110 protein-coding genes, 1 pseudogene and 3 riboswitches (2 of these 114 only partly in view) are annotated in these 115,343 nt (G+C 41.9%); of the genes and pseudogenes, 34 read left to right on the forward strand and 77 right to left on the reverse strand.

The genetic code is table 11. The annotated features are described in order from the left end of the window. From NSU13_RS17825 to NSU13_RS17865, 9 genes are all read right to left on the reverse strand, one after another. Window positions 1–608, reverse strand: partial view of an ABC transporter substrate-binding protein gene (locus NSU13_RS17825; RefSeq protein ID WP_342489692.1) — the 5' portion only. It extends 331 nt beyond the left edge of the window; 608 of the gene's 939 nt are visible here — the first part of the coding sequence; its start codon is at window positions 606–608; its stop codon lies off the left edge, out of view. Window positions 609–626: 18 nt separating this feature from the next. Further along, a complete protein-coding gene (gene srtB / locus NSU13_RS17830; RefSeq protein ID WP_046312784.1) occupies window positions 627–1,379 on the reverse strand; it encodes a class B sortase in 753 nt (250 codons plus the stop codon). A 26-nt stretch (window positions 1,380–1,405) separates the two neighbouring features. Beyond that, entirely contained in the window at window positions 1,406–2,176 is a 771-nt protein-coding gene (locus tag NSU13_RS17835) for an ABC transporter ATP-binding protein (protein WP_046312781.1), read from the reverse strand. Beyond that, window positions 2,163–3,149 (reverse strand): iron ABC transporter permease, encoded by a 987-nt coding sequence (locus NSU13_RS17840; RefSeq protein ID WP_046312779.1) that lies wholly within the window; start codon window positions 3,147–3,149, stop codon window positions 2,163–2,165. The genes NSU13_RS17835 and NSU13_RS17840 overlap by 14 nt, the downstream gene beginning before the upstream one ends. A 33-nt stretch (window positions 3,150–3,182) precedes the next feature. After that, a complete protein-coding gene (gene isdE / locus NSU13_RS17845) occupies window positions 3,183–4,070 on the reverse strand; it encodes a heme ABC transporter substrate-binding protein IsdE (protein WP_342489693.1) in 888 nt (295 codons plus the stop codon). Window positions 4,071–4,145: 75 nt separating this feature from the next. Then, window positions 4,146–5,867 (reverse strand): NEAT domain-containing protein, encoded by a 1,722-nt coding sequence (locus tag NSU13_RS17850; RefSeq protein ID WP_342489694.1) that lies wholly within the window; start codon window positions 5,865–5,867, stop codon window positions 4,146–4,148. A gap of 19 nt (window positions 5,868–5,886) precedes the next feature. Further along, window positions 5,887–6,540: a heme uptake protein IsdC gene (gene isdC, locus NSU13_RS17855; protein ID WP_034281463.1), complete on the reverse strand. Its 654-nt coding sequence runs from the start codon at window positions 6,538–6,540 to the stop codon at window positions 5,887–5,889. A 20-nt stretch (window positions 6,541–6,560) separates the two neighbouring features. Next, window positions 6,561–7,019: an NEAT domain-containing protein gene (locus tag NSU13_RS17860; protein WP_034281350.1), complete on the reverse strand. Its 459-nt coding sequence runs from the start codon at window positions 7,017–7,019 to the stop codon at window positions 6,561–6,563. A gap of 369 nt (window positions 7,020–7,388) precedes the next feature. Next, window positions 7,389–7,721 carry a helix-turn-helix domain-containing protein gene (locus NSU13_RS17865; RefSeq protein WP_024427514.1) on the reverse strand — a complete coding sequence of 111 codons (333 nt, stop codon included), beginning with the start codon at window positions 7,719–7,721 and terminating at the stop codon, window positions 7,389–7,391. Window positions 7,722–7,898: 177 nt separating this feature from the next. On the opposite strand from NSU13_RS17865, the gene NSU13_RS17870 reads away from it, so the two are divergent. From NSU13_RS17870 to ribD, 3 genes are read left to right on the forward strand one after another with little or no spacing between them, the layout of a single operon-like run. Continuing rightward, entirely contained in the window at window positions 7,899–8,753 is an 855-nt protein-coding gene (locus NSU13_RS17870; protein ID WP_046312763.1) for a VOC family protein, read from the forward strand. Between the two features lie 16 nt (window positions 8,754–8,769). Next, a complete protein-coding gene (locus tag NSU13_RS17875) occupies window positions 8,770–9,531 on the forward strand; it encodes a GTP cyclohydrolase II (protein WP_041118240.1) in 762 nt (253 codons plus the stop codon). Beyond that, window positions 9,518–10,609 (forward strand): bifunctional diaminohydroxyphosphoribosylaminopyrimidine deaminase/5-amino-6-(5-phosphoribosylamino)uracil reductase RibD, encoded by a 1,092-nt coding sequence (ribD, locus tag NSU13_RS17880; protein ID WP_252049928.1) that lies wholly within the window; start codon window positions 9,518–9,520, stop codon window positions 10,607–10,609. Before NSU13_RS17875 ends, ribD begins: the two co-directional genes overlap by 14 nt. Window positions 10,610–10,653: 44 nt before the next feature. Here ribD and NSU13_RS17885 read toward each other — a convergent pair whose 3' ends face one another. The 7 genes from NSU13_RS17885 to NSU13_RS17915 all read right to left on the reverse strand — a co-directional run bounded on the left by NSU13_RS17885 (window position 10,654) and on the right by NSU13_RS17915 (window position 17,756). After that, window positions 10,654–11,022, reverse strand: coding sequence for a VOC family protein (locus NSU13_RS17885; RefSeq protein ID WP_041118244.1), 369 nt, complete (start codon window positions 11,020–11,022; stop codon window positions 10,654–10,656). A 311-nt stretch (window positions 11,023–11,333) separates the two neighbouring features. Next, entirely contained in the window at window positions 11,334–12,167 is an 834-nt protein-coding gene (locus NSU13_RS17890) for a polysaccharide deacetylase family protein (RefSeq protein ID WP_252050522.1), read from the reverse strand. An 80-nt stretch (window positions 12,168–12,247) separates the two neighbouring features. Beyond that, window positions 12,248–12,577 carry a PTS lactose/cellobiose transporter subunit IIA gene (locus tag NSU13_RS17895; protein WP_024423898.1) on the reverse strand — a complete coding sequence of 110 codons (330 nt, stop codon included), beginning with the start codon at window positions 12,575–12,577 and terminating at the stop codon, window positions 12,248–12,250. 19 nt (window positions 12,578–12,596) lie between these two features. Beyond that, window positions 12,597–12,920 carry a PTS sugar transporter subunit IIB gene (locus tag NSU13_RS17900; protein WP_024423899.1) on the reverse strand — a complete coding sequence of 108 codons (324 nt, stop codon included), beginning with the start codon at window positions 12,918–12,920 and terminating at the stop codon, window positions 12,597–12,599. Between the two features lie 12 nt (window positions 12,921–12,932). Then, window positions 12,933–14,366 carry a glycoside hydrolase family 1 protein gene (locus NSU13_RS17905; RefSeq protein ID WP_326483522.1) on the reverse strand — a complete coding sequence of 478 codons (1,434 nt, stop codon included), beginning with the start codon at window positions 14,364–14,366 and terminating at the stop codon, window positions 12,933–12,935. A gap of 31 nt (window positions 14,367–14,397) precedes the next feature. Beyond that, window positions 14,398–15,708 carry a PTS transporter subunit EIIC gene (locus NSU13_RS17910; RefSeq protein ID WP_061110267.1) on the reverse strand — a complete coding sequence of 437 codons (1,311 nt, stop codon included), beginning with the start codon at window positions 15,706–15,708 and terminating at the stop codon, window positions 14,398–14,400. 89 nt (window positions 15,709–15,797) lie between these two features. Further along, on the reverse strand, window positions 15,798–17,756 hold the full coding sequence (locus NSU13_RS17915) for a BglG family transcription antiterminator (RefSeq protein WP_342489695.1): 1,959 nt from the start codon (window positions 17,754–17,756) through the stop codon (window positions 15,798–15,800). A gap of 136 nt (window positions 17,757–17,892) precedes the next feature. Between NSU13_RS17915 and NSU13_RS17920 the strand changes: the two genes are divergently transcribed. After that, the gene (locus NSU13_RS17920) at window positions 17,893–18,108 is read left to right on the forward strand and encodes a hypothetical protein (RefSeq protein WP_327825590.1); all 216 of its coding nucleotides are present in this window, start codon (window positions 17,893–17,895) and stop codon (window positions 18,106–18,108) included. A gap of 48 nt (window positions 18,109–18,156) precedes the next feature. Here NSU13_RS17920 and NSU13_RS17925 read toward each other — a convergent pair whose 3' ends face one another. The 6 genes from NSU13_RS17925 to NSU13_RS17950 form a co-directional block, all read right to left on the reverse strand. Further along, a complete protein-coding gene (locus tag NSU13_RS17925; RefSeq protein ID WP_034281360.1) occupies window positions 18,157–18,582 on the reverse strand; it encodes a DUF5082 family protein in 426 nt (141 codons plus the stop codon). Between the two features lie 289 nt (window positions 18,583–18,871). Continuing rightward, window positions 18,872–19,135 (reverse strand): YwqI/YxiC family protein, encoded by a 264-nt coding sequence (locus NSU13_RS17930; RefSeq protein ID WP_034281361.1) that lies wholly within the window; start codon window positions 19,133–19,135, stop codon window positions 18,872–18,874. Window positions 19,136–19,172: 37 nt separating this feature from the next. Beyond that, window positions 19,173–19,598, reverse strand: a complete 426-nt coding sequence (locus tag NSU13_RS17935) for a DUF5082 family protein (RefSeq protein WP_041118256.1) — start codon at window positions 19,596–19,598, stop codon at window positions 19,173–19,175. A 296-nt stretch (window positions 19,599–19,894) separates the two neighbouring features. Next, window positions 19,895–21,301, reverse strand: coding sequence for a Na+/H+ antiporter NhaC (nhaC, locus tag NSU13_RS17940; protein WP_041118258.1), 1,407 nt, complete (start codon window positions 21,299–21,301; stop codon window positions 19,895–19,897). A gap of 144 nt (window positions 21,302–21,445) precedes the next feature. Then, window positions 21,446–22,867 (reverse strand): aspartate ammonia-lyase, encoded by a 1,422-nt coding sequence (gene aspA, locus NSU13_RS17945; protein WP_024423908.1) that lies wholly within the window; start codon window positions 22,865–22,867, stop codon window positions 21,446–21,448. 28 nt (window positions 22,868–22,895) lie between these two features. Beyond that, window positions 22,896–23,885 carry an asparaginase gene (locus NSU13_RS17950; protein ID WP_024427527.1) on the reverse strand — a complete coding sequence of 330 codons (990 nt, stop codon included), beginning with the start codon at window positions 23,883–23,885 and terminating at the stop codon, window positions 22,896–22,898. Between the two features lie 205 nt (window positions 23,886–24,090). Here NSU13_RS17950 and NSU13_RS17955 point away from each other — a divergent pair, with 205 nt between their 5' ends. Beyond that, window positions 24,091–24,438, forward strand: coding sequence for a helix-turn-helix transcriptional regulator (locus NSU13_RS17955; RefSeq protein ID WP_024427528.1), 348 nt, complete (start codon window positions 24,091–24,093; stop codon window positions 24,436–24,438). A 54-nt stretch (window positions 24,439–24,492) separates the two neighbouring features. Here the strand turns inward: NSU13_RS17955 and NSU13_RS17960 are convergent, their stop codons facing one another. The 5 genes from NSU13_RS17960 to NSU13_RS17980 form a co-directional block, all read right to left on the reverse strand. Then, window positions 24,493–24,957 carry a helix-turn-helix transcriptional regulator gene (locus tag NSU13_RS17960; protein WP_024423909.1) on the reverse strand — a complete coding sequence of 155 codons (465 nt, stop codon included), beginning with the start codon at window positions 24,955–24,957 and terminating at the stop codon, window positions 24,493–24,495. A 99-nt stretch (window positions 24,958–25,056) separates the two neighbouring features. Continuing rightward, window positions 25,057–25,584 (reverse strand): YfjD family protein, encoded by a 528-nt coding sequence (locus NSU13_RS17965; RefSeq protein ID WP_041118260.1) that lies wholly within the window; start codon window positions 25,582–25,584, stop codon window positions 25,057–25,059. Between the two features lie 21 nt (window positions 25,585–25,605). Next, the gene (locus tag NSU13_RS17970; RefSeq protein WP_034281364.1) at window positions 25,606–26,364 is read right to left on the reverse strand and encodes a hypothetical protein; all 759 of its coding nucleotides are present in this window, start codon (window positions 26,362–26,364) and stop codon (window positions 25,606–25,608) included. Between the two features lie 12 nt (window positions 26,365–26,376). After that, window positions 26,377–27,573, reverse strand: a complete 1,197-nt coding sequence (locus tag NSU13_RS17975; protein WP_024427531.1) for a glycine zipper domain-containing protein — start codon at window positions 27,571–27,573, stop codon at window positions 26,377–26,379. 4 nt (window positions 27,574–27,577) lie between these two features. Next, on the reverse strand, window positions 27,578–27,901 hold the full coding sequence (locus tag NSU13_RS17980; protein ID WP_024427532.1) for a WXG100 family type VII secretion target: 324 nt from the start codon (window positions 27,899–27,901) through the stop codon (window positions 27,578–27,580). A 226-nt stretch (window positions 27,902–28,127) separates the two neighbouring features. On the opposite strand from NSU13_RS17980, the gene pepT reads away from it, so the two are divergent. Both pepT and NSU13_RS17990 read left to right on the forward strand, forming a co-directional pair. Then, entirely contained in the window at window positions 28,128–29,360 is a 1,233-nt protein-coding gene (gene pepT / locus NSU13_RS17985) for a peptidase T (protein WP_047202931.1), read from the forward strand. A gap of 289 nt (window positions 29,361–29,649) precedes the next feature. Next, entirely contained in the window at window positions 29,650–29,829 is a 180-nt protein-coding gene (locus NSU13_RS17990; RefSeq protein WP_008345664.1) for a hypothetical protein, read from the forward strand. An 85-nt stretch (window positions 29,830–29,914) separates the two neighbouring features. On the opposite strand, the gene NSU13_RS17995 is transcribed toward NSU13_RS17990, so the two are convergent. Continuing rightward, complete coding sequence (locus tag NSU13_RS17995; protein WP_041118266.1) at window positions 29,915–30,592, reverse strand: DUF3298 and DUF4163 domain-containing protein; 678 nt, start codon at window positions 30,590–30,592, stop codon at window positions 29,915–29,917. Window positions 30,593–30,802: 210 nt separating this feature from the next. Further along, window positions 30,803–30,915, forward strand: a riboswitch (SAM riboswitch). Between the two features lie 88 nt (window positions 30,916–31,003). On the opposite strand from NSU13_RS17995, the gene NSU13_RS18000 reads away from it, so the two are divergent. Next, complete coding sequence (locus tag NSU13_RS18000) at window positions 31,004–32,128, forward strand: 5-methyltetrahydropteroyltriglutamate--homocysteine S-methyltransferase (protein ID WP_034281370.1); 1,125 nt, start codon at window positions 31,004–31,006, stop codon at window positions 32,126–32,128. 52 nt (window positions 32,129–32,180) lie between these two features. Here NSU13_RS18000 and NSU13_RS18005 read toward each other — a convergent pair whose 3' ends face one another. The 11 genes from NSU13_RS18005 to NSU13_RS18055 form a co-directional block, all read right to left on the reverse strand. Then, window positions 32,181–33,599, reverse strand: coding sequence for a glycoside hydrolase family 1 protein (locus NSU13_RS18005; protein ID WP_342489696.1), 1,419 nt, complete (start codon window positions 33,597–33,599; stop codon window positions 32,181–32,183). Next, on the reverse strand, window positions 33,571–35,478 hold the full coding sequence (locus tag NSU13_RS18010) for a beta-glucoside-specific PTS transporter subunit IIABC (RefSeq protein ID WP_342489697.1): 1,908 nt from the start codon (window positions 35,476–35,478) through the stop codon (window positions 33,571–33,573). The genes NSU13_RS18005 and NSU13_RS18010 overlap by 29 nt, the downstream gene beginning before the upstream one ends. 326 nt (window positions 35,479–35,804) lie before the next feature. Then, on the reverse strand, window positions 35,805–36,638 hold the full coding sequence (locus NSU13_RS18015) for a PRD domain-containing protein (protein ID WP_034281373.1): 834 nt from the start codon (window positions 36,636–36,638) through the stop codon (window positions 35,805–35,807). A 235-nt stretch (window positions 36,639–36,873) separates the two neighbouring features. Continuing rightward, the gene (locus NSU13_RS18020) at window positions 36,874–37,689 is read right to left on the reverse strand and encodes a YwqG family protein (protein ID WP_041118272.1); all 816 of its coding nucleotides are present in this window, start codon (window positions 37,687–37,689) and stop codon (window positions 36,874–36,876) included. A gap of 169 nt (window positions 37,690–37,858) precedes the next feature. Beyond that, on the reverse strand, window positions 37,859–38,698 hold the full coding sequence (locus NSU13_RS18025; RefSeq protein WP_034281375.1) for a methyl-accepting chemotaxis protein: 840 nt from the start codon (window positions 38,696–38,698) through the stop codon (window positions 37,859–37,861). A 150-nt stretch (window positions 38,699–38,848) separates the two neighbouring features. After that, window positions 38,849–39,583, reverse strand: coding sequence for an energy-coupling factor transporter transmembrane component T (locus NSU13_RS18030; protein ID WP_342489206.1), 735 nt, complete (start codon window positions 39,581–39,583; stop codon window positions 38,849–38,851). Beyond that, window positions 39,573–41,171: an ABC transporter ATP-binding protein gene (locus tag NSU13_RS18035; protein ID WP_046312729.1), complete on the reverse strand. Its 1,599-nt coding sequence runs from the start codon at window positions 41,169–41,171 to the stop codon at window positions 39,573–39,575. Before NSU13_RS18035 ends, NSU13_RS18030 begins: the two co-directional genes overlap by 11 nt. Further along, window positions 41,146–41,745 (reverse strand): ECF transporter S component, encoded by a 600-nt coding sequence (locus tag NSU13_RS18040; protein ID WP_061110279.1) that lies wholly within the window; start codon window positions 41,743–41,745, stop codon window positions 41,146–41,148. Before NSU13_RS18040 ends, NSU13_RS18035 begins: the two co-directional genes overlap by 26 nt. Further along, on the reverse strand, window positions 41,742–42,428 hold the full coding sequence (gene tenA / locus NSU13_RS18045) for a thiaminase II (RefSeq protein WP_025093767.1): 687 nt from the start codon (window positions 42,426–42,428) through the stop codon (window positions 41,742–41,744). The genes NSU13_RS18040 and tenA overlap by 4 nt, the downstream gene beginning before the upstream one ends. A gap of 87 nt (window positions 42,429–42,515) precedes the next feature. Beyond that, a riboswitch (TPP riboswitch) is annotated at window positions 42,516–42,619 on the reverse strand. 56 nt (window positions 42,620–42,675) lie between these two features. Next, window positions 42,676–43,803 carry a hypothetical protein gene (locus NSU13_RS18050; protein WP_034281378.1) on the reverse strand — a complete coding sequence of 376 codons (1,128 nt, stop codon included), beginning with the start codon at window positions 43,801–43,803 and terminating at the stop codon, window positions 42,676–42,678. Window positions 43,804–43,944: 141 nt separating this feature from the next. Further along, on the reverse strand, window positions 43,945–44,601 hold the full coding sequence (locus tag NSU13_RS18055) for a type 1 glutamine amidotransferase domain-containing protein (protein ID WP_034281379.1): 657 nt from the start codon (window positions 44,599–44,601) through the stop codon (window positions 43,945–43,947). A gap of 255 nt (window positions 44,602–44,856) precedes the next feature. Here NSU13_RS18055 and NSU13_RS18060 point away from each other — a divergent pair, with 255 nt between their 5' ends. Next, window positions 44,857–45,021: a hypothetical protein gene (locus tag NSU13_RS18060; RefSeq protein WP_003214630.1), complete on the forward strand. Its 165-nt coding sequence runs from the start codon at window positions 44,857–44,859 to the stop codon at window positions 45,019–45,021. Between the two features lie 34 nt (window positions 45,022–45,055). On the opposite strand, the gene NSU13_RS18065 is transcribed toward NSU13_RS18060, so the two are convergent. The 11 genes and pseudogenes from NSU13_RS18065 to NSU13_RS18115 all read right to left on the reverse strand — a co-directional run bounded on the left by NSU13_RS18065 (window position 45,056) and on the right by NSU13_RS18115 (window position 55,383). Further along, entirely contained in the window at window positions 45,056–45,427 is a 372-nt protein-coding gene (locus NSU13_RS18065) for a DUF1304 domain-containing protein (protein WP_034281380.1), read from the reverse strand. Window positions 45,428–45,432: 5 nt separating this feature from the next. After that, entirely contained in the window at window positions 45,433–45,687 is a 255-nt protein-coding gene (locus NSU13_RS18070; protein ID WP_012011773.1) for an ORF6C domain-containing protein, read from the reverse strand. Between the two features lie 206 nt (window positions 45,688–45,893). Then, window positions 45,894–48,275: an immune inhibitor A domain-containing protein gene (locus NSU13_RS18075; RefSeq protein ID WP_081125126.1), complete on the reverse strand. Its 2,382-nt coding sequence runs from the start codon at window positions 48,273–48,275 to the stop codon at window positions 45,894–45,896. A gap of 189 nt (window positions 48,276–48,464) precedes the next feature. After that, entirely contained in the window at window positions 48,465–48,758 is a 294-nt protein-coding gene (locus NSU13_RS18080) for a putative quinol monooxygenase (protein ID WP_024423933.1), read from the reverse strand. Window positions 48,759–48,783: 25 nt separating this feature from the next. After that, complete coding sequence (locus NSU13_RS18085; RefSeq protein WP_041118286.1) at window positions 48,784–49,422, reverse strand: nitroreductase family protein; 639 nt, start codon at window positions 49,420–49,422, stop codon at window positions 48,784–48,786. A gap of 13 nt (window positions 49,423–49,435) precedes the next feature. Beyond that, a pseudogene (locus tag NSU13_RS18090) lies at window positions 49,436–49,920 on the reverse strand (MarR family transcriptional regulator). A gap of 151 nt (window positions 49,921–50,071) precedes the next feature. After that, the gene (locus NSU13_RS18095) at window positions 50,072–51,373 is read right to left on the reverse strand and encodes a pyrimidine-nucleoside phosphorylase (protein ID WP_041087525.1); all 1,302 of its coding nucleotides are present in this window, start codon (window positions 51,371–51,373) and stop codon (window positions 50,072–50,074) included. Window positions 51,374–51,398: 25 nt separating this feature from the next. Next, entirely contained in the window at window positions 51,399–52,580 is a 1,182-nt protein-coding gene (locus NSU13_RS18100; protein WP_144496461.1) for a NupC/NupG family nucleoside CNT transporter, read from the reverse strand. A gap of 166 nt (window positions 52,581–52,746) precedes the next feature. Next, window positions 52,747–53,418 (reverse strand): deoxyribose-phosphate aldolase, encoded by a 672-nt coding sequence (gene deoC / locus NSU13_RS18105; RefSeq protein ID WP_024423938.1) that lies wholly within the window; start codon window positions 53,416–53,418, stop codon window positions 52,747–52,749. Window positions 53,419–53,502: 84 nt separating this feature from the next. Then, window positions 53,503–54,447, reverse strand: a complete 945-nt coding sequence (locus NSU13_RS18110) for a sugar-binding transcriptional regulator (RefSeq protein WP_070326200.1) — start codon at window positions 54,445–54,447, stop codon at window positions 53,503–53,505. A 60-nt stretch (window positions 54,448–54,507) separates the two neighbouring features. Further along, the gene (locus NSU13_RS18115) at window positions 54,508–55,383 is read right to left on the reverse strand and encodes an aldose 1-epimerase family protein (RefSeq protein WP_342489698.1); all 876 of its coding nucleotides are present in this window, start codon (window positions 55,381–55,383) and stop codon (window positions 54,508–54,510) included. A gap of 226 nt (window positions 55,384–55,609) precedes the next feature. On the opposite strand from NSU13_RS18115, the gene NSU13_RS18120 reads away from it, so the two are divergent. Next, a complete protein-coding gene (locus tag NSU13_RS18120; protein WP_065215056.1) occupies window positions 55,610–57,433 on the forward strand; it encodes an acyltransferase family protein in 1,824 nt (607 codons plus the stop codon). Window positions 57,434–57,460: 27 nt separating this feature from the next. On the opposite strand, the gene NSU13_RS18125 is transcribed toward NSU13_RS18120, so the two are convergent. After that, window positions 57,461–58,558, reverse strand: a complete 1,098-nt coding sequence (locus tag NSU13_RS18125) for a saccharopine dehydrogenase NADP-binding domain-containing protein (protein WP_335370669.1) — start codon at window positions 58,556–58,558, stop codon at window positions 57,461–57,463. Continuing rightward, window positions 58,555–59,262 (reverse strand): class I SAM-dependent methyltransferase, encoded by a 708-nt coding sequence (locus tag NSU13_RS18130; RefSeq protein WP_342489699.1) that lies wholly within the window; start codon window positions 59,260–59,262, stop codon window positions 58,555–58,557. The genes NSU13_RS18125 and NSU13_RS18130 overlap by 4 nt, the downstream gene beginning before the upstream one ends. A 129-nt stretch (window positions 59,263–59,391) precedes the next feature. On the opposite strand from NSU13_RS18130, the gene NSU13_RS18135 reads away from it, so the two are divergent. After that, window positions 59,392–60,399, forward strand: coding sequence for a helix-turn-helix transcriptional regulator (locus NSU13_RS18135; protein ID WP_342489700.1), 1,008 nt, complete (start codon window positions 59,392–59,394; stop codon window positions 60,397–60,399). A 35-nt stretch (window positions 60,400–60,434) separates the two neighbouring features. Here the strand turns inward: NSU13_RS18135 and yidA are convergent, their stop codons facing one another. After that, the gene (yidA, locus tag NSU13_RS18140) at window positions 60,435–61,247 is read right to left on the reverse strand and encodes a sugar-phosphatase (protein WP_041118302.1); all 813 of its coding nucleotides are present in this window, start codon (window positions 61,245–61,247) and stop codon (window positions 60,435–60,437) included. 301 nt (window positions 61,248–61,548) lie between these two features. Between yidA and NSU13_RS18145 the strand changes: the two genes are divergently transcribed. Both NSU13_RS18145 and NSU13_RS18150 read left to right on the forward strand, forming a co-directional pair. Continuing rightward, window positions 61,549–61,908: a MerR family transcriptional regulator gene (locus tag NSU13_RS18145; RefSeq protein ID WP_024423948.1), complete on the forward strand. Its 360-nt coding sequence runs from the start codon at window positions 61,549–61,551 to the stop codon at window positions 61,906–61,908. A gap of 129 nt (window positions 61,909–62,037) precedes the next feature. Continuing rightward, window positions 62,038–63,021 carry a Gfo/Idh/MocA family oxidoreductase gene (locus tag NSU13_RS18150; protein WP_211043732.1) on the forward strand — a complete coding sequence of 328 codons (984 nt, stop codon included), beginning with the start codon at window positions 62,038–62,040 and terminating at the stop codon, window positions 63,019–63,021. Window positions 63,022–63,060: 39 nt separating this feature from the next. Here NSU13_RS18150 and NSU13_RS18155 read toward each other — a convergent pair whose 3' ends face one another. Further along, the gene (locus NSU13_RS18155) at window positions 63,061–64,575 is read right to left on the reverse strand and encodes a PAS domain-containing protein (RefSeq protein ID WP_342489701.1); all 1,515 of its coding nucleotides are present in this window, start codon (window positions 64,573–64,575) and stop codon (window positions 63,061–63,063) included. Window positions 64,576–64,889: 314 nt separating this feature from the next. On the opposite strand from NSU13_RS18155, the gene NSU13_RS18160 reads away from it, so the two are divergent. Further along, complete coding sequence (locus NSU13_RS18160) at window positions 64,890–66,227, forward strand: amino acid permease (protein WP_061110291.1); 1,338 nt, start codon at window positions 64,890–64,892, stop codon at window positions 66,225–66,227. 31 nt (window positions 66,228–66,258) lie between these two features. On the opposite strand, the gene NSU13_RS18165 is transcribed toward NSU13_RS18160, so the two are convergent. From NSU13_RS18165 to NSU13_RS18190, 6 genes are all read right to left on the reverse strand, one after another. Continuing rightward, window positions 66,259–67,200, reverse strand: coding sequence for a hypothetical protein (locus tag NSU13_RS18165; RefSeq protein WP_251232371.1), 942 nt, complete (start codon window positions 67,198–67,200; stop codon window positions 66,259–66,261). Window positions 67,201–67,457: 257 nt separating this feature from the next. After that, complete coding sequence (locus tag NSU13_RS18170; protein WP_034281397.1) at window positions 67,458–68,786, reverse strand: GntP family permease; 1,329 nt, start codon at window positions 68,784–68,786, stop codon at window positions 67,458–67,460. Window positions 68,787–68,810: 24 nt separating this feature from the next. Further along, complete coding sequence (gene gntK, locus NSU13_RS18175) at window positions 68,811–70,355, reverse strand: gluconokinase (RefSeq protein ID WP_024423954.1); 1,545 nt, start codon at window positions 70,353–70,355, stop codon at window positions 68,811–68,813. Between the two features lie 185 nt (window positions 70,356–70,540). Next, a complete protein-coding gene (locus tag NSU13_RS18180) occupies window positions 70,541–71,398 on the reverse strand; it encodes a MurR/RpiR family transcriptional regulator (RefSeq protein WP_024423955.1) in 858 nt (285 codons plus the stop codon). A 164-nt stretch (window positions 71,399–71,562) separates the two neighbouring features. After that, window positions 71,563–71,901: a DUF3969 family protein gene (locus NSU13_RS18185; protein WP_098677071.1), complete on the reverse strand. Its 339-nt coding sequence runs from the start codon at window positions 71,899–71,901 to the stop codon at window positions 71,563–71,565. 3 nt (window positions 71,902–71,904) lie between these two features. Beyond that, on the reverse strand, window positions 71,905–72,348 hold the full coding sequence (locus NSU13_RS18190) for a hypothetical protein (protein ID WP_024427564.1): 444 nt from the start codon (window positions 72,346–72,348) through the stop codon (window positions 71,905–71,907). 398 nt (window positions 72,349–72,746) lie between these two features. Here NSU13_RS18190 and NSU13_RS18195 point away from each other — a divergent pair, with 398 nt between their 5' ends. Next, window positions 72,747–74,423 (forward strand): hypothetical protein, encoded by a 1,677-nt coding sequence (locus NSU13_RS18195; protein ID WP_197197534.1) that lies wholly within the window; start codon window positions 72,747–72,749, stop codon window positions 74,421–74,423. Window positions 74,424–74,441: 18 nt separating this feature from the next. Here the strand turns inward: NSU13_RS18195 and NSU13_RS18200 are convergent, their stop codons facing one another. Next, on the reverse strand, window positions 74,442–75,338 hold the full coding sequence (locus NSU13_RS18200; RefSeq protein WP_046312694.1) for a LysR family transcriptional regulator: 897 nt from the start codon (window positions 75,336–75,338) through the stop codon (window positions 74,442–74,444). A gap of 172 nt (window positions 75,339–75,510) precedes the next feature. Here NSU13_RS18200 and NSU13_RS18205 point away from each other — a divergent pair, with 172 nt between their 5' ends. From NSU13_RS18205 to NSU13_RS18235, 7 genes are all read left to right on the forward strand, one after another. Continuing rightward, window positions 75,511–76,506 (forward strand): LacI family DNA-binding transcriptional regulator, encoded by a 996-nt coding sequence (locus tag NSU13_RS18205; protein ID WP_034281400.1) that lies wholly within the window; start codon window positions 75,511–75,513, stop codon window positions 76,504–76,506. A 172-nt stretch (window positions 76,507–76,678) separates the two neighbouring features. After that, the gene (locus tag NSU13_RS18210; RefSeq protein WP_046312690.1) at window positions 76,679–77,944 is read left to right on the forward strand and encodes an extracellular solute-binding protein; all 1,266 of its coding nucleotides are present in this window, start codon (window positions 76,679–76,681) and stop codon (window positions 77,942–77,944) included. 167 nt (window positions 77,945–78,111) lie between these two features. After that, entirely contained in the window at window positions 78,112–79,329 is a 1,218-nt protein-coding gene (locus NSU13_RS18215; RefSeq protein WP_285854721.1) for a sugar ABC transporter permease, read from the forward strand. Window position 79,330: 1 nt separating this feature from the next. Beyond that, entirely contained in the window at window positions 79,331–80,173 is an 843-nt protein-coding gene (locus NSU13_RS18220; protein WP_012011808.1) for a sugar ABC transporter permease, read from the forward strand. A gap of 11 nt (window positions 80,174–80,184) precedes the next feature. Next, window positions 80,185–81,393 (forward strand): glycosyl hydrolase 53 family protein, encoded by a 1,209-nt coding sequence (locus NSU13_RS18225; RefSeq protein WP_342489702.1) that lies wholly within the window; start codon window positions 80,185–80,187, stop codon window positions 81,391–81,393. A 23-nt stretch (window positions 81,394–81,416) separates the two neighbouring features. Beyond that, window positions 81,417–83,483 (forward strand): beta-galactosidase, encoded by a 2,067-nt coding sequence (locus NSU13_RS18230; protein ID WP_065214991.1) that lies wholly within the window; start codon window positions 81,417–81,419, stop codon window positions 83,481–83,483. Window positions 83,484–83,766: 283 nt separating this feature from the next. Continuing rightward, window positions 83,767–85,095 (forward strand): citrate:proton symporter, encoded by a 1,329-nt coding sequence (locus NSU13_RS18235; protein WP_342489703.1) that lies wholly within the window; start codon window positions 83,767–83,769, stop codon window positions 85,093–85,095. 42 nt (window positions 85,096–85,137) lie between these two features. Here NSU13_RS18235 and NSU13_RS18240 read toward each other — a convergent pair whose 3' ends face one another. From NSU13_RS18240 to NSU13_RS18275, 8 genes are all read right to left on the reverse strand, one after another. Beyond that, window positions 85,138–85,566: a DUF4064 domain-containing protein gene (locus tag NSU13_RS18240; protein ID WP_342489704.1), complete on the reverse strand. Its 429-nt coding sequence runs from the start codon at window positions 85,564–85,566 to the stop codon at window positions 85,138–85,140. 24 nt (window positions 85,567–85,590) lie between these two features. Next, on the reverse strand, window positions 85,591–86,541 hold the full coding sequence (locus NSU13_RS18245) for an ABC transporter permease (protein WP_061110303.1): 951 nt from the start codon (window positions 86,539–86,541) through the stop codon (window positions 85,591–85,593). Beyond that, complete coding sequence (locus NSU13_RS18250; RefSeq protein ID WP_326135187.1) at window positions 86,538–87,467, reverse strand: ABC transporter ATP-binding protein; 930 nt, start codon at window positions 87,465–87,467, stop codon at window positions 86,538–86,540. Before NSU13_RS18250 ends, NSU13_RS18245 begins: the two co-directional genes overlap by 4 nt. A gap of 238 nt (window positions 87,468–87,705) precedes the next feature. Further along, a complete protein-coding gene (locus NSU13_RS18255) occupies window positions 87,706–88,227 on the reverse strand; it encodes a hypothetical protein (RefSeq protein ID WP_034281409.1) in 522 nt (173 codons plus the stop codon). A gap of 262 nt (window positions 88,228–88,489) precedes the next feature. Then, window positions 88,490–88,828 (reverse strand): zinc ribbon domain-containing protein YjdM, encoded by a 339-nt coding sequence (locus NSU13_RS18260; protein ID WP_034281410.1) that lies wholly within the window; start codon window positions 88,826–88,828, stop codon window positions 88,490–88,492. A 93-nt stretch (window positions 88,829–88,921) separates the two neighbouring features. Next, window positions 88,922–90,061, reverse strand: coding sequence for a glycerate kinase (locus tag NSU13_RS18265; RefSeq protein ID WP_034281411.1), 1,140 nt, complete (start codon window positions 90,059–90,061; stop codon window positions 88,922–88,924). Window positions 90,062–90,090: 29 nt separating this feature from the next. Beyond that, window positions 90,091–91,362, reverse strand: a complete 1,272-nt coding sequence (locus NSU13_RS18270; RefSeq protein WP_111926997.1) for a GntP family permease — start codon at window positions 91,360–91,362, stop codon at window positions 90,091–90,093. Window positions 91,363–91,480: 118 nt separating this feature from the next. Further along, window positions 91,481–92,593 carry a sugar diacid recognition domain-containing protein gene (locus NSU13_RS18275; protein ID WP_342489705.1) on the reverse strand — a complete coding sequence of 371 codons (1,113 nt, stop codon included), beginning with the start codon at window positions 92,591–92,593 and terminating at the stop codon, window positions 91,481–91,483. 160 nt (window positions 92,594–92,753) lie between these two features. Here NSU13_RS18275 and NSU13_RS18280 point away from each other — a divergent pair, with 160 nt between their 5' ends. From NSU13_RS18280 to NSU13_RS18300, 5 genes are all read left to right on the forward strand, one after another. Further along, entirely contained in the window at window positions 92,754–93,404 is a 651-nt protein-coding gene (locus tag NSU13_RS18280; RefSeq protein ID WP_211043753.1) for a TetR/AcrR family transcriptional regulator, read from the forward strand. Window positions 93,405–93,473: 69 nt separating this feature from the next. Next, the gene (locus tag NSU13_RS18285; RefSeq protein WP_342489706.1) at window positions 93,474–94,727 is read left to right on the forward strand and encodes an MFS transporter; all 1,254 of its coding nucleotides are present in this window, start codon (window positions 93,474–93,476) and stop codon (window positions 94,725–94,727) included. Beyond that, window positions 94,724–97,051, forward strand: coding sequence for an ABC transporter permease (locus tag NSU13_RS18290; protein WP_342489707.1), 2,328 nt, complete (start codon window positions 94,724–94,726; stop codon window positions 97,049–97,051). Before NSU13_RS18285 ends, NSU13_RS18290 begins: the two co-directional genes overlap by 4 nt. Before the next feature lie 13 nt (window positions 97,052–97,064). After that, window positions 97,065–97,826 carry an ABC transporter ATP-binding protein gene (locus NSU13_RS18295; RefSeq protein WP_342489708.1) on the forward strand — a complete coding sequence of 254 codons (762 nt, stop codon included), beginning with the start codon at window positions 97,065–97,067 and terminating at the stop codon, window positions 97,824–97,826. Between the two features lie 655 nt (window positions 97,827–98,481). Continuing rightward, on the forward strand, window positions 98,482–99,660 hold the full coding sequence (locus tag NSU13_RS18300; protein ID WP_046312658.1) for a Rap family tetratricopeptide repeat protein: 1,179 nt from the start codon (window positions 98,482–98,484) through the stop codon (window positions 99,658–99,660). Window positions 99,661–99,757: 97 nt separating this feature from the next. On the opposite strand, the gene NSU13_RS18305 is transcribed toward NSU13_RS18300, so the two are convergent. The 4 genes from NSU13_RS18305 to NSU13_RS18320 form a co-directional block, all read right to left on the reverse strand. Next, the gene (locus tag NSU13_RS18305) at window positions 99,758–100,606 is read right to left on the reverse strand and encodes a PRD domain-containing protein (protein WP_034281420.1); all 849 of its coding nucleotides are present in this window, start codon (window positions 100,604–100,606) and stop codon (window positions 99,758–99,760) included. 30 nt (window positions 100,607–100,636) lie between these two features. Further along, complete coding sequence (locus NSU13_RS18310) at window positions 100,637–102,103, reverse strand: glycoside hydrolase family 1 protein (protein ID WP_046312656.1); 1,467 nt, start codon at window positions 102,101–102,103, stop codon at window positions 100,637–100,639. A 4-nt stretch (window positions 102,104–102,107) separates the two neighbouring features. Continuing rightward, complete coding sequence (locus NSU13_RS18315) at window positions 102,108–103,967, reverse strand: beta-glucoside-specific PTS transporter subunit IIABC (RefSeq protein WP_046312654.1); 1,860 nt, start codon at window positions 103,965–103,967, stop codon at window positions 102,108–102,110. A 327-nt stretch (window positions 103,968–104,294) separates the two neighbouring features. Beyond that, complete coding sequence (locus tag NSU13_RS18320; RefSeq protein WP_046312652.1) at window positions 104,295–105,197, reverse strand: hypothetical protein; 903 nt, start codon at window positions 105,195–105,197, stop codon at window positions 104,295–104,297. Between the two features lie 190 nt (window positions 105,198–105,387). On the opposite strand from NSU13_RS18320, the gene NSU13_RS18325 reads away from it, so the two are divergent. Then, window positions 105,388–105,939 (forward strand): PadR family transcriptional regulator, encoded by a 552-nt coding sequence (locus NSU13_RS18325; protein WP_046312650.1) that lies wholly within the window; start codon window positions 105,388–105,390, stop codon window positions 105,937–105,939. Between the two features lie 4 nt (window positions 105,940–105,943). Next, entirely contained in the window at window positions 105,944–106,426 is a 483-nt protein-coding gene (locus NSU13_RS18330) for a DUF4188 domain-containing protein (protein WP_034281425.1), read from the forward strand. A gap of 11 nt (window positions 106,427–106,437) precedes the next feature. Here NSU13_RS18330 and NSU13_RS18335 read toward each other — a convergent pair whose 3' ends face one another. Continuing rightward, window positions 106,438–107,061, reverse strand: coding sequence for a CoA pyrophosphatase (locus NSU13_RS18335; RefSeq protein WP_342489709.1), 624 nt, complete (start codon window positions 107,059–107,061; stop codon window positions 106,438–106,440). Between the two features lie 170 nt (window positions 107,062–107,231). Here NSU13_RS18335 and NSU13_RS18340 point away from each other — a divergent pair, with 170 nt between their 5' ends. Continuing rightward, the gene (locus tag NSU13_RS18340; RefSeq protein ID WP_003215336.1) at window positions 107,232–107,438 is read left to right on the forward strand and encodes a helix-turn-helix transcriptional regulator; all 207 of its coding nucleotides are present in this window, start codon (window positions 107,232–107,234) and stop codon (window positions 107,436–107,438) included. After that, the gene (locus NSU13_RS18345) at window positions 107,435–108,115 is read left to right on the forward strand and encodes a DUF3169 family protein (protein WP_041118373.1); all 681 of its coding nucleotides are present in this window, start codon (window positions 107,435–107,437) and stop codon (window positions 108,113–108,115) included. The genes NSU13_RS18340 and NSU13_RS18345 overlap by 4 nt, the downstream gene beginning before the upstream one ends. Window positions 108,116–108,162: 47 nt before the next feature. Here NSU13_RS18345 and NSU13_RS18350 read toward each other — a convergent pair whose 3' ends face one another. Then, complete coding sequence (locus tag NSU13_RS18350) at window positions 108,163–109,509, reverse strand: amino acid permease (RefSeq protein ID WP_041105802.1); 1,347 nt, start codon at window positions 109,507–109,509, stop codon at window positions 108,163–108,165. A gap of 164 nt (window positions 109,510–109,673) precedes the next feature. After that, window positions 109,674–109,753: riboswitch (glycine riboswitch) on the reverse strand. Window positions 109,754–110,017: 264 nt separating this feature from the next. Here NSU13_RS18350 and NSU13_RS18355 point away from each other — a divergent pair. The 3 genes from NSU13_RS18355 to NSU13_RS18365 all read left to right on the forward strand — a co-directional run bounded on the left by NSU13_RS18355 (window position 110,018) and on the right by NSU13_RS18365 (window position 113,587). After that, a complete protein-coding gene (locus tag NSU13_RS18355; RefSeq protein WP_098677051.1) occupies window positions 110,018–111,037 on the forward strand; it encodes a LacI family DNA-binding transcriptional regulator in 1,020 nt (339 codons plus the stop codon). A 447-nt stretch (window positions 111,038–111,484) separates the two neighbouring features. Then, window positions 111,485–112,666 (forward strand): MFS transporter, encoded by a 1,182-nt coding sequence (locus tag NSU13_RS18360; protein ID WP_144471632.1) that lies wholly within the window; start codon window positions 111,485–111,487, stop codon window positions 112,664–112,666. A gap of 18 nt (window positions 112,667–112,684) precedes the next feature. Continuing rightward, on the forward strand, window positions 112,685–113,587 hold the full coding sequence (locus NSU13_RS18365; protein ID WP_342489710.1) for a quinate/shikimate dehydrogenase: 903 nt from the start codon (window positions 112,685–112,687) through the stop codon (window positions 113,585–113,587). A gap of 96 nt (window positions 113,588–113,683) precedes the next feature. Here the strand turns inward: NSU13_RS18365 and NSU13_RS18370 are convergent, their stop codons facing one another. Together NSU13_RS18370 and NSU13_RS18375 are read right to left on the reverse strand one after the other, a co-directional pair. Continuing rightward, window positions 113,684–114,877 carry an MFS transporter gene (locus tag NSU13_RS18370; protein ID WP_342489711.1) on the reverse strand — a complete coding sequence of 398 codons (1,194 nt, stop codon included), beginning with the start codon at window positions 114,875–114,877 and terminating at the stop codon, window positions 113,684–113,686. A 318-nt stretch (window positions 114,878–115,195) separates the two neighbouring features. Further along, on the reverse strand, window positions 115,196–115,343 hold the 3' portion of the coding sequence (locus tag NSU13_RS18375) for a hypothetical protein (RefSeq protein ID WP_342489712.1). It continues 89 nt past the right edge of the window; only the last 148 of its 237 coding nucleotides appear in the window; its start codon lies off the right edge, out of view; it ends in the stop codon at window positions 115,196–115,198.

Below are 115,343 nucleotides of genomic sequence, written 5' to 3' on the forward strand. Positions count from 1 at the left end.
CTTAAGGATTGAGGAAGCGCCGCCATATATGTGCCGGGTGCCCCGTACACAACGAGTGTTTTCACTTTTTTCTCAGGCTGCTTGACCTGCTTTTTCCGCTCTTCAATTTGATCATTGAGTGCTTTAGCCTGTTGCTGTTTCCCAAGTAACTCCCCAAATAACGTCATTTGACGCTGGATGTCCTTCACTGAATTGGCGCTTGTCAAAAGAAGCTGTGAACCAATTCCTTCTATTGTAGAGATGTCCTTGCTGTTTAATTGTTCATTTCCAAGCACAACATCAGGCTTTAAGCTTGTGATCAGCTCTACATCAAATTGATGCGTTGTGCCAATCGTTTGTACGGACTTTGCCTTTTGTAAGCTGTCTGGTAACTCGGCAGTTGGCCGGCCGACCACCTCACCGCCTAAAGCATACACAATACTCATGTCCCCAGACGACAAAGCGACGATACGCTGAGGGGATTCATCAAACGACAGCGTTCTTCCGGTAAAATCCTTTATCTTCAGTGCTCCTTGCCCGCTCCCTTTCTCTACAGGTGCTGCCTGACTGCATCCGCCGAGGAGAAGCATCAAGACGAGTCCCGCCAAGATCACATTTGAAAATTTCAACCGTCTGTCTCTCCTTTTCTAGTAAACTTTCTTTAGCTTTGCCTGTACCACGAGACGCCCGTTTTTAGGTGCAAGCACATGATCACAGGTCGATAAGGTGAGGATGAGGTCATCTGTGGACACGTCTGTCTTCGTTTGATAGATTGATTTCTTCCGCACAGCTTGCAAGTAGTGGGCATATTCGCCAAGATCTTGAAAATCGGTTTGAATATAGTCGAAGTCAACCGTCGTTTCATACACAGCAAAAATCTCCGCTTCATAGCTTTGATACAGCGTATCGTACTGAAATGTCCGGTGCTCTTGGAAGAAATCTTTTTTTAGATAGTTTGTGAGTCCAGCGAACATGGATCCATCCCTCATCCGATGGCCGTACACGACTGTATTTGGGCTTTCATGCAGGACATCATTACGATAATCCATAAAGATACTGCCTGCCCGGGTGTCGTTTTTTAAATAATTGCGAGTTAAGTAGAACGCATTATCGCGAGATTGAACGATCGGATACTGAATCATCGTGTCCTTCATATTGATCCAGCCGACAATGTCCTCATTCACCTTCCGCAGCTCATCAAATGACGAACGGATCTTTCCCGGCTCCCGTTTTTCAGTCATTTCTTCTTGATGTCCATACATCGTTTGGGCCTTTGCAAGCACCTGGCGATTTTGATAATAACCGAAAAGTTCGAAGCCGATGGCTGTACCGCTATAAATAAACACGCCTAAACAAACAATCGTCAGCATCCGCTGCCAGAACCGTTTTCCTCGTTTCACACTGTCTCACCTGCTTTTTGCACAGCTTATATACCAACAGGCACAATATACATCCCTGTTTCTGCATCCTGTCTAATCGTGACGGACACATCATAAATGTGACGCACGTTTTCCTCTGTTAACACATCGTTTGGCTGTCCTTCACTGATAACCTGTCCATCCTTCATCGCTATGATGATATCGCTATAGCGGACAGCCTGATTCATGTCGTGCAGCACCATGACAATCGTTAATCCATGCACGGCATTCAGCTCACGGATCAGCTCAAGAATGTCAAATTGATAGTAAATATCCAAATAAGTTGTCGGTTCATCTAAGAAAAGGATTGGTGTTTTTTGCGCAAGCGCCATCGCAATCCATACACGCTGCCGCTCTCCACCTGACAGTGAGGCGAGCGGCACCTTTCGTTTTTCCGTTAGCTTTGTACTGGACAGCGCCCACTCTATGGCTCTCTCATCCTCTTCCTTGTCTCCTCCGCGCATCGTCTGGTACGGCGTTCTGCCGAATGCCACGACCCGTTCGATCGTTAAATCAAGCGGCGCTTCATTTTGCTGATGGACGACAGCGAGCTTTTTTGCCAGCTCCTTTGGCTTGAACGTATTCAGCGTTTGCCCGTCTAAGTGAATTTGCCCTTTATTTGGACAATGATTATTCGCCATTAAGGAAAGCAGTGTGGATTTTCCCGAGCCATTTGGACCGATAATGGTTGTGATTTTCCCCTTTTCAATCTGTGTTGTGACCGATTGAACAATGTCCTTCTGCTGATCATATGAGAATGACACCTCACGAATGTCCATGGAGACGGTCCCCCCTTCTTAATAAAAAGATCAGAAACGGCCCGCCAATCACGGCCATGATCGTAGAAGCTGGAATCTCATTTGGCGCCACAAGCGTCCTGCCAAGCGTATCAGCCGTTAAAATAAGCAAAGCCCCGCTTAACGCAGAAAATGGAATCAGTACCCGGTGATCCGAGCCGACGAGTCTTCTTGAAATATGCGGAATGAGCAAGCCGACAAAGGCTATCACGCCCGCTACTGCAGCTGTCACCGCCGCAAGTAAAACGGCTGTGATGGAAATCAAAAGGCGCATTCTGGTCACACGCAATCCTAAATTTTTCGCTGTCTTGTCCTGAAGAGCCAGGAGGTTGCACCATCTGCTGAAGAAGAGTGCAACGACAAGGCCGGCGACACCATAGATACCGATTAAACGGACATCTCCCCACGTTTTCATCGTGAGATTCGACTGCCCTGACTGATTAATTGTGATATTGAAATAGCTGCAAATGGTCACAAATGCTTCAGCCATCCCAGTAAACATGGCATTGATGGCGATCCCAACCAAGATCATGCGGATCGGGCTTAAACCACCCTTCCAAGACAGAACGTACACGAGGAAACACGCAATAGCCCCGCCTAAAACCGAAAATAAAGGAGAGTAGAAATAAAATTGAGGAAGCGCTGTAATCGCCATTAATGAAAAGAAGCTGGCTCCTGATGAAATGCCAATGACGCCGGCATCAGCTAACGGATTCCTCATGACCGACTGCAGCAGTACACCGGAGACAGATAAGGCGGCCCCTGTAAACATCGCGATAAGCATGCGGGGAATTCTCAAATCTTTAATGATTTCTACCTGTGCATGTTGACCTGTGATGAGCCCTTCTAATAATTCAAATGGGGTGACATGAATGCTCCCAGTAATGGCTGAATAAATAAATACGCAGACCAGTAAGAGACTGACTATCAGAAATAAAATCCCTGTTTTTTTCATCTTGAACGTCCTTTTATCATTAAGATTCGCCGCTTATGACGGATACAACATACGAGTCAATTTATCTAATGCTTCTGCTGCCTTTAAATTGCCTGTTGTCCCGAATAAGCTTTCTTCGAGGTCATACACCCGGTCTTGTTTGACCGCATTGAAATGTTTCCAGATGTCATTTGTTTTGAATTCTTCATCAAACATTTGGACGACTTCGTCTGGCATCCCATGTGCGGCACGGAGAATGATATCTGGATTGGCTTTTTGTAAATATTCCGTATTGGATGCCAAATACTCCATTTTCTCGCCTTTGACAATATTCTTTCCTCCTGCGATACGCACAAGATCACCAATATATGAATTCTCTGTCGCCACCAAATAACTGCCTGGCACACCAAGCAAAATCAGAACGGACGGCTTGCGTTTTCCTTTCGTTCTCTCTTGAATGTCTTTCTTTTTTTGCTCAAACTCAGACACAATGCGTTCAGCCTGCTTCTTTCTGTCATACTGATCTCCAAGCTTCATGATGGCCTTCTCCATGTCAGCCATGCTCTCGAGATTTAGGTATGTGGCAGGGACACCTGCTTGCTGAAAGGGTGTCTCTAAATCATATTGAAGGGTTGTGACAGAAAGGACATCTGTCGGTTGAAGTGATTGGATGATTTCCATGTCCGGGCTCATTGGGTTACCGACTTCCGGCAGTCCTTTGTAACGAGCTGGCAAGGATTTTTGACTTGTTGGCACCCCGATAAGATCCACCTCTAAAGCATCCATGATCTCCGCAGCAGCTACAGTCGTTGCTACAATGCGCTCACTTGATTCAGCGCTTTTTTTGCCTTTTGCTGAGCTTTCAGCTGACTGTGAGCAGCCCGATAAGATCATGCACACACTGAAGGCAGCGATCAAGGTACATAATATTCGATGCTTCAAAAATAGAAGCCTCCTTTCGAAAAAAGAGAGTGGATGCGCCAGCATAAATGGCGCATCTCACATATAATAAACAGTCTATCTTGTCCGTGTTTGATATTTTCTGACGAGTACGAATAACGAACCGCCGAATAAAAGAATATACACCCAAAGAAGAGAGGTATCTCCCGTTTTCGGATTCAGCTGTCCAGACTCAGATTTGGTTTGATCATCTGATGGCGTAAATGTCATCTGCTCCGCACCCGTTTCCTCAGGTACTGCATTCTCAAGTTGATTCGTTTGAGAATCGTGATCATTTGGATTTTTGATAAAGCCGATACTCTCATCGTCTCCAATGACCGTTGAAATTCCGCTTCCCTCACCGAGAGCGATACCTTTTGTGTCATAGACGAGTTTGACATCGTACTGCTCATGATAATTCGCAGCTGGAATATCAATCTTTACGCGTGCTGCCTGAGCTCCACTTAAACTTTTTGCTTCATATTGAATGACGCGTGTATCTGCTTTTTGATCTGTCTTCGCGACAAGTGTCTCCTCAAACTTTCCGCCTGTTCCTACTTGGAATGACGTGATCGCTGAGCTGTTCTTCACTGTATATGAAACGAAATGGCGGCCATTTTTTACAACCAGTGTCGCAGGACTCACGACGTAATCGTTCATGCGAGAAAGCTCATCCTTGTCTGCCTTCTTCATTGAGAAAGGAAGCTTGTATACACCATCTTTTAGCTGAGCCGTCTCTTGATTTGCTCCGCCGTTATTTGTTTCTGTTGTTGGTGTGTTTGGTTTTGGTGTTTCTGGTGCAGCTGGTGTTTCTTCCTCTACCACCTGCCCGTCCTTCACTGGAGCGATACTTGTTGAATCAAATTGAAAACGAATATCGTAGGTTTGGTCATAGTTAGCGGCTGCTACTACAATGTGTACTTTTCCTTTTACCGCTTTTTTCAAATCATCTACATCAAATGAAACCACTCTTGTGTTCTTTGCTTCATCCTTGCTGACTGTTTTGGCTTCTTGATAAGAACCATTTTTCTCTGTTTTTAAAGAAGCGACAGACTTATGGTCCTTCACCGTAAAGGAAATGGTTTGCTTTCCATTTTTGACAGTTAAGGATGCAGGGTGTGAGAAGTAATCACTCATTCGAGATGCCTCATCCGTATCCCCTTTTAATACACTGTAATTAATACGATATACGCCATCTTTTAATTGATTTTGCGCGGAATCATCTGGTTTTGTGCCATTGTTATTACCTGGTTTTGTCGGTTGATCGTCTGGCTTTGTACCGTTTTGGTCATCCGGTTTTGTTTCGTTATCATCTGGTTTTGCAGGCGTAACGAGTGTGAGGCTGCTTTGATCGAATGCAAGCTGTACGTCATATGCTTCGTCATAAATAAAGCCGCCTAAATCCCAGTAAATTTTCACCCAGCCGTTTAATTTCGCTGATAAGTCGTCGACATCAAATTTGATCACACGTGTATTGGCTGTCTCGTCCTCACTGACCGTTTCAGTGGTAACGAGAGCACCATTTTGTTCGACCTTGAAATCTGTTATTTCTTTGCTTTGCTTCAGTGTGACATAGGCTGTTTTCTTGCCATTTTCCACAATCAGCTTAGCTGGCTTTTCTGTATAGGTATCCATCATGGACGCTTCTGTGCTGCCATTTTTTAAAACGGTGAATCCAACTGTGTATTCACCATCAACGAATGATGCCGCTTGAGCTGTTCCTTGAGGAATCTGAAACGCAGTCAACAAACTGAATAAAACGAGCAGATTGGCTGCCTTTAGATGAAAAAGACGTTTCAAATGGTGACACTTCCTTCCGTTAATGCTTGATGATCCACTTTCTTGCTAAAAACCCGCCTGAACATAAGACAAGCACAAGGAGCCACCCTGTCTGGCTTGTATCACCAGTTTGAGGATTTTCTTCTTGTTTCGTTGTGGATGAATCAGCTTTGTTCGTTGATTCTTTTGATGGCTGCTGACTTTCTGCTGCACCTGCTGATTGATTTGCATTGTTAGACGAAAGTGACTTGATGCTGCTCTCATCAAATTTCAGCTGAATGGTGTAATCATGATCATAATCAGCAGATTTCACAGTGACATGAATTTTTGACTTGATTGGTTTAGACAAGCTTTGAGCTTGGAACTGAACGAGCCTTGTATTGGCTTTTTTATTTGTTGAGAGAACGGTTGTATCGACATAGCCGCCATTTCCCGGTACTTTAAATTCCGTTACCCAGCTGCTATTTTTAATCGTCATTTGCACTGTCAGGTTCCCATTTTTCGCTATCACTTTTGCTGGCTTCAGCCAGTAATCATTTGCCATTGAGACCGCATTTCCTTCAGCTTTCAGCACTGTATAATTGACGGAGTATGTACCATCCTTTAATGCGGCAGCCTGTGCGTTTGAAAAAGGCAGCATAAGTGCCAGTAAAAAAACCGCCATGAAGACTGACAGCCTCATTCTTTTTTTCATCAAGCGAATTTCCTCCCTTTCTATTGAACAGATGCCGCATCAAACTTGAGGCGAATGTCGTAATTTCCTGTATATCCGATAGCCGGTACAGTCACACTCACTTTTGCTGGTACGGCCTCAGTCAGGCTGTTCACATTGAATTCTACTGTTCTCTTATTAGCAGCTGTATTTGTACTGATCACCTTCGCATCTTTATAGACACCTTGATCGAGCGTTTTAAAGCTTGTGATCCAAGAGCTATTCGTTAACGTGACTTGCGCTTTGATTTTTCCATCCTTTACGACAAGCTTGGCTGGTTTTTCGAAATACGTATTCGCTGTTGAAGTCGAATCGCTATCAGCTTTCCATACCACATATTGCGCTGAATATTGACCATCTGCTAAGCCAGCTGCTGAGGCTGAGCTAACAGGAGCTAGAGCAAATAATAGAACAAAACTAAGGAATAATAATACGGGTGACGTTGAACGAATGACTTTCATGTGAGCCCTCCTAAATGATATTGATAATTATTCTCAATAGACAATAAAAAAAATAACCTTCATAAGTGCTGGAACACACTTATAGATGATTATGATAATCATTATCAATTGAGTTGAAAAAATAAATCTTTGCTTCCTAAAGTCAAAGATGTCTGCTTCTAAATGATGGATGGATAAGAGTTTTAGGCAATCTGTCCCATTCATAATACCATGGCATAACCTCCATTCCATTACAGGGAAAAGAACCCTCTTCTCCTTGATATTATATAATGGGTGAAATAATTGTCAATATCATTTTTCATACTATTGTCTTAGTTTTCTGGAAAATCACACAAAAAAATTTCGATCAGACACACTGATCGAAATCGATTAAGAAGGAACATGTTCCTCTATTTTGCTGTTTTTACGATCTAAAGACCAAGCATACATTTCACGAATAATCGGTTCAATTTTCTTCCCTTGCACTGTTAATTCGTATTCTATCCGCACTGGAATGTCGGGATATACTTTTTTCTCAACAAGTCCCTCAGCTTCTAAATCCTTCAGCCTTTCTGATAGTAATCTTCCGCTGATGTTCATTTCATTTTCAAGCTGACAAAAACGCTTAGGCCCTGTCAGAAGCTGATTGATGATGAGAATGACCCACTTCTTGCCTAGAATCTCCATGGCATCTGTAATTGGGCAGCCATCTACTTGAGCCATATCTTACTCCCTCCTGCTTTTTTCTCTTTTTTTCATTATAACACAATTAATTACTTGAAATAAGTCACTAACTATTATATAGTTTAGTTACTAAAAGTAACAAGGTATTCATTTTTTATAGATTTTCAAAAACATTTGAACATGCCGATGCATATATCATGAAGGAGATGACCGAGCTTGAAGACAATTGAGCAGCTAAGATTGGGTGTGACAGAATTACAGGTGTCCAGCTTTGATCGTTCTTTACCTTTTTATACAGACATTTTAGGATTTTCTATATTAGAAAAAACAGATTCCACGGTGACACTTGGCAGCAATGCAAAGGAACCGATTCTTTTGTTAAAAGAAGATGCACAGCTCAAAGAGAAGCCTGATCATGAGCCAGGACTTTATCACTTTGCTGTTTTATTACCTACCAGAAAAAACCTGGGCACATGGCTGGCACATGTGATCAAAAAAGGCTATCCTTTAATTGGAGCAAGCGATCACTTTTTCAGTGAAGCCATTTATTTAAGTGATCCTGACGGCATTGGCGTAGAAATTTATGCTGACCGTCCTCAGGACATTTGGGTAGGTGAGCATGGAGAACTGAAAGGTGGCGGAAATGCGCCGCTTGATGGAGATGGACTCCTGCAGGAAGCCGCTGATACCACATGGGAAGGACTCCCTGCCGGCACAGTGATGGGACACTTGCATTTTCATCTCAACCCAGAAGAAGCAGATGCCTTTTATGTCCATACGCTCGGTTTTCATATCCGAATGGCTCCACCAGCAAGCCTATTTATCGCTGCTGGTGTGTACCACCACCACCTTGCCTTTAATGCATGGGGACGCGGACGAAAAGGAGCCATTGATCCACGTTTTTCAGGAATTAGAAGCTATACACTGGTTTTCCCAGAAGAAGCAGACAGACAATCCGTCATCGAACGCCTGACAAAAGCAGGCACTCAAGTCAACACGACAGGAAAAAGCAGCGAATTTGTTGATCCATTTGGCGTTCTCGTTCGTTTACAGATTGAAGAAACAGACTAAAAAGAAGGTGCAGAATATGGACAAACACACAGAACTTAAAACAGCCATATTAAAAGATAAAATCAAACGAGTACAGCAAGAAGACGGGTATATATATATCACTGGACCCATTAAACTGCCAGTGAATTTAGACGGCAGAACTGTCATGTTCAACTGGTATTCATGGTTAAAAGACGATGGAAAAGAGCCATTGACAGATGAAGCTTTAATTGAAAGCCTCTCGTCCCGCCAGCTTGCTGATCATCAGCAGTCAAGCGTTCTTGTATACGGGGATTTTGAGCAAGCTGACGAAGCCCTTATCCGCATGCATTCCATTTGCCACACTGGCGATATTTTCGGAAGCAAGCGCTGCGACTGCGGATTCCAATTGAAGCAGTCTATGCGAATGATTGAGGACAATGGGGCAGGAGCCCTGTTTTACTTAGCCAATCATGAAGGCCGCGGCATTGGTCTTTTCAGTAAAGCCATGGCTTATATTCTTCAAGAAAACGGCTACGATACAGTAGAAGCGAACGAAGCACTTGGTTTTGAAGATGACACACGTCAATACGAAGAAGCCATTGCCGTTCTTCAAACACTTCGTACAAAGCCAGTCAGACTCATTACCAATAATCCGAAAAAGACAGATGCGATCAGCCATGCAGGTTTATCTCTTTCTGGACGCATTCCGCTTTGGGGAGATGTCTCTGAATTTAACGAAAAATATTTGCAGACAAAAATCAACCGCTCAGGTCACATGAAGGCGGAGCAAGAGGTGCGTACGATTGCCACATCATGAGCGATATATGAAGCTAGCCCTTGATAATGCACGGGCAATGAAAGGTCAGACATCTCCGAACCCGCTCGTCGGGGCTGTAATTGTGCGAGAGAATGAAATTGTTGGAGTCGGTGCTCATATGAAAGCCGGTGAACCACATGCTGAAATTCATGCACTCAACATGGCCGGAGACAAAGCAAAAGGAGCCACTATTTATGTGACCCTCGAGCCTTGTTCCCACCATGGACGCACAGGCCCTTGCGCGGAAGCACTTGTAAAAGCCGGCGTCGAAACTGTTGTCGTGGCAGCACTTGATCCGAATCCGCTTGTCGCTGGCCGCGGGATTGCCATTTTACAAGACGCAGGCATTCAAGTCATCACGGGCGTACTTGAACAGGAATCCATTCTGATGAATGAAGTATTTAATCACTTTATTACGAAAAAAACACCTTTTGTGACGCTCAAAGCAGGCATTACCTTAGATGGAAAAATCGCCTCTGCCACGTCTGACAGCAAGTGGATTACATCTGAGACATCCCGTTATGACGCTCACCATATCCGCAGTATCAATGATGCGATTTTGGTCGGTGCTCAAACCGTCATTCACGATGATCCTTCATTAACTGCGCGGATTCCAAATGGGAATAATCCGATTCGAATTGTCTTAGACTCTAAGCTGTCAACACCACTGACAGCAAAGATCGTCACGGATCAGATGGCACCTACATGGATCTTTACAACAAAGCAAGCCGATAAGGAAAAACGAGCGGCTTTAGAAGAAGCTGGCGTCCGTGTCTTCATGACAGACAGCGACACGCGGGTGCCCCTGAAAGAAGTGCTTCAAGTGCTGGGAGAAAAAAATATCTCCTCTCTCATGATTGAAGGCGGCGGCCAGATTAACGCCTCATTCTTAGAGCAGCAGCTTGTAGATAAACTCGTCATCTATATGGCGCCTAAGCTCATTGGCGGACGACTTTCCCCTTCCTTTTTCGGAGGCGAAGGCATACGCCTCATGAGTGATGCCATTGAACTGGATCAACTCGCAGTGGAACCGCTTGGAAAAGATATTAAAATGACGGGCTATCCCGTTTATCAATAACAAATAGGCTGTCGAGATTTCTTCGACAGCCTTCTTTTTGTCTTCTAGTCTCTTCTCTCTAAAAACTCAATTCGATTCCCAAAAGGATCTTCTACATAAAACCGATTGGCTCCCTCCAATGGCTCATCTTCACTTATACGAATATGATACTTCAATAATGCCTCTTTTAATTCCGATAGACTCTTTACAAGAAAAGCCGGATGAGCTTTCTTTGCAGCTTGAAAATGTTCCTGAATGCCAATGTGAAGCTGATGATGACCGCATTGGAACCAGACACCTCCGCGTTTAGCTAGATTACTAGGCTTAGGTATTTCTTTCATCCCTAAAATTTCGCCAAAAAACAAACGAGCTTTCTCTTCACTGCCTTTTGGGGCAGCTAGTTGAACATGGTCGATTCCAAAAAAGTTTGACATATTCCTTCTCCCTTTCTTTTCTCAATTGGTTTTTCTATGTAGGGTTTCTTAAGTTTTGCGTTGCTGAGCAATATTTGATTCTTACTTCATTGGCGGGCTTGATCTTTGAGTTTTTCATTGAGGTGTTTCTTACGATGTAGGGTTTGAATGACAATTTAAAAAAACAGAACTCCCCTGATAATGAAAGTTCTGTCCATCTAAGTGTCTCTTGTCATGACAGTTGAAACCAAGACATATCATGTCAAGGTGTATGGGCGGTAAGTCATTTTGGCGAAACTTGTCGTAAAATGTTTCATGTGAAACATTGATCGTTACTTCCCTTCTACCATCCTGCCAAAGCTTTCTGGTGAAAATCCCGGTGAAATGCGGACGCGGTGCAATGACATCATGCCTTGTTCCTTCTTCGCATGTCCTGGTTCAGTGGTGACAGCCATTTGATATCCGGCTTCCTTCGCCAGCTTCAACGTCTCTTCATTATAGCGCCCGACAGGATAGCTGACCATTCTCGTACGCTGAGAAAATCGCTGATCGAAGAATGTCTTTGATCCTTTTAACTCCTCTTCCTGCTGCTGCTTTGATAATCGATTGAGCTCTAAATGATGAATCGTATGACTCTCAATCGATATCCCATGTGCCATCATCTCGTCCATTTGCTCATCCGTTAAGTGATTTGGACGGCCAATGGATTGCTCAATCATGAAAATCGTTGCTTTCATTTCATACTGCTTTAAAATCGGAAATGCCTTTGTATAGTTATCCGTATATCCATCATCAAATGTAATGAGGACACTCTTCTTACTTGGCATCGAATTTGTTGTGAAAACGCGGTACACCTCTTCTGGCGACAGTGTGACATAGTCGTTGTCCTTCAGCCATTTCATATGAGATGCAAATTCGCTCTTTGGCACACGTAACGAGTTGCCGCTTGAGATACTATGATACATCAAAATCGGAAGCTCGACCGGCTCCTTTTGCTTGATCCAGCTTTTTGTCTCTATCACTGCCGTTTCTTTTTTCTGCTGAATGTCTTTTGTTTGTAATCGACCCTTTTCCTCTTTGATGACTTGCTGGCTTCCTCCCGCCTGCTCCTTCATTCCCATACAGCCCGAAATGAGCAGCAGCATAAGACCAATCGTCATCAGCATACATGTTTTCTTCATTCACCAATCCTGCTTTCTCTTTATCTACCGAATGATTATAACAGAAATTGGTTATTCATTGACAACTATTTTGACAGGGTATTCATTTTTTTACACATTTCGATCATTTCGATGGCGAGCAGATGAATGGTCTCTGTTGTGAGCATTTGATCTTCTGCGTGTATGAGCAGTAAAGAAAAAGGAAGCTGTTCACCTGCCGCTTCTTTTTGAATCAGCGACAGATGCAGGTTGTGGATGCTTCGAAACGCTTCCTCCCCTTTTTCGATCAACTGCTGCGCTTTTTCAAAATCATCCGCTCTTGCTAGACGAATCGCTTCTACATAATGACTTCTTGCCTCGCCTGCATGGGCAATGATTTGAAAGGCTGCTCCCTGCATTTCCTCTAATACCGTCATCTGCTTCTCCTCCAATTATTCAAGATTCATTTGCTAGTTTCAGTGCATGCTCTAGAATTTTTTCTCCGTTTGCTGTTCCGTATAATCTTACATTGACGACATCGACAGGTATTTGATAGGGTGCCGCCGTTTTTTCAGCTGCTTTTTTCATAAAGCTTACTTGCGGTCCAAGTAAAATCGCCTGTACATCCTCTCCATGCTCTTCTAGTTCATCTGCAATGGCTCCTTCAGGTATAGCATAAATATAGTAATCCAGCCCTTTAGCTTCTGCGGCAGCCTTCATTTTGGACACCACAATAGACGTTGACATTCCTGCTGCACAAGCGAGAATGATTCGTTTCATTTCTCATCACTCCTATTGATAAATGACTTCTGTTTCAACCTGCAGTTCCCTTGTTTTGATTAACGTCTGGTACCAATACGCAGATGCTTTCAGCTGACGATTTCGTTCATTCTCCAGCTGGATTTCGACTAATCCGTAGCGGTTTTTAAAGGCATTCATCGGTGAGACATTGTCTGTAAATGCCCAAAGCATATAGCCTGTGCAATTTGATCCTTCTGCTTTCGCTTGAAGTGCCCGCTTCAAATGCTGGCTGATAAATGAAATGCGATACTGATCATCAATGATACCGTCTTCTGTTTTAAACCGTTCTTCCTTTTCTACACCCATGCCATTTTCGGCCACAAACCACTCAATATTTCCGTATTCTTCTTTTATTCTCATCCCCATATCATAGACAATCTTCGGGTAGATTTCCCAGCCTCTGAAAGGATTCATTTTTCTCCCTGGAAGCTCAAACATATCGTAATAATAGGATGGATGAAAAGGCGTCCCTTCGTTCCAAGCCTTACTCGGTGCCTTGACACGATGCGGATAGTACAAGTTAAGCCCAACAACATCCACCGTATGATTCTTGATGATCTGAAGCTCTTCCTCTGTAAAATCGAAAAGAATATTATGCTTTTTCAACACATCGATCAGTTCCTCTGGATACTCCCCTTTGATGGAAGGATCTAGGAACACTCGATTAAAAAACAAGTCATACATACGTGCCGCTTCTTGGTCATGGGGAGCAGACGATCTTGCATACGTCACTTCTGGATTGAGAATCACGCCGATTTTGGCTCCTGCCGATTCCTTCAAGCCCATCTCCTGAAACAGCTTCACCACTTTTGCTGTTGCCAGAGCTTTATGATAGTTCCACTGCATCCATTTCTTCGTATTTTGCTCAAACGGATATCGTATCGCATCTAGATAAACACGTGTCTGAACAACAATCGGTTCATTAAAACTAAACCAATGCTTGACTCGGTCTCCGTAGCGCTCAAACACCTTTTCTGCATAGAGAACAAACAGCTCGACAACATGTTTTGATGACCATCCGCCGTACTTCTCAAGCAAAACGGCAGGAAGTTCATAGTGCTCTAAGCAAAACATTGGTTCTACACCTGCTGCGATTAATTCATTGATCAGATCATCAATGTAACGAGCATAGGCCTCATCCACTATCCCATTCTCGTAATCTATGAGAAACCTCGACCAATTGATCGATGTCCTGTAATGTGTCAGCCCAATCTCTTTCATTAAGGCGACATCTTCAGGGTAGCGCTCGTAAAAGTTTGTCGCACCAGCAGGACCATAGCCTTCGTGCCACACGTGATATCCTTCCTTATACCATAAGTCGATGTACGAGTCTTGATGCGCCCGCTTTCCCTTCCATCCCTCGGTCTGCCAAGCAGAAGCCGCAGCACCTAGGATAAAATCACTTGGAATCTCAATTCTGTTCATGTCGCCGCCTCCCTTTTCTTCGTCTGAATGTTTATTCTGAATCTGGTGCTGCTTCTGGCTTGCGGTTAGACAAGAGAACAAACGGTAAATAGATGAAAACAGCAACCACAATGCAGATAAGCTGTGTGATGACAGCGCCCATACTGCCAGCGGTGGACAGCCATGCATTTACAAGCGGCGGTGTCGTCCATGGCACCATCACGACCGCTTTTCCAGCGAATCCTGTAGCCGTCGCAATATACCCAATCGTACCTGTCACAAGCGGCGTGACGATAAATGGGATCGCCATCACAGGGTTCAGCATCACAGGTAATCCAAAAATAACGGGTTCATTGATGTTGAACAGTCCGGGTCCAGATGAGAGCTTGGCAATGCTTCGCATCTCTTCCCTTCTCCCAGCAATAAAAATCGCAATCAAAAGACCAATGGTCACACCTGAACCACCGATGCTCATATACACATCCCAAAACGGCATCGTGATGATATTCGGGATCTCTTTTCCCTCTTGAAATGCTGTCATATTCACTGCAATCGATCCTAATAAGAGCGGCTCCCGGATCGGCTTAATCATCTGGTTGCCATGAATGCCGATCACCCAGAAAAATTGCGCCACAAACATCAACGTTAAAATCCCAGGCAGCCCCTGTACAACACTTTCTAACGGACGCTGCACCACGTTATACACTGCTTCATGCAGATAAATGCCTGTCAACCGGTGAAATGCAAAGCCAAATGAGCTAATGATTGTAATTGTAATGATCGATGGGAAAAGTGACGAAAAAGACGTTGCCACATTCGACGGAACCGAATCCGGCATCTTGATTTGCAGCCATTTCACCTCGGTCAGCTTACAAAAAATCTCCACAGATACGATCGCAATGATCATCCCTAAAAATAAGCTTTTTGGATCAGAAAATTGTCTTGCCAACACGTCAACAACCTCACGCATCGATCCATCGACTTCAAGAAGAAGTGTCGTTGGAATAACAGATATAAATGAAATCAATGCCATCAATCCTGGGAACAGAGACTTGTGACCGTTGATTTTCCCAAGCTCAATCCCAATGAGGAACACAGCCCCAATGGTTAAAAAGTTCAGTGTGGCATAATTGATTGCCTTCATAATAGGCTGAAGCTCTGCTAAAAACCTGAATATCTCAAAATGAGCAAGCCCTGTTTCCGGGCTCATGATCATATTCGCCACCAGTACAGCAAAAGCTCCTGTAATGATGATCGGCATCAGTGTGACAAATGCCTGTTTAATCGCCATAATATATTTCTGGTTGGTGATGCGATAAGCCACATGCCCCATGACATCTGCCGCTTTCTCCTTGAAGCTCATGATCCGTCTCCCCCTTTGCAAAAACTCGTGATCATCCTCCTTTTTGATGTTATTTTAAAAGCGCTTTCATTAACATCTAATCTTTTTCCTCACAGATGCGGAAATGGGTGCCGCGTTTTTTCATTTGGATGCTCCAATACATGAAGCGCAGCTGTCAGTTCTTCAAATGAAGCGGCTTTGATGAGCTGTTCCACCACTTCCTTCCGTTCTGTCAGCCGCACAAGAAATTGATAAAGCGACTGTAATTCTTTTTGATACGTCTTCTGGATGCTTAACAAGCATACGACTTGTACTCGATCTTCTCCCCACAGCACCGGCTTTTTCAACGTACAGATCGCACAAAATGTGTCATCTGTTGCCGGCTTTATTGGATGAGGAATCGCAACCAAATGACCGAAAGATGTGGGTGACACCTGCTCTCTTTCTAGCAATAATTGTTCAAACTCGTCTGGGATTCGATGCTGCTCCTTTAGCACGTTCACAAAAAATTGAAGAACCTCTTCCCTTGATTGGAGATCTTGCTGAAAAAATGTCAGCGCCGGACTCACATACCGCAAAACTCCTGTATCCTGTGAATTCTTCACAAATCGTTTCAGCCGTACAATATCATCGTCACTTAGAATCGTATGTACATCAATTACTGGCACCGGCAATGTATTCTGAAGCGGAATGGTACTAATAATAAAATCAATGCTTCTTAAATCATACGAAGGAAGTTCCCCGACACTTGCAGTTCCAGCGATCTCCAGCCTTCCGCTAAAAGCCGCCGTGAGCTTATGAAGAAGAAGCTGACTGCTGGCGACACCCGTCGCACACACAATAAGACATGTCTTTCTCACATGCTGTGATTTTGTCCGCTCGATTGCAGCCCCAATATGAAGTGCCAAATATCCGATTTCATCCTCAGGAATCTCAACACCCTCTTTTTCCTTCAGCCATCTGCCCATATAAACACCCGCCTCAAACGCAATGGGATAATACCTTTTAATGTCTGGTAAATAAGGATTTCGCATGTTCATATCGTATCTAAAACGATGAATGGCTGAACGCAAATGAAGACTTAAACCAACGATCAGCTCCTTATCAAACTGAATATCAAGTGACATGTGCTCCTCTACATAAGCAAGCAATTGGTGAGTGAAACGAAAATGATCTTCGTCCAGCAGATGAAATAGCGTATGGCCAGCCTCTCCATATGCCATCATCTTTGCCCCCATTAAGTGAATCGCGATGTACGCCATTTCTGATAGCGGAAAATCAATCGATAATACGCAGCGAATATCTTCAGCCATTTGTTGAGCTACCTGGAAAACTGGCTGCACTTGAATTTCTCTCAATTCCGCTTCTGGCATCTTGACCAGCTTTTTTTCTTCAATTCGTTTGCATGCGATGGCAATGTGGGTTACTAAATTACTTAAACCGATTTCTGATAGATGAAGTCCGGTGGCTTTTGTACGTGAACGCACGATGTCCTGAATCAATTGATATGTTTCTTCAGGTAACAGTGCAGCGTTCGCGTGCTCCTGCTGAAACACATGCTCTGCCATACAATATCTTAATTTCATTTCATCGCCTGTCAGACGCAGTCCATATTTAGGCCGGTGCGATATAGAAAGTCCATGCAATGAAAACAAGTGCCTGACAGCTTTCAAATCATTTTTCACTGTAGATTCACTCACAAATAATTCCTCTGCCAATCCCTCTAATTTGATATAGTCTTCTGACAGAAGCAGTCTTTTCAATAGATAAGCGACGCGATCCTCAGGCTGATTGGGAATGAACGGTTCCTTTTTCTCATTCCTTTCTCTCAGTGACGTTTTCAAAAATGTACGAAATGCTCCATAATCTTCAACGCTCAATGTATACCCTGCCCCGCGTTTAATATGCAGTGCGGCACCATGTTCTTCTAAGATCTTTTTAAGCGCTTTCATATCTGTTCGAATGGTTCGTGATGTGACTCCGATCACACGGGCAATTTCTTCACTTGTCAGTTCCTGCTCCGCTTGCATCAATCGTTTCAGAAGCTCCTCCTGACGTAGAGATAGCATGGGCTCTCCTCCCTTGGCATTTACTTTTGCCTATCATCATAAACGAAAATAGAACTCTTTGCCCAGTATTTCTTTCAAATCGGGAACCTTGATATGGCTCATTCGTATGAATATGAAACTAGAGGAGGGATGCATTATGGGTACTTTTATGTTTGTAGTCATTATCATATTAGCTTCTTTAGGAGCCATCGTTGCCAGCTTGTTCACACCAAAGGATAAACGTGTATCTGCTAAGCGTTCTGCACATCATAGCTCAACGACAAGCACTTATACTGATTCGTATACCCCTCACGCTTCTGATGCCTCCTGTGGGAGTGATTCAGGTGACAGCGGCGGTGGTGGATGTGATTAAACAAAAAAACAGCCGCCCTTTTATGAGTCGGCTGTTTCATTTATGGTTTTAAAGAGCTTTCCAGCCCCGTTCAATCAAATGTTTAACATCCTTTGCAAAATCCTCGCCCTTTTCCATCACGTCCTGAGCTCTTCCTGCAAAATTACTGGCTACGGCCAGCTCCATTTTTTTCAATTCAAAGTGTAAGATTTTTTGATCAATCTCTGTTATATATTTTTCATATTCATTGTTGACGATGTCATGCATCACGCTGTAAGCGTCTTTCCGATGGCGATGAAAGTCGGTCCCTCTCTCGCCTTTCCATGACGAATCTAGTGCAGGCTTCTTGATTTCTTTGATATCTGACTGGGCAAGATCTTGTTCTGTTTGAATATTGCTTTTGGCTGTCTTTAACCGAGAGATCATTTCGTCAAATTCTGCACGTTTGTTCTCAATTCCCATATGCAGATGGTGCAGCATCTCGGATAAACTCATGTCATCCACCTCTATCTGACCTCATACGAAAGCATGGCGTGAGCGCCTTTGGAAACCAACGAATCACATGATTTTTCCAATCCTGATATTTCTATCGTTTTGCTTTCATTAAGTATAGTATAAGGCGAAAAGCCTCAGCCTTAAATAGGGAAAAGGTGTCCTTTTAGTGACGCATTTGGAAGAAAAACGGAATAATACAAGGTCTTACACTCCTAATTTAATATGAGTCTTTAAGACTATAATTATACACCGCGTTAAATGTACCTATAAATAAAAGCGAGTGTGCTGATTATTTTGCAGCAATCGCTTCGTCTTGTTCTTTTAATGTTTTCACGTTAGAACGTGTATCCTGAACATTTTTAATTAAGGCTTCTTTAAAGCTTGAGACCATTTCGCTCACTTCTCTTTCACGTGCCGTCCACTTAGTTACAAATTCAAGGCTGTTTTCACCCGCTTTATCTGCTGCTTTTTTCATCGCTAAAGCTTCTACGGCTTGGGAGACTTCATCTAGTTTATCCATGACTGTTTGGTAGTTTAACTTAATTTGTCCCATTGTGATTTCCTCCAGATTTGTTCAGCATGACGCTCTCTTACAAGCTGCTCCATGCTTTTGAGATCAAGCGTTTTGCGTCCTCTACTGCGTCTTCTCCTTTTTCAGCAAGACGTGCGGCGTCTCCAGCTAAGGAACTGGCAAAGGATAACGCAGCTTGTTCTGCTTCTAATGTACTGATTTTGAATTCGATGCGGCTCACGTAGCGTGGGTATTTATCGTTCACGATTGTTTGCAGCGCATCATGTGCTTCATTTCGGTCTGTTTTGAAATCCTGGCTTCGCTCACCTTTCCAAGAGGTCCCAAGCTTTGGCTGCTTGATTTGCTTTAAATCTGTTTCTGCCGCATCTTGTTCACGTTCAACCTTGCTTTTCGCCTTTTTGAGTCGAGCAATTTTCTCTTCAATTTCTGCTTTTTTATTTGAAATGCCACCGTTAAGGGCAGACAGCATATCCGATAAGCTCATATGGGTTCCTCCTCCTGTCCAAAAATAAAAACGCTGCTTAGAGTCCCTCTAAACGAGCGTAAGGTGAATAGCACTTTTTCCAATATTGTTATTATAAGGTTCAAAGACTCATGTTTGAATAGGGATTTGTGCCCTTTTTATGGGATAAATATGCTTTCATTCTGCTTTACACCACCCCTTTCGACCTCTTTTATTGGAGGTCTAAATTCCTGTTCGTTTGTTATATGCCACATATAGTCTCACAGTCCTAGGACAAACAAAGCCGCCCCCGTTCAGGAGCGGCTTTTGCAAACGGCTTATGAGGCCGATTCTTCTCTTTCTTGTTGATCTTTCACGTACCAAATGAATTTACCCGTATATCCGTAAATGATCGCAAGACCAATGGCGACAAAGCTCAACCACATAAATGGTAAATAAGAGAATGTCGATACGCCGAGAATTCCTGCCATGTAAATACCGTTATCTGACCAAGGAACCATACCAGACGTAAGCGTACCACCGACCTCAGAGTTTCTGGATAAAACTCGTCTATCTAACTTTAATTTATCGTAGCTCTTTTCCATAATTTTTGGTGTAAGGATAATTGATACATACATTGCACAACCAAAAATGTTAGCAAAGAATGCAACAAGAATAGTGGAAAGAGTAACATTTCCCGCATTGTGGAGTTTTTTCTCAAAGGTTGAGACAATGACTTTCAATACACCCAGATGTTCCAATACTCCCCCGAAACCAAGCCCAAGAATAATCACTACCAAAGAGCCAAGCATGTTGACCATTCCACCACGATTGAGAAGCTGGTTTAGAAAGTCTACATCTGATTGAATTGAAAATCCATTGTATGCTGCACCAATTGCATCACTAGGATTCGCACCTTGAAACGCAAAGGCCCAGATCGCCCCAAACAAAGCACCGATTGCAATAACCGGCAGAGCAGGCTTTTTCATGACAAGTAAAACCACGACAATGAGAGCTGGAATAAGCATCCATACATTAATATTGAATGTATCGAGCAACGCATTCTTTAAGTATTCAACCTTTTCTTGATCAATATTACGTCCTCCATAGATAAAACCAGTGACCGTAAACATAATAGCAGTAATAACAAAGGCAGGAATGGATAAGACCATCATGGCTCTTACATGCGCCAGAACTTCAACCTTTGATAAGGACGAGGCGAGAACTGTACTATCAGACAGTGGAGAAAGCTTGTCTCCAAAATAAGCACCTGACAAGACGGCACCTGCAACGATTGGGAGAGGAATCCCTAAACCTTCACCAATGGCAATCATGGCAATCCCAGCTGTACCAACTGTTCCCCAAGACGTCCCTGTAGCGACAGACATAATGGCACAAATAATGAGTGTTGCTAGTAAAAAGATATTTGGATGAATAAATTCAAGACCATAATAGATCAGTGTCGGTACGACTCCGCCAGCGATCCAAGTTCCAATTAAAGCACCTACAGCAAGTAAAATCAAAACAGCATCTAATCCATTTGATATCCCTTTTGTAATAGCACCCTGTAAATCCTTGTAGGCGTGTCCTAAATGAAGACCAAGTCCAATTGCTAGAAACCATGAAATAAATAAGGCCAATTGGATATCCAAGTTAAAATAAATAGTAAATGATAAGACAATCGCCAAAAATAAACCTAGTACGGCGATGATCTCCACCATAGATGGCAAGCGAACCGATTTCAATGTTGTTTCCTCCCTTTGTGCGTGCGTTAAGCGTTTTCAAAATATTGTGAAAAAAGTGTGTCAATTCGAAAGAAAGTGAATTGCCTGTTTTTCTCTTTTTCACAGGCAATTCCACATATTAATAAAATAAAATTTTTGATATTATTATCGCTCTAGGAGCTCTGCACCTGCAATGCCAGGCTTTGTCATCTCGAATGGATTTAAGATAATATCAAGTTCTTCTTCCGTTAAAACATCGTACTGCAAGCAAAGATCTCTGATCGATTGTCCTGTTAAAATGGCTTCTCTTGCAATTCTAGCGGCTGCTTCATAGCCTAAGTGAGGGTTCACGGCAGTGATCACGCCTGCACTTTTTTCTACATATTCTTTCAAACGTATTTCATTTGCTTCAATGTCCGCTAAGCAATGATCTGTGAATGAACGGAATCCGTTATTCATTATACTAATAGATTGAAGCAAGTTAAAGACCAGAACTGGCTCCATCACATTTAACTCAAGCTGTCCTGCTTCAGAAGCAAGACAGATCGTGTGGTCGTTCCCAATGACCTGGAATGCGATTTGGTTAATGAGCTCAGCCATGACTGGATTGACTTTCCCAGGCATGATGGAAGATCCAGGCTGGCGGGCTGGCAATGCGATTTCAGCAAGACCTGCGCGCGGACCAGATGCCATTAAGCGAAGGTCATTGGCAATCTTAGACATGTTCATCATACATACTTTTAAAGCGGCGGATACTTCTGTGTAAGCATCTGTATTTTGCGTTGCATCCACGAGATGCTCTGCGCCTACAAGAGGAAGACCAGATATATCAGCGAGCTTCTTCACCACGATTTCAATATAACGAGGATCTGCGTTTAAGCCTGTCCCAACTGCTGTTGCACCCATATTGACTTCATATAAATGCTGTTTTGATTGGTTGATCCGCTTAATATCACGGCTCAGCACGCGGCTGTAAGCTTCAAATTCCTGTCCCAAACGGATTGGAACAGCATCCTGAAGGTGCGTACGTCCCATTTTGATCACATGATCGAATTCTTTCGCTTTCTTTTGAAAGACGTCCTGCATGACTTGCATCGTTTCAAGCAGAATATCTAACTGCTTGAGCACAGCAATGTGGATCGCCGTTGGGAATGAATCATTCGTTGATTGCGACATGTTCACATGTGTGTTTGGGCTTAAATGGATGTATTCTCCCTTTTGATGTCCCATGATTTCTAGTGCTCTGTTTCCAATCACTTCATTGGCATTCATATTCATGGACGTTCCTGCGCCGCCTTGAATTGGGTCGACAATAAAGTACTCGTGCAGCTTGCCTTCAATGACTTCATCAGACGCTTGAACGATGGCATTTCCAATTCCCTCATATAAACGTCCAACTTCCATATTGGCTTGAGCTGCTGCTTTTTTCACGATGGCAAAGGCTCTGATTAGTTCCTCGTGCATCCGATATCCTGTAATCGGGAAATTCTCTTTTGCACGAAGGGTTTGAACCCCATAATACACGTCTGCTGGAATTTCTTTTTCACCAAGAAAATCCTTCTCATAGCGATAAGTTGCTTGAACCATCTCTTATGACCTGCTTTCTATAGAATAGTTAAATCACTAAATCTTCTGCGATTGGCGTTTCCATAATCTTTTTGACTTCTCTTGGATCTGTTGTTTTGCCTAGTGCCCACATCAATTTCGGCACGATAGCTTCTGTATTCATATTTCTTGAACGTGCCACCAATTCTTGATTGATCTTGCGTCCTACCTCATACACACTCATATCTTCTCCTTCTTCAAGACACTGAGTGGTGATGACAACAGAAATGCCTTCTTCCAGCAATTCGTTAATCTTTTCTAAAAGGTTTCTTCCTTCGAAAGGAATTCCGCCGCTGCCGTAGCTTTCAATGACAACCCCTTTGTACATGCTTTTGACTGCATCTAAAAACTCGGGCTTCAGGCCTGGGTGCAATTTTAACAGACACACATCTGTGTTCAAGGATGCATCTAATTTAAGCGGTTTCATTGGTGTTCTTTTTACTTTGCTATTGTATTCAATTTGATGGTTTTCAATTGATGCAATATATGGGTAGTTAATGCTTTCAAATGCATCGTAGCTTTTCGTTCTTAGTTTGATCGCACGTGTTCCTTGGATGACTCTGCCATCAAACACGACATACACGCCGCCAACACCGTCACATGCAAAGCGAATCGCATCTGTGATGTTTTTCTTCGCATCTGTTTTCTTAAAAGTAATCGGAATTTGTGAACCTGTAATCACGATCGGCTTATCAGGATTTTGCAGCATATAAGACAGCGCTGCTGATGTATAGGCCATTGTATCGGTTCCGTGAGTAACGACAAACCCATCATACTGATCATAATTCTCATAAATGGCTGTTGCGATATCAACCCAGTATTCAGGCTGCATATTTGTACTATCTATACTCATTAGGGACTTTGTGTCCATTGTATATTCTGCATTAATTTCGTTTAAATAGCTCAAAAGATCCTCAGCTTTAACACCTGGAGCTAAACCATTTTCACTCTCTACAGATGCAATCGTCCCACCAGTCGTTAAAAGCAATAATTTCTTCAACAGGTCCACCTCTTTCGTAAAATTACTTCGTTTGTCACACATATTATAAGCTAGCTTGTGCTATTCTATAATATACGCTTTACGCGTACCTTCATTGCCATTATAGTCACATAACGCGAATTAATCAAGAAATTGTTACGCATAACGCGTACATTCTATGTCAAAATATGATATACTGTTGTTGTAAATAAAGGAGCGTTCATGTATGATACTCGATCGTTTAACCACCCTTAGAAAAAAGAAAAAATGGTCTCTCCAGCATACGGCAGATCGCCTAGGTATCGCCAAAAGCACCTATGCCGGTTACGAATCTGGGTACCGACGACCTTCGCTTGAAGCAGTGAAGCTGCTGGCTGATTTGTATGATACGTCCATTGATTTTTTACTTGGTAGAACGGACGAGCCAGAGATACAACGCAAAATCTCTGATATCAAAATTGAACTGACGGAAGCAAAAGAAGGAACCATTTATGTAGACGGCGTTCCCCTAAATGATGAAGAAATCAAACAGCTTGTTGCCTTTATTCGGGCGAAAAACACTCTAAAAGTATAAACACAGAAAAGAGAGGCACCTTATAAACAGGTGCCTCTCTTTCCTTTTCCAATCTCAATATGGAGAAGACAGCTGGCTTAATTCCTCTAGCCGCCGCTTCGCTTCTTCTTTATTAAACGAACTATAATAGCGATAATTCTCCTCGTCTAAGATGCGGTAATGCTGACTAAGTACATTTTGCTGAAGCCGAAACGTGCCTTTTTTGACAGACGTCCTCCACCAAACCTTGCCGCCAATCGTACGCTCTACTGATAGATGCAATTCATCATGTGCCACAACTTCCAAAATCTCGAGCGGGTCATCCCCCAGGGTGCCTTTTAAAATGTCACTATCTCTGAATAATGCACATACGGCCGCGGATTGCGTCCAGTTGAGACGCAGCCTGTTTTTTTCAACCTGCTGTAGATGCCGTTTCGATAGACCAAGTACCTCCGCCATACGATCCTGCGTATAATCCTTTTCTTTTCGAATCCGTGCCATTTGTTCTGTGACGAGGTCGATTACCATCTCTTTATCCATCTCTCATCACCTCTTTCGAGTGTTCAGTCTTTACTGACATCATACACGATTTCTTCGAAAAAGTGGCGCCTCATCCTATGGAATTCTGACAAAAACAACTTAGTCGGTCTCCTCTTCTCCTTGGCCATGCTGCTGTCTCCAATTTTCTTGGGCTGTCTGATGTAAATATGGATAGATCTCCTGTTTGACGGTCTGCTCAAATACTTCTTCATCTAAAATGCTGTACGCCGGAATTTTGATCAATTCCCCATCTACTTTCCGAATGAGCACATCCATGAAAAGAAATCCTCTTATACTGTAACGATGCCTGCGCATGTCGATTGATTGAATATCTTGAAAAGGAATCATTCGCTCCCGGTGCAGCACAGCGCCATTCTCTCCGCGCTGAATGCGAAAAATCACATTTCCCCTCTTCGTAAAAGCAGGCAAAATCATCAAAAAGGAGATCCAGCCATAGACAATACCTAATAGTCCGCCTAAAAATAAAAACAATGTATAGTTTGATTCAAATGTAAGAGCTTCTGAAAATAACCAAATACCGATGATACCGAAGCCGCCCGTTGCTAAGAATGCCCATACTCTTAAAAAAGGTCTGCTCCTTACTTCTATTACTTCACTTGGATTCAAGTGTCATTCTCCTTTTCTCCATTAGAATATAGAACGTAACCCGTCTCGATGAGCCGTCTCAATGCGAAATTGATTTTCTTTTATTCCTGATACAAGCCACGATTGGTTCTCACCTGGAATCACAAATAGCATGGACTCCACATCAGGCGTATTATTTTTGTCATAGACGACCTTCATGAGGGAGTCCATCTTTCCTTTTCTCGTCTGTACATCAGAAACAAATGCCTTCACGAGCTCTTGATTCTCCGCTTTATTCAGAAAGGATGGCCACTCATTTTTCGCTTCGCTTGCCTGTTCTAATAGCATTTCAAATTCCTCTGCCTGCAGGCTGATGACAGGTTCAGGGTGATCATTCATCTGTATGTTGAAAAAGGCTGTCACTTGCTCCTCTGCCTGCTGATCGCCATCCAGTTTGCGAATCTGATGCACTTGTTGATCATAAAGCGTATGATGCGCATATACACCCGCTTGTGTTGTGTGAAAAGAGGTGCTGACTTCTTCATCTAAATCTCCAAATCTAGACGCCTTGATCGTGTGGGAGGCATCATTCATCGCCTGGATGAAATGACGGTATTCCGTTTTATAACGGTATTGTCTGTTTCGAAATTCCAGTACACCTTTTGCGAGCAAAGAGCGGCACGCAATTTCAAATAAAAAACCCAAGCGCTCGTCCTCTACTTCAGGATAATAAGCCTCCTTTAAGGACATACCTTGTTCAAAATAGCCTTCACTGTAAAAACTAAAGATGAGTTCCTCAATACTTAGACTTAGCTGATCCAACTTGATCTCTCCTTATCCAAAAGAAAATGCACCCTTAAAGAAATCGCCTGCACCCTTTATGAGCGAATCTGCGGTTTCTTTTGTTTTTTCTATCCCTTTATGTATTACCTGATTTGCCTGATCAATGGTATCATTCACTGCTTTCACACCTTGACCCGCCAGTTCGAATGCTTTTTTCCCTTTATCCACGACTGCATGAATCGGGTCCTTTAATTTCACTGCCATCTGTTCAGCAAAACCGGATGTCAGCTTGGCGACTTTTTCTCCAATAAATCCACCTACTGCTGAACCAATGGCTCCGCCAACCACGGTTCCAATCGGACCTGCAAAGCTGCCAAGAGCACCGCCGACAACGGCACCTGCGACAGAACCGCCAGCGATAAAGACCGTATTGTTCACTGCATTTCCAACAGCCTTTGCATTTTCACGCTTAAGAACTTCTGGCTGATCGCCGAATTCTGCATAGTTCTCGGCAATTTTCAATCCACAGCCAACCGTCTCAGTTGCACCAGTGACAACTGTTGCAATGATGGCATTTCCTTTCGCAAATCTTGCACCATTTTTCAGAACAGACTTAATAGCAGCCGTGTCCTTCCAATTAATACTTCCTTTTGTAAAATCACGAACACTGTTTGTGAACGCAACTGTATCGTCAGGATAAAATTTTGTGAATTTCTTATGAACCAAGTCAGCCATCGGCCAGTTCGATCGTTTTAATAATTCTTTTTTACTCAGCCAAATCCTTGCTAACCGGTCAAATCTCGTTCCTTCTACCCGGCTGGTCAGATCAAGCAGCAGCTTTGAATGCTGCGCTGCATATCGGCCATTCTCTTTAATGAAGGTCGTCATTCCAAGCCCGTAATATTTCGCCTGCATCATCACGATACCAGCTAAGCTCGTGAGTGTACCATATTGATCATAAATACTGTACAATTTCCGCAATATATCATCTGCTTCGACCATTTTATCCGTTGCATGACGAATGGCAATATCATCACTGCTCAATTTGCTGATTAATGCCTGTCCTGCTCCCCATGCATCCCCGACACCAGAAAAACAGCTTCTATACCGAGGATCACAGCCTAAAATCAGCCCGTCCAGTTCACTATGTAAATCGCGGTGCTTCGTTTCAATGGCTGACAGCTCGCCTACAAAATCATTCGCCAGCCCAGTCAGCTGATCTGGATCAACCACAATGTCACGTGCCATCACATCATCTCCCTTCTCGGTTTCTTTCTCTCCGTTCTTCTCGTCTCTTTCGCTCAAGCTCTTCCATTCTGGCAATTTCAGCTTTACGCTCCTCAATTTTGACCGCTGCATCCCGCAGTTCCTGACTTGTTTCAAGCAAATCCTTTTCAAATTGATCATAGCGTGCCGTTGTTTCTTCAAAGCTTTGATCAAATTTATCCCTTGCTTCTCCCTGCCAGCCTGATCCTACTGCCTTCAGCCGATTTTCCAGCAGCTGCTTGGACTGCCGAATCTCATCAGCCGCTTCCTGAAACTTTTGAGCGAGTGCCAGCGTTTGACTAGAATCCAACTTTCGCACCCCTTTCTCCCAATTTAACGTACAAATGGATGATTTTATATGTCCTCATTATAAATAAAAAGACACCCAAAAAAATCACCCTAAAGAACCATTCAGCACATTACCTAATGAAAGTAGGCCTTTTTCCTCTCTAATTGCCAGAGAAAGCCTTTCTTGTTATGAAGCGCATTCAAGACGTGATAAAATGGACGTATTCTACAAAAGGAGTGACGTATAGATGAAAGAGGAAATGATTCAGCGTTTCACAAGTTATGTGAAGGTAGATACGCAGTCGGATGCAGAAAAGGAAAGCTGCCCATCTACTGAAGGACAATTGAATCTGGCGAGACAGCTTGTTGAAGAAATGAAATCCATTGGGATTCAAGAAGTGACTATGGATGAAAACGGCTATGTCATGGGAACAATCCCTTCTAACACAGACAAAGATGTGCCGACCATTGGCTTTCTGGCTCATATTGACACAGCCACTGACTTCACTGGCAAAAATGTAAAACCGCAGCTTCATGAGAACTATCAAGGCGGCGACATTACCTTAAATGAAGATCTACATATCGTTTTATCTCCACAACAGTTTCCAAATTTACAAAAGTACCAAGGACATACACTGATCACTACAGATGGCACAACCCTGCTTGGTGCAGATAACAAAGCTGGTATCGCAGAAATTATGACCGCTATGCATTACCTCATCGAACACCCAGACATCAAGCATGGAAAAATCCGTGTCGCTTTTACGCCAGATGAAGAGATTGGCAGAGGGCCGCACAAGTTTGATGTTGATGCCTTTGGCGCTTCCTATGCGTACACAATTGACGGCGGACCGCTTGGCGAGCTGCAATATGAAAGCTTCAACGCAGCGGGCGCGAAAGTATCCATTAAAGGAAACAATGTCCACCCAGGGACAGCAAAGGACAAAATGGTCAGCGCTGCGAAAATCGGGATGCTTTTTCACAACAAACTTCCTTCTGACGAATCTCCGGAGTATACAGAAGGCTACGAAGGCTTTTTCCACCTGACGAAATTTGTAGGGGAAGTAGAAGAGGCTGAGCTGCAATATATTATCCGTGATTTTGATAAAGAGAAATTCAACAATCGCAAGGCACTGTTTGAAAAAATAGCAAATGACTTAAAAGCCACATACGGAGAAAACAGCATCACCCTCAGCATTCAGGATCAATATTATAATATGAGAGAAAAAATTGAGCCAGTGAAACATATTGTGGACATTGCTCATGAAGCCATGGAAAATCGCTCAGTAACACCGGTCATTGAACCAATTCGCGGCGGCACAGACGGCTCCCAGCTTTCATATAAAGGTCTCCCAACGCCAAACATCTTTACAGGCGGGGAAAACTTCCACGGTAAATATGAATTTATTTCCGTTGAAAACATGGTGAAAGCAACTGAAGTTATCGTTGAAATTGCCCGTTTATTTGAAGAAAAAGCATAGACATGTTTACAACCGTTCCTGTTCGGGAACGGTTTTTTAATAAAAGTTTACAATTTTCTGAAACTTTTATGACACTTATTCGTACTAATAGAGACAACCCCAGAAAAAATTCTTCTTGACGAGTGAAATAACTGGAAATATAATAGTTAAAAACAACCAGTATTTTAGACCTAAAATAGCAGATCGAATGAACCTTAAGAACTAAACCGATTCTGCTGCTTATTTTCAGTTATAAACATCACTCACCCTGTCTACACTTAAAGAATAGGATGAATTGGAGGAATGTCATATGATGATTTTATTGATTATCGCTTCACTTTGCTGCTACTTACTATTCTCTTTCAAAAAAGATAACCGCACCCAAAAAAGAAAAAGCGCAGAGCTTTCGGAGTTTGAAATCTTTCGTATGCGCCGCCACTACAACGGAAAACGCCGTCACCCACTAAACGATGCACCTAAACAAGTATAAATCCAAATAAAAGAGCCTCATGAGGGGCTCTTTTTTGTTTGCATAAACAGCAAAAAACGACCAGATTCAGTGGTCGTTTTTCTTTTTATTTATATACCTTAGCAGGAACTTGAATCATAGGAATTCCAACATAATAAGGTGAAATTTCATATGGCTGGAAGACAACAGCAATTCCCTTTTTCGTGAAGTAATACTGCGTGTTGTAGTTGATTTCAATGTCACTTTTTTTCAAGTTCGCGTAGAACTTGCTTTTATGTTTCTTTGTGTAGTTATAAATATAATCTCTTACTTTCGTACGCTTTTTCTTTGTTTTCACAACGTCTGTCAAGAACAGCTGCTTTGTTTTTTTCTTTGTTAACACATAGTTCATGCTGGAAACCATTGTGTCTCCGTGCGCTCCACCGTTATACATGTAATCATAGTTTAAGATACTCAGTTTCTTACCATTGTTAAATTTCGTTTTATACGTTCTCTCATACGTGACCTTCCCGTAGCCTTCCTTTTTCGCTTCGTCCTTTAAAAACAAGTACGTAGAATAAGAGAAGGCGATATCTTCTTTTAAATCACGATTGATGGTTTTCATATGCGCCTTGCTTAGGTTTTTCACCTGTGCATATTTGAACGTTTTTTTCTTCTTATAATAGTGTGTGCTTACTTTTGCTTTTTTTGCTTGTTTGGCATCCGCAGATCCAACTGGCGCAAACAAGGAAACAATCAGTGAGAAAATGAGCAGGCTGATCGTTAGACCTTTTTTCATTGTCATAGTAAAAACCCCCATTTTTGTCTATTACCAAATGAGTATACCATGACAAAAGAACCAAAAGAAGTATTTTTTCCATATTATTCTTTATTTTTCCACACTGGGTTTGTTTCCCTTGATTTGTTCATTTTGAAAATTAAACGATAAAACCATTGACTTTTCCCTGAAAAGGTTGAATAATTGTGTTTATTAAGAAAATTGAATCAAAAGGTAACCTTATTAAGAGTGGTGGAGGGACTGGCCCTGTGAAACCCGGCAACCGCTGTTCCTAGGAACAGAATGGTGCTAATTCCTTAAGCAAGCAAATGCTTGTTTGAAGATAAGGCAGAGTTCTCACAGTATATGATGCTCTTCCTTATCTAAGGAAGAGCTTTTTTATTTGATTTTTTAACCTGAGGAAAGAAGGGATTCAGCATGACACAAGTACAAACCATTGGAAAGAAAACAACGAAACCGCCATTCCGCGCAGATCAAGTAGGAAGTTTACTTCGCTCAGAGCGCATCAAGGAAGCACGCAAGCAAAAAGCAGACGGTACGCTGACAGCAGAGCAGCTCCGACAAATTGAAAACGAAGAAATTACACGTATTGTAGAGAAGCAAAAAGAAATTGGGTTAGAGGTTGTCACAGATGGTGAATTCAGACGTGCATGGTGGCATTTTGACTTTCTTGAAGGACTCGATGGAGTTGAAGGATTTGAAGCAGATCAAGGCATTCAATTCCATAACACAACGACAAAAGCTAGAGGTATCAAGGTTACAGGCAAGATCGATTTTACAGATCATCCAATGCTGGAGGATTATCGTTTCCTTCACAGCATCGCTGGTGATCATACGGCTAAAATGACGATTCCAAGTCCGAATATGCTCTTTTTCCGTGGAAAGCTTGAAGAAGGAGTGTATGACAGCTTAGAGGAATTCCACCATGATGTGGCACAAGCGTATAAGAAAGCCATTCGTGCTTTTTATGATGCAGGCTGCCGCTACTTGCAGCTGGATGATACGGCATGGGCAGTGTTCTTTTCTGAAAAAGGCCATGAACAAATCAAAGCCTTTGGCCGTGAAGAAGATGAACTTCGTGAATCGTTTGCGAAGACAATCAATGAAGCTGTTGCCGACCGCCCAGAGGATTTGGTGATCACCATGCATATTTGCCGCGGTAACTTTAAATCGACATGGGCAGCTGAAGGTGGTTACGAAGCAGCGGCAGAAACAATTTTTGCCGGCTTAGATCTTGATGGTCTCTTTTTAGAGTTTGACGACGATCGTTCTGGCGGATTTGAGCCCCTTCGATATGTGAAGAACCCAAACCTTCAAATCGTACTAGGCCTTGTCACTTCAAAATACGGAGAGCTTGAGCCAGTTGAACAGATTAAAAAACGCATTGAGGAAGCGGCTCAATATGTAGACATTAACCAAATTTGTTTGAGTCCACAATGCGGATTCGCCTCAACAGAGGAAGGCAACCTGTTAACAGAAGAGCAGCAATGGGAAAAGCTGCGTCATGTGATTGAAATTGCAGATCAAGTGTGGACTTCGTAGTCCCTCAGAGAAAAAAAAGACAAACCGCAGTATGGCGGTTTGTCTTTTTCTTTTATGCATCCAAATGTTCACCATTCGTCGCAATCACTTGTTTATACCAATCGAAGCTTTTCTTTTTCTTTCTATCTAATGTACCGTTTCCTTCATTATCACGGTCAACATAAATGAAGCCGTAGCGTTTTTTCATTTCAGCCGTTGATGCGCTGACAAGGTCAATTGGGCCCCAGCTTGTATAACCGATCAGGTCAACTCCGTCTGCGATCGCTTCTCTCGCCTCTAGCAAGTGGCTTCTGAGGTAATCAATTCGGTAATCGTCTTGAATGGATCCGTCTTCTTCTACTTGATCGACAGCACCCAATCCATTTTCTACGATAAACAATGGCTTTTGGTAGCGGTCATACAGCTGATTCAGTGTTGTACGAAGTCCTTTCGGATCAATTTGCCAGCCCCAATCACTTGCTTCTAGATAAGGGTTTTTCACACCTTCAAATAAGTTACCGCCAGTCACTTGTCCAAGAATCTCTGGATCTGTACTTGTCACAAAGCTCATATAATAGCTGAAGCCAATATAGTCCACTGTATGGTTTCTTAAAATATCTTCGTCCCCTTCTTGGAACTCGATGTTGATGTCATTTTCAAGGAAATAACGTTTCATGTAACCTGGGTAATAGCCTCTTGCCTGTACATCTGAGAAGAACAATGTTTTACGGTCTTGCTCAATTGCAGCAAACATATCTTCTGGTCTTGAGCTGTACGGATAAGTTGTCATCGCTGCAATCATACAGCCGATTTTCGCATCAGGAATGATTTCGTGTCCTGCTTTGACAGCCAAAGCACTTGCAACAAATTGGTGATGCGCTGCTTGATATTGAATGCTTTTCTCGTCATCACCCTCTTCAAATACAAGTCCGCCGCCAGTGAAAGGCGCATGTAATACAACGTTGATTTCATTGAAGGTCATCCAATATTTTATTTTGTCTTTAAAGCGGGTGAACAATGTTTTCGCGTATGTTTCATAAAGATCCACAAGCTTACGGTTTCTCCATCCGCCGTAGTTTTTCACAAGTGCGGCCGGCATTTCATAGTGAGAGATGGTGACAACTGGCTCAATTCCATGCTTATGCAGTTCATCAAATACTTTTTCATAAAAAGCGAGGCCTGCTTCATTCGGTTCCGCATCGTCGCCATTTGGGAAAATACGCGGCCAAGAAATGGATAATCTGAAGCACTTGAATCCCATTTCTGCAAAGAGTGCAATATCTTCTTTATAGCGATGGTAGAAATCGATTGCATCATGATATAAGTTAAGGTCTTTCATTGATTCATCGAATGGGTGCATAATACCATTTGGTGATACATCAGCTGTCGATAAGCCTTTTCCATCTTGATTATATGCGCCTTCAACTTGGTTGGCTGCAACAGCGCCGCCCCATAAGAAACCTTTAGGAAATGTTTTTTCTAACTTGTTCATGTTGAATACCCTCCTCTTTTTCTTCTACACTGACTGTAAGCAGTGTCTCTTTCACTGTGATCGTTCCATCTGTTTTCGCATCAACTTGTGCAAAATCGTTTGTGTTGGTGACAATTACAGGTGTGGTGACATCATAGCCTTCTTGCTGAATGCCCTCGATATCAAAATCAATGAGTACATCTCCTGCTTGAATCAGATCACCTGACTGCACATGACTTGTAAAATACTTTCCGTCAAGTTTTACCGTGTCAATCCCCACATGAATGAGAAGTTCTGTACCTTGTTCACTCTTCAAACCAATGGCATGTTTTGTGTGGAAAATGGTTTCAACCTTGCCGTTGAAAGGTGCTACAACACGCCCAACTGTTGGTACAATGGCTGCACCTTTACCCATGATTTCATTAGAGAATGTTGCATCATTTACTTGATTGAGCGGCTTTAGTTGACCTTCAAGCGGGCTTTGTACCACTTCATTTTGAAGTGCTGCTGTGTCTTTCTTTTCTTCTGGTTTGTCTGCTTTTGTATCATCTTTCACTGGTACATCTTTGAATCCGAGAACAAGTGTCATGATCGTTGCTACGACAAAGGCGATTACTAAGCCGATGATTGAGTAGACAAATGTTGGTCCAATGAATGTTGGGAGACCTGGAAGGCCTGCTGATCCAGATATCACATATGATTTTACTTTAAAGATTGACATGAACACGCCGCCTGCTGCTGCACCAATAAGGGCTGCAAGGAACGGTTTTTTCAATCGCATGTTCACACCATACATAGCAGGTTCAGTAATACCCATTAATGCTGTGATACTTGTAGACATCGCCAATGATTTAAATGTTTTGTTTTTTGATCTTAAGAAGACACCGAATGCTGCGCCTGCTTGTGCCATATTTGCTACAAACATCATTGGAAGAATGAAGTCAAAACCGTTTAACGTAATGTTGTTGATCATGATTGGAAGCAGTGCATAGTGCATGCCCGTAATGATCAATGGTGACATGAAGCCGCCGATCAAGAGTCCGGCCAAAATACCTGCATGTTTGAACAATAAATCAATTCCACCTGAAAGGCCACTTCCGATAATCCCGCCAAGCGGTCCAACCGCGATGAGCATAACTGGTACAACGACTAGAAGTGTGACTGTTGGAACAAGGATGATCTTTAATGATTTCGGACTATATTTTTCTGCGAATCTTTCAACATATGAACCAAGCCAGATGGTGAGCAGAATTGGAATCACCGATGAAGAGTACACAACGGCAACCACTGGCAAGCCTAGAAATTCTGTATTTCCCGCGCCCAGTAAAGCGGTTAACTGCGGGTGCAGTGCTGCTGCTGCAATGGCAGCCGCGATATACTGATTTGTGCCAATTTTTTTGGCTACGCTTACAGCAAGCAGAATCGGTAAGAAGTAAAAGGCTCCATCTCCAATGGCTGTTAAAATCGCATACGTACTGCTTTTATCTGATATCCACTGGAATGTGAGCATCAGTGCCAAAATCCCTTTGATCATACCGGCCCCAGCGATGGCTGGAAGAATCGGTGTGAAGACACCAGAGATAAAATCGAAAAGCTTTGATATCACATTTTGCTTTGACGCTTCTTCTGTACCGCCTGACTTTACATCAGATGATAGACCTGAGTCAGCAATCATCGCTTGATAGACATTTGAGACATCATTGCCGATAATGACATGATATTGACCTCCGCTTTGATTCACGCCCATGACGCCATCTGTTGATTGCAGCTTCTCTTTATCTGCCTTGCTTTCATCGTATAAGTTGAAGCGAAGTCTTGTCATACAATGCGTGACGTGCTTAACATTCTTTTCACCGCCGACAAGTTCTAGCACTTCTTTTGCTGTTTGTTTGTGGTTCATTGTATTACCCTCCAATCGTTGATTTCATCTTGATATAGAAAAAACCTAAACATCCATTAATGTCCGAGAAATAGCGATTCAGACATTAATCGATATTTAGGTTTTGCCTGCTTAACCAGTAACAATCCTTCATAGCGATTGATCGTTATTTAATTTTTATAAGTCTTTAGATATAAAAAAACCTAAATCACGCCTTATCATAGATAGGGACAATGATTTAGGTTTTGCCTGCTTGACCAGTAACAATCCTAAAAGATTGTGGTTATTTAGTTTATAGTTATAAATTATCATGTTAATTTTGTGATGTCAACGCTTTCTTTTTGAATTTATTTTCTTTTTATTACTCTGTCTATATGCAAAGTTAAATATAGCATTTCATCTTCTATGAGACTTCGGTTGTATTCTTTTTGAACATAATCGTTAATTTTTTCTGCGCACTGAAAAGCTGCGGTGTTTTTCTCTTTTACCACTTCATACAGAAACTCGTTTTGATTTTCCATCTGTGTTTCGTTAAACAGACGCTGACCAAAAAACTTCAAATGCGTAACAAAACGGAAATAATTTAATGATTCCTCGTCCAAATCAATTTGAAAGTGATACTTAACGATGTTTAAAATGTCTTGAATGAGTTTGGTGATTTGAATAACGTTTGGCATTTCTTCATTGAGCTCTGCATTGACAATATGCATGGCAATAAAGCCGGCTTCATCCTCAGGAAGATGGATGCTCAGCTTGTCCTCAATGATCCGAATAGCTTCTAAACCGCATCTGAACTCATCTTTATACAGCCGTTTGATTTCCCAGAGCAAGGCATTTTTGATGTCCATTCCTTTTTGATGACGTTCAATGGCAAAGGTGATATGATCCGTCAGCGTCACATAGATGCTGTCATTTAAATTTTTGTTAAGGGTTGTTCTCGCATGCTCAATAATCGCCTCACACACTTGCATATACTCGATTGGAATATCATAAAGCAGGGTTTTGAATTTTTCTGATATATCTTTATTTTGAATAGAAAATACTTTTTCGATTCGTTCTTCGTCAATCGGGTCTCCGCTTTTCTTTTGAAACGCGATCCCTCTGCCCATAATGACCAGCTCATGCTGCTCGTCATCATATGCACTGACAACATTATTATTGATTACTTTAGAAATGATCAATTGATACCCCCCAGTACATTCCGCTTTTTCGAGCATTTTATCGTTGATTCATATGTCATGTTATTATTATTTTCAAAAAAGAGGACTTTAAGATGATTTTACATTTTTTTTTGATACGGTCAACTAGAAAGAATGACATATTACCTCTCAAAAATGACGAAATAGGGGCAAAAAAGTCTAAAAAAATACACAAAAACACTCTAAAAAGAGTGTTTAAAGTGTGTATTTTACAAAATCAAGAGCAGTCCCAATTATAGACGACATTCTCGAAATTTTTTCGTTTAAGATCTTCTGGTTTGATAAAAAAGTTGGCGATTCCGCAATCTCCCCACATCAGATCTACTTCATCATCTGAGTCAATTTGCAATAACAGAACGGTATGTTCTTGATCTACATAGGTACGCGGGTCTTCTTGTGTAAACCCTGGATACCCGCCCAATTTGTGACCAAAGCCACTCGCTGTTTCATAGAATTCATCCAGCAGGGCATCTGCTTCATCGCCATTAACACCATCTGCATCTTCGAATAGGTCCCAGCTGTTCTTTCCTGTGACTTTTTCAAAGCGGAAATCTCCTACACTGATCGTTTCGCTTGATAATTCACCTGTGATCGCGCCTTCCTTCGTCACAGGAAAATAAAAATCATCTGGAATTTTCACAAAAGAAAAATCAGTCATTAACTCTTCTTCTGCCAAGAAAGGTTCCTCAATAAATTTGATGCGAAAATCTTTTTGCTCTGTTTTATGGTCAATATTCATCCCATAAAGATCATCATGCACAGAAATAAAAACTTGCATAAGTCCTGTTTCTGGATAATCCTTCAGCTTCGGCAGCTGGCCGAAATTAATTTGTGCCAAAAGTTTCATAGGATGTCCTTCTCCGTCAACTGGATATTCGTCGTTTTTGGGAAAATAAGGATCACCAGCTATTTTGCTGTCGTATGGTCCTGTTTTTCCTTGTTTCATCTGTAATTGAATCATTGGTTTTTCCGTTTCATCTAACAACGGACGGTAGGGTGCAAGTATTTCTTTCAGCTTCGCTGATTGTGTCACGATGATCTTCCTCCTTATGAATAGGTCTAATGACAAAACTAGTCTCTCTTTTTCTATCATACAGAAGTGTATCCTGCCTGTCAGCGATAAAACGGTCATAATCCTAACAAGTTTCTCACCTTGAAATGATAAAAAAACCTCCGATTCAGCTGGAGGTTTTGTCGTTCTTTTATTTCACTTGATAGTTTACTAAGTCGTTTGCTAATGCTTTCATCGTTTCGTTTGTTTCGTGAAGACCTTCAATAATTTTTGTGAAAGTGCCTACTAGCTCTGCCTGATGCTCAGAGGAAGCGACAATTTGCGCAATTTCTTCTTCCATTCCTTTGATCGATCCCTGCACATCTTTTAGGGCTGTTTCAATATCAGTCGTCGCTTGTTTCGCGTGAGTTGACAGCTTTCTCACTTCTGTTGCGACCACTCCAAAACCTGCTCCTGCTTCCCCTACTCTTGCAGCTTCTATTGATGCGTTGAGTCCAAGTAAGTTCGTTTGATCAGAGATACCTTTGATGAGATTGGACACTTGATTGATTTTAGAGGAATTTTCGACAGTGGTTTTCGTATTTTGTAGAATTTGTTCACTTGTCGCTTGTAGTTCCTCTGAATGTGCGGCAACCTGCTGTACCATTGCGACTAGTTTTTCGGAAGCTTCGTTGCTCTCCGTCATGATGTGATCTAATCGTTGTTGATTCGTTTGGTCATATGCCACACAGAAGGCAGCAACCACTTGACCTGATTCATCAGAAATTGGAACGGCTACGATATCCATTGGAATCCCGTATACTTCTTTTGGAATTTGAATAAACGATGGTTCTCTCCCATTTTTCAACATCGCAAAGTTTTGGAATCCAGCATCTAGTGCATCACCAGCTTTAAATCCTAAATCAATATTCCCATGCTGCTGATAATAAAGAACCTTCTCTTTCCCTAAAACAGAAAAGGTTAGCTGCTCTCTCATAGCAAGTCCAATGATTGGTAAAGCGTCTATTATGTTATCAATTCTCTGTGACATTCGCTTACGTTCATCCTCTCTATTTCTCAGTACACCTTCTTTATCGGTTCGTTATATGATCTATTACAGCCTGTAATGTGTACTAATATCAATCAAATGACCTAAGACATATAAAAAGCCCACATTCTATCAAGAGAATGTGGGTGTTTTTTAAACAAAGTAAATGCACATGAAGACACTGATACCGATGAGAAAAAGATACATATAGTCAATCCATGAGGTGCTGATGATATGATAATACGTTCGCTCTCTCGTCCCTGTGAAGCCCCTGACTTCCATTGCAATCGCTAAGCGTTCTGATTTTCGTACGCCTTGCGTAAAAAGGGGCAATGCATAACGCATAAAGGCTTTCCAGCTGTTTTTTTGCTTGTAGCCTCTGATTTTGTGTGCAGCTTTCATTTGTTTTAATTCACTTTGAAATAACGGAATAAACCGGAAGCCGGCAAGCATGCCATACGCCCATTTTGGGGACATTCGGCATTGATGAATCAGACTCATCATAAATGCCGTCAAATCTGTTGTGGACGTAAAAAGGAGACCAAATGTCACAAATCCCAGCATTCTAAAAGCGATGGTGAGCCCATTTCTTAAACTCTCCTCTGTGATATGAAACCACGCCCACTTCCAAACGGTATGATCCCCCTTGCCGAAGGCCGCCATCATCCAAAAGACGAGAATAAAAAAGAGCAGATAAGGGACAAGCCTTGTAACGAGATACTTCATATTCCATCCACCTAAAACAAGTCCAATGCCAAGAGCAAACAGCCAAATGATAAAGGTAGTTTTAGGGTCAGAAATCGACATGAGACAGCCCATCGCAAGCAGATGAGCGAGTAATTTCATGACTGGATTCACAGTAGAAAGAAAGGATTGATTACTTTGCAATCGTCAGCACGTCCTTTCTTTCTGCCACATAGCGATAATGTAAAGGAGCTCTCAGCTGATAAGCATCGACAAGTTCTTGATTTGAAAATAAATCATAAGGGGTGCCATCATAAACATGCTTCCCTTGATGAAACAGAAGCACTTGATCGGCACACTCATCGACAAGCTCCATATCATGTGTGACCATCACAATGGTCGTACCTTGGCGCTGACGCTCTTTTAAACGCCTCATCAATTCCTTCGCCGTTTTTTCATCCTGCCCGAAAGTCGGCTCATCTAACAGCAATACATCTTGATCAAAAAGGAGCATCGTGGCAACACTTAATCTTCTTTTTTGCCCTAAGCTTAAGGTGAAGGGATGTGCTTTTGCATGATTCTCTAAACCGAACTCTTTCAGCAGCTGAACCGTTTTTTCTTGTACGACTGATTCTGGCCAGTTTCGCTGTCTGCCGCCAAAGGCAATTTCATCGAATACTGTGTCTTGTATAAATTGAAGCTCCGGATTTTGAAACACAAAGCCTGCTTTTTCATATAGTTCTCGGTCTGACCACTTTTTTAGGAGTGTATCTTTTAAGAAAATGTGGCCTTTTTTCGTTGGCTCTAAACGAACCAAATGTTTGAGAAGTGTACTTTTTCCACTTCCATTTTCCCCAATGATCGCCACCCAATCCCCTGATTTGATATCAAGCTGGAGATCACTCATAATCCTTTTTTTCCCGTAGCTTAATTGAAGATTTTCTGTACGAATCATTGTCTTTCGTTCGATTGATGGCACTTTTTCTCGCTGCTCTTTTCGTGTTTTAAAAGTTTGCATAAAGGTTTGACTCAGTGGATGAAATGGATCTTGAATGATCGTGGACCATTTCTCGGGAAATAATTTGGGCCGCCAAATTCCAGCCTCTTTCATTTCTTCCTCATATGCCGTGAGCACATCTTTTGGAGCTCCATCTGCTAAAATGCTGCCTTGATCATCTAATAAAATCACCCGGTCCATCCATTCGATGACACCGTCAAGCACATGCTCTACAAAAATCATGGTCTGCTGCTGACCGGCTGCAAGCTGCTGCAGCAGTTGAAATATGTCCATTCTACCTGCCGGATCAAGCTGTGCGGTTGGTTCATCAAAGAATAGAACATCCGGCTGTAATGCGAGTAAACAAGCAAGTGCCAATCGCTGCTTCATGCCGCCAGATAACGTGTGAATCTCTGTATGCGGATCGACATTCAGTTGGACTTTTTGCATGAGCTGCTGAATGGTGTCATCCATCTCTTCACGAGGGACGGAACGGTTCTCTAAGCTAAAGGCAATTTCTTCATTGACGCGGTGCATACAAAACTGAGAGTCTGGATCTTGAAACATGACGCCTGTATGTCTTTGTAACACCACTTCGCCCTGCATGTCTGCTTCCACATGCTCTGGAATGATTCCAGCCAGAACCGAAATGAGCGTAGATTTCCCGCTTCCGCTCGGTCCTAAAATAAGCACCTTTTCCCCTTTTTGAATCGTAAGGGAGATTTGATGCAAAACGGGCTTAGGCTGTTCATAAAAACGGACAGAGAGTTCATTGCACGCGAGAAATGAATTCATGCTGTTCACCTTTGTTTCGTTTTTCTTTCATGATGGCATATTGATTCAGTACACCTGTTTTGGATAGTGCGTCCACCACCACTTTCGCAAGGCAGCCGCCAAGTATCATTCCACTAATGATTTGAGTCACAAGCGTCATAAGTAAAACTTGAGGCGTGTAATATCCAAAGCCATTTGCCACGAGACTGTAAGACATCGCTCCGATAGCGGCAAAGGCACCAGAGAGCATCAGTGTCCACATGCGATACCGTTTATAACCAAAAAGAGCAAAGGCGATTTCTGCCCCAAGCCCTTGGCATACACCAATCAGCAGAGCTGAAAGTCCAAAGTGGCTTCCTGTCAATAATTCCACAGCAGCGGCGGCTGTTTCCGCAATCAGAGCAGCTCCCGGCTTTTGAATGATATATGCAACGATTGGACTGGCAATGACCCATATTCCAAACATGATGTTGCCTCCTGCTGGGCCAACAAGTGCTGTAATCGGTAAGTATAGCGTGGACCATCCTAAATAGATCACACCGCATGCAACGGATAAAATCACCGCAAGAACGACTTCTTTCATCTTCCATGTCATGATGAATGCACCTCCAGTTGAACTGGCCACTCTTCAACAGTGAAGGCCATTTCCCAAAACTTGTACTCGAGCTGGCAGCTTAAGATAAAATGCTGTTTCATTTTTTCCTTTTCCTTCTCACTTGCTGCTTCCGCCAACTGATCGAGCCGCTTGCAAAGCTCACCTGTAACAGAATCGGTTAATCCTCCATAAAACGTGATCCACTCATAAAACGGATGTGACGGGTCCGGCTGCACATCTGTAAGCATTCGTTTCCCTATTTCCCAATATGTCCAAGGACATGGAAGCAGGACAGCGATGATTTCACCAAGCGTGCCTTCTTGCGCAACTTGCAGCATGTGATGAATATAGTGATGAGCACTCGGAGCCAAAGAAGCACCTTGGAGCTCATCATATGCTACTCCTGCCACTCGGCAAAGGTTTTGATGAGGGTGCGTCTCACTATCTAGTACAAACGCAATCTGCTGATGGAAAAACGCAATATCCTCTCTGTCTGTACATCTGCTGAGCGCTGCTGCATAAATTTTAATGAATGCTTGTAAGTATTCTGCATCTTGTTTGACGTAATGAATGATTTGTTCCTTTTCCAGCTTTCCTGCTGCCAGGCCTCTGACGAACGGATGCTGATAAATGGCTTCAAATAACGGTTCTGCTTCTTTCCTTAATTGCGTAGAAAATGTCATAAAAAAAGCCTCCTCTTCTTCAGTTGAATAAATGAAAAAGCCACCCCAAATGGAGCGGCCTTCTTATCAATTCAATCATGAATAAGACAAGGTCCAGCTCCACTTCCCTCCGCTAGTACGAACTAGATCAGGTTCAAAGGGTCCAAGATTTTCTCTTGTCTCAGTCATACATGACTCCCCTAGTGGACTTTTGTCATTTAATTATCTTTACTCTACACATGTGGCGATTTGATGTCAACCGCCTTTCTTAATTCAACGTTCTGATTGTTGGCAGCTTCTCGATCCCTGCAGCATAGTAGAAATTCAGCACACTGAAGAAATCAATCGGCTTTCCTGTTTTTAAATCTACAGCTAAAATATGATCACCGTAATTTGTCATATCATCAATATCTAAGCGTCTTGGTGTTGTCTTCCCGAGTGTATCAACAAAGGTATCATGGTAATATTGCCCGCTTGCATATGATGATTGATGGTACATAAACAATGTCTCAACATCTAAGTAAACGAGGATGGCTTCTGAGGAGCTCGCATAAGGAGCTGAGTATGACACAGGAGCCGAAATGTTTTTTACTTTCACACTTGAGATTGAATGAGTTCTTTGTTCGTATTTTCCATCATAAGAGAAATAAAAAACACGCTCCCATTCATAATTTGCTGTCTTTGTTTGCTTATTGTATACTTTTGTACCATTTGCAAATACATCACCGTTTGCATACTCAGCTACAAAATATTGCAAGGTGGACGAAAGAGATACAGCCCCCGTGAAATTGGGCGGGTTTTTTGCATTTACTTGTATCGTGTAGGAATCTCCAAATTCTCCGCCGCTTGTAATACCGAATGCATAATCACCTGCTGGTAAGCTGGTCAATCCAAGCAGGCTGCCTGCCGGTTGAATCAAATCTGTCGGGTAGGCTTGTCCTGTTTCATAATCAACAACAAATAATTGAACAAAATAATCAGGGTTTGAAGAGGTAATCCGGCTGATGAGTGCCTGAGGTGAAGATGTGCTTAAAAACCATAAATCAACTGGGTCGTCCTCTGTTAAGACAGCCGATTGATTAATAGCTAGTCCATCAATGGAGCGAACGGCAGACGTGCGCATTTTGCCTTCTTTAGCAGCTTTTCGTTTGATACTGATTCCTTTCTTCTTATTCACTTTAAATGATTTTTTCACTTGCTTCTGTTGAATAGCGGTTCCTTCATCCTGCTTTTCAAACGATTCTTGCACTTGCTGAATCGCTTTTTCCGTCAGTGGTGATATTTTCCCTTCTGATTTCGGTGCTTCTTCTGCTTTTAATGCTGGTGACAACAAACCTGTTGCGACGAGTAAAACAGATAGTAAAGCTGCGGTGATTTTGACATAAAATGCTCTCACAGGAACATCCCCTTTTTCCTCATTTGGGTTTTTTACCCTGTGATTATTTTACCATTATTCTAATTATTGTTTTGGTCTTTTTTGGGACATTTTTATAACAAAAAAACCAGCCGCATGAGTCACGACTGGTTTTTGATCGTTTTATGCAATAGTTTTGACAAACAAGCGTGCTGTTTCTGCACTTGATCCCGGGTTTTGTCCAGTGATGATTTGTCCGTCAACGACAGCAAATGGCGCAAAGGCGTCTCCTTTTTCAAACGCTGCCCCCTGCTCACGAAGTTTTGTTTCCAATAAAAATGGAACCTTTGATGTCAGCTGCACGGCTTCCTCTTCTTCGTTTGTAAAGCCTGTGATTTTTTTGCCTTCGATAAATGATTTGCCATTTTCATCCTTCACATCAACGAATGCTGAAACACCATGACAAACGGCTCCGATCGCACCATTTTTATCTGAAACTGCTAAGATCGCATCCGCTACCAGTTGATTAGACGCAAAGTCGATCATAGGACCGTGCCCTCCAGCAAAGAAAATTCCGTCATAATCAGCGGGATTCACATCTGTAAGCGCCTTTGTGTCTTGAAGTAATTCATATACATCTTGATATTGCGCTGGGACACCTTCAGGAATTGAATTTTTGTCAATTGGTACAGTGCCACCTTGAATAGAGACAATTTGTACTTCTAGTTCATTTTCTTTAAAAATATGAAATGGCTCTGCCAACTCTTCTAGCCATAAGCCTGTTGGATGTCCATTCATTTCTGGGCTGCTTGTCGATACTAATAACACTTTCTTACTCATCTTGATCATCCTTTCGATTTATCCTGTGGTTATTTTATATTTTGCACAATTAAATATCAAGCAATATGACTTTAGGCCAGCTCATTATGTTATACCCGATTTTCTAAAAAATATGGTATGACTCGAAATCTAATCAATATGTCACATTCTATTGGTAGGGAATTTCATGTAAAATTGTCATTGAGTGATATAATATGAGGAAAGATTGACAGATCTCTCGTCACATGAGGGGATTTTTAAAGGAGTGGAAAAGAGATGAAAACCTATTCGATTGTGATGATCATCATCACGCTCTGTATTATATTGGCCGTCTTTTTGATGAACCTAACGGGGGTCATGTACGGAAAAATCATTTTGGCCGTTGCCGTTGCCCTTTGTCTGACATCCATTATTCGTTTAATGGGTCTTCGAAAAAGATAAAAGCCGCCCTCACCAGGGGCGGCTTTATTTAAGATTAGATCGCCAGCATCAGTGCAATGAGTGCAAGCAGTGCTGGTACTCCTTGTTTGATGATAATTGATTTATTGGATGTTACACCGCCAAATACTGCTGCGATGATCACACAAAGAATGAAAAACAGCTGAATCATATATCCAACGGTATTCGATCCAAGAATGAGCCCCCAAATGAGTCCTGCAGCTAAAAACCCGTTATAAAGCCCCTGATTGGCAAACATTACTTTGACATTTGGATCTTTTTGCAAGTGTTCTGGCAGCTTAAAAGACCGCTTCGCCATCTTTGATTCCATAAAAAACATTTCTAATAACATGATGACAATGTGTTCTAATGCGACAATTCCTACTAAAATCATTGCTAAAATATTCAATTTAGTTAATTCCTTTCTGATAGACGGTCACGAATCTCTATTTTGTCCGTGTATAAATCAAAGTCTTGTATTAATTCTAGCGCTTCTGTAAAGCGACTTTGTGGAATGTCTTTCATTTTTCTCACGCCGAATTCCTTTTTAATAAAAGCCATGATGGTATTGATATGAAGCTTACCGTGGCCATCATACTCCAAATGGCTGCAAAAAGTCTGCATCGTCCCTCGAATCACCTTTAATTGCTTGGCAGTGACACAACTCATTGGTAACGCTCATCCTTTCCTTTGTTTTAACAGCTAAAAAGAATCTTGGTTGAAAGAAAAACCTTCCAGTGTCTATTATATAATGGTTTCATTCGGATATCAAAATAAAAAAGAACAGACATTCGATTTAAAAAACAATCGTGCCCTCACAATCCTTTTCTCACATATCAAAAAGCCGGATTCAATGGTAGAATCCGGCTTTCTATTTAGTTACTTTTCGAAATTAATACCTTTCCAACAGAACGATCCTTACTTTGTCCAACGACTTTAAAGGATAACCCATATGTCGGTACATCGCGTCCTGCATCTGGGTTGTTTGGATTCACATAGTTCTTTTTATCACTAAATGTACGAGCCGGTCGAATGTAGCGATCTTGCAAAGTTAAGCCCGTTGTTGCTGTATAATCTATATTCAGCTTCGTACTTGGATTCAAAGAGAATGCTGCATCATGTACTTGGAACCCTGTGGCGGCAATGGAACCGTCACTCCATTTTAATACTTGCTGATCTGCATCTACTACGCCAAGGAAGCCGTTCCCCGGATGTTTTCCTACCCAGTTATCACTGTATGATTGATCGACATACCAAACGACCAACCCGTTATTGTAGCTCATCAGACTTGCCCCGCGTTTAATATGCTTTAAGCCTTTATCGACATCAGCATAAGAGCGCCACTCTAGTAAATAGTATTGTGCTGCATATTGTTTTCCATTAGATTTTGAGAATCCATTAAAGGTAAAAGTAGACGTGCCCTCGGCATCATCTGACCATACTTTCGCTCCATCTGCCGTGATGTTCAGGTCATCTACGAATAAGCCTGGAAGTGAATAGCCTGCATCAGTTGTGTAACGGAATTGCAGGTCGATTTTCTTCCCTGCATAAGCAGACAGGTCAAAGGCTGCATCTACCCAGCCGTCTGATTTTCCGTCGATGCCATTGCCTTCGTTTGCACCTGCTTCATTTCGATCATTCGTGATGTTACCCGCGATGGTCTTCCATTGATCAGTCCCTGTTTCACGCACTTCGACATACGCATAATCATAATCTTCTTCAATATCGTACCATGCTTTAAATGTCAGCTCTGCTTTGCTTCCTTTTGACAAATCAATACCTGTTGTCGTCATGGTTGCATTCAAATTGTCACCCGTTCCGCTGAAGTACGAATATTTCCCTTGAGCAGGTGTCGTGACGACAATCTCTTTATCTGGTAAATCGACTCGAACGGCATCATGGTTCGTTCCTTTTGTTGCTGCTTCATCAATTAATACTGTTTTGCTTTTCTTTAATGTTTTACCATCGATGGTTTGTCCAGAAAGCCAGTTGCCCCCATGCAGATTTTGAAGCATTTCTTTCGCATATGGGCTAAAGCCTGTTGGTTCCGTACCAGGAACTTTACCTGCCCAGCTTCCGCTTGACATGATCGACCAGTAAGAAACGGGCTCTCCTCTGCCTGTGTACTGTGTATCGTACTCGTCAGGAAGACCAAGATCATGTCCGAATTCATGTGTGAACACACCTGCTGCGCCATCTTCAGGCTCGATGGTGTAATCCAACGCGCCTAATTTCCCGCCTTGACCAACTTCAGATTCAGTATCCGGAATTTCAAATACATCACCAAGTGACCAGCGGTGTGACCAAATCGCATCAGCGCCAAGTTGACCGCCGCCTGCTTCTTCACCTACGCCGGCGTGAACGACCATCAGATGGTCAATGATGCCGTCTGGCTCGTTATAAACCCCGTCGCCATCAATATCATAGCGATCCCATTGATCATACTCGCTGAGATCAATATTCGGATCTTTTGCTGCAGCTTCGAGTGCTTCTTTCACCAATTCGCGCGGCCTGCCGTCACTGCCTGAATCGTCAGGTACGTTCCCGCCGTAATAAGCTGCTTCATGCTTCGCTGTATACCATCCTGCAACTGTTCCACTAACTGTGTAACTGCCGCCAGACTGCTTTTCATAATATTGCTTCATGGATACTTTCCGTTTCCCATCTGGACCGATGTAGCCATTTTTTCCGAAAAGCATATCTTGATAGTGCTGTTGATCGTACTTGTCATAGTACATATCAGTCTCTTCTTTTTTGATACTATTATGCTTATAATCTTTAAAATCTACTAATAAAACCAATACTTTATCATTGCGGACGTCACCTTTATACTTTTCCTTTTTGACCGGTTTTACTTGATTGCCTTCTTTTCCTTTATGCTTCTTTAATTTTTTCTTTTTGGCAAGTTTGTTATGTACCTCTTGTTTGTATTCTTTCAGGAATTCAGGCTCTTCTGTTAAGGTGCTGGCACTTTGTTTCATTGCCGATTCTTCTTTTTTCTTTAGATAGTTCTTTAATGCTTTTTGGGTTTCTGCCTCATTGGCATTCTTTTTGATCTTTCCTTGTTTTTTCAAGGCTTTGATAAGACGGTCTTCATTCACGACACTTGAGTCAAATGGAATACCTGAATAATGACCGCCATCTGAGGATGTTGATTTTTCTGTGGTGTGGGCAGATAGAGGGGTGCTGAAAGCTGTCAATGTGCCTAAACTTAGGACAGCGGTTAGTGCAATTTTCGTCCATTTCCCTTTTTTCATATTGGTTCCTCCCTATTTTGGTAATAAATAATATCTAATTCTAGCATATTCCAATATAGTTAAGTCGAAAAACATTTTATTTTCAGAAATTTTGTGGAAAATGCACAATACGTGAATGAAATGGGTGGAACCATATGTCGAAAATAAAAGAACCCTAGGCGATAACCGCCTAGGGTGTTTGTTGTTTTTCTATGAAAGCTGCTGGCCTTGAAAGGCAACCACGTCAAGTGGAGCGGCTAAGAATTCTTTTGCCTTCGCTACGAAAGCCTGGAAATGAGCACTTGCATTATGGCTCTGAACCGCAGCGTCATCTTTCCACACTTCTACCATTAAAAATGTATTTTCCTTTTCTGTATCCTTGAACAGCTTGTAGGAAACATTGCCTTCTTCAGCCTGTGAAGCTTTCATTAATTCGTTGATTTCTTCTAAAAATACGTTTTCTTTTTCTGGATGAATGGTCATCCCTGCATGAATAATGATCATGTGATCGTCTCCCTTTTTTTAAAAATTATTTCCACTCTGTGATACGGTCGATCGGTAAACGGTAAGATGCATAACCTTCGTCAGCCGCTTTCCCAATGGACAGAAGCATGACTGGTACATAACGTTCTTTATCCCATCCAAATGTTTCAGCGATGACTTCTTTATCATATCCGCCAATTGGATTTGTATCATAACCGTGTGCACGTGCAGCAAGCATAAGCTGCATAGACACAAGTCCACCGTCAATTAAGATTGTTTCACGATTCACTTGTTCTGGAAGAGCTTCAAAATGTGCAGTTAATGCAGCAATTTGTCTTTCTTTCACTTCTTGCGGCATGTAGCCATTTTCTACTGCTTTTGAATAAATTTCTTCTAAGTATTCATTGTTTTTCATATCTGCAAAAACTGCAATGACAGCTGCTGATGTTGACACTTGAGTTTGGTTGAATTTTGCAAGTGGTGCAAGCTTTTCTTTTCCTTCTGGGCTGTCAATCACCATGAAGCGCCAAGGTTGTGCATTTACTGATGATGGTGCAGTTGTTGCTTCTTCTAAAATCTCTGTCATTTCTTCTTTGCTGATTTTCACAGATGGATCATAGTTACGAATAGAGCGGCGCCCTTTCATAATTTCCATAAAATCGTTTGTTTTTAATGTTGTAGCCATGTGTAACACTCCTTTAGGTTGTTTGAATCTTTTCGATGTTTTGTTGTATACGGATGAGCACATCAGTGAGAAGCCTTCGTTCTTCTTCACTTACGTTTTCAAGCATTTCTGAGATAAATCGTTCTTTTTCTATTTTAGAAGCTTCGATTCTCGTTCTGCCTTCTTCTGTTAAGCGGACAAGTGTGACTCGATTATCTTCTGGTTTTCTTCTGCGTGTGACCATTCCTTTTGTTTCCAGCTGTTTTAAATGACGCGTCACAGCTGCACTATCAATATTTACTTTTTTCTGCAAATCTGATTGGCTGATTTCATCGGCTTGGAATAACAGCGATAGCAACTCAAGTCTTGATTGGCTGATGCCCGTACATGCTTCGAACTTCACGCCCATCATACGGTTCACGCACTGCAAACGATATAATACCTCTGCCTCTTCAGAGCAAAATGCAGTCAATGCCATCCCCTCTTTTCTATTCAGAAATCAATTACTTGATATATCAATCATTGACTCGTCAATTAATATACACCCATTGTTTGATGATTGCAAGAGGTTTGTTTCATAAAGTGAATTTTTTTATTTCAATAGAAAAAGACGAGCCTAAAATGACCATAAAAAAAGACAAAAGCGACGAATCGCTTTTGTCCTTTTTCTTTATTCAGTAATGACCGTGTGGATCAATGTTGGTGCATCGGCATGATCAGCAATGCGGATGTTGTCATAAATTTTCTCCATGACATTTGCAACATCTTCACGATTCGCATGCAGAGTCACAAGTGAATCTCCTTTTTCAACACGATCTCCCACTTTTTTGTTCAGCATGATGCCGACAGATAGGTCGATATCGTCCTCTTTTGTTGCGCGTCCTGCTCCAAGGATCATCGCTGCAACACCAATTTCATCCGCGACGATTTCAGCTACGACACCTGATTCTTTGGCAGGTACTTCAATTTTGTAAGGTGCTTGCGGCAGTTTTTCAGGCTGATCCACAATTGAGCTGTCTCCACCTTGGTTTTCTAAGAATTCTTTGAATTTCTCAAGTGCTTTTCCGTTTTTCATCACTTCAATCAGCTTTTCTCTTGCTTCATCAAGTGTGTCTGCTTTTTTCGCAAGAACGACCATTTGACTTCCTAATGTGAGCACAAGCTCGTTTAAGTCTTCAGGACCTTCGCCTCGGAGTGTGTCAATCGCTTCTTTCACTTCAAGGGAATTCCCAATCGCTAATCCTAGCGGCTGAGACATATCAGAGATGACCGCCATTGTTTGTCTGCCTACGTTGTTACCGATGCGAACCATGGCTTTTGCAAGCTTTTCTGAGTCTTCTGGTGTTTTCATGAAAGCACCTGCGCCTGTTTTCACATCAAGTACAATCGCATCTGCACCAGCAGCGATTTTCTTACTCATAATGGAGCTTGCAATAAGCGGAATTGAGTTAACAGTTCCTGTCACATCACGAAGAGCATACAGCTTTTTATCAGCTGGTGTCAGGTTGCCTGATTGCCCAATGACCGCTACTTTATGACGGTTCACGAGCTCGATGAATTCGTCTTTTGTAATTTCTACGTGGAAGCCTTTCACCGCTTCAAGCTTGTCCACTGTACCGCCTGTATGCCCAAGGCCGCGCCCAGACATTTTCGCAACAGGTACATCTAGTGCTGCAACAAGAGGGGCGAGTACAAGCGTTGTTGTATCGCCTACTCCGCCTGTTGAGTGCTTGTCTACTTTAATACCGTCAATGGCAGACAGGTCAATTGTATCTCCTGAGTTCGCCATAGCGAGTGTTAAGTCTGCACGTTCTTGATCCGTCATATCTTGGAAGAAAATTGCCATAGCCAAGGCACTTGCTTGGTAGTCAGGAATTGTTCCATCCGTATAACCTTTGACAAAGAAAGAAATTTCCTCTGAAGATAATTCTTTTCCGTCACGTTTTTTCGCAATGATATCTACCATTCTCATTGTTTTCACCATTCCTTTTTTTAAATTAGAAAATTAAACCGACTACACCTGCTGTTAAGAAGCTGACAAGAGTTGCACCGAATAACAGCTTTAATCCAAATCGTGCGACGACGTTCCCTTGCTTTTCGTTTAAGCCTTTGACTGCTCCAGCAATGATACCGATAGAAGAGAAGTTCGCAAATGATACAAGGAATACAGAAATGATCGCTTCTGTACGAGCAGTGAAATGGAAAGCATCACCGGATAGAATTTGCATTGCCACAAATTCGTTAGATACCATTTTGGTCGCCATAATGCTTCCTGCTTGTACCGCTTCGCTCCAAGGAACACCAACAATGAACGCAAATGGAGCAAAGACATATCCAAGTACATCTTGGAAAGAAACACCGATGGCAGCTGTAAAGATACCGTTAATCATCGCAATTAATGCAACGAATCCAATCAACATTGCAGCAACAACAATCGCTACTTTGAAACCATCCATAATGTATTCGCCAAGCATTTCGAAGAAGGATTGTCTTTCTTCCTCAACGACTTCAAGCATGTCTTCGTCCTTAGATACTTCATATGGATTGATGATCGATGCGATAATAAATCCACCAAATAGGTTCAGCACAAGTGCTGTAACCACGTACTCTGGCTTAATCATTTGCATGTACGCACCAACAATCGACATCGATACCGTCGACATTGCAGATGCACACAATGTATAAAGACGTTGCTGAGGTAATAATCCAAGCTGTTTCTTAATAGAAATAAAGACTTCTGATTGACCTAAAATCGCAGACGCTACTGCGTTGTAAGATTCTAGTTTCCCCATACCGTTTACTTTACTAAGCAAATATCCGATTCCGCGTACGATAAGCGGAAGAATACGCCAATGCTGCAGGATACCGATTAACGCCGAGATAAAGACGATCGGCAGTAAAACATTGATGAAGAAAGTGGACGCATTATCATTCATTAACCCGCCAAATACGAAGTTGATTCCTTCACCGGCATAGCCTAGAAGCATTTGGAATCCTTTTGCAAAACCTCCGACTAGGAAGTTTCCAACACCTGTATTGAGCAGAATATAACCTAAAATAAATTGCAGTACAATCATGACAATTACTGGACGGAATTTCACTCGTTTTTTCCCATTACTAGCCAGCCATGCAATGGCGAGAATCACTAGCAAACCGATGATACCAATCACGTATTTCATGTTTTTCCTCCTTGAATGAATTCGTTTACATTAATGCGCTTGTATAGAACAAACCCTATTTTGTAAACAAAACGCGGAAGAAATTCCCAGAAGTGAGATCCTTCCGCATATGACTTTTTCATCATTTATGAGTCATGAATGTTATCCTACCATAGGATCGTATGAATTAATAGTCTTTCGAAGGAGCTGATTGATCCCCTTTGATAATGGAAACGCCTGCACTAGCGCCAATACGGGTAGCACCTGCTGCTGTCATTGCCTCAACGTCTTCTTTTGTTCTCACGCCGCCTGATGCTTTCACACCGATGTCAGGTCCTACTGTTTTACGCATTAATGCGATGTCCTCAGCAGTCGCACCGCCTGTACTAAATCCAGTTGATGTTTTCACAAAATCAGCGCCCGCTTTCACTGAAAGCTCACAAGCTTTGACTTTCTCTTCATCAGTAAGTAAACATGTTTCAATAATGACTTTCACTAATGCTTTGCCTTTTGCTGCGTCTACAACTGCACGAATATCTTGTTCAACCACATCATATTCGCCGTCTTTCAATGCCGCAACATTGATGACCATGTCCACTTCTGTGGCACCGTTTTCAATGGCATCCTTTGTTTCGAATGCTTTTACCGCTGTTGTGTTTGCGCCTAACGGGAAACCGATGACTGTACATACATCTACACCTGTTCCTGCTAGTTCTTTCGACGCTAGAGATACCCAAGTTGGGTTTACGCAAACAGATGCAAACTGATGAGTCTTTGCTTCTTCAAGTAACTGCATAATTGCAGCTCTAGTTGTATCTGGTTTTAGTGCTGTATGATCAATGAGCTTTGCTATCGTCATGCTTCACACTTCCTTTTAATTATGATACTTTCATCATATATGACGAGTGAACAATTGTAAACATGGTTATGAAATTTTGTTCATCTATTTTGTGACATTTAAAAGAGACCTCGCTGTGTGCTGATCGATGATCAATACATTCGCATATTTTCCTCTTAGTGCGCCGTGTATAGAAGCCACTTTTCGATGACCGCCAGCGACAAGAATGGATCGTTCTTTTGTCCTTAAATCATCTAACTCCACGCCAATTGTGCGATTGTTAATGGCTTCACTGCAAATGCGTCCATCTTGATCATAAAAGCGCGAGCAAATATCTCCGACACTGGATTGCTTGAGGAGCGCTTTTTCTTCTTCACGGAAATAACCTAGTCTAAACAAAAGTGCTTCATCTCTTACCGTTCCAACAGTAAACACAGCGATATTCGCCTGCTTGCCCATTTCAATAATTCGCTGAATATGTCTGTCCTGCTCAACCATCTCTTTGACGGCAGCACTATCAAATACTACAGGAAGCGGCAAATAGCGCGGTGCTGTTTGAAAGGCCTCAGCAAACAGCTGGATGGTTTCCGCAGAATATGTATTCACATGAGAGTGGCTGATTCCGCCCTTGAGCTGGACAACCTCTACACCTTTTACCTGTTTAGGTTGCATCTTTTGTGCAATTTGATACATAGTCGTTCCCCAGCTCACGCCAACGATATCGCCGTCTTTCACCGTCTCTTGCAAGTAATCTGCACCAAATCGGCTCAAATAATCGGTGATGGTTGGATAGTCGTCCTTTGGCGAAAACACCACATGAGCTTCGAGCAGGTCATATTTTTCCTTGAGCAATGAAGAAAGCTCATTTAAATCCTCAAACGGATCCATCACCGTAATCTGGACGTACCCCTTCTCTTTCGCATATTGAAGCAGACGAGATACAGTCGGTCTCGACAGGTCGAGCTGTTTGGCAATTTCCTGCTGGCTGTAATCAGACAAATAGTAAAGCCTTGCCGCTTCAATACTCAGCTGTTGTTTCTCTCGATCCATTCATACGCCCCCTTTTTTCTTCTATCATAACAAATCGTTCACCTCAGCATGCACAAATGTTCATTTGAAGAAAATTGTATAAGCGGCATGAAAGGTCTCATTCTTTTCTAATGTTTGAATCCCAAACTTCTCTTTATACTGTCCATTCGTCCCTTCCATATCGGCGATGCCATACCACGGCTCAATACAAACAAAAGGAGCCATCGTTCCTTTTTCTTGATCATAAGGCGACCAAATGCCAACGAAAGGAAAGCCTGTGAGATCGACCTCAACTCCGTGACCTGCACCTGAAGTCAATGACACTCGATTGATATGGCTAAAGATCATCGCATCATGCTTAAAAAGCTCTGGCCGAAGCTGGATCGGCTCAAGCTGAATGCCTTTTTCTTTCTCCCTGACAAGTGAATTCCGCAGTTCATATTGCACAGGGAGATGATCAGTGGAAGGTGTCAATGTGAGTGAATAATCTGCTGTTTGCTCGCCTTCAACAAGAGGAATGCGAAATGCTGGGTGCCCTCCAATAGAGAAATACATCGTATCCTCTCCGTCATGATCAATTTCCCAGGAAATCGTCAGTCCATTTTCCGATAGTTCATAACGAATTCGCGCTGTAAATTCATACGGGTATTGCTTCACGTGCCTTCCTCTTGATTCATATTGAAAGGTCACCGAATGCTTCGTTTCTTCATATAAATCAAAATTGACATCACGCAAAAATCCATGCTGCGTGAGCTCAAAGGTTTGATCGTCCATCTTGTATTGATCATTCATTAATCGCCCAACAATCGGAAACAAGACAGGCGACACCCTGCCCCAATAAGCTGGATCACCAGACCACATATGGTGACGCCCGCTTTCCTTGTCAAGCACCTCCCTGACCTCCGCTCCCTTTTCATGAATCTGAACCAATAACTGATCATTTTCGATCGTTCTCATTCAACACATCCCCTTTCCTTCTTCATTTATTATGACAGGGATTTTGGTTTTGAGTATTAAATTCGACATCTCTTAACCCATCAATTAAAAAAATTTTAAAAAAGACAGAAATTCGCCAACAAAATGTAATGCTGATTCGTCTAATCTTATATAAAATAAAAGAATCGTTGCTCTTTTGAATGAACAACAAAAAGAAGCGTTTGACATTGATGGGGGATTCATTTTCATGAACAGCAAGGAAAATCGTTTTCGTTATATTTTAGGATTAGATGGACTAAGAGCCGTTGCTGTATTGGCAGTCATTGCTTATCACTTACATATCGGACCCGCAAGCGGCGGGTTTCTTGGCGTTGATTTATTTTTTGTCATTTCTGGTTACTTGATTACAACGATCTTGTTACATAAGCAGGATTTAGGCTATCAAGAGCTTTTGCCATTTTGGATGGGACGGATCAGGAGGCTTCTTCCAGCCGCTTACATCATGATTTTTATAACCGTCAGCTGGTGCGCGATTGCTGGATCAAATGCATTATTGTCCATTCGTGGCGATGCCATATCGTCCTTTTTTTATGTCAGTAACTGGTGGTACATTTTTCACCAGCTTTCATATTTTGATAGCTTCAATGCCCTATCTCCACTGAAAAATTTGTGGTCTCTGGCAATAGAAGAGCAATTTTATATCATTTGGCCGGTACTGTTGATTGCAGGGCTGAAATGGGTAAAAAACAGATCCCATCTTCCTATGATCACCTTTGGACTTGCACTTGTCTCTGCCTTATGGATGGCGATTCTTTATTCACCAGATACCGATCCAAGCAGGGTTTATTATGGAACAGATACTCGTGCATTTGCGCTCCTGATTGGATGCAGCCTGGCATTTGTGTGGCCTATGCAAAGACTATCCAGCAAAAGATTACTTCCTGTTGGCAGACGTATTTTACATATTGCCGGTTTCGGTTCGTTTGCGATTTTCCTTTTTTGTGTTTATGCAGTGGACGATTTCGATGCCTTTCTCTATCAGGGCGGCATGCTTTTATTCTGTCTGAATGCGGCCATCTTAATTGGGTGCGTCTGCCACCCTGCAAGTCTTATAGGGAAATGGCTGTCCTTTCAGCCGCTCGTCTGGCTTGGTAAGCGGTCTTATGGTATTTATCTGTGGCATTATCCCATTATCGTACTGACCACACCGGTCATTGAAATTGGACAGCCTTCCATAGCGCGTGTCACATTGCAGCTCATCGCCATTTTACTAGTTGCTGAGGCTTCCTATCGCTTCATCGAACAGCCGATCCGCCAGCATGGCTTCAGACAATATTTTTCCTCTTGGTCTATTTGGAAAAAAGGAATCAAACAGTGGTCTACATCTAATAAGGTGTTCCTTGGGATCACCGCAGCTCTTTTGATCTTATTTATCATTGGCATGTCTAACTCGTCCACTTCCTCCCCACATGTGAAGGAAGTGACGCAAATTAAGACAGCACCGAAAAAAACAGCCGAACCACCGGAATCAAAAGCGAAGAAAAAGAAAGAAAAGCACGAGAAAAAAGCAGCTGATCAAAAACAATTTCACCAAGTTCTTGCCATTGGTGATTCTGTCATGTTAGACATTGCGCCGAATCTAGAAAAAGCATATAAACAAATCACCATCGATGGGAAAGTTGGCAGACAAATGAACGAAGCCGTCAGCATTGCCCCTCAATACAAATCATTTAATCAATCTGATGCCGCTGTTATCATTGAACTCGGCACAAATGGTTATTTTACAGAGGACACGCTGAAAGCATTCATTCAAAACTTTTCTAAGGCACATATTTTCCTAGTGAATACGAGGGTTCCAAGGTCATGGGAAAATGATGTGAATGCGGTCATTCAGCGAGTGGCTGATCAAGATCAAAATGTCACCTTGGTCGATTGGCATTCAGCCGCTACTGGACAGCCATCCTATTTTCAGTCCGATGGTGTCCATCTTTCAAAAAAAGGTTCTGACACACTGACACAGCTCATCACAGCAAGCATTAAGAAAAAAGGGGATGTGTCAACGTCATCATAAAAAGACTAGCAGAATGCTAGTCTTCTTTTATGCCGTCAAAAGGCTGGCCCTTATCGCTAATGTCTGCTCTTCCCTTGTTTTTTGATCCACCAAAACAAAATGCCCGTTCTCATATGCTAGTGAAAATAATTCTTCAATATGAAAAATCCCTGGCTGAAACCGCCTGTTCAATAAATGCAGGGCCGTAGCACAGGCGACTTGAGCTGTTGCTTGAGACTCGTCGTGTCCTTTTATTCCAAGCGCTGCATGATGAACCTTTTTCCCATCCGTCCCTGCCGCTTCCACTTTGACCGCATATTGATCTGTTCCCACTTGAGAAGATTGAATCATTGAAATGGCTCGATCCTTCATTTTCGGTAATGTAAGGAACGACGTCAGTCCAAGGCTCCTTGTGAAGGCCAATGCACCCGTCGCTAGACGTGAATCAAAACAAAGCCTTGTCGTCACAGATGGCACATGAATTGTGGAAGGCAATGTCTGTTGATCAGAGAAGGGGAATCGATAGGCATACCGCTTTCCAAGCTGTCCACCAAAGTTGACCGGTCTGCCTCCAGTAAAGCTTTTCACTCTTTTCTGCTGATCATGTTCAGTGAGTTCATATTCAGTATGGACATGATCAATCGTCCATTCAATCGCGGCTTTTCCATGCTGATCCCCCAATCCAAGCATAATCCCAATATCTATTTGATCCACTGATGAAAGCATAGAAGCCGCTTTCGCAGCTAATAAATTTGTAAGACCGGGCGCGAGGCCTACACTGAGCAAAGCCGTTGCACTGATTTGCTGCTGATCCAGCTGTGCCATTTGCTCCATATACGCCCCCTTTGCAGAAATATCGATATAATCAATACCTGCCCGCAGAACGGTTTCAGCAAATGACGTGTCTTCTTGATCGAGACACATGATCACCAGCTTTGTTTCATTCATCCAGTCAGAATCTAATGGCTTTCTAACATCTAGTTTGTAAGGACGGACTCTGCCTTTGGTCTGCTGTGAAAATTGTTCAGCCTTCTCATAGCTTCTCCCCGCCGCAACAATTTGCCCTTTATACACTTCACTTAACTGAAGACATATTTGCTGTCCGACATGTCCATAGCCGCCAATTACCATTACCTGTGATCTCATCTCTCATCCGCCTCTCTACGACCTCGCTTGCAAACAAGCCCTTTGATCATTCCTGCCTGAAAATAAGGTCTGATGTCTCGAAACCCCGCCTCAATTAAATGTCCCCTCATTTCCTCCTCAGGCACAGGATATGTTGCACGTCCCAGTCTGTCATGAAAGGACGAAAACACTTCTTTTCCTAGACCTTGCCGCTTCATGAAAAGAGACAGCATATGAAGCTCTTGCTGAAATGCGCTGGAATTCATCTCTCCTTGTATAAATGCTAGTACAAACGGGGCCCCTGGTTGAAGCCTTTGTGCAATCTCCTGTAAAAATGGCAGCCGATTTTCTACAAAATGAATCACGAGCAGGCTCACTGCGGCATCGTAAACAGCTTCAGCAGACACCTTGTTTAATGCGGTCTCATACCATGTGACACGCGTCTCCATATGGAGCTTTGAAACCCGCTGTTTCGCCATATCCAGCATAGATGCAGAGGGATCGACTCCTGTGATGAGCCAGTCTTCTTTTCTCTGAAGCATGTTGATGATCTCTTCGCCCCCACCCGCTCCGACAGTTAGAATACGAGAGGCCGCTCCCTTTATTTCAGTTTCTAATACATCTACTGTTAACTCATGCAAAAGGTGATAGCCGGGTACTTTATGTGAAATCGTTGCTGCGTATGATTCAGCAACAGGGTCGTGCCAATGCTGGTTTCCTTTCATATGATTCTCCTCCAGTTCCTTTCCGCTTTCCATCGTTTCCTGTACACTAACGATATGACACCTTTATTGTAAAAAGAGGCACCAGAAAAAACGATCCCTAAAAGTGGGGGTTTTTGAGGAGGAGATCATGTGGTCAATCCAGCCACTCATTTTCAGCAGCTAAGGCAGTACATTCGGGACGAACTTGCTGCTGTCATTGATTTTGATGCCGCCTGTATCACAACCATCGATCCAGCCACTCTCCTCTCGACAGGTTCCTACACTGATGAACCGATTGAAGAAATTCATGACCAGCTCTTTCAAAATGAATTTTTAAAAAAGGACGTGCATCAGCATGAGTTTCTAGCCAAAGGCCCTATTCATGCTGCGAGTCTCGTCCAAAGCGGAGAATATCTGAGCAGCGAGCGCTATCTGCATATTTTGATACCTAACGGTTGGTCTGATGAATTGCGGGCAGCCCTTGTGATCCAAGGAGAATGCTGGGGTATCGCCAGCCTTTATCGTCAACAGGGCAAGGAACCTTTTCAGAAGCGAGATATACAAGCAGTCATCGATCTAACACCGTCACTTGCAGCCAAGCTGAGAGATGAGATTTTCAAAAAAAGGGACACTGAAGATGATGATGCGGCGGAGCAGCAAGGATTTCTCATTCTATCAACTCATTACAAGCTTCTTTATGGAAATGAGACAGGGCTCCATTGGCTTCATACATTTCAAACCTTTGAGCAAATCCATGACCAAGCCGTCATGCCCCGCCCGTTCAGAGCATTAGGCGCTAAACTTTTATACGGCAGCACCGATCAAACAGCAGCAAGCATCACAAGAATGCCTACGGGGGTCTTTCTTTCCCTTCAAGCCTTTCGATTGGCGCAGGCTGACAGGCAGGAGAAGGCTGTCATGATTCACATCAAACGAGCCCAAACAAATGATATTCTTCCTTATGCAGCGAAAACGTACAGGCTGACAGAAAGAGAGATGAACGTCCTCGACTGCTTATTAAAGGGCCAGTCGACAAAGGAAATTGCGAGTACGTTATATATTTCACCCCATACCGTTCATGATCATGTGAAAGCGATGCTGCAAAAGACGAATTTAAGCAGCAGACGTATGCTTGTTTACTTTTTCTCCAATATATAAAAAAGCGGCTACCGCACTGGCAGACCGCTCTTTTCTTATTTTCCTAAAACCAGCTCATGCAGAACATGTGCTACTCCGGCTTCATTATTAGATTTTGTTACAACATCTGCTACGGCTTTGACATCATCAATGGCATTTCCCATAGCGACGCCGCAGCCCGCAAACTCTAGCATTGAGACGTCGTTCCCGTTATCACCAATAGCCATGACTTCTTCACGAGGAATTCCCAGCTCCTTCGCTAGAAGCTTCACGGCATTTCCCTTACTCACATCAGGATGCAGGATTTCAAGGAAGAAATCTGTACTTTTCACCATCATATACTTTTCCTTTACTTCAGATGGGATGGCTTGTATCGTTTTTTCCAAACGTTCTGGCTGATCAATATACATCATCTTCGGAAGCCTCATAGATGAATCTGCCTCTTCGACAGGTAAATACTTAAGCGGCAGTTTTGTTAAATAGGATTCAAGAACTGTGTATTCACTAATATCGCGATTCGGTGTGTATAAATTGGCTGAATCGAAATAATGCATCGGTGTATCCAGCTGACGGCTCAATTCATATAAAGAAGCTAAGTCATCATAGGATAATGTCAGCTCTGACACCACTTCATTTGTATGGCTGTTTTGAACAAGTGCTCCATTATACGCGATCACATAATCTCCCTCTTGATTAAGCTGAAGATCAGCTAAATAGCGATTTACCCCGCCAATCGGCCGGCCTGTACATAAGACTATTTTAATTCCTTCTGCCTTAGCCTGTTGAATGGCTTCAAACACTTCATCCGGCACCATATGTTGATCATTTAATAACGTACCATCCATATCAATTGCGACTAATTTATACATTCACTGGTCCCCTTTTCTCAGCAAAAACGTGCTGTCACTATTTTGAGCCACCATTACGATGATGACAGGTTATTTCATTACTATTTACCTATTTTAGCCTATCTTTTTTTCTTCACGCTGTCTACTTGTTCATATCTGTAACAAATATCACATGAGTCTACTCTATTATAACGCATTCTATTCATCGTGCTGATCCCCCATTTGAAACTAGTAAAACAGAACAATTGTCCACCACCATAGAATGTTTTGAAACGAGTAAATCTAATTGTATGATGGATAGCAAAGAAAGGAGGTGCAGGGAATGATTACGTTTACGAGAGGTAAATTGTCAAAAATGTCTGGTGTACATATTGAAACCATTCGTTTTTACGAAAATGAGGGAGTGCTCCCAGAGCCAAAGAGAGCACATAACGGCTATCGTCTATATGATAAAAAATATGTACTCATGCTGTCATTTATCACGGAAGCGAGAAAGCTAGATTTCTCGCTTAAAGAAATTCGTGAAATTATCAAATCACTTTTCGAAAAAAAGTCAAAAACAGAAGCTGAACAGCTGCTCGAGCAAAAAGTCGAAGATATCCAGCACTCTATTCAAGAGTTAAAAAAAAGGAAGGCAGCTATTCAATTGTTAACAAAGCAAACATTAGCAAATATCAGCTGATTGTAAGGGCTGCCAAAGGTGTGCCGGTGTTGATCACTGGCACACCTTCGCTCAGGTATCTCAGTACACGTTCAATGAAAACATCGGTTATACTAGAGTCAGCTTAAACGAGTGGAAGGGGTTTTGAGAATGAACATCGCAGCCATCGGAACAGGTATCATTGTGGAAGGCTTCCTGCAAGCGGTTGAACAGCTCGACGGTGCTTCTTGTCACGCTGTCTATTCAAGAAAGGAAGCAACGGCAAAGAAGCTCGCAGACAAATTTGGGGTGCAGACAACTTATACGGATCTAACTGCTATGCTAGAAGATCCCCACGTAGAAGCCGTTTACATCGCATCACCGAATCGTTTACATAGCGAGCATGCAACGAAAGCATTGAAACACGGAAAACATGTGATATGCGAAAAGCCTTTCACCTCTAATGTGAAAGAGCTGGAAGCCTTAATCGCTCTCGCAAAGGAAAAGCAGCTTCTCCTATTTGAAGCCATTACGACCGTTCATATGCCAAACTATCATTTGATCAAAAAGCACCTTCATCAATTAGGTAAAATCAAACTGGTTCAATGCAACTATAGTCAATATTCAAGCAAATATAATCAGCTGCTAGCCGGCGAAACGCCAAATGTCTTTAACCCTGAGTTCTCTGGAGGAGCGCTGATGGATATTAACATCTATAATGTCCATTTCATCATGAACCTCTTTGGATCACCAGAGCAAGTCCGATATCAGGCAAACCGCCATCCAAACGGTATTGACACATCTGGTGTTTTGACGTTCACTTACAATGATTTTATTGCGACAAGTGTCGGCAGTAAGGATACAAGCAGCATGAACTTTGCATTGATTCAAGGAGAAAAAGGCTTCATTCATGTGAAAAATGGGGCGAATGGGTGCGAGGAAGTGCTGCTGCATGTTGATGACAGGGTCATCTCACTCAATGCACAGACGAATCCAAATCGGCTGTTTTATGAAGCAGAAGCTTTCCAGCAGATCATTGAAACAAAAAATCATGAACAGTGCTATGCATGGCTTGATGAAAGTCTCTCCGTGATGAAAGTTCTTGATGCCGCAAGAAAAGATGCAGGTATTGTTTTCCCAGCAGATCAAATTTAATGAAAAAAACCGCCTTCTATGAGAGGGCGGTTTTTTTCATTAAATACTCTTTGAATACGCCACAAGACGCTGAGACATGTGATTCACTTCATCGACTGCAGCATTCACTTGCTCTGTTAAAGCAGCCTGTGTTTGCGTAAGAGCTGTCATATTCGAGATATTTTCAAGAATTTCATCAATTTGTGTTTTCATTTCCGTTAAACTAGATTCGATATTTTCCGTTGCATTGGCACTATGCAGCGCCAGCTTCCGTACTTCATCTGCAACAACAGAGAATCCGCGGCCCTGTTCACCAGCTCTAGCTGCTTCAATTGCAGCATTTAGACCAAGTAAGTTGGTTTGGTTCGCCACTTCTTTGATTAAGTCAGAAATGTTTTTCGTTTCATCTGCACTATTTTTTGCTAGATTTGCGGCAGACGTTGACTGCTCTTGAGCAACAGCAAGCTCCTGTGCTTGATTTGTCACAGAGCTAATGCCCGATACCATCTCGCTAATAGAACTTGAAAGCTGTTCTACTTGTGAAGCCATTTCATTCGCTGTTTTCTCTTTGTTTTTTTCTAACGTGATGTCACGAATGGTTCCTGCCACACGAAGAGGAACACCTTTTTCATCACGAATGGTTTCACCACCCGCATGATACCAGCGGTACTCCCCATTTTTGCGCTGCAATCTGTAATCAACATCAAACGGTGTGCGTCCAGAGTGGTCATTTAAATGAGCTGCAAAGGCTTGAAGAGCCATTTCTTGATCTTCAGGATGCAGACGGTCGCTCCAGCTGCTTAACACGTTCGGGAAATCTTTTTCGTCTGTAAAGCCAAGCGTTTTTCTGAACTGCGGAGACCACCAGAATTCGTTATTTGGATTGACTGGATCACCGGCCTCTACCACCATGTCCCAAGGAGCTTCGACAAGCGCACGGTTGATTAAGTCATATCTTGTGACGAATGCTTGCAGCTCTTCTTCTTTCAATTTCTGATCATGGATATCAAAAAGAGCTCCCGCCACACGAAGAGGGACACCATTTCGATCACGAACGGTCGTTCCAGTTGCTTTGAACCAGCGATAATCTCCGTTTTTTAACTTTAAGCGATATTCGATATCATATGGCGTACGCCCTGAATGATCCAATAAATGCGAAGAAAATGCATCTAATGTATATTCTTGTTCATCCGGATGTATTCGAGATGCCCAGCTGTCTAATAGATTTGGAAAATCGTGCTCATTTTGAAAGCCGAGCATTCTGCGGAATTCATCCGTCCATGTGAATTCATTTTTTGGATTGACCGGGTCTCCAGCGATGACGACCATATCCCATAAGCCAACTTGAATGGCTTTTGTCACTAATTCCACCCGCATTTGAATATTTTCATGTGCTTCCTGCATTTTTTGCAAAGCTTCATTAATTTGCGCTACCGCTTCTATCGTTTGGCTTGAAGAGAATGCAGCAGTGTCTAATCTTGCTGAAAGGTTTCCCTTTTCGATTCGTTCTATTAATTGGCTGCTTTCACTCAGAAGGATTCCAGCCGATGAATCATTTGCTTTTTTCATAAACATCTTTCATAACTCCTTTCAACTCTTACATTTTTGAAATATTTTATAGTTATAAACAATTCTTTATTAGGACTTTAGTAATACAAAAGATATATCGACAAAAACTGAAAATTGTTTATGTCATAAATAAGGCAAATGTTCATTTATTTGAAGTTTCATTTTTAGAATATGGATGAAATAAGGGAATTATGGATATAAGTATATGTTTTGATAGAATCAACCACTATTTTTGTCTGAAAAATCTCTTTTTTTATATTGACACTGACGTCTTGAAAAAAGAAAATGGAACATAAGCATTTTTAAAAAAGGAGAACGTCATGAGCGCGAATCAGGAGCAACAAGAATTAAAAAAGCTTTTATCACCGCGTCACATTCGCATGATTGCGATGGGCGGGGTCATTGGTACAGGAATCTTTAAAGGAAGTGCCGATACAATTGGTTTAGCAGGCCCTGGGGTCATTTTTTCCTATGTATTTGCTGGATTGCTGCTCCTCATTGTGATGGCAGCATTAGCCGAAATGGCCATTGTGTATCCGGGAAATAATCTTCGCGACCTTATACAAATTGCGCTTGGTCAACGTTTTTCATTTGTCGTCGGCTGGGTTTACTGTTTTATGTGGCTCACTGTATGTGTCATTGAGATTATTGCAGCTGGCAGTCTGCTTCAATACTGGCTGCCGAACGTGCCGCTATGGTCACTATGTTTACTTTGTTCACTCTTAGTCATCGGAATTAACTTAAATAATGTAAAATACTTTGGTGAAATTGAGTTTTGGTTCGCTGGCATGAAGATTTTCGTTATTATTGTCTTTATTATCCTTGGTGCAGCATTATTATTTGGGATCATTCCAAACGAACAAAGCACACCAGCCTTTACCAACTATCAAAACTTCGTCCCGAACGGATGGGGTGCGATCTTTGCATCACTTTTAGTGGTTATTTTCTCTTATGGAGGCTCTGAATTGATCGGGCTGACCATTACTGAAACAAAGGATGCGGAGAAGGTCCTGCCTGGAGTAGTCAAAAGTATGATGTGGCGGATTATCTTATTTTACACATTGCCGATTTTGATCATCTGCGGCCTTATTCCTTGGAATCAAATTGACCCAAATAACAGTCCTTTTGTCCAAGTCTTTTCTGCTGCTGGTATGCAAGGCGCCTCTCACTTCATTAATTTCGTCTTGATTACAGCCGTTCTATCTGCGGCTAATTCCGGAATTTATGGAACGACGAGAATGATTCATTCTCTGGCTAAATCAGACGGCGGTCCGAAAAAACTGGCACGGGTCAACAAAAGAGGCGTACCCATTTTAAGTTTATGGGTTACCGTTCTATTTCTTCTTATCGGAACATTTTTTGCTTACTTATATCCGGACCAAATTTTCAGCTATATGCTGGCTATTCCTGGTTTTGCTGTTTCACTCATTTGGATCAGCATTTGTCTGGCACATCTGAAACTGCGTCCAAAATATCCACAGGAGCCGTATTTCAAGGTGTGGCTGTTTCCATATTTAACTTTATTTGCAGGTCTTGTACTCAGTTTGAGCTTTGTTTTGTTCCTATTCAGACAAGAAAACCTGCCTAGCTCCATTATCAGCATTGGTTTCTTAGCCGCTGCCATCATCGCTTCATTCTTAATGAAAAAGAAGGCTTAAACGCCAAAACCCGCCGAATTGGCGGGTTTTTTTATGAGCTGCTATCTTCTGTTACCTCAAAATCAACCGACGCTTTTGGAATGCCGTTGATGATAATCGTTAAAGTATGGGTTCCCTCATAGTGTTTTCTCGTCGTCATATTTTGAAAGGACTGTGACCGGATAAATTCTCTATGTAACGCTGAACTTGTTTCAAACTCTGTGATTTTAAATACCTTTTGATTGCGGGTACCCCGAGCTTTGACGTAGTCTATGGCATACTCTACACGCAGCTTTAGTGGCTTAGCGGCCTGAAGTGTAAATTGAAAGGTCATTTTCTCTCCAATACGAATAGGGTCTTGCACTACCTTCAAATCTGTTACTTGAACAGATGGATCATCCCCATAACCAAACAAAGCCATGATATCTGGATCGCCTTTTTTTAGTAAAGTACGGGATGCATGTTTGATGATCCAGTTCGTATGTTCATTCGTTCCATACCAGCTTTTAGCCGTCTTCTTCATCAAATCAGGCTGAATTGCAGAAATATCATTTAGGTGGTTCGCTACACTTTTTTGCACATAGCGCGCTGGGTCCGACTTCAAGTTTTCTAAAATAGGCAGCGTAACCGAAGGATTCTTTTTAAGCGCAGGAACAGTTAATCCCCATGGCAAACGTGGTCTGCATCCTTCACTAGCCAGCCGCCGAATATGCTCATTTTGATTCTGTGACCATACAAGCATTTGCGCCAGCATTTTGTCTTGATCCTGAATCAGAAAAGGCCGAACGGCAAATTCAGAAGTGGAAAAAGGCGTAAAGAATTCGAGCGCCTTGATCGAGATATCCCAATGTGCTAGGCCATATGTTTCGACGTAGTCTGGAAATACAAGCGCACTAAGTCCTGAAAAATGCGGGGCTGTCTGACGTAGCACCTCAATCGCCTGCTCATAATCCTTAGGCAGACAGGCATGCATTGATTCAGTGACTCTTTTCATTCTTCCTTTTAACTCAAGCTGCTGCCTATCCTTTTGAAACACAAGCCGCTGGAATTCTTCAGCATCAAACCCAGTCGACGCTTGTGCAAGTTTCTCCGCTATTTCTTCAATAAATAATTCATGATAAACGTGTTTTAATGGTTCGATCGTGTCCGCCTCCCGCTTCTCAATATCTTTATTTTACCCCAATCTGACAAAGGTGGTATTGCCAAAAGCAAAAACAGCCCAATTCCGAAGAATCAGGCTGTTGCGTTTCACTATATAAACATATTAATGATCATAATAAATGCAATAGCACTAACAGAAATGATCGTCTCCATAGCCGTCCATGTCAAAAACGTTTCTTTAATGGTCATCCCAAAATACTCTTTGATCAGCCAAAAACCAGAGTCATTGACGTGAGACAAAATCAATGAACCCGCCCCTGTAGCTAACACTAGAAGCTCTCTGCTCACATCCGGCATAGTTGCAGCAATCGGTGCGACAATACCTGCTGCCGTCATCATGGAGACCGTAGCAGAACCTGTTGCCACACGAATAACCGCAGCAATCAGCCAGCTAAGCAAAATTGGCGAGATTGGCGAATGCTTGGCTAAATCCGCAATATATTCACCAACACCCGAATCGATGAGCACATTATTGAAAGCCCCGCCTGCTCCAATGACAAGCAAAATGGAAGCAATCGGTCCTAAACACTCATTACTAAAGGAAAGCACCCGGTCACGGCTCATTCCTTGCACAAAGCCAAGACTGAAGAAAGAATACACCGTTGCAATCAGCAGTGCTGTAATTGGATCTCCAATGTACTTAAATACCTGATACCAAATATTGTCCTCTGGTAAAATAATATCCGCCAGTGTGGCAAGAAGCATTAAAATCACTGGCACCAAAATCGTAAACATCGTATTTGCAAAGCCGGGAAGTTTTCGATCTTCATTGCGTTCAGTAAATTGCTTTCTCAGCAGCTCTGGAACTGGTTTATGAATCCGCTTTCCAATCCACTTTCCATACAGCGGCCCAGCAATAATAGCTGTCGGCAAACCGACAATAATGGAAAAGAAGATGGTTTTCCCCACGTTGGCATGATAGATGCCGACAGCTGCCATGGCAGCTGGATGAGGCGGCACAAGACCATGAACGACAGACAATCCAGCAATGAGCGAAATCCCAATTGTCACGAGCGAGATGCCCGTTTCAATCGCAATCGTAAACAATAAAGGAATGAGAAGAACGAATCCGACCTGGAAAAAGACAGGTATTCCCACAATAAAGGCAACAAACATCATCGCCCAATGCACATTTTTCGTCCCAAACCGGCCGATTAATGTGTGAGCAATCCGCTCAGCTCCACCTGATTCAGCCATCATTTTCCCGAGCATGGTTCCAAGCGCTAGAACTATGGCCAGCAATGATAACGTATTGCCTAACCCCGTTTTGATGGATTGAATGATTTCCTGCAGGTCCATCCCTGTGGCAAAGCCGACTAACATAGAGGTAATAATTAAACTCACAAACGGATTCAACTTAGCAACTGTTATGAGGATGAGTAAAAGGACAATTGCGGCAATCACGATGAATAAAAGCATGCTCTCCCACCTTTTCCCTGATGTTTAATGATTTTGTTTTAATTGAAGCGCACTAATGACATCAAATTCATCCTTGAGTTTGTCATAGAGACGCTCATATAAGTAAAACAGTTCTATGTATGTTTCATTGTTCTCCATATTGGGTTCATGACGGGCAGAGATTCGAATCCAATCTTGAACCTCTTCTATCTCTTCCATATAACCTAAACTATGAAGTGCGAGGACAGCCGCCCCAAGTGCTGATGCCTCGTAGCTTTCTGGAACAAGTACTTCCCTGCCCATCGTATCCGCTAAAATTTGCCGCCACAGCGGAGATCGCGCAAATCCGCCCGACGCCCTGACATCCTTAGCTGAACCGGTTAAATCCCTTAAGGCCACACCGATTGAGAAAACACTCATAATGACGCCTTCTAACACAGCTCTGATAAAATGCTCCCGCTTATGCTGAAGACCAATCCCAAAGAAAGTGCCTCTCGCATTTGGATTCCAATAAGGTGCTCGCTCACCTGTTAAAAATGGCAGAAACAGCAGCCCCTCTGAGCCGGCTGGAACTTTTTTCGCAATGTCAATCATCAGGTCGTAAGGGTCCACTCCAAGGCGCTTTGCTACCTCTACCTCCGAGGATCCAAATTCATCCTTCAGCCATCTCAGCATGATCCCGCCATTATTCGTCGGTCCTCCAACCACCCAATGCTTATCAGTCAGCGCATAGCAGAACGTTCTTGATTGTTCATCTGTTATTGGTTTGTCCACGACCGTACGGACTGCACCGCTTGTCCCAATCGTGACAGCCACCTCACCTTTTCCAATCGCTCCCACACCTAAGTTCGCTAGAACCCCATCATTCGCACCAACAACAAATGGTGTATCTTCCGCAATGCCCATTCGCAGGGCGATCTCTGGCTGAAGCCCTCTCAGCTGATACGTCGTGGGAACAAGTTCAGACAATTGATCAGCCTCAATTCCAGCAATTCGCAGCGCCTGCTCATCCCATTGAAGCGTTTCCAAACGGAACAGGCCCGTTGCTGAAGCGATTGAATAATCGACGACATACTGACCGAAGAAATGATAAAGAATATATTCTTTGATGGAAATGAATTTCGCTGCCTTCTTGAAGACATCAGGTGCCATTTCCTTGATCCACCGTATTTTTGAAAGCGGTGACATTGGATGAATCGGCGTGCCGGTTCTTTTATACACTTGGAAGCCGTCCATGTCTGAAGTGATTCGCTTGGCTTGTTCTGCACTTCTGTTATCTGCCCAAATGATACTGTTCGTTAACGCCTTGCCATCCTTATCCATCACAATCAAGGAATGCATCGCTGTACTAATCCCGACGCCTATGAGATGTTTTGCATCAAATGCTGCTTTCGTCAACGCACCTCTTACACTTGCAATGACGGCTTCTAATATATGTTCAGGGTCCTGTTCAACCCATGCTGGCTGGGGCTGAATGAGATCATAAGGAACCGAATGCTTTGCTATCACTTTCCCCTGTGGTCCAAACAGAACCGCCTTTGTACTTGTTGTTCCAATATCCAAACCAATTACCGCCTGGTTTCCCTTCATCTGTATCACGCCCAATCATTGATTTGAAATCATATTTTATTGTTTTGATATACCTGTTAAATCCCATTATAGGAATAATTTTTTCGACATTCAACGACTGAAAAGAAAATTATTTTCACTTAAAAGCTCAAAATCGTTACCACAACGGCATTTTTCACTAATAGAAAAATTTATTTTTGAAACCATTACACCCTTTTTTGTGAAATGGTTTCTCTCATTTGTTTTAAATTGGTTAAAGTTTCCTGCTGTCTTAAGTGAGCAAGTGCAAAGTATAATACGTCAATGACAGTGAGCTGAGCAAGTCTTGCAGACATCGCTTCTGTTCGAAAAGCCGTTTCCTGTGTCGAAGTATACAACGTGACATCGGCAAGCTGGCTCAATGGGGAGCGCTGATAACTTGTAATACCGATGGTTTTCGCTCCTTTTTCCTTTGCTGTTTTCATCGCATCGAGTAAATCTTTATTACGGCCGGAATGAGATATACCGATCACTGTACTGTGCTGGTCGAGAAGACCGGCAGACATCGCTTGAAAATGAGAATCGGTGTGAACAATACAGTTGATGCCTGTCCTCATAAATTTATGAAAAGCGTCTGTTGCAATGAGGCCGGACCCGCCACTCCCATAAAACTCTAAGCGCTTTGCTTCATGAATGATTTGAATGGCTTTTTCTACATCCTCTGGATTCAGTAATTGAAAGCTATCCTTTAATGCAGATATATTCGCCTGAAAAACCTTTTGCATAAAAACGGCCGTATCATCATCAAGACTCATTTCTTCATCTACATAATCAGGCTTTGTTTGATCTATTTCCTGGGCAATTGCAATCTTCAAATCTTGAAAGCCCTCAAATCCAAGCCTTTTACAAAGACGAAAAATCGTTGCCTCTGAGCTCGCTGTCTTTTTGGCAAGCTCGACAATAGACAAATGAATAATGTCGCCGGGTTCACTCGTAATATGTTCTGCAATTCCTTTCAGCTTTGGCGGCAATCCTCTGCTTGCTGCTCGTATTTTTTCAATACTACTTAAACTGACAGAAGCCAATTGACTTCACTCCTTCCTTATTCATGTGAGCGCATACATTTCCTCATGTTCCCATCTTATAAAAAAGAAGCCTGTTTGCACAGACTTCTTTTTTTATGAATTCATCGTTTTGATCAATAGATCAAAACAGATTTACTCAAAATTTTATAATATACACTTTTAGCTCAATAATCTACCACATTATTTTTAACTTCATTTTCTGTATTTCTTTCCAGGAATCTTAAGCATTTTACCCTTATTTCTTCTAAACTATCACTTAATTCTTGTGGTATTAAACTTTCTACATCTTCAAGTTCTGTTCCCAAATGAAGTATATTTATCAGTTCTTCATTTATCCCTTTCTTCTTTAAAACATCGATTGTTCGTGGACTGAACATGAGCTTTTCCGCTTCTTCTATAGTGATTAAACCTTCTTTTAGCGACATGATTATACCAATGATATTTATAACAATAATCCTATCTAAATCTTCATGTGAAGAATATCTTAGTTCTATTTTATTCATAAATCATTTCACACTCCAACCTTTTTTAACTTTCACATCATACACCAAACCAGATTTACTTTGAAAATAATGTACAGAAACCTTTTTTCCGTCTTTATAGCCATCTTTATATACTTTTTTCCAAGTCCCTCCTTCAATCTGTTTTAACTCGGATAACAACTTCTTATTATTTACTGTAACTTTTTTAGTCCCATTTTGAACAGCTTTAAAACCAGCAGGATATTTAGGGGCATATTTTATTGATTTATACAAATGTTTACTTGCTTTCACCCCGTTTACAAAAATAGTTCGAATGACAAGACCCCATACAGCATCGGCTTCTTTATAACCAATTTGGACACTTTTGTCTCTTGAAGAAGCCTCTCGATTAATATTGAATGTTACAGACGGTGAAAATAACGATACAATTAAAGTAAAAATAATGAGAAAAGGGATACGTCTTTTCAATTTAAATTACCTCCTAATATTAACTATATAAAAAATAATATAACATAATAGGAATGTTATAACTATTTCATTCTGTAGAAAATTAAAATGAATCTTTATACTGTTTAAAAGATATCTCTGTCTTTTAACATCTTATTTATTACAATATAAATTCATAAAGTAATGAATAAAAAGAATATCCACTCCTCGGAGATAAAAATTAATGTTTACGTCCACAAAATATTCACTAAAATCTAATCATCTAGCGCAAAGACAATATCATTTAACCTACCGAAATATTAAAAGGCCCTTTTCAACTCATTTTTTCATAAAATCGAATTGGTATGATTCTTCTGAATCTTTTCCCCCTCTCACTCGTATATACTAAAAGAGTGATTGATTTGAAAGGAGATCTGTTTGTGGGATATATTTTGTTATTTTCGGTTGTGATCGGTCTTGTCTTGACCCTTTTGCTCACACCGCTCAGGTTGATCGTTAGAAAGAAAGGGACAGAACAGCAGGTGCCGCTCATGTGGATTGCTGGCCTTGCTTTGCTGTTCATGATCGGTATTTTTGTTTTCTATTACATCACCAATTTAGACCGTAACCCTTCATCTCTATGGCTGATTGGACTTGTTGTGACAGCAGCAGGCGCCTTTTTGTCGGTTGGATTGGAGCGTAAAATCAAAGGAGTGCTGTTTCTTATTCTATTGCTGCTCGGTGTTTACATGGCGACAGCTTTTCTATTCAATGCGAATGAGAAATTCGATGTCTCCAAAATGGAGCAAAAAGTAGAAATCAAAGCGTTTGATGAGACAGAAACACCTGCGAGTGTGCCGCCTCAATTTGCCCGGAACAAAATGAAGAAATCGTTCGGACAGGTGCCAAACACAAGCTACTATGAGCTTGGCAGCTTGCAAATTCAGAAGGTCAACGGTGAGTATGTATACATCGCTCCAGTGGAGTTCTCGGACTTCTTTAAATGGATTCGTGCAGGCAGCACGCCGGGTTACTTTACATTAAGTGCGACCGACTCCTCTGCTAATCCAAAGTTCGTGAAGACGGAGATGGTCTATACGCCTTCCTCCTATTTCAACAAAGAAATTGAGCGGCATATCCGTCTCCAGTACCCAGATTTGATTTTCTACGGCGGTACACAGCTGGAAATCAATGATGACGGCAAGCCTTATTACATTCAAACGTATGGCGATTTCATCTCTGCCCGAAACGGCTTTAAAGCTTCCGGTGTCGTCGTTGTTGATGCCAAAACGGGTGCAACGAAGAAATATGCTCTAGATCAAGTACCTGCCTTTATCGACGGTGCTGTTTCACCAGAGGCGGTCAGTCTGCAAAACAGCTATTTCGGAAACTATATTCACGGATTCTGGAACAGTATGTTTGGAAAGTCAGATGTAAAGCTGCCTTCAGATGAAGGAACGGAAGCCAATGTGAGCCCGGTATTTGATTCAAAAGGAGATATGTATTACTTCACAGATTTCACAAGTCCGAAAGAGGGCGTTGATTCCATGCTCGGATATGCCCTGACCAATGCCCGAACAGGAAAAGCGACTTATTATACCGGAAATCTTGAAGAATCCTATATGGATTCTCAGGGCGCTCTGCAAATTATTGAGAAACGATTCATCGAGAAGAAATGGAAAGGGCGCATGCCGATTCTCTATAATTTCTATGGAGAAGCCAGCTGGCTCACACCGGTTCTCGATTCAAATGGATTCCTGCAAAACTACTTTATCGTTTCTGCAGCCAATCCAGAAATCGCTGCGTATGCTTCTACACCAAACGAAGCACTGAGAGCCTATAAGACAGCTCTTCAAAAAGGCGGCGGTACCGTTAACAGTTCCTCTAAGCAGGAAAAGAAAGAAGCGGCAGGGAAGGTCAAACGAGTCTACAAAGAAAAGACCGGTGATTATACAACCGTCACCTTCCTGCTAGACGATGGAAAAAGCTACACTATGTCATCTGAAAAGGAACCTCTCGTCATTTATTTAAAAGAGGGCGATCAGGTCACCATGAAATATACAGATACAGGTGAGATCTTCCTTCCAGTCGATGAAATCAAAATTAAAGGGTTATAAAAAAAGAAGCTTCTCCTATTACGGAGAAGCTTCTTCTTTCTCTTTCCTTAACAATTCAACGAGCAATTCCTTATTTTTATTTCCCCCGGTCATCGGTGACTCGACATAGGAGAACTTTCGTTTGAAATCCATGCCTCTGACAGAAATAACAGCCAATTCACCGCCAATGCTGCCTCGCTGGAGGACATATTTAGATAAAACAGAAAGACCCATTCCATGGATCACAGCTTCTTTAATCGCTTGATTGCTGCTAAAGGTCACAAAGGTTCGCGCTTTCAGTCCATTTGATTTCAGGACATGCTGTAAATATTCTCCTGTCCCTGATCCCTCTTCTCTCGTAATCCATGTTTCGTTTTGTAATTGATCAATGGTGACATCTTTTTTCTTGGCAAAAGGATGATCTAATGGCGCCACAATATAAAGTTCGTCCTCTAGAAAAGTTTCTACAGAAAGCTCCTTGTCATTGGTCTGTCCCTCGATCAAACCGATGTCGACATGGAATAAACGGACATGTCTGGCGATCGCCTCTGTATTATCAATGACCACCTCAATATCAACATGCGGATAGAGCTGATGAAACTCTGCCAATATTTGCGGCAGCACATACTCACCAATTGTGAAGCTCGCCCCGATGGTCAGCTTTCCTCTTGCCAAATGATGATGCTCATAAATGTCCTGCTTCGCCTGTTCATAGAGACGAATGATTTGTTTTGATCGATGGTACAGCATATCCCCAGTTGGTGTAACGGTTAATTGCTTTGGTGAACGATTCAGCAGAACGGTCTGGAATTCCTGCTCCAAGTTCTTAATATGAAGACTGACACTCGGCTGAGAAATTCGCAGCTTTTGGGCTGCTTTTGTAAAGTTCTTCTCCTCCACCACTGTCACAAATGTCTTCAGTGCATCGTAATACATCGGTCCCTCTCCTATCAGAAATCTTAATCCAACACCTTACCTATATATATCTTACTAATTCCTCTCCAGCACGTAAAGAACCGCCTAAACGAAAATAATTTAATAAAAATATTTACTAATTTTTTTAAAGACTCTATACTAAGAGGAGATATTTCCTATAGGAGGTGCTGATTTGGCAGCTAAAATAAAGGACATTGCAGAAAAAGCAGGCTTATCCATTGCAACGGTATCTCGCGTACTGAACCAAGATCCCAACCTATCCGTCACCGATCAAACACGCGAAAAAGTATATGCCGCCGCAGAAGCTTTGTCCTACCAAAAGAAGACATTCAAACATTCATTAAAAAAAATCGCCTTTCTCTATTGGATGACCGAAAAGGAAGAGCTTGAAGATATTTATTTTAAATCCATTCGACTCGGCATTGAGGAACTCACCAATACTCGGAGCTTAAATGTCACCGCTTACAATCCGTCTGATGGGCTTCATTCCATTGATTCTGCTACAGAAGGAATCATCGCCATCGGCCGCTTTAAAACGTCAGAGCTTGACCAATTATATGCGATCACTCCGCATATTGTCTTTATTGATACAACGCCAGATGAAGACCGTTTTGATTCTGTAAAGCCGAACCTGAAACGAATTGTTGAAAAGATCATCGATTCCTTTATCGAAAAAGAGCACCAATCCATTGGATTCATTGGCGGTACAGACCTTGATCTCAATACGAACGTGCACATTCCAGATATTCGTGAAACGACTTTCCGTGAATACATGATAACCCGCCATATGCTTGATGAGCGATTGGTCTATATCGGCCATCATTTCTCAGTAGATGAAGGCTACTCGCTGATGATGAAGGCGATTGACGAGCTTGGTGATGATCTGCCCACCGCTTTTTGTGTCGCTAGTGACCCTCTTGCCATCGGCTGCTTACAAGCATTAAATGAGCGCGGATTTTCTCTGCCGAATCGCGTCAGCGTCTTTAGTATCAACGATATTCATGTGTCTCAATATGTGTCGCCGCCGCTCACCACGTATCACATCCATACGTCATTACTTTGTGAGACAGCGATCGATTTACTTTTAGAAAGACTTGTGGATGGCAGAACATTGCCTAAGACTGTTCTGATTGCCTCAGAGCCTGTCTTTCGAAAAAGCACCATATAAACAAACTGGAAGTCCTGCCAAAGTGGAGGGCTTCTTTTCTCTCTATACGAGTAAAAAATTTTACTTAATAAATTTAATAAAATATGTTTACTTTTTTTACTTAAGTTGATATTCTCACATTAAGAAAGCGTTTTCTTATCATCTGTGAAAAAAGAACGAGAGGGGATTACCAATGAAAAAGGGAAAATGGGCGACATTATCAGCAGTCGTTGGTACTGCTGTGCTTCTGCTTTCAGCATGCGGGCCAGGAGATGACAATTCAAGCGGGACACAGCCAGCATCTACAGGTACAAAGACCTTGCTAGTATGGGAGGATGTCAAAAAGTCTGATGGGATTCAAGACGCTGTGAAAGAATTTGAAAAACAAAACGATGTGAAAATCAAAGTGGTCGAAAAAGCGTATGCCGACCAAATCGAAGCTCTCCGCCTTGATGGAGCAGCCGGGACAGGCCCAGACGTCATCACGATGCCTCACGATCAAATTGGATCAGCCGTCACTGAGGGGCTGTTACAGGAAATCAAGCCTGATCAAAAAGTGATCGATTCCTTTACAGACGAATCCATTCAATCACAAACGGTAGACGGCAAGCTGTATGGCCTTCCGAAATCCGTCGAAACGACAGTGCTTTTCTATAACAAAGACCTTGTCAAAAAGGCACCAACTACACTTGATGGCTGGTATGACCTTTCGAAAAAGCTGACAAAAGACGGGAAATACGGTTTTGTAGCGAAATGGGATGAAATTTACTATGCACAAAGTGTGTTAGGCGGGTCAGGGGGCTATATTTTCAAGCAGAAAAGCGATGGCTCTTATGATGTCAATGATATTGGTCTTAATAACGATGGCGCCATCGAAGGCGGAGCATACATTCAAAAATTCTTTAGCGAAGGACTTTTCCCGAAAGGCATCATTGGTGAACAAGGAATCAATGTCCTCAACTCCTTATTCACAGAGAAAAAGGCAGCAGCTGTCATTTCTGGTCCATGGTCATTTGGTCCATATAAAGAAGCTGGAATTGACTATGGCGTAACAGAGCTGCCAACACTCCCTAACGGAAAGCATATGAGCTCATTCTTAGGTGTAAAGAGCTACAACGTCTCCTCTTATTCTAAAAATAAAGAACTTGCTGAGAAATTTGTTGAGTTTATCACGAATGAAAAAAATTCGAAGAAGCGATTCGAAGTGACAGAGGAAATTCCACCAGTGAAAAAGCTGATGAAAGATCCAATCATTACTAAAAACGCAAATGCGGATGCTGTTTCAAAACAAACAAAATATGCCACGCTGACACCGAATACCCCTGAAATGGCAGAGGTGTGGAAGCCGATTGACAGCGCATTAGGTCTCATTGCAACCGGCCGGACAGATGTGAAAAAGGCATTTGATGATGCCGTCAATCAAATCGACTCTCAAATTAAAGCAAACCATTCAAAATAATCATCAAACACGGGTAGCCTTTAAGTCTATCAAGCTGCCCGTATTTGAGCTAATTTCATATGAAGTAGGTGTTAGACGTGACGGGTAACCTTGAACTAGACCGCACACACATAGTGGAATCAAAGACACACCGGAGACGGGCGCTAATGTTCTCTCTTATACCCGGGATGGGGCAGATGTACAACAAGCAGTACGGCAAAGGGGCACTTTTTTTCCTGTTCGGTGTTTCTTTTTTCATCGTATTTTATGATTTATTCAATATTGGCTTCTGGGGGCTGTTCACACTTGGTACGATGCTGCCTCGTGACAATTCTGTTTTTCTTTTGGCAAAAGGGATTATTGCGCTGTTAACAGCTGGTTTTGGTATCGGCTTTTACGTACTCATGATGCGTGATGCTTTTATGAACGGAAAGAAACGTGATCAAGGGGTTCCGCTCCATTCCATCCGAGCTCAATATCATCAACTGATCGACCAAGGCTTTCCTTACTTAATGAGCACTCCTGCTTTCTTTTTACTTCTTTTTTCTGTTGTCTTTCCTATTATGTTCAGCTTTGCGCTTGCCTTTACGAACTACGATTTATACCACTCGCCTCCTGCCAATCTGATCGATTGGGTAGGGATCAAGAACTTTCAAAATATCTTTTCAATTGATATTTGGAGAGACACTTTCATTGATGTACTTGGCTGGACCGTCGTATGGACGCTCGCTGCTTCGACCCTTCAATGTGCTGTCGGCATCTTTCTAGCGGTTCTGCTCAATCAGAAGGATTTAAAAGGAAAACGTTTTTTTAGAACCATTTTGATTCTCCCTTGGGCTGTTCCGGGTTTTGTGACCATTTTGGTGTTTGCCGGACTGTTCAACGATACATTTGGAGCCATTAACAACACACTTTTTGCATCGATTGGAATTGATCCAAAACCATGGCTGACAGATCCATTTTGGAGCAAAATTGCCCTCATTGCGATGCAGACTTGGCTTGGATTTCCTTTTGTTTTCATTATGACAACCGGTGTTCTGCAGGCGATTCCAGAGGATCTATACGAAGCTGCGACCATTGATGGGGCAAACTTCTTTCAGAAATTCCGGTCCATCACGTTACCGCTTGTCCTTTATTCCATTGCGCCTATATTAATCACGCAATATACGTTTAACTTTAACAACTTTAATATCATCTACTTATTTAATGGCGGAGGACCGCCTGTCGCTGGCTCAACTGCTGGGGGAACGGACATCTTGGTTTCTTGGATTTACAAACTCACGATGCAGTCTTCTCAATATGCACTTGCTGCCGCTGTCACGATTTTACTTTCAATCTTTGTCATCGCCATTGCACTCTGGCAGTTTAAGAGAACGAATTCATTCAAAGAGGAGGACATGATGTGATATGGGATCAAAACAAAACAAGCTCATTCGCCTGAGCATCACATATTTTATCCTTTTCATTGCCTCCATTTGTATTCTATATCCACTGCTTTGGACGATCGGTGCTTCCTTTAACCCTGGGAACAGCCTCATGAGTACAAGCATGTTTCCGAAGAATCCAACGTTCAGCCACTTCACAGAACTCTTCTTCGGTCAGGGGGCACTTTATGCAAAATGGTATTGGAACTCAATGAAGATCAGCATTGCGACTATGCTCTTAACGTTGATACTTGTCAGCTTTACAGGTTATGCCTTTTCTAGGTTCCGATTCAAAGGACGCAAGAATGGACTGATGCTCTTTTTGCTGCTGCAAATGATTCCTCAATTTTCAGCGCTGATTGCCATTTTTGTATTGGCTCAAATGCTTGGACTCATTAACAGCCACCTTGCCCTGATTTTGATTTATGCAGGTGGACAAATTCCGATGAATACGTATTTAATGAAAGGCTATCTTGATGCGATTCCAAAGGATCTCGATGAATCAGCCAGAATGGACGGCGCAGGGCATTTCCGGATTTTCATCCAAATTATTATGCCGCTCGCCAAGCCCATCTTAGCTGTTGTCGCAATCAACTCATTTACAGGTCCACTGGGTGATTTCATCATTTCCAGTGTCATTGTCCGCTCACCCGAAATGTATACGCTCCCAATCGGTCTGTACAATCTTGTGTCAGATAAAATGGGTGCCAGCTACACGACCTTTGCAGCCGGGGCTTTACTCATTGCAATTCCAGTTGCTTTATTGTTTCTTGTTTTACAAAAACAATTTGTATCCGGCCTTACACAAGGCGGGACAAAAGGATAAGGGGAGATTTGATGAAGAAATGGTTGCTTGTCACTGTTGTCGTTTTCTTTCTGATGGGATTAGGTATTCTGCCTGAAGCAAGGGCCGATACGATTTCTGTGAAACCGATCAATGGCCTGCAAGGTGATTTCATCAAGGGAGCCGATATCTCTATGCTTGCAGAAGTAGAGAAAAGCGGCGGCAAATACTACAACCAGAACGGACAGCAGGTTGATCCGCTCAAGCTATTAAAGGATAAAGGCGTCAACTATGTGCGTGTCAGACTGTGGAACCATCCATATGACAATCAAGGCCGAGCCTATAACGGCGGCACAAATGATCTCAATACAGCCATCGCTTTATCGAAACGTGCAAAAGCACAAAACATGAAAGTGCTGCTTGATTTTCACTACAGTGATTTCTGGACTGACCCCGGTAAACAATTCAAACCGAAAGCGTGGGCATCCCTCTCACAAAACGATTTAGAAAAAGCGGTCGGCACTTACACAGGCGATGTGCTCAAAGCGATGAGAGCGCAAAATGCCTTGCCGAATATGGTTCAGGTTGGGAATGAGTTGAACTCAGGTATGCTGTGGCCAAACGGAAAAAGCTGGGGTGAAGGCGGTGGTGAATTTGACCGGCTCGCTGCTCTGCTAAAAGCTGGCACAAATGCCGTCCGCTCTGTCGATTCAAACATCAAAATCATGCTTCACCTTGCGCATGGCGGAGACAATGGTGCATCCCGCTGGTGGTTTGATGAAATCACAAAACGAGGTGTCTCATTCGATACGATCGGTTTATCTTATTACCCGTATTGGGACGGCGGCTTTAGCGGTCTTACGTCCAATATGAATGATATTAGTGCCCGCTATAACAAAGACGTGATCGTGGTGGAAACTGCTTACGGCTTTACGACAGCAAACGGTGACAACCTAGATAACTCATTTAACCAAGACTCTGTCAATACAGCCGGCTATCCAGCCTCACCTCAAGGCCAGGCATCTTTTATACGAGATCTATCCGAAAAAATTTCACAAGTAAACAACAACCGCGGGAAGGGGTTCTTTTATTGGGAGCCGCTTTGGATTCCAGCGAAAGGTGCTCCGTGGTCTAGTCAATACGGGCTGGCTTACATTCAAACAACCGGGACTGTCGGAAATGCGTGGGAAAATCAAGCGATGTTCGATTTCAACGGAAAAGCACTGCCATCTCTTGATGTATTTAAACAAATGACACCGTAACTAAAAGGATAGGACGTGACAAAATGGGAAAGCGTTACCCACTCGTTCACCCAAATGTGAAAGGCTTTTTGCATGGTGGCGATTACAATCCAGATCAATGGCTCCATATGCCAGAGATCATAGACGAAGATTTTCGATTAATGAAGCTTGCACACTGTCAAACATTCTCCATCAACATTTTCGCATGGAGTAAGCTAGAGCCAAAAGAAGGTCAGTATGACTTTGGATGGCTGGATGACATCATGGACCGCTTAGCAGCGCAGGGGGCACACGCCATTCTCGCAACGCCAAGCGGGGCAAGACCTGCTTGGCTGTCACAAACATATCCAGAAGTATTGCGCGTCGAAGCGAATCGTCAGCGTAACTTACATGGACTGCGCCATAATCATTGCTTTACCTCTCCGGTTTATCGAGAAAAAACGAACGCACTCAACCGGCTGCTGGCGGAACGCTACAAGGATCATCCCGCACTGATCATGTGGCACATTTCAAATGAGTACGGCGGCGAGTGTCATTGCGACCTGTGCCAGGAAGCATTTCGAGACTATTTGAAGGACAAATACAATCATGATCTTGAGGCTTTAAATCAAGCATGGTGGACAGGATTTTGGAGCCATACGTATAGTGATTGGTCACAAATCGAGTCACCTGCACCGCATGGGGAGCACATGATTCACGGCATGAACCTGGATTGGAAGCGCTTTGTCACAGCACAAACGATCAATTTTTATCAAAATGAAATTAAGCCGCTGCGGGAATTGACGCCTCATATCCCAGTAACCACGAACTTTATGGGCGACTATCCGCATATGCGTCCATTCCTTGGGCTGGATTATCATCAATTTGCAAAAGAGGTCGATGTGATCTCATGGGATAGCTATCCTGCTTGGCATAGCGGCAGAGAAACAACGGCCGAATTAGCATCAAACGTTGCCTTTGTACATGATTTGTATCGTTCCTTAAAGGACGGACAGCCGTTTCTCGTCATGGAGAGTACGCCTAGCCTTGTAAACTGGCATGAAGTGAACAAGGTCAAACATAAAGGCATGGCACACCTTTCTGCCATGCAGGCAATTGCTCACGGATCAGACTCCGTGCTTTATTTCCAGTGGCGGCAAGGCCGAGGCGCCTCTGAGAAATTCCACGGTGCCGTTGTCGATCATTCTGGCCATGAACATACGCGTGTGTTTCAAGAGGTAGCTGATCTAGGGAAACAACTGGAGCAGCTGCAGCCAATTGCGGGCACGTCCGTTCAGCCAGAGGTCGCCATCATTTACGATTGGGAAAATCACTGGGCCATTGATGATGCGCAAGGCTTAAATAACACAAACAAACGCTATGTAGAGGCTTGTCAAACTCACTATCGAAGCTTTTGGAAAAAAGGCATCCCTGTTGACATTGTCGGAATGGAAAAAGATTTCTCATCCTATCGTGTGCTCATTGGGCCAATGCTCTACATGATCAAACCAGGCGTTGCAGAAAAAATTGAAGCCTTTGTCAAAGAGGGCGGCATTTTTATCGCGACTTACTGGAGCGGCATAGTCGACGAAAATGATCTCTGTTTCCTCGGCGGTTTTCCTGGTCCTCTCCGCCATGTACTTGGCATTTGGGCAGAGGAAATCAACACATTGATGCCTGATGAACATGTGTTAATGACCACAGGGAATGGACGCACCTATCATGTCGGACAATACTGCGAATCCATACACCCTGAGACGGCCTCTGTGCTAGGGCATTTTGAGAATGGCTGCTACGAAGGACAGCCGGCCCTGACTGTCCGTTCATTAGAAAGAGGGAAAGCATACTATATGGCCTCAGAAAATGATCAGGCTTTTTATGATGAATTTTACGAAGACCTTATCGCAGGTATTGGCATACAGCCCGTCCTATCCACTGCAATTCCAGAAGGAGTCAGTGTACAAAAACGAACAGACGGTACGCAGGACTATGTGTTTTTGATGAATTTCACAGAAGAGCAGCAGAACATATCACTAGATTCAGAGGCAAGTTATGAGAATATGCTGACTGGACAGCAAGTGTCTGAGCAGCTTCAACTTGATCCTTACGAGTATGTCATCTTGAAAAAATAGTTGAAAGAAGCGTCCATTTATTGGGCGCTTTTTGATTTAATAAGTCTAAATACCCATATTAATCATTGTGAACTTTAATCGTTATTTTTATCTAAATTTTTTTACAATATTTGATGCCGCGACACGACTGGTCTCTCCATCCTTTTTTACCATTGTATAGGTATGAAAGCGGTTGCTTCTTACTCATAAATTTGATACCCTTTTTTTTCAATGCAGCTGTGGGAATGCATTGGATGAAAAGTATAGACAAATGTAAACGGTTTATTTGTAGGGGGAGGGGCTTATGTTAACGTTTGTTGGATTGATGATTATTTTAACGATTGTTGTGCTGCTGATTTGGGGGAAAGCAAGTCCAATTGTCGCCATGGTCATGGTGCCTTTAATAGGGGCACTCATTGCGGGATTTGGGATCAATGACATTCAAACCTTCTTCGAGGAAGGGATTATCAAAGTATTGCCGGTGGCGACCATGTTTATCTTCGCCATTTTATTTTTTGGCATTTTGCAAGATACAGGGTTCTTTGAACCTGTAATTAAAACTTTAATCAAGCTGACAAAAGGAAATGTTGTCACAGTTGCAATGGGAACTGCTTTGATTGGGGTGATCGCACACTTAGACGGAGCAGGGGCTACGACCTTTTTATTAACTGTACCTGCACTGCTTCCGCTTTATAAAAAATTACATATGAGTCCTTATTTACTGCTGTTATTAATCGGGACGAGTGCTGGATTAACCAATATGATTCCATGGGCTGGACCGACTGGACGGGCAGCAAGTGTCCTGAATATGGACCCCTCTGAGCTCTGGGTTCCGCTCATTCCAATTCAGCTCATTGGCGTTGTGCTCGTGTTAGGGATGGCATTCATGTTAGGAAAGAGGGAAGAAAAGCGAATTCGGGTGAAAATTGCTGCAAATGAAATAGCTGCGGTTCAACTAGAAGGTGCAGATTGGGATCGTGCCATTCAGTCTATTAGTGAAACGGGAGACGCCTCTTTAAAGCGTTATCATCTCATTTGGGTGAACCTTGTTCTGTTTTTGTGTGTTGTGGTGCTTCTCGTGTTGAACGTGATTCCTGCTAGTTTTATGTTTATGATTGGCCTGTCACTTGCAATGTTGATTAACTTTCCGAATGTGAATCTACAAATGGAAAGGATCAAGGCCCACGCACCTAGTGCGCTGATGATGGCGGCTGTCATTTTCTCCGCAGGGTCATTTTTAGGAATTCTTGAAGGCACAGGGATGCTGAAAGCCATTGCTGTTGACAGTATTCACATTTTACCAGCCTTCTTGCTGCCATTTTTACATATCATTGTTGGGATGCTTGGAGTGCCGCTTGATATGCTGACAAGTACAGATGCCTATTATTACGCCCTTCTGCCAATTGTTGAATCCATTACATCTGAAGTTGGCGTACCAGGTACTTCTGCGGCATATGCCATGATGATTGGGAACATCATTGGAACCTTTGTCAGCCCGCTTGCTCCCGCTGTTTGGCTCGCCGTAGGTCTTGCAGGGGTTGATATGGGGAAACACATCCGCTACTCCTTCTTTTGGATGTGGGGATTTAGTATTATCCTTCTGTTCATTGCAATGCTGATTGGCATCATTTAAAAAAGAAAGACATGCGCTGATATGCGCATGTCTTTTCTTTCATTATGAAGGATATTCACTTGTGTGAATGTCTGAATTCGGCTTTCTAATAAGAGACATCAATCCAATGATAAACAATAGAACCATTGGAGCAAATGCAAGGCCAACTGTTCCAATCAAAAGAGTCACAGCAGAAACCAAGAAGAGAATACCTGAAAGCACGGCACGGCGGTCTGTTTTCAAAAGAATCACACCGACAATCGACAGCACAGCCGCAATTGCGGAAACGACCATGAACTGTGTACCAAATGCATGAACCGAAGCCTGGAGCGTTTCAATCGGCAATGTTTCCCCTTCCTCTTTTAACACTTCATTGATTTCATCATAAAAAGATGGACCTATGGAGAGGAATAATGCTCCAATTCCAACACCAATGGCATTGAGGACAATACTAATAATCCCCATAATTTTTTCACCTTTACGTTTAATCATGTGTAAACCTCCTAAAAAGTTAAATTAACCTGTTTTCACTTCTCGCTTTTGGAAGACGATTAAGGCAATGGCCAAGAAAATAGCCCAATAGATGACTAGGACGATTAGTGAGAATCCTAGGGACATACCTTCGATAACTGTAACCTGTTCCATAAAGTATTGGGATGGATCGTTTGCAAATAACAGATATTTTGACCAATCAAAGAAGAGCATTAAAATACCTGTGACTGATCCACCCACAATATACGCTAACACACTAATGGCAATGGAGATAGCCTCACTTCTAAACACTGTAGAAATGGCGAACGAAAGGGTTCCCAAAACGACAAACATTGCACAATGAGCGAGATAATAATAGACCATATTGGCAAACTGTGAACGTTCAATCACTTCACCATTTTGATACACCAAATTCACATAATCAGTGTTAAGTCCAAAGAAAATAGCACCCAATATGAATGACAAGATAAATAGCACCACAACAAGTAAAAGAGCATACAGCTGCACCGTAATATATTTAGATATTAGGATCTTTAGCCTTGATGGTGGACGAATCAATAATAATTTAATTGTACCATGCTTGTATTCAGCCGATACAATGGTGGAAGCAATAATGATCACAAACACACCGACTAGTTGAAGTAAATTGGCGTTTGTTTTCACATAGTCCCATACACTGTCGCTAAACTGATCAGCCGGCGGCAAGTTATGCTTGATTCGATAATCATTAATAGCGATCTCTTTTTCAAGCTCTCTTTTAAAGAAACCATTCTCTGTCTCTTTGAGCTCCTTCTTGTTTTCCTTATTCATCATTTCTAGCTGGGTTTTCCAATCACCTGAAGCTTGATCTTTGTCATTTGTTTTCACTACAAAGATCAGCGTGGCAACCATACCTAATACAAGAAGCCCAACCATAATCCAAGTTCCAACACGATAACTGATTTTCATCCACTCGTTTTGAATGAGGCGAATCATACGTCTGCCTCCTTTTTACCTGTTAAGCTTAAGAACTTATCTTCTAAGGTTTGTTTTTCAATTTTGATCTCGTACAAATGAATAGACGCGCTGCTCAAATGACGGATTAATTCTGGCATTTTTTGTTCTGGCATAGAGAAAAATAAGTACTGCTCCTCTTCTCTTACAGTGACGCCTTCCTCAAATGCACCAATGAGCTTCTGTGCTTCTTCAAGCTCCCCGGCTGCCACCTTCATTCGATAATTAACCAAATCATCCTGCTTCGTTTCAGCACGCTGATCCTCAATGGCAATCAGCTTTCCGGTTTGGATAATCGCAAAGCGATCACACATCAATTCCATCTCTGACATGAGGTGACTTGAAACAATAACAGCCAGCCCTTCTTCCTTCGCAAGCCTTCTCAAGTAATCTCGGATCATTCGAATTCCCTCAGGATCAAGTCCATTGGTCGGCTCATCTAAGATTAGCAGTTTCGGTCTATGTATGAGTGCCTGCGCAATGCCCAATCGCTGTTTCATTCCTAATGAAAACGTACGAACACGCTTATGTTTCACATGCTGTAAGCTCACTAGTTCTAACAGCTCATCAATTCGTCCTTCGTCCACTTTCCCATTCATTCTGGCAAAGTGAACAAGATTTTGTCTTGCCGTTAAATGATTATACATTTCCGGGTTTTCAATAATGGCACCGACATCTTGGATGGCATGCTGATAGGAGGTTTGAATACTATGGCCATTAATCAGAATATCACCAGATGTAATGGGAGAAAGACCGACCATCATACGAATAGTTGTGGTTTTCCCTGCACCATTTGGTCCTAAGAAGCCAAAGACTTCGCCCGCTTGGACAGAAAAGCTCAAGTCTTGAACAATCTTTTTCCCGCGAATATGTCTAGATACATTATGCAGTTCTAAAACGTTCGTCACGTTACCTCTCCTTCTTTGTCTAAGTATCATCTATCATTCTATTTCCTGATAAACACCATGATCCGTCAAAAATAGAAGAACACTTCCATATGGTACAGCAATGCCCAAAAGTTGTGAAGGGGATTAGCCGAAATTTACCGAATCATCTGCCTTTTTTAAGGTAGGGTTAAGGTAATGATTTAAAAAACTCTAATTCTATATTACTTAAAGACTGTGGGATTCAAAATACGCTCCCGCCTTACTCTCGTAACATAAATATATAATAGAGGCATGCAATAAGATGTAAAGATAAGTCCCCCTGTTTTTTTTCAATACTCACTGTTGCAGGAGGTATTATTTTATCGTATGTAATTTCAGCTATCGTCTGCTCTGAGCTTTCTAATCTTACACGATTATTGGCAAAACCCTTCTTTAGATAATATGTAGTATCATCTATTACTAATTTCATCATTGGATTTATTTTGATTTTAGTTCTATCTTCTAATATTAACTTTCCTTTATCTTTACATTCTATCACCCAGTTTGAACGAAACATGGATTGGAGGGATTTATTTTCAATAGCTGTTACAACCATATTAGAATTCGAATCCATTACCTCAACATTCACATAAAACTCATCAAATATGTAATCAATCAACTTTTCCACTTTATTTGTATAAAATCTTTTTATAAATCCAATGTTAACACCATCTTTATTAATAATTGGTATACATTTGGTCGTTTTTTTGATTACAGGCTTCTTAAAATACCCAAACTCCATTTTTATCTCCCATTTATTTTTTGGACTCAATTAATTTATGAAATGTTAAGCTTAAATTATTCCAATAATGTATACGGATATTCCTTTGAATAGTTCCTCATCATTTTAAAAACTGTATAAAAATATAAAACACCTAATTTATTAAGGGATATATTTCCTTTAACAATTTAGGTGTTTTTTGTACAACTATAACATTCTTATACTTATTTCTTGCTCAGATTTAGCCTTCATCGGCAAGTTCTAATAGTATAGCTTTTTTTGTTTATATCTTTTTCACAAACTCTGATTTTAATTTCATTGCGCCGAAGCTAGGAATTTTACAATCAATGTTATGATCGCCTTCAACTAAACGAATGCCTTTGACCTTCGTTCCTATTTTCAAAACGGATGATGAGCCTTTTACTTTTAGGTCTTTAATGACAGAGACCGTGTCCCCATCACTTAACAGGTTCCCATTCGCATCTTTGACAACAAGCTGTTCCTCTGCCGCTTGTTCTTGTTCAAGTGACCATTCATGCGCACATTCAGGGCAAATCAGCAAACTGCCGTCCTCGTATGTATAAGGTGAGCTGCACGAAGGACAATTCGGTAGATTAGACATTTTTGTTTCCTCCAACTTTCTACATCATTTATATCGATTTTACCACATTTCTTATAGAAGGAATGTGATAGAAAAGGAAACATTTTTCATCGTTTACTTCTTTCTTCCAATTTTTAACGCAGCCGCGATATTCCGAGCTGTTCTTTCTACATGAAGATTCGCATCTTGTATCGCCTCAGAAAGAGAGGTAATACCTGGAACGATACTAAACAGTGCATCAATTCCATGATCGTGTACGACTGCACTGTCTTTTGCAAGAGAGCCTGCGATGCCAATCACAGGCAGATGATACTGCTTCGCTGCTTTGGCTACGCCGATTGGTGTTTTTCCAAAAATGGTCTGCCGGTCAATTCGGCCTTCTCCCGTAATGACAAGGTCTGCCTCCTTGATGACGTCATCAAAATGAACAGCCTTCAGCACAATATCGATTCCTCTTTGCAAATCCGCTTGTAAAAAGCCTAATAAACTCGCACCAAGCCCTCCTGCCGCTCCTGCCCCTGCTGCATCTCCAAAAGAGACATTGAACTGCTTTTCAGCTACTTGTGCAAAATGAGCCAGATTCTTGTCTAACACTTGAACCATTTCTTCATCTGCTCCTTTTTGAGGACCGAAAACAGCAGACGCTCCTCTCTCACCCGTTAAAGGATTATCCACATCACAAGCCGCCTCCAGACGGACGGATTGCAGTCTTGGATCGAGTCCAGATAAATCAATTGAAGCTAATTGATGAAGTGCCCCGCCGCCTGACGTCAGGGAATGTCCTGTGTTATCAAGGAAAGCTGCACCTAATCCTTGCATCATCCCAACACCGCCATCATTTGTTGCACTTCCGCCAAGCCCAATGATCACATGCTTCGCTCCTATATCCAGCGCTGCAAGTATTAATTCACCCGTTCCTCTCGATGTCGTCCATAACGGATTACGTTTTTCTCGGGGTACAAGATGTAAACCAGAGGCTGCAGCCATCTCTATGACAGCAGTCTGACCGTCTCCTAACATGCCAAAAAAGGCATTCACTGGCTCACCAAGCGGGCCCGTGACCACTTGATGAACAATGTGTCCGCCCGTCGCATCAACCAACGATTGAACGGTCCCCTCTCCTCCATCTGCCATTGGCAGTTTGATATACTCTGCGTTTGGCAAAACAGAACGAAATCCTCGTTCAATGGCACATGCTGTCTCATAAGCAGACAAACTTTCTTTAAATGAATCTGGTGCGATCACAATTTTCATCCTAAAGCCCCTCTTTTCTTGTCATGTCCTCAGCCAAACAGCTGGAAAACGCCAAAAATAATTGTTGATACAACGGTTAACGTCAAACCGATTAATGATTCAAAAGGCATGAGCTTCAAACGCTCTTTGATATCCATTTGAACACTTCCTGCTGTTGCATGGAAAAAGCTCCCGTGCGGCATATGGTCAAGCACTGTTGCGCCAGCATGAATCATGGCTGCCCCTGAAAGAGCAGATACACCAAGCCCAATCAGCGTTCCGCTAAACACACCACTCGCGACCGCCGTTCCTGCTGTTGTCGAAGCAGTCGCGGCTGACATAAATATCCCTGAAGTTGGCGCAAGTAAATATGGAGGTAAACCCGAGGCATCCAGTGCCTGAATAAACACATCTTTTAAGGACGAATTCGATACGATTCCTGCTAGTGTACCTGTCCCTAATAACATGATCGCGACACCTGACATTTTATGGAGCCCCGACATCGCATAATCATTGAGAAATTTCCCTTTTTTCATGAAAAGAGCACCTACAATCCCTCCAATCGGTAAGGCGATCATTGGGTCTATATTGATTTGAAAAAGCGGTCTTAAAGCCAACAATAAAATGGTAACCAGCGGACCAGCCAGTGCTTGAAAAAAAGCAGGTATTTGAACTTTACTTTGCCCAGTTTCTTCTTCAAGAACGGGCGTCCCTTTGTTTGCAAGCTTTTTAGCTAATACATATGTAACAGCCAACCCGAACACAGCCGGAATGATTCCTGCAGCCATCATTGAAGTCAGAGGTACACCAAAAGCGTCTGAAGCGGCAATAGCATTCGGATTCGGGGACATGATATTTCCTGCCTTCCCTCCTCCAATCATAGCAAGGAGAATTCCCGTTTTTGAGAGCTTTGCGCGTTTGGCAATAGCAAGTGCGATTGGCGCTACCGTAATAACCGCAACATCTACAAAAACGCCTACTGTTGTTAAAATCATTGTTGCAAGAGCGAGTGCTAATAGTGCCCTCGCCTCACCAAGCCTTCTCACAATGGCCTCAGCGATAGATAACGCTGCACCTGATTCAATGAGAACACCCGCCAGTACACCTGCGGCCATAATTCTAAGGACAGCCGGAATCATGTCCTTAGCACCTTCCATCATAACGTTGACGGTCTGAACAATGTCTACACCGCCAACCAATCCGCCTATAAATGCACCTGCCAGCATGCCATAAGCAGGTGATACTTTTTTTAGAATGAGAACAATCGCGATCACAAGCGCCGCCATGGCTCCCAGAGTACTTACCGTCACATCTCCACCCATTCTCAATCCCCCTAAAAATATCTTTCTCCAATTGTAAGCGTTTACCCAAAGGGATTGTGTTGTGAATCTGGATGAACTTTTTTAACTGACCACTCTACCGAATTGTGCATTTGCACAATCAAGATAGTTGAGTCATTAGCTGCGCCATATAAAGCTCGATTAACTGTTTTACATGACGAGGGTCTTTTCCGGTCAATCCTTGAATTTTGTCTAAACGATAACGCAATGTATTTCGATGAATAAATAAACGATCAACAATTCTTTGCAAATCACCGCCCTCTTCAATGTAAACCCTTAATGTATGGGCGAGCTCTGCTTCTTGTGTCAAAGGCTTGTAAAAGTCAGTCCATCGACTGTTCTTTTCAGCAATTCCCGCCATCATGAAGAAGCTTTCCAGTTGATAAGACTCAAAGAAATACATACTTTCCTCCGGATCAAGAGCCTTCCCTAACCTCAGGGCTTCTCTCGCATGCTGAAAAGAAATGGGCAGCTGGCTGATGTCTTCAGCGACAGTCCCTATCCCCACTAACACTTGGCTTCCTACTGCTCTTTGCATTGTTTTTTGCAGATGACCTGCCGCCTGCTTTACTCGATGGTCAGGTATGGGCTGACTTAAAAGAATCAATTCATGACAAAAGGTCATGCCAAGTAAATCATCTGCCTTCTTATCATATTGAATCGCATGCATCAATTTATGAACAGCATCCTCTGAGGAGGGAACTGGCTGAAAAACAATAGCCATTCGGCGCTTGTCTAAATCCATTCCCAGCCAAGCCGCTCGATTTTTCAGCTGATGATCCCCAGCATCAGAATATGAAATCAGCTGATTGACAATTTCACTTTCTATTCGATGACGCCATTGAACCCGTTCAAGAAGGAAAGATTGCTCTAACACCAGTTCTGCTGCCATCTTCACCAGCTCGGCATGATGCCGAATGTCCTCTGGTTCACCAGTAATTCCAATCACACCAACTACTTTTTCATGGAAGCAGATAGGCAAGTTAATCCCAGGTTTCACCCCTTCTAAGCGCAAAGAGGTCTCCTGGTCAATTTCCACACTGTTCCCGCTTGTCAGCACAAGCCGTGCACCATCATGTTTCTGGCCAATCCTGTTTCGTTCACCAGAACCAATAATGACACCATCTGCATTCATCACATTGATGTTTTTATATAAAATATGCATCGTACGTTCAACCATTTCTTGAGCCAATTCACTGGTCAAAAATTGCATTTGCCATCTCCCCTGAAGGTTTTTTCATTCAATGTATCATAGTGTCTTTGAACAATAAACGCAAAGTGTTTAAAAACCAGCCATTGACAAAGACACCCTGAAAAGTGTTTAATCAAATCAAGAACCGACCGACAGTCTAGTTAAAAGAAAGGATGGCTTTATGAGAACCGTTAAACATCCTGAGGAACGTAAAAATGACATATTAAACGCAGCCGAAGCACTTTTTTCAACCAAAGGCTATCAGAAAACAACGATTATTGACATATTAAAAGCCGTTGGCATTGCCAAAGGCACCTTTTACTACTACTTTGCATCCAAAGAAGAAGTAATGGATGCCATTATTGACAGGATCATCAAAGAAGATATCATCGTGGCAAAGCGTATTGCGGCTGAGCCAGACCTTCCAGTCGTTGACAAACTATTTCGTATCATCATGGCGCAATCACCTCAGCAAGGAAGCCATAAACAGGGTATGATCGATCAGTTCCATCAGCCTTCTAATGCAGAAATGCATCAAAAAAGCTTAATCAAAGCCATTAAAGAACTATCACCAGTGTTGGCAGATGTTATTCAGCAAGGTGTAGAGGAAGGGACATTCAAAACGAAGTATCCGCAAGAGACGGTTGAATTCCTTCTTGCTTCTGCACAGGTCATATTTGACGAAGGCCTTTTTCAATGGTCAGCCGAAGAAAGTCTACAACGCGCTTTAGCTTTTATCGATATACTCGAATCCTCATTGCATGCAAAAAAGGGGAGCTTTTCATTCCTGCTGAAGCGATTATCTGGAGAGCTGGATGAAAATAATCAGTGATTGGTCACTTCAATACCAATCCTGCATACATTATAGACTGACGGTCGGTCTAAAAGGAGAGTGATATTCATGTCTTTGTTATCCAAAAGAGGGGCATCCCACTTTATCTACCTCGTTCTCGGACAGATTATTTCCGTTTTCGGATCTTCTCTCATTCGGTTTGTTCTATCTTTACACGTACTGGATATGACGCACCGAGTTGATTTATATGCCTTACTTTTCGCTTTATCCAATATCCCGCTCCTTCTCTCCCCGTTAGCTGGTGCAATCGCTGACCGGTTTAACAGAAGGAACTTAATGATTTTATTTGATGTCCTCACCGGCATGATGATTCTTGCCTTTTATTTTTGGTTATTTTCGGGAAATGATTCACTCTATATGATCGGAGCTGTCATGATACTGCTTGGCGTGATGAGTACGTTCTATGCTCCCGCTGTCATGTCCAGCATTCCACAGCTAGTGAAACAAGAGCAATTAGAACAAGCAAACGGCATCGTCAATGGCGTTCAGGCACTTTCAGGTGTTCTCGCACCTATTATCGGAGGAGTTCTATACGGAATGATTGGAAGCCAATCCATCATCGGTGCAAGTGCCATCGTATTTTTCCTATCAGCCTGCATGCTTTTAAGATTAAACATTTCCTTCTTCCCTAGCCCGCTGACAGAGTCTATTGGCAAAGTGCTCATAAAAGATATGAAACAAGGATTTTCTTATATTGGCAGCCAGCCATTTTTAAACAGAGCCATGCTGCTTGCTGCAATGTTAAATTTCATCCTTACACCATTTTTTATTGTTGGGGGACCAATCATTTTAAGGGTCACAATGAAGAGCAGTGACATCATGTATGGAATAGGCATGGGCTTGATTGAATTCGCTGTCATCGCAGGGGCTCTGCTAGTTGGACTTGTAGCGAAGCATTGGCGCATTCCTACTTTATATCGCTGGCTTCTTGTCATCGCAGTCATCTTGCTGCCTGTGGCGTTCTCAACATCCAAAACAGCTCTTCAATTTGGCACTTATCCAGCTTATTTTCTCTTTTTAGCAGGATGCCTTCCAATTGCTATGCTGCTGACTATGATCTCAATCGTTGTGATTTCACATGTTCAAAAGAAAACACCAAATCATCAGTTGGGAAAAGTGATGGCCAATCTGACAATGGTTTCTCAATGTGCTGCTCCGCTTGGCCAAATGATGTATGGATTCTTGTTCAATACGTTTTCAGCCACCATGTATGTGACGGTGCTCATCGTCAGTACTTTCATGTTTGCACTAGCCTGCTTAACAAAAAATATGCTTCAGCATGAAGGAGAATCAGCCTCATGAGATTAGCGTTTATAAAGAAAGACTTAACCCGTCACCGTCTTATTTCAATCGGCTTAACCATTTGCATCATGATGACTTCATTTCTCGCAACAAGTGCAGCTCAAATGATCGTACAGCTGAATGGTTCCATTTCTAACATGCTCCATTCTGCCAAAGCGCCAGACTTTGTCCAAATGCATGACGGCGGCATAAATGAAAAAGACATTGAAGCATTTTCAAGCAAGCAGTCCATGGTAAAAGCCCATCAAATCGTCCCAATGATACCAATTGAACATGCAAACATCAGGTTCGGACATGAGCCTGCCAAAGCAGGTGTGATGGATCATTTATTTGTGAAGCAAAATCGCAACTTTGATTTTCTTTTAAATGAACAAAACGAAAAGCTCACTGTCAATAAAGGAGAAGTGGCTGTCCCAATTTATTTTCAACAAAAGTATCAGCTCAACATAGGTGAAACGTTACTGATTGAGAAAGGAGCTAATCAATTCACCTTTCGCATCAAAGCGTTCTTGCGAGATGCACAAATGAACCCCAGTCTTGTCAGTTCAAAAAGATTTCTTCTTCATAACGAGGATTGGGATGCAATAAATCAAGTGTTTCATCACAAAGAGTACTTAATCGAATTTTTACTACATGATGTCGCTCAGACAGATACCTTTCAAGCCATCTATCAATCATCACAACTGCCACAACAAGGTCCATCTGTCACACTACCTTTACTGCGTATGCTGAATGCATTGACAGATGGAATGGTCATTGCCATTCTCCTGCTTGTTTGCCTGCTGCTCATCAGTATAGCCCTTCTCTCACTCCATCTTGCTATGACGGCTTCAATAGAAGAGGATGAACGTGAAATTGGCATACTGAAGGTGCTTGGGATCCCTTTAACAAAAATCAAGCAATTATACGTTGGAAAGTATGCCGTGCTTGCTTGTGCAGGGTGTATAGCAGGATATGTGTTAACGCTTATATTTGGTGATATGTTTACAACCAATATCCACCGTTACATGGGGAATCAGCCTTCTTTTGCTCATTGGTTAATCCCGCTTTTTGTTTCTATTGCGACGGCAATGATCGTCATCTCTTGCAGCTATGCTGTCCTAAGAAAGTTTGGTCAAATATCAGCTGCTCAAGCACTTCAAGGCGTTATCAATTCACCGAATCATAAGAAAAAAATACCTATGCACCTCAAGAAAAGCAGGTTCATACCAATCAATATTTGGCTGGGTTTAAAAGATCTGATATCACGAAAGAAGCTGTACACAACGATTTCTTGTATTATTGCACTCTGTACATTTTTAATGCTCATGCCTATTCAGCTATGGCATACCTTACAATCACCGGATTTCATCACATACCTTGGCTCTGGTAAAAGTGACCTTCGAATGGATATACGCCAAGGGAATCATCTAGCGAAAAATACAAACGAAATAGAATCAATGATTCGTGAAGATCAGAGCATACAAACAGCAGCCATTTATAAAACTACTTCTCTTCAGGTGAAATCAAAAGAGAACACATTAGAAACGCTCTACTTAGAAACAGGTGAGCTCTCAGCATTTCCCCTCAACTATTTACAAGGACGGCAGCCTTTAAAGAATGAAGAAATTGCCTTATCCGTATTAAATGCAGACTCACTTCAGAAAAAGATAGGAGAAAGAATCACTCTCGTAACTAATGGGCATGAAATCCAAAGAACGGTAACAGGTATTTATCAGGACGTGACCAATGGAGGCAAAACAGCAAAAGCAATATCACAGCCATTTCCTCAAACAGCTCTTTGGCAAACCGTTCAAATCCAACTAAAACCAGGAGTAAATATCGCAAAGAAAAAGACAGTATTTGAAAAGAAGGTATCTCCTGCAAAAGTGACAGATATGAAAGAATACGTTCATCAAACGATCGGCAGCACAGCAGCTATTGTAAAAGTTATTGCATTTTTTGCTGCATTAGCTGCCTTTGGAACCGCCAGCTTAATGCTATTCATGTTTCTGCACATGTTAAAGGCGAAAGATTTAAGCCGAAACCACATGCTAAGAACAATTGGATTTTCTATAACAGATATAACAGCACAATATATAACGAGTTTTATCGCTGTTCTCTCTTTTGGCGCCTTTATTGGAACAATCGCGGTCAATACCATTGGTCCTGCTTTGATGAGTATAGGAGGAGCAACATTAGGAGCGTCGAGCCTCCAGTGGCTGTCACCGCAATGGGTGTCAGTTGTGTACCCAGTTACACTACTTATTATCAATTTAGCTTTGACCACTTGGTTATTGAAGACGTTTTTTTCTAGTCAAACGACAAGGCAAACACTTTTATAAGGAGATGTTTCACATGGAACACTTGATTGAAACGCAGCGATTGTCTTTGCATATCAATTCATTAAAAGGACAAAAACAAACCATTCTTAAGGATATTCATTTATCGATAAAGCATGGGGAATTCGTGACCATTATGGGACCTTCTGGATGCGGGAAAACATCATTACTTTATCAGCTTAGCGGCATAGAAACAGCTTCAACAGGAGAGATCAAATATAAAGGCCGATCACTATCAGAAATGACAGACAAACAGTTAACTGCTCTGCGCTTAACAGAGATGGGGTTTGTTTTTCAGCACAGCCACTTACTAAAAAATCTTAATCTATTTGACAACATCATTGCTGCAGCTTATTTAGCAAAGAAAAAGCCAAGACAAGAATTGAATGAACGAGCTCAATATTTAATGGAAAAACTTGATATTGATCATTTGGCAAATAGATATTTGACAGAAGTATCGGGAGGACAGCTTCAAAGAGCCGCTATCTGCCGAGCGCTCATGAATGAACCAGACATACTTTTCGCTGATGAACCAACAGGTGCTCTTAATTCCAGTACAACAAAAGAAGTGATGAATATTTTTTCAAGAATCCACGCTGAAGGAGCAACACTGCTGCTTGTCACACATGACCCCAAGGTGGCTCTTCGTTCTGAAAGAATCATGTTTATGAATGACGGGGAAGTTGTAGCCAGTTTACAACTAGGAAGATATGATCACTCAACTGTTGAGAACCGAGAAATGAGATTAAATCAATGGCTGCAAGATTTAGGTTTTTAATTTGAGAACAAACAGGCAGGAAACTGCCTGTTCTACTTTTTCTGGCACTCAAACGAGTAATCCATAGACAAACTATTTGTTTCTAAGATGATTTTGCCGCCAGCTTGTTGACAAGATTCTGTCAGCAGCTCAATTTCTTTGCTATAAAAGTATCTCTTTGACATATAAACAGTCACTAAAACAAGTAACAGAGTCGCGATAATGACTGTGATTTGTCTATTTAAACTTGGAAATCTTTTTTTCATTTCAACATCCTTTCTAAAGGTCTAAGTTTGTGTTTAATACTTACTTTTGGCTGCATCTATCAGTTTCTTATCTCATGATCTAGCAACATCATACATGATTTTCTTTCCTAGATCGACCTTCCATTTTCCCTCTGAAATAGCTAAAACTTCTTTATTCCAAATATACGAGTAATATTTTCGTTCATTATCATAAAATCCATATTATATATTCCTTTTTTAGACTTCCAAAAAGAGATTTTATTCATTTGTGCTAACAAGCAATCACCCTTACAATATCGTACATCACATGACCTTAGGTCCCTTTTATTACCTCTTGTCAATCACTTCACAGAAACGATTATATTTTTCCAAAAATTGTGATATCGTTTTTTATGAAACAGGTGAAAGGATCTTAAAGAGGTGAAATTTCCATGGCTATCATTTCTGCTGAACAGGTGGGGAATCGTTTAAATGATTGGAGAATTGCAATTCGCAAGCATGATGTACACAGTGCAAAAGCAATGTATACAGAATTAAAAGAATTACTTCAAAAAATGGAAGAGAATCAGGAGGTCTTGACCTATTACTCATTGCTAGAAGGCAAGTATAAGCTCATGTTATATGAACGAAGAGGTACAAAACTGAAGGAACAGACAGAACCAGATTGCCCCTCTAAAACAAACGACTTAATTGAATACTATTTTTACCTATACAAAGCCCTTTACGCTTCATATAAAAGAGACTATGCATCAGCCATTGGACTGTTTAAAATTGCCGAGAAAAAACTACAACACATTCCTGATGAAATAGAAGTAGCAGAATTCCATACGAAAATCGCCAACTTATATATGCTGCTTCGTCAAAGCCTGATTTCTCTACACTACATTCAGAATGCTATTGATATTTTCAAAAGTCATGAAGGATATGAGAGAAGACTAGCTGCAGCCTTTGTCATCGCCGCTGCTAATTATATGGACATTGGTGACTTTATAAGAGCAGAAGACTACTACAAAAAAGCATTACACATCGCAGACAGTCTCAACGATCATTTTCTAACATCACAGCTTTATCATAATATCAGCATTTTGTACGCCGAAGCTGGCGAATCAAAAAAATGTATCGATGCCCTAGAAAAGGCTCTTAGTGATGAAGACTATCTCTCTTCGTGTTACTTTCATCACTCCATGTACATGTTAATGAAAGAGCTGCTTTCTATCGATGAAAGGACACAAGCTCTCTATTACTTCGAATTGGTGAACCAAAAACATGAATCAGAGAAATGCCCCATCTATACAGCAAAAATGAATTTGCTTTACCATCTATATTTCACTGAAGATATGGCTCAAAAAGCTCAAGCCTGTTTCGATGAAATCAGCATTCTTAAAAAATTAAAGGATGCTGAAGGAGCCTGTGAATTAAGTGCATTAGCTGCAAAATACTTTGAAGAGCTGGGAGCAATTCATCAAGCCTATCTTTTCTTAAAGGAAGCTGATCGCATGAAACATCCTATCATTGACTGGGGGAATTCTAATGAAAAAAATGAGTTTATTGATTATCGCTTTAACCATCGTTGTTTTAGGACAAACAGGGGCTTTCAATTCATTAAATGATGAAAATCCTGGTACAACAGAACGACCTATCGGAACTTAATATAAACATTGGTCATACAAAGAACCACTCGCCTCATCAAGGCAAGTGGTTCCACATTTATTTTAGTTGCTGATAAGATATGAGGCGGTGTATATGTACCGCAAGATAAGTAAGCTCATCATTAGGAATGACGATACTATGCACCTGTTTAATATAGTCTTTGATCTTAAAAGCAACATCCATCGCTTGAGGATATAAGTGTGCAATTTGTTCAAACAACTCATTTTCTTGATCTGATAATAATTTATCAGCATAAAATCTTTCTACAAAGAATTTCACATGTGTAATGAACCGGCTGTAATGAATATTCTCTTGATCCATTTTCATATTCAATGTATAGCGCACAAGATTGACAATACTCCCGATCATCTTGGCATATTTCATACCATCTTTCGAATCGGATTTTTCACCTAATGCATTAATTAAGTGAAAGGCGATATTAGCAGCTTCTTCTTTTGGTAATTGTATGCCCAATGTGTCATTGACTAACTCAAGTGCGTAATTCCCTACTTCAAATTCTTCCGTATAGTAGTTTTTGATTTCCCAATACACGCGATTCGTAATATTAATATTCTTTTTATGACGTTCCACTGCAAAATTCAAATGATCCATTAAGGTAAAATAAACACCTGAATTTAAAGTTGAGTTTAAACGTTTTTCTGCATATTGGACGATGTGCTGAGTTAAATCGATAAACTCCTGAGGCATTGAATCTAACAGTTGAAGAAATTCTTTTGCTCTCATGTTATCAACTGACATAAAGACTTGGTCCGCTTTTTTCTCTTCTATCATTTGACCTGGTTTCTGTCCATAGCCAATTCCTCGGCCGAACAATACCATCTCCTGTTGGTTCTGATCTTCAGCCAGGACCACACTCGAGTTTAAAACTTTTTTGATTTTAAACATCGTCATCACCTGTTTTCATGATTGTGGTGTTCAATCAAGCGATTCACCATTTGTCTCAATGACTTTTTGGTACCAATAAAATGAATCTTTTCGAGATCGTTTTAATGTCCCGTTCCCGTCATCATCTTGATCGACGTGAATGAAGCCATAGCGTTTTGACATTTGTGATGTACCTGCACTAATAATATCAATCGAGCCCCAGCTCGTATATCCAAAGAGATCGACGCCTTCTTCAATCGCTTCTCTCATTTGACGGAAATGCTCTTTAAAATAGTTAATACGATAGTCGTCATGGATAGAGCCATCACTTTCAACTACATCCTTTGCACCCATGCCGTTCTCGACAATGATAAGAGGTTTTTGATAACGATCATACAATTCGATCAAAGAAATTTTCAGACCAACCGGATCAATTTGCCAGCCCCAGTCAGTTGAAGGAAGATAAGGGTTTTTAACCCCGCGAATTGTGTTCCCTTCTGTCTCTTCTAATCCTTCTTGGGCTGACTCCGTTAAAGACATATAGTAGCTGAATGAGATAAAATCTACTGTGTTTTCTTTTAAAATGGTAAGGTCATCTGCTTCCATTTGAATATGAATATCTTTTCTCTCAAGCATGCGCTTGATCAGTGGCGGATACTCGCCAAACACTTGAACATCTGCATAGAAATAGTTTTCTAAGTTTTGTTTCAAAGCTTGTTCCACATCATTCGGGTGGCACGTATGCGGATACGTTGTCAATTTTGTCAGCATACATCCTACCTGGCTGCCTGGGATGATGCGATGGCAATCTGCTGTTACGAGAGCAGATGCGACAAATTGATGATGAAGTGCTTGGTACACCGTTTCTTCCACTTTTCCTTCTGGGCAGCGATCAGGAATAATTCCTGCTGTAATGAAAGAGTGGCGGTGAATACTATCAATTTCATTAAAGGTGAGCCAATATTTCACATCATGTTTATATCGTTCAAAACATACATTGGCGAACTTCACAAAGAGATCAACGACTTTTCTTTCAACCCAGCCATTATATTTCACACTAAGCGCTAAAGGCATTTCATAATGAGAGAGAGTCACGATCGGTTCTATGTTGTGTTTTTTCATTTCTGCAAAGACACGATCATAAAATTGAAGCCCTTTTTCATTCGGTTCCGCTTCTTCTCCAGTAGGGAAGATACGACTCCATGCAATAGAAATCCGAAGTGTTTGAAATCCCATTTCTGCAAAGAGAGCCAAATCCTCTTTATAGTGATGATAGAAATCGACACCTCTGCGTTTTGGATATTTTTTATCGTCTGGATCTTTCATTGCACGATCTATATTTTCAGTGGTAACAGCAAGATGACCTTCATAATCTTCTACACTCAAGTTGGAACGGTACATTGCAATATCTGCAACAGACGGTCCCTTTCCATCTATATTCCAGGCGCCTTCTGCCTGGTTAGCCGCAATGGCGCCGCCCCATAAAAATCCTTTTGGAAAACCTTTGATTTTTGTCATATGATTAGCCTCCTAATTGTGTAACAACCATCAATGTATCTTGACGATTGACCTCTTGTAATGGCTGTACCTTAATATCATATTGATCTGTATTTGTGATTACAGCAAGTGTTATTGGATCATATCCTGCTTCCATGATTTTTTCTAAATCAAATTCAATCAATAAATCTCCTGCTTGAACACGATCTCCTGCCTGCACTTTTGGATGGAAATACTGTCCTTCCAACTGAACAGTGTCAATGCCGATGTGGAATAATACTTCAACCCCTTGGTCCGTTTTCATACCAAGCGCATGGTTTGTTTCGAACAGCAAGGTCACCTCACCATCTACTGGTGCATAAAGTGCTCCTTTTGAAGGTACAATGGCAATTCCGTCCCCCATGACCTTTGAAGAAAAAATATCATCTTTTACTTCAGATAGAGAGATCATTTGACCAATCACAGGGCTTTTGAAAGTTTCTCCTGCTCCAATTTGTTCAGCAAATGCAGCTTGGTCCTTTGTCTTTTCTTCTACTGTTCGATCTTTACCTAATACAAAAGCAGCGATAAATGCGACAATAAATGAAATGACTGCTCCAATGATAGCAAACATCAGATTTCGCGGAAGTTCATCTGATATAAACATCGACATGCTTGCTAATCCAGGGCCAACAAGCACAAAGGCTTGTATACCAACTAAACCAATGAAAATTCCGCCAACAAACGAACCAATCATAACACTTCCAAGGACTCGCTTATTTTGAAGTGTTACACCGTATAACGCCGGCTCTGTGATACCAAAAAAGGCTGAAATCCCTGCCGAAATGGCTGTTGATCTGAGTACCTTGTCTTTTGTTCGAAGTGCCACAGCAAAACACGCTCCACTTTCCGCAATATTATGCGCAAGTGATGCCGGTAAATAAAGTGCTTCTTTCCCAAGGGTTCCCATCGTTGTGACTGCATAAGGGACCATTGCTTTGTGCATGCCTGAAGCAACCATGAATGGGAGGACCGCTGCTAAAATTGCGACAGCTACCCAGCCTACTGTATTAAACATTGCAAGAATAATTGATGAAAAACCTTGTCCTGCTGTAAAACCAATCGGTCCTAATAGAAGCAACGTAACTGGTACAGTAATGACCAATGACATCATCGGAACGAAGAAAATTCGAATTGGTTTTGGTGAAAACCGCGTAAAGAATTTTTCCATTTGAGCGTAAAGCAATACAGAAAGGATTGCCGGAAACACTTGATACGCATAAGCTATATTTTTTACATCGAATGACAGTAATTGTGCACCTTCTGTAAGCATTGCTGTCATGTTCGGCAGAAGGAGCGCACCGACTGCTGATAATGCGACCAGTGGATTTACTTTTAGTTTATTCGCCGTCGTTACAGCAACTAATAAAGGCAGAAAGTAAAGTGGTGCATCACCTACCATGTTCAGTATTTGATAGGTTTGTCCCTTTGCATCCATCCAGCCTAATAAAGAGAAAAGGAGAAGAAATGATTTTAAAATTCCTCCGCCTGCGATAGCTGGTACAAGAGGCTGGAAGACACCGACAATGAAATCTAACAGGACTGTGCCTGCTTTTCTCTTTTCTTTTGGCTGATTGGATGGCACGTCTTGGCTTGATGAGCTGCTGCCTATTAAACTTGTTACCTTTTGATACACTTCAATGACGTCATTCCCAATCACCACTTGGCATTGTCCTGACATTCTGACAGCTATGACACCTGGTGTTTTTTCTAGTGCTGGTACATCTGCTTTTTTCTGATCAATTAGCGTGAAGCGAAGTCTTGTTGAACAGTGCTCAAGGTGCGCAATGTTTTCTTTGCCGCCTATATGCTGTAAAACGTCTTTGGCAACTTGTGTGTAATCCATTTTTTCTCCCCCTTTTCTCATACATGAGACCTATATTTTGGCAATAAAAAAAGGACCTAAAACGACAAATAAAAGAAATTCATCGTTTTTAGATCCTGCCTGCATGACCAGTCACATGTCTAATTTATTCATATCGGATTTGTTTTTAGTATATATTGATTATATGAAAGCGTCAACATTTATTTTTCTAAAAATTATTAAGGTCTATAGACCCAAATTCATTTTCCTTAATTAGTTGAAGCGTTTGCCTTCCTCTCTTTTTTCACCAATAACTATCTTCATTATAAAAAACCAGATAAATTTATTCATTCATCTGGTTATCAACATCTATTTTTTCTTTTCTTCTGCTTGCTTTTTAAATGCTTCAGATTGTTTTTGATATTCCTGCTTCGAGACTGGTTTAAATTCTACGATGCCGCCTGCTATTTTCAGAGGAAGTTTTATTGATTTTGCACCTCGATTCGTTGAACCTACGATAATACCAGTTTTGTGCTCTTCGATTTGAGGATAGGTACTGATATCAAACATGATTCCATCAGAAACACCACCCGCTTTATGTTTCGTCTCTTTATAAGGTTCACCACCATCCCCTGGAACTGTTCTCATTAGAAAGGCCCCTGACCATTCAGACTCAATATGCATGTGCTTTACTTGTAGAAATAGTTGGTATGAACCATCCTCCGCAGTATACAGATAACCATAAGCACCTGTTACTTTCTTGATGTAGTCTCTTAAATAATCATAAAATCTAGTTTCTGAGTCATCAATTAACTCATCATATCGATCTTGAATGGCTTTTTGATACGCATTTAATTTTTTTTGATCAACTGCTTTGTATGTGATGCTTTTGTTTTCACCTTGTTTTTTCACAGAAAGATCTTTTCCAGCAACATGTACTTCATACATCACCGGATCTTTTCCTCGCTTCACTTCAAATTCATAACCGTTTTCTATTGCTTTTCCAGTTAATTGATATTTATGTTTAAATAAATTCGGATCAAAATGCATTTCCGGACTTTCTTCTAAAATGGTTTCATTCAAGTGACCGGTTACTTTCCCTTTTCTCTCCGTTACCTTAAACCAATTCACGCCCTCTTTTGTTTTCTGCGCAAAGGCGTAGGATTGATTTAATGCACTCTTTTTTCCGATTGCTTGATAGGCTGACCAGCTGACTGCACCAAGGACTAATACCGTCAGGACAGCCACAAACCAGATTTTCGATTTACTCATACGTACCCCTCCAATATATAATCTGATGAATGATCATCCATATATATGAGTGATTCACCTCTCTGATTAACAAAATCAGGTAAATATCCACTCCCTTTATCGAATTTATTTTCAACAACCCCTTGTATCTGCCACTTCACATCATTTATTATATATCTAAAAGATATATCTTTTAGATAGGTGTGCTGATATGAAAAAATACAATGATACGACGTATGCGATTTTAGGTATTTTAACGACTGATTGTAAGTCGGGGTACGAAGTGAAGCAATTAATTGATAGAAGCCTGCATCATTTTTGGAAAATCAGTTATGGACAAATTTATCCAGCTTTAAAGTTAATAGTCGAGGAAGGCCTTGCGGAAGTTTCACCTGCTGCTGCTTCTAGCCGCTCAGACAAGCGGGAATATCATTTGACTGAAAAAGGACTGGATACGTTAAGAGAGTGGCTGGCGCAGCCGCTCGACCAGTTACCAACAGAGCGTAATGAGGTGTTATTAAAGTTATTCTTCGGTCAATATCTTTCGTTTGAGAAAAAATTGGTGCTTTTACAGGATTATGAGAGGCAGCTCCGTATTCGTTATGAGACATATGTTGCGATTGAACAAAACATTCAAGAGCTTTATCCAGATGAAGCGGATGCGAAGTATTGGCTGTTTACTTTAGATTATGGAAAAAGAGTGGCTCAAGCAGGAATTGATTGGTGCGTGGACACATTCCATTCGATGAAGAAGGAAGGGTAAATGAATGAAAAAAGACATACGTGCGGGTAGATTTACAACGGACAATTCTGATTCGATTGTTGTGTTCATCATCGGAATGAGGATCAACAAACGCTGGGCCATTCATCAATGGCTGCCTGTGTTCATGGCGATGCCTGGCATGATCAAGGAGCTGTATACCCATCAAGATGAGCTTGGCTTTCTTGGGACAGAGAATTACTTTGGATTACGCACGACAGCGATGATTCAATATTGGAAATCAACAGATGACCTCCTTGCCTATGCCAAGATGGAGAAGCATTTGGCTGCTTGGAAAGAATTTAACCAAAGAACACGAAATAATGACGCCGTCGGAATTTATCATGAAACGTACCAAATTCAAGCCGGCTCGTATGAATCCATCTACGTGAACATGCCTTCCTACGGACTGAGCCAAGTGAAATCCCCTATTTCAATAAGTAAAGGTCAACAAACAGCGAAGGACCGTCTGAATACAACAAATTCCTAGAGAGCGATTCTCTAGGAATTTCTTTTTGTAACGGTCACAAAATGCTTTAATATGCGGGCTGTTAATCCCCATATGGTGTAGTTTTCGTAATCATAAAACCATTCCTCAATCGAACGGCTTCCCCAGCTGTATTTTTCACCATTCATGATTTTTTCATAAGGGAAGTCCTCTCCTGGTGTTGGCTGAACGGATACATGATGTAAGTATGGCTCATATTGGCTGAGCCATGATAGAGGCACGATAAAAGTCTCCTCTACTTCTTCTTGATTAAAGGAGTGCTTCACTTTTTGCTCATCAATGATACCGACATATGGGTATACCACGAAGGATGGAGAAGCGATATAAGGACTGAGCTGTCCAAGGATCTCGACCGATTCTGGCGGAATGCCCAGCTCTTCATGTGTTTCTCGCAGTGCAGCTTCCTGTGCAGTTTCGCTGCCGTCAAGCTTGCCCCCAGGAAAGCTAATATCCCCCGGCTGTTTTCTCATGGTCAACGATCGGACCTCAAATAATATATGCCAATCTCCATTTACTTGCACCAAAGGGATAAGGACTGCTGCTTTGAACGCTGTCTCTTCTCCAATGAACAACGGTTGTGATTGATGTAAGTCATTTTTTAATTGATCAATGAACACGGACATCACCTGTTTTCTGTTTCTCTTTTCTTTAGCGTATCATGGTTCACCTTTTCAATAAAGATGATCTTTCTGACAATTATTTTTATCATTTTGACAACTTTACTTGTCAAAATGAATATAATGCTTTACAATTAAGGAAAGATTTCAACCAAAATTGAGGTGACAGAATGAAAAATCGGTTAAAAGAGCTTCGTGCGCGAGATGGTTTAAACCAAACTGAGCTTGCAAAGCGTGCAAAGGTCTCTCGTCAAACCATCAGCTTAATGGAACGAGATGAGTTAATGCCGTCTCTATTGCTCGCTGTTAAGCTTTCACGAATTTTTCAGGAACCCATTGAACGTATTTTTCTATTCGAGGAGGATGAACTCTCATGAAAACTGTATACAAAATGCTCTTAGGTGCTCTCCTTGGCTTTCTCGGCGCTTACTGTCTGCTAGCAGCCGAATTTGAAATGACACTTCTTGATGTTGCATTTGAAGCGACTCTTGTCATCAGTGGATTGACGATTTTATTGATTATTTATTGTTTTTCAGGGATTTCACGTATGAAAAAAAGAGTATCTCTTTCGGTTTCTGGAGATGAAGAGGATGAACTGGAGGCAAAACAATATCGGACCTTTACTGATTTGACTTTAGCCAATACGGTAAGTACCATTTTTTCCATTGTTGCCATCGGTATCGCGATCGTCACCGAGCAGCCCATTTGGTTGATTCTCGTCAATGCTGCTTTATTTATTGTCTCCATTATCAGTTCATATATAGCGATATCTGTTCTAAAGCTTGTCTACCCTAATCGCAACCTGCCAAGTCCATCTGACAAAGATTATAGTAAAAAGCTGCTCGCTATTTCAGACGAAGGCGAAAAGCATGTGATGCTTGGCGGACTGTTTCACACGTATCAAATGATGAATGTTCTATTGACCGGCGCCATGTTTATTTTGATTGTGTATTCCCTTGGAGCCAATCACTCTCAGCTTTTCTCAATCATGGTCATTGGGGTTGTTTTGATCATTTTGAATGCAAATTATGTGCTAAAGATTAGAAATCGTTAAATGAACAAAAGCACAGCCTCATGCAAAGGCTGTGCTTTTTCCGTTCATTATGACGCGCGGCGTTTCTTTCGTGCATAAATCAATAGTAAGAAACCAAACCAGACCGGCGTTAATAAGAGCGCGGGGCGTGTTGCATCTGCAAACAGCATGATCACTAGAATCGCAGCGAAGAGAACTAAAACACATATATTCACAAAAGGTGTGAACGGTGCTTTAAAGGTAGATGCTTCATGCAATTCAGGCCGTGTTTTTTTATATTTCAAATGGCTAATTAAAATAATACTCCATACCCAAATGAAACAAATGGCACTGATCGTTGTCACAATACCAAAGGCTTGTTCGGGAATCAGCTTGCTTAAAAGAGCTCCAACCGATACCACAATCGTCGAAACAAACAGGGCATTGCTTGGGACAGCATGCTTGTTCAGACGTCCGAAGGAAGCTGGACCCTGCTTTTGATGACTGAGATTATACAGAATACGGCTCGTCGAGAACATGCCGCTATTACAAGCTGATGCCGCAGACGTCAACACAACAAAATTAATGAGCCCTGCTGCTACTGGTATCCCAATGAGTCCAAAGGTTTTCACAAAAGGACTTTCTGATGCGCTGAGTTCAGTCCATGGGTTGATACATAGTAAGACAAAGATCGCTCCCACATAGAAAAATAGAATTCTTAATGGAATCTTATTAATCGCAGAAGGGATGTTTTTTTGCGGATTGGCTGTTTCTGCTGCGGACACACCGACCAGTTCAACTCCCACATACGCAAAAATCACCATCTGGAATGACAATAAGAAGCCTGTGACACCATTCGGGAATAACCCGCCATGAGACCATAAATTCGTTACTGTCACCGGTCCGGCATCTGTTTGAAAACCAATGATTAAAAGAACAATTCCAACCCCGATCAATAATAGAATCGTAATTACTTTAATGAGTGCAAACCAAAATTCCATTTCTCCGAAAAGCTTCACCGTTAATAGATTCAATCCTAGTAAAATCAATAAACAAATGATGGCAGGAATCCACTGCGGGATGTCAAACCAATACTGCACGTACACACCGACCGCAATGACATCCGCCATCGCTGTCATAATCCAGCAAAACCAATAGGTCCACCCTGTCACAAAGGAAGCCCACGGGCCGAGATAGTCCTCCGCAATATCGGTTAATGACTGATAGCCTGCCTTCGATAAAAGCAATTCTCCGAGTGCCCTCATGACAAAAAAGATGGCCATCCCGACAATTAAATAAGCAAAAATAATTGAAGGACCTGCCAATTGAATAGCTTTTCCAGATCCTAAAAACAGTCCTGTTCCAATGGTTCCGCCAATGGCAATCAATTGTACATGACGGTTTGATAAATCTCGTTTTAATTCTTGTTGTGCCAATGCTAACACCCTCCTACGACACGATCTTATCCTGAAATAATGAACCCTTTAAAAAAGTCCATAAAAAAAGAGATTGGATGCGCTCCAATCTCACGGTCATAAAAGAATAGCAAAATAGAGAAAAGTCATACACGGCATCATCCATGCACCACAAATACAATATTTCGTACTCTTCTGTCCTTTTGCCTGAGATTGTGAACCCTTCGGCGCCGCACATACATGCGGTCTCTCCAGAAGCTGCTCCTGCTATAGTGTGACCCACAGCATTCATAGCCTTCGTTATTTAATTAAAATGTTGCTATTTCTGAATAATTTCATATTTTACGCCTCAATCAGAAAGCTGTCAATGGTAATCTTTTATGATTTACGGCGTTACTCATATGTCTTCACTTCATCAACCCCCCCTGATTCATGTATAATAAATCAAAAGATGTTCGGCTCGTCTGATAGAGAAATCCCTCTAGATGATGAACAAAGTTAGGCAATCCATTGAAGTTGGTGAAGATAAATGAAAAAAATGAACAAGCAGCGTGTCACATTACAGGAAGTCGCCAAGCATGCCGGTGTCTCGACTTCAACGGCATCACTCGTTGTTCGAAATAATCCTAGAATCTCTGAAGCCACTCGAAACAAAGTACTGCAATCCATGGAGGAATTAGGATACGTATACGACCGCGTTGCTGCCAACATGCGGTCAAAAAGCTCAAATATCGTGGGTGTGATTGTGACGGATATTTCTAACACCTTTATTTCGGAGTTTTTAATTGGCGTACAAACCACGCTTGAGTCACTGGGCTATACTGTTTTACTTGGTACGACCTTTGACAGTGTCGATAAACAGGAGCGGCTCATTTCCACCATGGTAGAGCACCGAGTGGGCGGGATTATTTTAAACCCAGCTTCGAAAAGCTCTGCTCGAACGGTCAAACAATTAAATCAAATTCGTACCCCAAAAGTACTGGCAAATCGTGAATTATCAGATGTGCAATGTGACTATGTCGGTGTTGATTATGAACAAGGTACTTGGATGGCGGTTCATCATCTTCTTCAAAAAGGGCATCGCCGCATCGCTTTTTTAGGCGGCATCAAGACTTCTTCGACTTGGATTGAGCGGATGAAAGGTTTCAAAAGAGCTCATGACGAAGAAAATGTGACGATTGATGAGTCGCTTATTATTGATATAGAACCTACTCGTGAAGGCGGGAAAGAAGCACTCGCCCAAGTGATGGATCAGCCTGAGCCCCCTACTGCTATTTTTTGTTTTAGTGACTTAGTCGCTTTTGGAGTCATTCAAGCACTGTCAGCACGGGGCATCCAGCCTGGTGAAGATATTGATGTCGTTGGATTCGATAATGTTCCTGAAGCGGAAATGTACCATCCGCCGCTCACCACTGTTTCCTCATTTCCCCGATCCATCGGGGTAAAAGCAGCGAACCTTTTATATCATAAAATGAACGAACAGGATGAAGAGCTGCAGCGATTGATTTTAAAGCCTCAACTTCATATTAGAGAAACCTCCCCATCATGATGAAAAAGAGAATTGTGTGCAGCAATTCTCTTTTTTTATTGATCAAGTCAACTATTTCTTTGTTTCATTTTTCTTTTTTTAAATCACAAAGTCATAAACTTGACACATTTAAAATGCAGGAGTATATTTATCTCGTTGCTTCTTTTAGTATATCGTTATACCTATTTCGTCATATCATCATTTCTATCAAAAAACAGTTAAAAGTGGTTTTTTATGATTCTGATCAAATCATGAAGTTTCACTTCCTAATCAAGGCTGTTATTTATTTTTTCATTTTTAGTAGAACGATGTACTTGATCGAAGAACAGATGAATATTCATTATTTTTTCATCAATCACATAAGGGGTGTTGTGATGGGCTTCATATTATTCATTTTGAAGGAAACAATAACAAAGGGTATACAAAGAATTTGACCTTAAATGGGGTTTCAAATATAGGAGTGGGAACATGAAAAATCCTTATATAAAATCATCACTTGGCATGTATTTAAACTACTTCATGCTTGGCATGATCAATATTATTGTAGCTTCCAACATGGACAGCTTATCTGAACGCTACCATGTAGATATTCCGAAAATCAGCTTGCTTGTATCGGCGATCGGAATTGGTAAACTCATTGCGCTCTTTTTCTCAGGCCGGTTAGCCGACAGCTGGGGACGTAAGCCTGTCATTATTACAGGAAATTTTCTTTACTTATTATTCTTAATCGGTATTCCAACGACAACAAGTTATACACTGGCATTTATCTTTGCGATATCAGCAGGTATTGCCAACTCACTGCTTGATTCAGGAACCTATCCTGCTTTATCAGAGTCATTTCCGAAAAAAGCAAGTTCGGCTTCTGTTTTAGTAAAAGCGTCTGTATCCATTGGGGCGACTGTTCTTCCATTTATCTTGGCATTCCTAGTGGCACATGACATCTTCTGGGGCTGGGCGTTCTTTGGACTAGGGCTTCTTTATTTACTTGTAGGGATTTACTTAATCTTTATGCCATTCCCGAACCATAAGCAAGTTTCTTCACAAGACGCTCTTCCAGTACAGGACCAGCTGAAAGAAGAACCAAAAATGCTTGGCGAAGGCTTAGCTGTTGTACTGATGGGATTCACATCGACTGCATTGTTTGTCGTATGGCAGACATGGCTTCCGCAGCTCGGGTTAAAATTAATCGGACTTGGCACAGAACAAGCTACACAGCTTCTATCTTATTTTAGTATTGGTGCACTGGTATCTGTTCTATTACTTTCGATCGTCTTAGATAAATTCATTTCACCGATTATGGTGGCGATCATTTATCCAATTGGGGCGTTCCTTGCGATGCTTGCACTATTCCAAGTTGAAACTTACAGCATTGTCATTGTCAGCACCTTCTTCTTAGGACTATTTACAGCGGGAATCTTCCAGCTGGCGATGAGTATTATGATGAAATTGTTCCCGACAAACAAAGCAACGGCTTCATCCTATGTCAACATTGCGGCAAGCTCAGCGTTTATACTCGTGCCGCTCATTACAAGTGGATTGGTCAGCACGTACGATATTAAAATGACGTTATTTTTCGATATGATCATCGCAGTTATTAGCGTATTACTAGCTGTCTTTGTTCTTGGACGCATGAAAAAATTATTTAGATAATTAAAGGAGATGTCAATCATGACAAACATACATGAACGTAATATTGATGGGAAAACAAAATTAGTTGGTCTTCTTGCTACACCAATCGGGCACAGCCTTTCACCACGTATGCATAACCTTGGCTATACACTAACAGGTCTCAACTATGCTTACCTTGCATTTGAAGTAGGGAATGATGAACTAGAAGCAGCCGTAAATGGTATGAAAGCAATGGGTGCAGCTGGATTTAACGTCTCTATGCCGAACAAAATGAAAGTACTAGATTACTTAGACGAACTAGATGATTCTGCAAGATATACACGTGCAAGTAACACTGTAGTGAACAAGGATGGTAAGCTCATCGGCTACAACACAGATGGTCTTGGATATGTAAGAAACTTGATTGAACATGGTGTTGAATTAGCTGGTAAGAAGGTCACTCTCGTTGGCTCTGGCGGTGCTGCGACTCCGATTGCGATTCAGCTTGCACAGTCCGGCATTCGTGAAATTAGTATTTTTGCTCGTAATGATCAATACTTTGTTCAAGCAGAAGAAAATGTAAATTACATCAACAACGAAATGAAATCATTTGGTGTCAAAGCAAACATTTTCCCACTTGAAGACAAAGACGCGTTCCGCCGTGAAGTAGCAGAAAGTGCAATCCTGGCAAATGGGACAAGCCTTGGCATGAAACCACTGGATCAACTCAGCATTATCGATGATACACTTGATGTACTTCGTGAAGATTTGATCGTGACAGATGTCGTATACAACCCGCAAAAAACAAAGCTTCTTGCGCAAGCACAGGAAGCTGGCGCCAAAACCATTAACGGTCTTGGAATGATGCTATGGCAAGGTGCACTTGCTTACAAACTCTTTACTGGTGAAGATATGCCAGTTGATCAAGTAAAACAAATTCTTTTTGCAAATGACCGTTTCTAAAACATAAATAGACAAAGGGCTAAAATGATCATCATTTTAGCCCTTTGTTTTCAGCTCTACACGCTGAGACGACTTCCTGCGGAGGTCGTCTTTTTTTTAATCATGTATCATGATTTGACGGTATCGATACAGGATATACAGTGCGCCGATAATGGCCGCAACAGCCACCACTGCATCGAACATAAAGATTTGTAAAATGGACGCGTGACTCTGAATTAAACCTGTTACGACCGGGATGACGATAGCCGACACGCCGCCCGCTGTAGAGATAATCCCTGTCATCGTCCCTTTGTTTTTCCAGAAGAATTCAGCCATCACAGTTAACGTCAGCTGAAAAACTCCTGCGGTTGAAAATCCCAATACAAACGCATTGATGGTTCCTATGACTGGGGATTTCACCACCAAGAGCACACAAATGGAAACAAGTGTAATGATGGGATAGATCAGCAGTACAGTGACCGGACGGACAAAGCGGCGCAAAAGAAACGCGAGCATCACGACAGACAGCAGCCCGCCCATGCTATAGTAACTGAGCAGTTTTACAGCACTGCCCGATGCCATCCCCAAGATGGCCTCACCGTACGTAGGAAGCCAAATTTGCGGCAGCGCATACAGTCCATTTGACGTAAAACTGATCAAAATGAGTGCGATCCCTTCCCTCCAAAATGTAGGCTCTGTCGAGAAGCGCGGAAGTCCGTCATACTCCGTTACCTGGATTTGCTCCACCTTACGATGATTCGGAAATGGCAAGGTCCACAGCATCAAGACATTCACAAGATAGATCAGAGCAGGGACAAAAAATGAAATTCCATAAAACAAATCATGCTCTGCTAAAAAGAAAATCGCCAGTGGCAAAATGGTTGCCCCAATGGAGATAAAGGCCTTCACCATCACATTCGCAGATCCCGAGTTTTGCGGAAAAGCCTCCATTAACGCAGGATATGTTCCTGCATCCATTGCCGAATTCGCGACGCCTGCCAAAATCGCAAATGCAAACGCGATTTGATAATTCGGAGACAATGGGATTCCGATGAGGAACACCGCCATCAGCACACCAGAAACCAAAATGACCGGCTTACGCCCAAAACGATCTGACAGTACACCTGATAAACCATACGTGAGCACCCTGCCAATGCCAAGCGCCGAAATCATATAACTAATTCCCGCACTATTGGTATCTAACTGTTTGATTAAAAATGGCATATTTGAAGCCAAAATAATATTGACCATACCTAATAAAAAATAATTAATATACAGACTAGAAGCCGTTCTCACATACGGATTCCTCATCCTGACACACCCCTCAACACCATCGCAATGAAGTGACAAATAATGGTTACGCTTACAAGATCTCATATGTGAGGAAGAACAGCTTTGCAGCCTTCACGTTCATACATCTCATCATGTTATGCAGCTCACAGCTTACACGCCCTTCATGTATCAAGCATTTCTTCAATTTTTCACTGCTCTTATTTTATACGAATGCGAAAGGTAAAGATAGTGAATTGCTTAAATTTGAAGGGAATTCATCGATCAAGCGTATGACACCATCGATAGAAAAAAGGAGTGGTTCATTCCACTCCTTAAATGATGTCTAATTTTGTTTGCTCAATCAAGAAGTCGATTTAAATGAATAAAGACTTCATTCACATTCACTTCAAGTGCTTCAATTTCATGCTCTCGAAAACACATGAATCGCACTTGTGCAGGAGTTACTTTCACCTGGCTGACCCATTCCTTTAACATTTGTACAGAC

The organism is Bacillus sp. FSL M8-0049 (assembly GCF_038593355.1).
In the GTDB taxonomy this organism is placed as follows: domain Bacteria; phylum Bacillota; class Bacilli; order Bacillales; family Bacillaceae; genus Bacillus; species Bacillus safensis.

Bases quoted from the DNA above. Each gene is read 5' to 3' on its own strand.
- NSU13_RS17835 (WP_046312781.1), bottom strand. From the start codon at position 2,176: ATGGACATTCGTGAGGTGTCATTCTCATATGATCAGCAGAAGGACATT.
- NSU13_RS17840 (WP_046312779.1), bottom strand. From the start codon at position 3,149: ATGAAAAAAACAGGGATTTTATTTCTGATAGTCAGTCTCTTACTGGTC.
- isdC (WP_034281463.1), bottom strand. From the start codon at position 6,540: ATGAAAAAAAGAATGAGGCTGTCAGTCTTCATGGCGGTTTTTTTACTG.
- NSU13_RS17860 (WP_034281350.1), bottom strand. From the start codon at position 7,019: ATGAAAGTCATTCGTTCAACGTCACCCGTATTATTATTCCTTAGTTTT.
- NSU13_RS17865 (WP_024427514.1), bottom strand. From the start codon at position 7,721: ATGGCTCAAGTAGATGGCTGCCCAATTACAGATGCCATGGAGATTCTA.
- NSU13_RS17875 (WP_041118240.1), top strand. From the start codon at position 8,770: ATGGACAAACACACAGAACTTAAAACAGCCATATTAAAAGATAAAATC.
- NSU13_RS17885 (WP_041118244.1), bottom strand. From the start codon at position 11,022: ATGTCAAACTTTTTTGGAATCGACCATGTTCAACTAGCTGCCCCAAAA.
- NSU13_RS17890 (WP_252050522.1), bottom strand. From the start codon at position 12,167: ATGCTGATGACGATTGGTCTTATGCTGCTGCTCATTTCGGGCTGTATG.
- NSU13_RS17895 (WP_024423898.1), bottom strand. From the start codon at position 12,577: ATGACGGTATTAGAGGAAATGCAGGGAGCAGCCTTTCAAATCATTGCC.
- NSU13_RS17900 (WP_024423899.1), bottom strand. From the start codon at position 12,920: ATGAAACGAATCATTCTCGCTTGTGCAGCAGGAATGTCAACGTCTATT.
- NSU13_RS17905 (WP_326483522.1), bottom strand. From the start codon at position 14,366: ATGAACAGAATTGAGATTCCAAGTGATTTTATCCTAGGTGCTGCGGCT.
- NSU13_RS17910 (WP_061110267.1), bottom strand. From the start codon at position 15,708: ATGAGCTTCAAGGAGAAAGCGGCAGATGTCATGGGGCATGTGGCTTAT.
- NSU13_RS17915 (WP_342489695.1), bottom strand. From the start codon at position 17,756: ATGCTATCTCTACGTCAGGAGGAGCTTCTGAAACGATTGATGCAAGCG.
- NSU13_RS17920 (WP_327825590.1), top strand. From the start codon at position 17,893: ATGGGTACTTTTATGTTTGTAGTCATTATCATATTAGCTTCTTTAGGA.
- NSU13_RS17925 (WP_034281360.1), bottom strand. From the start codon at position 18,582: ATGAGTTTATCCGAGATGCTGCACCATCTGCATATGGGAATTGAGAAC.
- NSU13_RS17930 (WP_034281361.1), bottom strand. From the start codon at position 19,135: ATGGGACAAATTAAGTTAAACTACCAAACAGTCATGGATAAACTAGAT.
- NSU13_RS17935 (WP_041118256.1), bottom strand. From the start codon at position 19,598: ATGAGCTTATCGGATATGCTGTCTGCCCTTAACGGTGGCATTTCAAAT.
- aspA (WP_024423908.1), bottom strand. From the start codon at position 22,867: ATGGTTCAAGCAACTTATCGCTATGAGAAGGATTTTCTTGGTGAAAAA.
- NSU13_RS17955 (WP_024427528.1), top strand. From the start codon at position 24,091: ATGATACTCGATCGTTTAACCACCCTTAGAAAAAAGAAAAAATGGTCT.
- NSU13_RS17960 (WP_024423909.1), bottom strand. From the start codon at position 24,957: ATGGATAAAGAGATGGTAATCGACCTCGTCACAGAACAAATGGCACGG.
- NSU13_RS17975 (WP_024427531.1), bottom strand. From the start codon at position 27,573: ATGGCACGTGACATTGTGGTTGATCCAGATCAGCTGACTGGGCTGGCG.
- pepT (WP_047202931.1), top strand. From the start codon at position 28,128: ATGAAAGAGGAAATGATTCAGCGTTTCACAAGTTATGTGAAGGTAGAT.
- NSU13_RS17990 (WP_008345664.1), top strand. From the start codon at position 29,650: ATGATGATTTTATTGATTATCGCTTCACTTTGCTGCTACTTACTATTC.
- NSU13_RS17995 (WP_041118266.1), bottom strand. From the start codon at position 30,592: ATGACAATGAAAAAAGGTCTAACGATCAGCCTGCTCATTTTCTCACTG.
- NSU13_RS18000 (WP_034281370.1), top strand. From the start codon at position 31,004: ATGACACAAGTACAAACCATTGGAAAGAAAACAACGAAACCGCCATTC.
- NSU13_RS18005 (WP_342489696.1), bottom strand. From the start codon at position 33,599: ATGAACAAGTTAGAAAAAACATTTCCTAAAGGTTTCTTATGGGGCGGC.
- NSU13_RS18010 (WP_342489697.1), bottom strand. From the start codon at position 35,478: ATGAACCACAAACAAACAGCAAAAGAAGTGCTAGAACTTGTCGGCGGT.
- NSU13_RS18025 (WP_034281375.1), bottom strand. From the start codon at position 38,698: ATGTCACAGAGAATTGATAACATAATAGACGCTTTACCAATCATTGGA.
- NSU13_RS18035 (WP_046312729.1), bottom strand. From the start codon at position 41,171: ATGAATTCATTTCTCGCGTGCAATGAACTCTCTGTCCGTTTTTATGAA.
- NSU13_RS18040 (WP_061110279.1), bottom strand. From the start codon at position 41,745: ATGACATGGAAGATGAAAGAAGTCGTTCTTGCGGTGATTTTATCCGTT.
- tenA (WP_025093767.1), bottom strand. From the start codon at position 42,428: ATGACATTTTCTACGCAATTAAGGAAAGAAGCAGAACCGTTATTTGAA.
- NSU13_RS18055 (WP_034281379.1), bottom strand. From the start codon at position 44,601: ATGAGTAAGAAAGTGTTATTAGTATCGACAAGCAGCCCAGAAATGAAT.
- NSU13_RS18060 (WP_003214630.1), top strand. From the start codon at position 44,857: ATGAAAACCTATTCGATTGTGATGATCATCATCACGCTCTGTATTATA.
- NSU13_RS18070 (WP_012011773.1), bottom strand. From the start codon at position 45,687: ATGAGTTGTGTCACTGCCAAGCAATTAAAGGTGATTCGAGGGACGATG.
- NSU13_RS18075 (WP_081125126.1), bottom strand. From the start codon at position 48,275: ATGAAAAAAGGGAAATGGACGAAAATTGCACTAACCGCTGTCCTAAGT.
- NSU13_RS18080 (WP_024423933.1), bottom strand. From the start codon at position 48,758: ATGATCATTATTCATGCAGGGATGACCATTCATCCAGAAAAAGAAAAC.
- NSU13_RS18085 (WP_041118286.1), bottom strand. From the start codon at position 49,422: ATGGCTACAACATTAAAAACAAACGATTTTATGGAAATTATGAAAGGG.
- NSU13_RS18095 (WP_041087525.1), bottom strand. From the start codon at position 51,373: ATGAGAATGGTAGATATCATTGCGAAAAAACGTGACGGAAAAGAATTA.
- NSU13_RS18100 (WP_144496461.1), bottom strand. From the start codon at position 52,580: ATGAAATACGTGATTGGTATCATCGGTTTGCTAGTGATTCTCGCCATT.
- deoC (WP_024423938.1), bottom strand. From the start codon at position 53,418: ATGACGATAGCAAAGCTCATTGATCATACAGCACTAAAACCAGATACA.
- NSU13_RS18110 (WP_070326200.1), bottom strand. From the start codon at position 54,447: ATGGATCGAGAGAAACAACAGCTGAGTATTGAAGCGGCAAGGCTTTAC.
- NSU13_RS18115 (WP_342489698.1), bottom strand. From the start codon at position 55,383: ATGAGAACGATCGAAAATGATCAGTTATTGGTTCAGATTCATGAAAAG.
- NSU13_RS18120 (WP_065215056.1), top strand. From the start codon at position 55,610: ATGAACAGCAAGGAAAATCGTTTTCGTTATATTTTAGGATTAGATGGA.
- NSU13_RS18125 (WP_335370669.1), bottom strand. From the start codon at position 58,558: ATGAGATCACAGGTAATGGTAATTGGCGGCTATGGACATGTCGGACAG.
- NSU13_RS18130 (WP_342489699.1), bottom strand. From the start codon at position 59,262: ATGAAAGGAAACCAGCATTGGCACGACCCTGTTGCTGAATCATACGCA.
- yidA (WP_041118302.1), bottom strand. From the start codon at position 61,247: ATGTATAAATTAGTCGCAATTGATATGGATGGTACGTTATTAAATGAT.
- NSU13_RS18145 (WP_024423948.1), top strand. From the start codon at position 61,549: ATGATTACGTTTACGAGAGGTAAATTGTCAAAAATGTCTGGTGTACAT.
- NSU13_RS18150 (WP_211043732.1), top strand. From the start codon at position 62,038: ATGAACATCGCAGCCATCGGAACAGGTATCATTGTGGAAGGCTTCCTG.
- NSU13_RS18155 (WP_342489701.1), bottom strand. From the start codon at position 64,575: ATGTTTATGAAAAAAGCAAATGATTCATCGGCTGGAATCCTTCTGAGT.
- NSU13_RS18160 (WP_061110291.1), top strand. From the start codon at position 64,890: ATGAGCGCGAATCAGGAGCAACAAGAATTAAAAAAGCTTTTATCACCG.
- NSU13_RS18165 (WP_251232371.1), bottom strand. From the start codon at position 67,200: ATGAAAAGAGTCACTGAATCAATGCATGCCTGTCTGCCTAAGGATTAT.
- NSU13_RS18170 (WP_034281397.1), bottom strand. From the start codon at position 68,786: ATGCTTTTATTCATCGTGATTGCCGCAATTGTCCTTTTACTCATCCTC.
- gntK (WP_024423954.1), bottom strand. From the start codon at position 70,355: ATGAAGGGAAACCAGGCGGTAATTGGTTTGGATATTGGAACAACAAGT.
- NSU13_RS18185 (WP_098677071.1), bottom strand. From the start codon at position 71,901: ATGAATAAAATAGAACTAAGATATTCTTCACATGAAGATTTAGATAGG.
- NSU13_RS18200 (WP_046312694.1), bottom strand. From the start codon at position 75,338: ATGTATTACGATGCACTGAAGACATTTGTGACAGTGGTGGAGGAGAAG.
- NSU13_RS18210 (WP_046312690.1), top strand. From the start codon at position 76,679: ATGAAAAAGGGAAAATGGGCGACATTATCAGCAGTCGTTGGTACTGCT.
- NSU13_RS18215 (WP_285854721.1), top strand. From the start codon at position 78,112: ATGGGGCAGATGTACAACAAGCAGTACGGCAAAGGGGCACTTTTTTTC.
- NSU13_RS18220 (WP_012011808.1), top strand. From the start codon at position 79,331: ATGGGATCAAAACAAAACAAGCTCATTCGCCTGAGCATCACATATTTT.
- NSU13_RS18225 (WP_342489702.1), top strand. From the start codon at position 80,185: ATGAAGAAATGGTTGCTTGTCACTGTTGTCGTTTTCTTTCTGATGGGA.
- NSU13_RS18230 (WP_065214991.1), top strand. From the start codon at position 81,417: ATGGGAAAGCGTTACCCACTCGTTCACCCAAATGTGAAAGGCTTTTTG.
- NSU13_RS18235 (WP_342489703.1), top strand. From the start codon at position 83,767: ATGTTAACGTTTGTTGGATTGATGATTATTTTAACGATTGTTGTGCTG.
- NSU13_RS18240 (WP_342489704.1), bottom strand. From the start codon at position 85,566: ATGATTAAACGTAAAGGTGAAAAAATTATGGGGATTATTAGTATTGTC.
- NSU13_RS18245 (WP_061110303.1), bottom strand. From the start codon at position 86,541: ATGATTCGCCTCATTCAAAACGAGTGGATGAAAATCAGTTATCGTGTT.
- NSU13_RS18255 (WP_034281409.1), bottom strand. From the start codon at position 88,227: ATGGAGTTTGGGTATTTTAAGAAGCCTGTAATCAAAAAAACGACCAAA.
- NSU13_RS18260 (WP_034281410.1), bottom strand. From the start codon at position 88,828: ATGTCTAATCTACCGAATTGTCCTTCGTGCAGCTCACCTTATACATAC.
- NSU13_RS18265 (WP_034281411.1), bottom strand. From the start codon at position 90,061: ATGAAAATTGTGATCGCACCAGATTCATTTAAAGAAAGTTTGTCTGCT.
- NSU13_RS18270 (WP_111926997.1), bottom strand. From the start codon at position 91,362: ATGGGTGGAGATGTGACGGTAAGTACTCTGGGAGCCATGGCGGCGCTT.
- NSU13_RS18275 (WP_342489705.1), bottom strand. From the start codon at position 92,593: ATGCAATTTTTGACCAGTGAATTGGCTCAAGAAATGGTTGAACGTACG.
- NSU13_RS18280 (WP_211043753.1), top strand. From the start codon at position 92,754: ATGAGAACCGTTAAACATCCTGAGGAACGTAAAAATGACATATTAAAC.
- NSU13_RS18285 (WP_342489706.1), top strand. From the start codon at position 93,474: ATGTCTTTGTTATCCAAAAGAGGGGCATCCCACTTTATCTACCTCGTT.
- NSU13_RS18290 (WP_342489707.1), top strand. From the start codon at position 94,724: ATGAGATTAGCGTTTATAAAGAAAGACTTAACCCGTCACCGTCTTATT.
- NSU13_RS18295 (WP_342489708.1), top strand. From the start codon at position 97,065: ATGGAACACTTGATTGAAACGCAGCGATTGTCTTTGCATATCAATTCA.
- NSU13_RS18300 (WP_046312658.1), top strand. From the start codon at position 98,482: ATGGCTATCATTTCTGCTGAACAGGTGGGGAATCGTTTAAATGATTGG.
- NSU13_RS18305 (WP_034281420.1), bottom strand. From the start codon at position 100,606: ATGTTTAAAATCAAAAAAGTTTTAAACTCGAGTGTGGTCCTGGCTGAA.
- NSU13_RS18310 (WP_046312656.1), bottom strand. From the start codon at position 102,103: ATGACAAAAATCAAAGGTTTTCCAAAAGGATTTTTATGGGGCGGCGCC.
- NSU13_RS18315 (WP_046312654.1), bottom strand. From the start codon at position 103,967: ATGGATTACACACAAGTTGCCAAAGACGTTTTACAGCATATAGGCGGC.
- NSU13_RS18320 (WP_046312652.1), bottom strand. From the start codon at position 105,197: ATGAGTAAATCGAAAATCTGGTTTGTGGCTGTCCTGACGGTATTAGTC.
- NSU13_RS18325 (WP_046312650.1), top strand. From the start codon at position 105,388: ATGAAAAAATACAATGATACGACGTATGCGATTTTAGGTATTTTAACG.
- NSU13_RS18330 (WP_034281425.1), top strand. From the start codon at position 105,944: ATGAAAAAAGACATACGTGCGGGTAGATTTACAACGGACAATTCTGAT.
- NSU13_RS18340 (WP_003215336.1), top strand. From the start codon at position 107,232: ATGAAAAATCGGTTAAAAGAGCTTCGTGCGCGAGATGGTTTAAACCAA.
- NSU13_RS18345 (WP_041118373.1), top strand. From the start codon at position 107,435: ATGAAAACTGTATACAAAATGCTCTTAGGTGCTCTCCTTGGCTTTCTC.
- NSU13_RS18355 (WP_098677051.1), top strand. From the start codon at position 110,018: ATGAAAAAAATGAACAAGCAGCGTGTCACATTACAGGAAGTCGCCAAG.
- NSU13_RS18360 (WP_144471632.1), top strand. From the start codon at position 111,485: ATGAAAAATCCTTATATAAAATCATCACTTGGCATGTATTTAAACTAC.
- NSU13_RS18365 (WP_342489710.1), top strand. From the start codon at position 112,685: ATGACAAACATACATGAACGTAATATTGATGGGAAAACAAAATTAGTT.
- NSU13_RS18370 (WP_342489711.1), bottom strand. From the start codon at position 114,877: ATGAGGAATCCGTATGTGAGAACGGCTTCTAGTCTGTATATTAATTAT.